Source organism: Burkholderia sp. F1, from assembly GCF_050813845.1.
In the GTDB taxonomy this organism is placed as follows: Bacteria; Pseudomonadota; Gammaproteobacteria; order Burkholderiales; family Burkholderiaceae; genus Burkholderia; species Burkholderia ubonensis.
This window is the reverse complement of sequence record NZ_CP172423.1, coordinates 172272-287614: the sequence shown is the minus strand read 5'-3', so window position 1 is coordinate 287614 and position 115343 is coordinate 172272. Positions and strand designations below refer to the sequence as shown.

Below are 115343 nucleotides of genomic sequence, written 5' to 3'. Positions count from 1 at the left end.
TCATAGGAATCCTGTTTATATCGACGAAGGCGGCGTTGCGCGCCGCCTTGCCTGCCGGATGATTACTGGACGAATGCGCCGACCGTGAAGAACGGGTCCGCCTGACTGTTGTTCATGACCATTGCGTAGACGTTGCCGATCTTCACCGCCCAGCCGGTATCGCCCTTGCTGATGATCGCGACGTTGCCGTTCGCGCTCGTCGCATTGAAGTCGCGCGTCGCCGTCACCTTGATCTTGCCGGGCGTCGCCTGGGTGTAGTCGAGCGCGAACTGGCCCGTGACCCCCGACGTCTGCGGATTGATGAACGCGGCCGTCGCGCCCTGGAACAGCGTCGACGTGTAGTTCGCCGCCATCGACGAGACGGCGCTGCCGTCCGTGCAATTGCCGGCGCCCGGTTCGAAGAAGCTGCCGCTGTAGATGCCCGGCAGGTCCGGGTGCGGCACCGCGTGGTCGAACGCGGGCCCGTCCTGCGCGGGCGCGCCCGTCACGCCGTTGTAGGTGACGACGCCGCACGCGGCGGCGCTCGTCGCGCCGATGAAGCCGCCCTGCATCGCGTTCGCCGGCATTGCGGTCGCGGGCGCCAGCACCGAGATGCCGACCTCGGGGTCCGCGACCGAGCCGAACGGATTGCCGGGCGGCGAATACGAGTAGCCGACGCGGATCACGACCGGCACGCGCGCGCCGTTCAGCTTGCCGACGATCATGATCCCCTTCGCCTGCGACGGCGTCACCAACACGATCGTCTGCGACTGGCCCGCGATCGGGTAAGACTGCCCCGTCTGCGGCAGGCTGACGAACACGTTGTCGGGCGAACCGTCCGCATTCTTGCGCAGCGTCCACGGCATGCCGGTCGTCTGGCACGAGTAGTCGCTGCCGGCCGTGATCGTGCACGAGCCGTCCGCGTTCAGCGTCTGGTTCCAGTTCACGACGTCCGGCTGCCAGCCTTGCGGCTGCGTGCTCTGGAACGAGCTGCCGGTCGGCTGCAGGTGGATGCCGAGCTCGTTGTAGTTGCCGGCGACCTTCGAGAAGTCGGTTTCGGTCTCGCTGAAGCCGATGAACGGATAGAAGTCGAACGTGCGCGACGGCACGATGCCGAGCGTCACGCCCGGAAAGAGCTCGATGCCCGAGAACGCGATCGTCGCGCCGGGAATGCCGCCGCCCAAGACGCCGTTGCCGACGAACAGCATCGGCGGATCGGCGCGGTTGATCGTCACCGCATACGCGCCGTCGCTCGTCGCGCCGCTGTCGAGCACGAACGCGCAACGGTTCTGCTCGGCCGTCGGCAGGTTGGCCGGATGGTGGAACGCGCCGCTGATCGTGAGGCCCGCGCGCGTATTGTTGATCTGCCCGGCCGACGTCGGCACCGACGATTCGATGAACTGCATCTGATAGGTCTGCTTCGTCGTGTCGAAGCGCACCTTCACGTATTCGCCGCTGCCCGCGCCGCCGGTGTAGGTCGTCGTGTAGTCGAGCGCGTCCGGACAGAGCTTCGCGACGACGGGCGGCTCCTTCACGGGTCCGCTCGGCCCGCAGGTCGTGCCGGAGCATTGCGGAACGTTGATCGGCCCCGGATCGTCGCCGCCACCGCAACCGGCGATGAACGGCGCGGCCAGCATCGCGCAGGACAACAAGGCAGACAGCCCAGGCTTGAAACGCATCAGCCCCTCCTATTGATGAACGTGTGTCTCGTCGGCGCGGGCTCGTCGGCCCGTCGCCATTGATGCCGGCCGTCGCCGGCCCGGCGACGGGCGGCGACGGGCGGCGACTGCCGGATGGCGCCCCGGCCGCCAAGGGCCGTGAGCGAGCATGCGCGGCCCTCGCGCGCCAGTCGTGCGGCGGCGCGCGAGAGCGGAAATCGTTGCGGTGGAATGCGCCGGCTAGAAACCCGTTGCGCGGGATGGCGGTGCGTTGCGTGCGTTGCCCTGTCGGGCGATCCGCGCGGAATGGTGTTGCGTCGTCTGCCCCCAGCCTCGGTGTCTCATCTCGGTCTCCGTCGGTCCGCGGTGCTCGTGACGGCGCCGCGTTGTTTGCGTGAAACTATGATCCGACGAATGCGGCATGTAAATTGATACCGAATTCCAAACATTGCATCGCGCGAGAGGCTACCGTCACAAAGGGCGTTCACGATTTTTCAAACAGCATACAGATGTGTATCGAGCCACCGGAAGATGCGCATTTCCGTGATGACGGGTGGCGCGGCACGGGAACGTACCCCATTGTTCGCCCCCGCATTACTTTGCATGCGATGGCAATTTAGAACACGATCGGCCGGACTGTGCACACGAACGGTTTTTCGGTCGAAACCGCACTGAGTCATGAAAAACCGTTCGATCGCATGGTTTTTCAGAATTCTGAAGCCACTCTCATAAAAACTTGCCGATCACACAGTTTCAGCTTGCTTTTCGCGATATGAGTGCAATACTGTGTGATCGTACAGTTTCTTCTTTTACCGCGACGAAACGCGCCGGCGCCGCGCCAGCCGCCCGGCCCGCCGTTTCCGTCGCTGGAGTCCGTCGACATGCGTTACACGATCGAGCAAGCCTCCGACCTCGGCGGCGTGATCCGCGCCGCCCGGAAGGTGCAGAACCTGCGCCAGGACGATGCCGCCGGCAGCGTCGGCGTCAGCGAGTCGTTCATGGTCAAGGCCGAGCGCGGCGCGGACACCGTCCAGTGGGGCAAGGTGTTCCAGATCCTGCAGGGGCTCGGCGTGCGGGTCGTCGTCGACATTCCCGACGCGAACGACGAACTGCTCCGTAACCAGTCGGCCAGGGCGAGCCATCGCGCGAGCGTCAGGGAACGGCGCGCCGCCGAGCGGCTGCTGCTGCGCGCCGAGGCTGCTTCACCAGCCGATTCACCGGCCGCTTCGACCGACGCGGCGCGCCTGCTGAAAGCCGCCAGACTGCTCGTCGCCGACGCTGAAACGGCGGCGGAATCCGCCGCCTCGCCCCCGCGCGCGACGCGCGCATCGCAACCGCCCGGCCCGAGCGCCGCGTCCCGCGCGCTGGACGTCGCCCGTCGCGTGCTGGCCGACGCGGACGCGCACGCGCCCCGCCCGCCGCGCGGCAGCCCTGCCGAACCAGGAGACGGGCAATGAACGGGCGCACCCTCGTCGCGTCGATCGACGGCCAGCGCATCGGCACGCTGCACGAGCACCAGAACCTGTGGGCGTTCGAATACGCGCGTTCGTGGCTCGACCATCCCGCCCGCTTCGCGCTGAGCCCGCACCTGCCGCTGCAGGCGGACGTGCTGCGCGACGGCGCGACCACGCGCCCGGTGCAGTGGTATTTCGACAACCTGCTGCCCGAGGAAACCGTGCGCGCACTGCTCGCGAGCGACGCGGGGCTGCCCGACATCGCCGACGCGTTTGCATTGCTCGCGCACTACGGCCGTGAATCGGCCGGCTCGGTGACGCTGCGCGCGCCCGACGATCGCGCGGAACCGGACACGCGCCTGCGGCCGCTCGGCGACGCGGAACTCGACGCGCGCATCCGCGCGCTGCCGGCGGTCCCGCTCACGCATGACGCACCGAAGAAAATGTCGCTCGCGGGCGCGCAGCACAAGCTCCCGGTCGTGCTGCGCGACGGGCAGCTGTTCGAGCCGAGCGGGCAGGCGGTCTCGACCCACATCCTGAAGCCGAATCACCCGCACGCGCGCGACTACCCGCATTCGGTCGTCAACGAATGGTTCGTGATGACGCTCGCGCGCCGCGTCGGCCTCGACGTGCCCGACATCGAGCGCCGCTACGTGCCGGCGCCCGTGTATGTGATCCGCCGCTTCGATCGCGACGTGACGGACGGCGCGGTCGAGCGGCGTCACGCGATCGACGGCTGCCAGGTGCTCAACCTGGCCGCGACGATGAAATACACGGGCTGGTCGCTCGACGCGCTCGCGGCGCTGGCGAACGCCTGCCGCGCGCCCGCGCCGGCGCGGCTGCGGATCTTCCGCTGGCTCGTGTTCTGCATCGTGGTCGGCAACGGCGATTCGCACCTGAAGAACCTGAGCTTCCTCGTCGCCGACAGCGGCCTGGCGCTGTCGCCGCACTACGACCTGCTGTGCGACGGCGTGTACGAAACCGCGACCTACAGCCCCAGGAGCCGCTGGCCGGATCTCGCCGAATTCACGCGGCCGGTCGCCGGCGTGCGGCGCTACGCGGACTTCACGCGCGACGTGCTCGAGCAGGCCGGGGCGGCGCTCGGGCTGACGCGCGCGACCGCGCTGCGCCATGTCGACGAGCTGCTGCAGCGCATTCCCGCCGAGGCGGATGCGCTGCTGCGCGAAGTCGGCCGGGACAACGACGCGATGATCGCGGCGCGCCCCGAACTGACGGCGACGCTCGGCGGCGAAGTCCACCTGCTGCGCGCGATCCGCCATATCGTCATCCACGAGATGGTCGCGCGGCTGCGAAGCCGCTGACGCACGTCACCGCCCGAACCGACGCGCGGACCAATCGGGGTCGTTGACGGCAACGCGACGATACAAGCGTGCCGCCGTCGCGTTCAATCGGTTCCGTACCGGGTCGATCTCGGGCCGTACGGCAGCCCGTTCGGCGGCCCCGCGGACAACAGCCGCTTGCTGGTCAGCCCGGCCACGTCATGCGCCTCGTCCGTCAGCGAATGCGCGACCTGCTTGACGGCCGCCTGCACGAGTGCCCCGACGATCCCGAGTCCGTTGACGCTCATGTTGTTGCCGACCTCCTTGCCGGTCGTCCGGCCCTCTCCCTGCCACAACACGTCGCCGGTCTTCAGGTCGACGAGCTTGGCCGACGCCGCCACGACCGTTGTGCTGTCCTCCACCTGGTACACCGAGCCGTACTTCGAGACCTTCGAATACAGCGCGGCATCCGCGCCGAAGATATCGCGCAGCTTGGCCGGCGGCGTGTCCTGGATCTCGGCGGCGTTGGTCAGGCCGTTCTGCTTGAACGTCTCGTCCATCACCGCGACCGGCACCACGTAATAGCCGGCCTCGGCGAGCGGCAGCGTCATCTGCGACAGCATCCCGTAGGTCGCGCCGACGTCGGTGGTTTCGTTGACCGGCGGCAGCACGAGGATCGAGCGCGGCTGGCTCTTCTTGAAGGCCGTGTAGTCGAGGTGTTTAGCGGGCTGCGCGCAGGCGCTCAGCAGCGCGACGATCCCCAGCACGGACAGCAGCTTGAATGAAATGGTCTTGAACATGGCGTACGCGTCACTGTTGGGTGGTTTTCTGCGAAGCGGATTTCTTTTTCGTCAGGAAATCCATGTAGGCGGACGATTCCGGAAACAGCTGCTTCTCCGCCTGCAGTTCCTGTTCGGCCTGCTGTTCGCCGCCGACGCTCGCGTACAGCATCCCGAGATGCGCATGGAAGCCCGGCGGCGGCGTGTTGCCCTTCGCCCGGATCTGCTGCAGCGCCTTTTCGAGCGCGTCGATCTGCTCCTGCGGCGACGTCTTGCCCTTGAAGTACTCGTACACCTGCGGCTGGTAGCCGTTCCATTGATAGAGCGGCGGCGTGGTCGGCGCCGCGCAGCCCGCGAGCAGCAATGCGGCGGCCGTTGCCGGCAGCCAGATACCCCGTTTCATGGTCATTTCCCTTCTGGTTGATGTGGTGAATCGGTGAAGCAGTGGCGCTTACTTCGCCGGCTTCAGCGCGCCGGCGTCGACCTGGTCGACGAGATGGTTGACGGCCTCCTGGATCGCGAGGTCGAGCACCTTGCCGTTGAGCGTCGAGTCGTAGCTCGCGGTGCCGCCGAAGCCGATGATTTCGCGGTTGGACAGGCTGAATTCGCCCGCGCCCTGGCTCGATGCGATCACTTCCGACGTCGTCGTGTCGACGATGTTCAGGTTGACCTTCGCGTACGCGACCTGCGTCTTGCCGCTGCCGAGGATGCCGAACAACTGGTGATCGCCGACTTCCTTGCGGCCGAATTCGGTCACGTCGCCCGTCACCACGTAGTTCGCGCCCTTCACCGCCTGCGCCTTCTTCATGAAGCCGGCTTCCTGCTTGATCTCCTCGAGGTTTTCGCGATCGAGCACGTTGAAGCGCCGGCTCTGCTGCAGGCGCGTGACGAGGATCGTCTTCGCCTGGCCGCCGAGGCGGTCGATGCCGTCCGAGAAGATGCCGCGCATATAGCTCGAACGGTTGTCGAACTTGCCGACCGCGATCGCGACCGGCTTGCCCGAGTACGGGCGCTGCGCGCTGCTGACGGCAGGCACGTCGAGCGTGCGCGACGATTCGGTCGCACACCCGCCCAACCCCACCACGACCGCGGCCATGACAGCCGGGAAATATCGTTTATATCTCCACACTTCAAATCCTCCCTGGCAAAAAATCCAAAAAAGCCTTTTTGGTTTCAACGTCTTCAAACCATCAGAATTGCGCCGTCAACTGAAGTCCGACCGTAACGCGCGTGGTCTCGAATTCCGACGGCTTGTAGACCGGCGTGCCGGCGAACAGGTCGTACCCGTAGGCGCCTAACCGCGTCGCCATGCTCCCCTTCACGCCGATCACCGCGCCCGCGAGCTGCGTGTGCCGGCCAGCGCGACCGGCTGCGGCCCCCACACGCGGCCGTAGTCCAGCCCCGCATAGATCGCCTGCCCCGTCCGCCCGACCGGCATCTGCAATTCATTGCGCCAGTAGAAGCCGCGCGCGGCCGCCAGCATCGTCTCGCCGTCGAAGCCGCGCACCGTGTAGCGGCTGCCGATCGTCAGGTCGTCGATGTAATACAGCGTGTTGCCCGTGTATTGGCCGTGGAAGGTCGTCACGTAGCGGAACGGTTGCCGTGCGATCGAGAACGGCATCGACAGGTTCGCGTCGAAGACCGCCATCTTGTAGCGGTACGTCGGGCCGCCGCCCTGGGCAAGGAGGTCGTCCTGCGCGCCGAACCAGTCAACGCCCTGACGATAGGCGAGCGTGCCGTCGAATTGCGCGCCGCCGAAGTAGTGGCGGTCGGTCAGGCCGATTTCGACGAACGTGTTGTTGCGGCGTTGCTGCGGGATCTCGGTGTCTTCGATGAAGCTCTGGCCGAAGCGGCGCGACAGCCGGAGCTGCATGCCGAACACGTCGTTCTGGCTGCGCGCGAGCACGCGATGCAGCTTCAGGTCGACCGTTTTCGAATTGCCGCTCGCGACGAAGGTCTGGTTCACGCCGGCGATCTGCTGGTAGTAGGTGTTCGTGTACGCGGACAGCGTGGCGGTCCAGTAGCCCCACGGGATCGAGTAGAAGCCGTTCCAGCCGTGCGAGCCCAGACGCTTGTCGCCGAACTCGAGATCCTGGCTCACGCCGACGTTAAAGACATCGTTCAGGCCGAGCGGATTGTCGATGCCGACTGACAGATTGCCTTGCAGCTTGCCGGTCGCGCGCGTGCCGGCGTTGTCGATCGACGCGACGACCGTCCACGGTTTCGCGCGCTTGACGTCGAGCACGACGTCGCTTTCGCCCGGCACGTCCGCCGGGACGATCTGCATCGACACGTCCTGGCTCGATACGCGCTTCATCTGTTCGAGACCTTGCTCAAGGGCGCGCAGGTTCAGGAGGTCGCCGTCGCGGGTCGGGAATGCGGTTTTCCAGGTGCCGCGCAGCTTTTCGTCGGCGAAATGCACGCGGCGGATCACGCCGGGGATCAGGGCGAGCGTCAGCGTGCCGGCGGACAGGTTCTGTTCGGGGAGCAACACGCGGGTCGTGACATAGCCGCGGGACAGGATCGCCCGGGACAATCCCTTGACGAGCACGTCGAAGCCTTGCTTGCCCACGCATGCCCCAGCGTAGTGTTCGAGCCATTCGCGGGCAAACGCGAAGCGGTCCTGCGGCAGTGCTGATGCGCCTTGCGCCTTTACTGCATCGGGCACCGCGTCGGGAACGTCGAGAGCGAAGCGGTCGATACGGAAGCACGACGATTCTTCGGGCAACACGGGGTACGCTTCGACGCGCGGCACCTCCGAGCGCATTGAAGGTGCGTGTACCACTGCGTCGCGCTGCTGCGCTTCGTGTTACTGCTGAACCTGTCGGTTTTGCTCCGCGTTGACGCGGGCTGCTGCGGCTTCCTCGGCTGGGGTTGGCCCTTGCTGCTGCGCATGGAGCGCGAGTGATATCACGGCGAGCGGCAAAGCCGCCAGCCTGCGTGTGGTTTTCATTGCTTGTTTTCTTCGTCGACTGTCGGCTTGTAGCTGTCGCGGGCCTGCTTGTTGCCGCTACCGATGGAGTTCAAGTGCAAGATGTTTGAACGCTCTGTGTATGTTCCCGTCGCAAGCACAATCATTCCGACAACAACCCCGAGATCTGGTCCACGATCTGCTCCGATGCGTACTTCCCGCCGATTTTTTCAGCCAGTTGCTTCGCGAGCATCCTTTCCTCTGGATGCAACTGGCGGTTGAATCGATCAGAATCGAACTTGCAGATCCCTTAATACCGTAACGCCACCCCAGGCAAACGAACACGAGCGGCCGACCTCGAAACCTACCTTCTTTCCATTTAGTTCTCGCTGTTCCGAGATAGGTACGCAACCACCAGAAATTGTTACCGTGGGAGCACCCTGCATCGAGAGTGGAAATTCAATCGCAGCGTCTTCTGGGATGCGATGCGTAAGCGTGACACTCTCGATGTAGTCGTCCGGCAAAGTAAAAATGAGATCATCATCGACCCACAGCGTGTAGTAGTCGTGCCGAAACGGCGCCTGACTCACACAGAGCTTGCTGGTATGTAATCCGATAGTTTGGGACTGACACGCCGGCTCAGCGGCATAAGCCACACCGACGCACCCATAAATCGCGACCAATATTACAAATATCAATTCCCTCATCACCCAACTCCCTAATGCGACATTTCAAATTCATCAGAAACCATCACCGATCATTTCATTAATGCACATCAATTCCACGCCCCTTCAATGTTTCAAGCCGCACCTTAAATTCATCAACTGGAGGAGCTGGATATCCGGAAGTGTCGCAACCCTTTTTCTTCGCAAGCACGACATTCTCAATCGCTTTTTTCTGATAGCGAATAAACGCCACAGCATATGGTGATGGTGCATTCTGTTCGATCAGGAAGAGTTGCGCCTCAGCACCCTTCGCGTCCCCGCTCCTTCCATAAATTTCACTGAAATTCTTTGCCGCCCATTCGTTCAACAACATCGCAGCACTTGCATGCTGGGCACATGTGAGATTTTTACCACCACCATCCGATTGAGTGGTTACGCAGCCGATTAAGGCATGCAACACGACAACACAAAGAACTTTCTTCACCTTCGACTTCACGCCTTCCCCTGCTTACTAATTACTATCATTTCGATACGATTCGCGGATTATCAGCGACGTGGTCAAACACAAACGCAAGCGCGAAGAATTATTTTTGATGAATCACCTCCTTTACTACAATTAGTTCCTTATCCCATTCGCCGCCGCACCAGCCGTTTGCAGCGATTCCAGCCTTACATATCGATCATCCACACGCCTTGATGATAGTGGCGTTGTATCTCATGGATATGAGGACGGTTGGTGCATTCCTGTAATTCCCGGCATCCTCCTTAAGCTCTGCAAACATACCTTGTTTGCAGAATGAATCAGGATTAGCCGAAACCTGTTTCCAGCCCAGATTGACCAGGATTTTGATGTCCCGCCCCTGAATCTGATGCGACCACGAATCCGTGCGAACCAGGACCGATAACAACGCTCCGCCAAACTTCGCGTTTTCATTTCGATAAACGACACTCCTTCCGTTTTCGAGTATCGCCGCCATGTCATATTTCATCATGCTTAATTTTTCACCTGCGTTATCAGTCGAAGGATTTTTCACCAATCCATAGACAAGCATGAACAGCCACACCACCACCGCCAGCGCCAGCGCCAGCGCCAGCGCCAGCGCCAGCGCCAGCGCCAGCGCCAGCGCAATTACATAATGCTTGACGGGGCGACTCGAATTTCAACTATCCGACACAATTTAATTACTGTGACTTCGGAAATTTGAATACGGGCATAGATACTCCCGTTCCGGCACTTCCGCCGGGATTTATCGATTTCGACGGCGCACCGCCCCCCAAACCAGCCTCGGCAGCCGTAGCGCCACCAATAGCATGATTCCCACCAAGGCAAACACCGTAAACACAAGCCGCGGTCGAGTAGGAGCCGCCCGCCAAGAGTTGATCAGGATTCTCCCCTTGTACTGCGCTTTGCAATCCTTATTTGACGGCACCCAACCCAACGTAACGCTCGTGCCGACCGTCACGGACAATGGGGTGCCAGCTCCGACATGGACTTCAGTTATACAGGTTCGGCGAGATTGAGCGAGCCAGACCCGTAGCGTTGTCGTTGACGGAAATGTAGTCAGGAGTACGGATACCAGGTTGCTGAAATTATCGGCCAGACTGCTTCCTCTCGTAGAGCCACATTATCAATGTGCATGACGGAATCACTAAACCCATCAGCCTCACCCATTTTGAAAGCCGCCCCCACGACGGCAGGTGGTAACCTCCTGCGCCGGCTAGCCATGCCAACCCTGGCCACACCAAAAACTCAAAGAAAGCTCCAATAGCAATCAATATTATCGAGAAGAATATAAAAAAATAGGCGATAGCCGCCAGCTCGCGTTTCAATTTCTTCATTTCGCGGAAGATCGAAGAACATCACGATTATTCAGTGTATTCACACTACCGCCGGCACCTTCCAATCCAACAGCACCCGCAATCGTCCCGCCGACTGATGGCAATACGCTTGGCGGTACATATTTCGACACCCCAAGTCCCAATTCAACCCATTCCGGCCGATACCACGGGTTGAATTTGTTATTCAATATTCCTTCAATCTTGCCACCAGCACCATAACCAAGCAGAGATCCAGCGGCTGCACCAGCCATGCCAATATTCGGATTGATTCCCTGAAGTGCCGAACCGGTCAAGGCACCGCCGGTATTCATCAGCAGACCTGGTAGGAATCCAGTGCCAAACGTCAGCGCCCCTGTAACGCCAGCCATAACCACATCATTAAAATTAATTTTTCCATCATTGAATACATACTGAGCGCCAATGTTCACAACAGCACCAATGCTACCGCCTGTTGCCATACCAGCAAGAGTCGGGATGCCACCGGCCGTCACAATCCCAAGCCCGATCATCCCCGCACCCGCCACCGTCGCTCCCACCGGGTCCTTCTTGATATTCGACGTCACAAGTTCGTTATACGTCTGTCCTTCGCCCAACTGCTGCTGCCCTCGGTCATACGCACCCTGATTAGTCCCGTGCAATGCCGCGGCCCGGCCGTCCTGACTCTTGCTCGCCGCGCGCGACTGGTCGACCGCATTCGACACCGCGTCGATCACCGGCGCCTTCAACGCCAGCGTCAGGCCGCTCTTCGAGATTTCCTGCGTCTGGCCGCGATGACTCGTGTCTTGCGCCGCATCGATCGTCACGTTCGCGCCCGTGCCGCTGATGTTCCGCGCGGCGATCAGGTCGCTGCCGGTCACGTGCAGGTCGTTACCCGCGCTGATGCTCAGGTTGCCGTTCAGCGAGCCGATCGTGCTGCCGTTGTTCGTGATCTCATGCGTCTGGCTGGTCGTCTTCAGCGAACTGCTGCCGACCGACACCGACAGCCCGCCACCCGACATCAGCCCCGATTCCCTCTTCTCGTAGTAGCTCGACGATTGCAGCGTATCCCGCGTCGTCGCGATCGTCGCGTTGCGCGCCGCGTTCAGCGTCACGTCGTTCGTCCCGACCACGGTGCTGCCCTGGATATCGAGATCCCTGCCGCTCGCGATCGTCACGCCGTCGGCTGACACCAGGCTGCCCCGGTTCAGCGTCATCGTCTGGTCGATCCCGCTTGCAACCTTCGACCCGCTCACCACACCGCTGCGACTGTGCGTCTCGTGCGCGTTCAGCTCGTGCGTCTCGGTCGCCGCGCCGATGTTCACGTCGCCGGCCGCCGCAAGCGTCGCGTTGCCCTTCTCCAGGCTGATCGCGCTGCCGATCACGTTCAGGTCCTTGCCCGCCACGATCGCGACGCTGTCACCACCGGTCAGCGTCGTGCCCGTCAGCGTCTGATCCGACGTGTGGTAGGTCTCCGCATAGCTGCGGCTTCCCTCGTTGCCGGCGCTGCTGCTGTTCACGGTCGACGTCGTGCGCGCGGCCCCGAGCGTCACGTTGCCGCCCGCCGCGATCGCGCCACCACCGCCGAGATCGATCTGCGCGCCGTGCGCCGTCAGATCACCGCCGACCGCGATCGCCGACGCGCCGCCGACCTTCACGCTGCTGCCCACCGCACGGCGAATGTCGGTATCCGACACACCGTTCGAACGCTGGGCCACTTTTTTCTCGCCGGCTTCCTGTGCGCCGAGCGTCCAATCGCCGCCGATTTGCATTCCCAGGTTGCCGCCTGCCGACAGCGCCCCCGCGTTCTGCCGGAAGTCGCCGCCTGTCCCGATTGCCGCGTCGCCCGTGACGTCGATGTGGGCTGTCGGCCCGAGCGTCGTCGTCACGCGCGTGGCGCCGTCGGCATTGACTTGTTTCTGCGTCTGCGGCGCGGTATCGAGAAGCAGATTGCCGCCCGCCTGCAATTGCAGGCTGCTCGCCTTCACGTTCGCCGACGTCAGATCGACGTCGCCCCGTGTCGCCAGCGCCATGTGGCCGCCGCTTTGCAGCGTGCCGTAGCGGTTGTCGATCTGCTTGCCGTCGATCGACACCTTGCCCGACGCCGTGATCGCGCCGCTGTTCGTGAACGACTGCACGTCCTTCAGGTCGATGTTGTCGGCCGCGATCAGCGGCCCCTTGCTCATGTCCTTCTGATCGGCCTTCGCCAGATAGACGACCGGCACGAGCACCGACTGCCCATCGACGACGCGCGTTTCCAGCAGCACCACGTTGCCCGTCAGTTGCGACACCTGTTCGGCGGACAGTCCCATCCCGAGCGGCAAGTCGAGCGATTTCGCCAGTGCCGCGCCGGCCCCGAGCAGCGACTCATACATCGCCTGCACGTTCGTGTACGGCCCGAGCACTGCCTTGCCCGTCAGCGCCGTGATCTGGTTGCGCACGAGCCACTGTTCGTGGAAGCCGTCGCCGAGCCGCCGTTCCGTCTGGTCCGGATTCAGTCCGAGCTGTTGCAGGTAGTAGTCGCTCGACATGAAACGCCGCTGGCTCGTGAATGCGGGATTCGTCTCGATCAGGTAGCGGGCGTCCGGCGCCGGGTTCGGATGGAACAACCCGCCCTGTGGAATCGTCAGGTTCTTCAGCACCGCCACGGCCGTTGCGGTCGCGATGACCTTGTCGATGCCGCCGCCCACCGCGCCAATGTCGACGCCCGGCGGCAACCCGATCGGCGGAATCGTCGCGTTCCCGGCCGGATTGTGGATGCTCACGCCCGTGCCGCTCAGCGTGCCGTTCGACACGAAGCTCGATGCATAGTCCGGCAGTCCGTGGCGCTTCAGGTCCGCCGGCCCGTTGCATCCCGCATCGTTGCAGAACGAATAGCTCCAGAACTTGCTCCCGTCGTAATTCCGGTACCAGTAGCGTCCCGTGTAGGTCACCTCGACGCGCGGGGCGTCCTGGCCCCTCCAGCTGTCGTTGTCGAGCGCGCCGGGCATCGCGATGTCGCCGGCCGCCGCCACCGCGCTCCAGTCGTTCTGCAGCGTGCCGACCGACGACGCGTCCAGCTTCCCGCCGGACACGATCCGCGCCTGCGGGCTGAACCGCGCGATCACGTTGGCCCGCGCCTTCCCCGTATAGGTCGTGTACTGGTACGTGCTGTTGTACTCGCCGCCGATGCTGCCCGGATCCTTCACCCCGACCTGACCGGTCCGGCCGCTCAGGCTGATGCCCAGGCTTTCGAGCAGCGCCGGATCGACCTGATCGGTCCACGCCGTCTTCATATCGCGCCGGGTGTTCGTCACGAGGTCCGCGTGCAGCGCCATGTCGCCGTCCGACCGGACCAGGCCCGACCGGTTGAGGATGCGCGCCGCGTTCATGTAATGACCGCTCGCGTTCTTGCCGCCCGCCAGCACCACGCGGCCGACACCGTAAATCGCGGTCAGCGCGGGCGTATCGGTCGCCGTCGTGTCGTCGCGGTTCTCGATGGCCTGCGACAGCAATTCGAGCAGGCCGCTACTGTCCGACGCGCCGATCAGCGCAGTCGGGCCGACGTTCTCCAGCTTCGAGGCGGCTGCGAGCGACACGCTGCCGCCCACCATCGTGCCGGTGTTCGTGAGCGTGTTCGAGTTCGTGCGCAGCAGGCCACCCGCCGCCATCGCGCCATGGTTGACGATCGTGCCCGCGTCGACGCCCAGATTGTTCACGCTCATCAGCCCGCCGGTGTTGCTGAACGTGCCGGGCAGCGTGAATGCGAGGTCGTGCCCCGCGTCGAACCGGTAGTCACGCGTATACGCAAAGTCGCCTTGCAGGTGCATCGTCAGGTTGTTTGCCGCGCCGTATGCGCCCCCTCCGGACAGCGTGCCGGCCGTCACCGACAGATTGCGCGTGGCGCCGATCTGACCGCCTGCATTGGCGATCACACCCGTCGTCGCGATGTCGACGTCGCCACCGGTGCCGGCGATGCTCGCGATCCGGCCGCCATCGTTGTTGACGCCACCCGCGCGAATCCGGGCGTTCGCTCCGCTCAGCTTGCCGTCTTGTGTGTTGGTCAGCGTGCCCGCGTCGAGCGTCATGTCTCCGTTGGCCGTCAACGCGCCCCGCATGTTGCTCAGCTCACCTGCGATTCGAGCCGAAACCGAGCCCAGCGCCTCGAGCACGCCGCCCGCGTTGTCGAGCGCGTCGACCGACAACGCGATCCCGCCGCGGCTCGCCATCGTCCCGCCCACGTTCGTCAGCGTGCCGGCTGCCGGCGCAAGCTTGAGCGTGCCGGTTCCGGCATGGACGATCTTGCCGCCCGCGTTGTTCAGTGTCGACGGCGCCAACGTCAGGTCCACGCCATTTGTCCGGATCGTGCCGCCGTTCGAGTTGTCCAGCGCGCCGCTCACGTCGAGCGTGGTGGCCTGATCGCCGTACTGGGTCAGCGCACCGTGCGTGTTTTGCAGATTCGCGGCCTTCACGTTCAGCCGATCGGCTGCGATCGCGCCTTCACGGTTGTCAAGCAGCGCAGTCGCGAGCTGCAACGTCTGCAACGCCGTCAGGCTGCCGCGATTGACGACCGAGCCCGCTTGCACCGATACGTCGCCGTTGCCGCCGATCACCCCGCCTCGCGCGCCCGACGCAGCCGTGCCTCCTGCGTTCGTCAGCTGGCCTGTCGTTGAAAGCGACAACCCGTCCGCGTTCAGCGACGCGATCCGGCCTGCGGTGTTGACGAGCGATGCGCCCGATATCGACAGGGCGCCGTCGCTCTGGATCGTGCCTGCGTTGTTCATGACGTCGCCCGCGGTCAATTCCAGTGCGCCGTTGGTCACGAGCGTGCCACCCTGGTTCGCGACCTGCCCCGACGTGTCGATCGTCAGCGGCCCGCCGGCGGACATCCGGCCGCGCCGATTCGACAGGCTGCCCGCGCGCATCGTCGTGCCGGCCTGACTCGACAGCGTGCCACGGTCGTTGCGCAGCGTACCGGATGCATCGGCGTGAATCTCGCGTTGCGCGCTCGTTGTCGCGTCGCCGAGATCGACGTCGCCCGCTTCGGCGCGCAGTGTCACGCTTGCCATCGCGGCCGTTTCAGCGCCGGACAGATCGATGCTGCCGCCGGTCAACGCAACGTCGCCGCCGGCGACGTTCCGGCCCGTCGCCCGCAGTCGGCCCGACGCGCTAACACGCAGGTCGCCACGACCAACGACCGTACCATCCTGATTCACGCCGGCACCGAGCGAACCGGTCGATGCAACCGTTCCGGCCGACACGCTCAGGTCTCGCTGCGCGGCCAGCGCGCCGCTGTTCGACAACGTGCCGCCGGTCTCGATCGATACGCTCTGCTGACCATATGTCTTGCCGCTGTTCTGGATGCCGTCCCGCGCGCGACAGGCTCAGATTGCCGCGCGCATTCGTCCTGCCCGTCATCACGAGCTGGCCGTTCGTGTGCAGCGTCAGCTCGCCCGCCTGCGCCGCGAGCACGCCGGCATTGCTCACGCCGACGCCGTGCTCCGTGCCGACCAAATGGATTCTGTCCGCATACATCCCGCCCAGTTGGCTGACGTCGATCGATACGCCCGGCGCGGGACCATCGCCCTGAATCGCGGTCGCGTCGAGCGTGCGATGATCGACCCGATTCGCGCCGGTCACGACGTTCAGGGTCTTGGCGTACATCGCGGCGTTCGCCTGAACGGCGCGCGAGATCAAATCGACCTGATCGAGGTTCGATGCATCGAGACCGGCACCCTGAACCGCAATCAGCCCGCGGTTGACGTGGTAGCCCGCGAGCGAACCGTCCGCGCCGTAGTACGGCAGGCCGGTCGTCAGGGTTGCGCGGCTCGTGTTGATGAAGCCCCCGCCGTCCATGACGATGCCCGCCGGATTCGCCAGCACGACTTCGGCCCGGTTGCCGGCAATCTCGACATGGCCGCGCAACCGGGATGCCGCCGTGCTGTTGACCTGGTTGACGATGATCCGTGCCGCCTGCCCTGGCCAGAAGTTAGGATTGCAATTGATTGTCCAGGCTTGCTGCGTCTGAACCATCGTCGACGAGTTGTTCAGGATCGCGCCGGGTTTCTGGACATCGAACTGGTTATACGTATTGACCGAAACGCCCGCTCCGCTCGGCGCGGCAATGTTGACTTGCGGGAGACCGTTTGGCGTCTGGATCACGTGCGTCGGCGTACCGGGCGTCGGCGCGATCTGCGCGGGCGCGATCGCCGGCACCGCGCCAGGCAGCGTCGCAGCCGCCGCCGCAATGCCGCGCAACCTGCCACGCCGACGTGCACGCGTTGCGTCGCCGGCCGACTTCCCCGCGGCGATTGCCGTCTCCGCCACCGCCACCACCATTCCCCGGAATCTGGAGTACACCAGACGGTAGGTCTCTCTGTTCATTGCTCCTGCACTGCTGCTTGATCGAGCTGTGAACCGTAACTCCGGACAACGAAAGGAATGCGTTATGAATTGAGGTGTGTTTCGTAAACTACACAGAACATGCAGAATCTAACTTGTCCGATTGACGATCCTCCGATGCCGGGCGATGCATGAAGGCGAATGTGATCCCGCGCAACCCAGCCCCCCACGCGATGAACGCCTCTCGCCGATCGTCGAACAACTCGTCGCACGGCTCGCCGGCATGCCGGACCACCCGCGCTTCGTCGGCGCGCCGCTCGATCCGTCCGTCCGGTCTTGACGCGCATGCGCTCGGCGCGGTCTGGCCCGCGCTGCGCCACGGCGAGCCCGTCGACGTGCCGTTCGAACCGCCGGCCGCGCCGCTGCGTGCGGTGCCGTGGCTGCCCTACGACGAGGTGCTGCTGCAGCGGATCGTCGATATCGTCGCGCGCCTGCTGCTGAAGTAACGCGGCGCCAGGGCCGCTTGCGTGTCAAACCTGAAACGTTTCTTACGTTTTGCGGACGCCTCGCTGACATCTCCCGGAAAGAATCCCCGGAGAATCAACGATTTGTAAGCGTTGGCACGCTAGTGGCTTACATTCGCCGTACAAGCCGTGCGTCGTGTTGTCGCAATCGCGTCGCAGCGTGCCGCTCCCCCCTTCGCGGCCTGCGTTGCGGCGCCGGCGCAGCGCGATGCACCGGCTTGTGCAGGAGACCATGCGTCATCGGCCCGGACGAAGCCGGGAATGCCGAGGTGGCGCCCCTCGGCGTCTACGCCGGCGGCAGTCCGGCCTCAAGCGCCGCATGTTGCGCGCTTCACGCCATTGAAAACAGCCCGCAGCCAAATTTACTGCCCGATATCAGATTTAAAACATCCAGGGAATTTTTACCCACCCCATAATTTACAAATTAGAAAATATCTTCACTTTTATTTCCCGCCTTCATGGATTGTATTTTAGCGCGCCGGTTGACAGCCAATTTTAATCCGGATATAAATACGCCAATCGATCGCCGGAAGCACAGATAGCCGTCATCGTAGCTTTTTCGTGAATGTCTGAAGACATCCGCGGCTCGCGATTCCGTTTAGATTCTCATTGCAAACTGATGCAGTGGGGATGCGCCTGAAATTCGAATTCGCCCTTGCAGCAGCAGTGTCGTATTTAAGCTCGACTTCCGGAATGGGTCGGCCTCACATGCAGCTCTGGAACGCATTATTCAATACGCGCTCATGCGTGCATTGATGCGCAATCTTTCGCATTGACGGCCGTCTTGCCTTCACGACGACGATGTCGCCTCCGTTCGTGCGGGTCCGGCAGCGAACCGGCCTGTTCGCCGGGGGCGAGCATGACGAGTGCGATCGATCATCCGTCGAATTTTATTTCGCAAAGCAATAACCAACAAACTCGAATAAACGAAGCAGCACGCTTTTTGCCGCCGCCAATTATCGAGGGCCTTCATTGCCATAGGCAGATCTGTCTTCTATCGATTAGTGGAGTCGACCGTTTCCACGGGAGGTTGGGTATTTCAGCACGTTTCCCGATGACGTCTGCCGTCGAAAGACGTTGGCGCGCCGGCGCTCGCGTCTCCTTCAATCCATGGCGATATAACCGATGCGCATTGATATGATCGAAGTCACAGACCATCCAGTTCGTTTTCCCGCCGCGCCGCCGCGTGATGGCAGTGCAAGTCCGACGCACTGGATGGAGCAAATCCTGTTCGACCTGGAATCGACCCATTCCGAACACGATGCGTACGAGAAAATCGCGGCTGCGGTCAGGGAAGTCGGGTTCGAATACAGTGCGTATTATCTCCACACGCCCTGGCCGCTGTCCCGGCCGAAAATCTACGTGCTGACCAATTTCCCGGAAGCATGGCAGCAACGCTATCACGAGGCGCGCTACGTCGACGTCGATCCGGTCATCCGGCACGCGCGCCAATCGTACGCGCCGATCATCTGGAGCGACGCCGTGTTCGAGGAAACCCCGCAGCTCTGGCAGGAGGCCCAGGCGCATGGTCTGCGCTACGGCTACTCGCTCGCGGCGGTGTCGAACTGCGGGGTCGCCGGAATGATGTCGATGGCGCGCTCGCACGGCCCGCTCACGCGTCGGGAACTCCAGCAGCAGGAGCTCAAGATGCGCTGGCTCGTGAACGCCGCGCATCTGGCGATCACGCGCGCGGTGCTGCCGAAGCTCTCGCCCGACAACGCCATCGGACTGACCGCTCGCGAGGTCGAGGTACTGAAGTGGGTCGCCGACGGCAAGACCGCCAGCGAGATCTCGATGATCATGCTGATCTCCGTCTACACCGTGAATTTCCACGTGAAGAACGCGGTGACCAAGCTGAAGACCTCGAACACGACCGCGGCGGTCGCCCGCGCCGCGATGCTCGGCCTGCTCGTCTAAGGCCGCGCGGCACCGGCACTCAACAGCCACTAACCCATTGAATCCGACACGAACACGATGGACCGCAAGCGAGAACTGAAACAGCAGTACAAGGAAACGCCGCGCCTGATGGGCGTCTACCGCGTCGTCAACAAGACCACCGGGCGCTCGCTCGTGGAGGCCGGCCTCGACGTCAACGCACGCCTGAACCGGCACCAGGCGCAACTGCGCTTCGGCAATCACCCGAACAAGCAGTTGCAGGGCGACTGGAACCGCCTCGGCGCCGAGGCGTTCGGCTTCGAGCTGATCGAGGCGCTCAAGCCGCTCGACAAGCCCGACTACAACCCCGACGACGATCTCGAGCTGCTGCTCGCGATGACGCTCGAACGCAGCGAGTTCGACAAGGAGCACCTCTACAACCGGTGAGGCCGCCGGCACCCGCCGCCGCTCGCCGACAGGCCCGTACCGGGCCGCCGCGCCGCTTCGCTCCATGCGAAGGCCGCGCGCCTTCGTTCGTGCCAACCCACAAGGATGCCCATGGACTTGTCCCCGCCGGTTCCCCTCGCGCTCGCGCACCTGACGGCGCTCGACGTGCCGCCCCCCGAACTCGTCACGCTGGCCTCGGCCGCCGGCTATGCGGCGGTCGGCCTGCGGCTCTTCCCGGCCTTCGCCGGCTCGCGGTTCTACTCGCTGCCGGCCGGCTCGGCCGCGATCCGCGAGATGCGCCAGCGCCTCGACGACACGGGCGTGACGGTCAACGACATCGAATTCATCGGGATCGGCGCCGAATTCGACGTCGCCGCGCTCGATCCGCTGCTCGATACGAGCGCCGAACTCGGCGCGCGATGCCTGAGCGTGTGCGGCGACGATCCCGATCGCGCGCGGCTGACCGCGAACTTCGCGCGCCTGTGCGAGCGCGCCGCCCCGCTCGGCCTGCGCGTCGAGCTCGAATTCATGGCCTGGCGCGCGGTCGCCCGCTTCGGCGACGCCTTCGAGGTCGTGTCGGCGGCGCGCCAGGCCAACGGCGGCGTGCTGATCGACGCGCTGCACGTCTGGCGCACCGGCGGCTCCGAGCGCGACATCGGCACGGCGCCGCCCTCGATGATCCGTACCGCGCAGCTCTGCGACGCGGTGGCCGAGCGGCCCGCGACGCCCGAGGCGCTGCTCGAGGAGGCGCGCGCCGGCCGCCTCGCGCCGGGCCACGGCGCGCTGCCGCTCGCCGCCCTGCTGGCCGCGCTGCCCGACGACACCGCGCTGTCGCTCGAAGTGCCCACCAGCGGCCAGGTCCCGATCGATGCCCATGTGCGCGACGTGTTCGACGCGACCCAGGCGCTGATCGCCTCGCTCGCCACGGTGCAGTCATGACGGGCGCGCCGCTCGAGGAACCCGTACGCGGCCCGGCTGCCGTCGCCGGCCCCGTCCGGCTCGGCCTGATCGGCGCCGGCATCGCCCAGTCGCGCTCCCCGGCGCTGCACGAGGGCGAGGCGGCGGCGCACGGCCTGCCCTGCCGCTACGAGCTGCTCGATCTGGACCGGCTCGGGATCGGCGTCGACGCGCTCGACGGCCTGCTGCAGCGGCTCGAACGCGAAGGCTGGGCGGGCGTGAACGTCACGGTGCCGTGCAAGCAGGCGGTGATCCCGCTGCTCGATGAAGTCGCCCCCGAGGCGGCGGCGATCGGCGCGGTCAACACGGTCCGCTTCGCGGCCGGCCGGCGCATCGGCTACAACACCGACGCCTACGGCTTCGGCGAAGGGTTGCGCACCGGCCTGCCCGACGCGCGCCGCGAGCGCGTGGTGCAGTTCGGCGCGGGCGGCGCCGGCGCGGCCACCGCGTTCGCGCTGCTCGACCTCGGCGTCTCGAACCTGACGCTCGTCGACGAAGTCGCGGCCCGCGCCGCCGCGCTCGCGGCGAACCTCGGCCGGCATTTCCCCGGCCGCACCGTCGAGGCGCTGACCGAGGCCGATCACGCGCTCGGCGCGGCCGACGGCGTGGTCAACGCGACGCCGGTCGGCACCGCGCGCCATCCCGGCTCGGCCGTGCCGCTCGCCGCGCTGCACGCGGGCCTCTGGGTTGCCGACGTGATCTACGCGCCGGCCGAAACGGCCCTGCTGCGCGCCGCGCGCGCGCTCGGCTGCGAAACGCTCGACGGCACGCGGATGCTGGTGGTGCAGGCCGCGCGCGCGTTCGAGCTGTTCACGGGGCGCCGCGCCGACGTCGCGCGGATGCTGCAGCGTTTTCGCGAGTTGCCGGCGCCCTGAATCATGGCGCCGAACGGCCGGGCCCGCGTGGCGCCCGGCCCGTCGCCGCCCGTCAGGCCAGCGCCGCCGAGCAGCGGACCACCACCTTGCCCAGCGCCCGGCGCTCGGCCAGCACGGCCAGCGCGTCGGGCGCGCGTTCGAGCGGAAAGCGCTCCGAGATGAACGGCCGGATCAGCCCGCGCTCATAGAGCCCCATCAGTTCGCCGACGTTGCGCCGGTTCGCCTGCGCGTCGCCGCTCGCGAACGAGCCCCACAGCACGCCGATCATCTGGCCGGCCTTCAGCAGCACCAGGTTCAGCGGAATCCGCGGAATCCCCGCCGTGAAGCCGATCACGAGATACCGGCCGCGAAACGCGAGCGTGCGCAGCGCGGCTTCGGCGTAGTCGCCGCCCACCGGATCGCAGACGACGTTCGCGCCCTGCGGCCCGCAGGCCGCGCGCAGCGCGTCCTTGAACGCCTTCGCGGCCGCCAGGTCGAGCGGGCCGGCCGGACAGACGACGCCGGCATCGGCGCCGCGGCTCAGCGCGAGATCCACCTTCTGCTGCGACGACGCCACCGCCACCACGCGCGCGCCCATCGCCTTGCCGAGTTCGACGCTCGCGAGGCCAATGCCGCCCGCGGCGCCGAGCACCAGCAGCGTCTCGCCGGCGGCGAGCCGCGCGGCATCCTTGAGCGCATGCATCATCGTCGCGTAGGTCAGGAGCAGCGCCGACGCGTCGTCGAACGACATCGCGGCGGGCAGCACGAAGCAGTCGCCGGCCGGCAGCGTGACCTTCTCGGCCAGCCCGCCGCGGTTGCCCGTCGCGCCGAACACGCGGTCGCCCACCCGCAAGCCGTCGACGCCGTCGCCCACCGCGTCCACCACGCCGGCCACCTCCGAGCCCGGCGCGAACGGCCGCTCGGGCCGGTCCTGGTAGCGATCGTGGATCACCAGCAGATCGGGATGGTTGAGCGCGCACGACACGATGCGCACGCGCACCTCGCCGGCTGCCGGCGTCGGCTCGGGCACCTCGTGCAGCGCGAGCGTTTCGGGGCCGCCCGGGGTGGTACTGAGGATTGCTTTCATGAAGTCTCCATCGTGAGGGGGACCGCCGCCGGCGCGGCGGGTTGCAGCAGGAAGCGCTCGAGCGCGTCGAACAGCGCGTCGATCAGCGCGGCCTGCTCGGCGGCCGGCAGCAGCGTGTCGTTCAGCTCCAGCGAGCCTTCCAGCGCGTGGCCGTAGTCGATCAGCCGCAGGTAGATGGACGGCAGCGGGATCGGCCAGGGCTCGCCCGCCGTGCGCGTGAGCGGCGGCGGCCAGGGCGGATCGGCCGTGTCGTCGGCCGGCGCGCCGGCGCCGGGAATCCGCACCGAGAACATGTTGATGGTCGCCGCGATGCCGCGCGGGTCCTCGATGCCGCTGCCGCCTGCGTGCAGCGGATGCCGCATCAGCGTCGGCACGCGCAGCATCATCGCGCTGTGCGATTCGATCTCGTTGGCCTTCAGGATCGACACGAAATCGGCGCCGGCGGGCGCGTCGATCTCGATCACGTCGCTGCAGACCAGGTAGCCGACGATGTGCGCCAGCTCCGGCGAGGTGCGCAGGTCGCCGACGCAGCGGACCGGGACGCGCTCGCTGCCGGACCAGCGCGCGAGCGCGACGCCGAACGCGGTCACCAGCGCGCTGAACAGCGAGGTCTGCAAGCGCGTGGCGGCCGCCTGGATGCTGCGCAGCTGCGCGGCCGGAATCACGAACTTGTAGTCGACCTTGGTGCCCGGCTGCCATGCGAGCGAGCGGCCCGTGACCGGCCCGGCCAGCTCGGGCAGCTCGCGAAAGCGCCGTGCCCAGTAGTCGATCAGCGGCTTGCGCGCGGCGTCGGCCATCCACTCGCGCTCCCAGGCCGCGTAGTCGATGAACTGCGCGGCGCTCGGCAGCGCGCGCGGCGGATCGGCGAGCCGCGCGTCGAGTTCGGACAGGATCAGCAGCAGCGAGGCCGCGTCGACGATGATGTGATGGAACACGCAGAGCACCAGGCTCACGTCGGGCGCGAGCGAGACGATCCGCGCGCGCAGCAGCCACTGGCCGTCGAGCGGCAGCTGGCGCGACGCGTACTCGGCCGCCTGCGCCTTCAGCTCGGCCTCGAGTTCGGCGGGCGGGCGCGAGCCGTCGGCCTCGGCGAATTCGATCGGCAATGCGTCGGCGTCGTTGAGCGTGACGATCAGCCGGCCGTCCTCCTCGTGAAACGACGAACGCAGCGTGTGATGGCGCGCGACGATGCCGCGCAGCGCGTCGGCCACGCGCGCCGCCGGCGCGCCCTGGAACAGCTTGACGAGCGGCAGCCGCTCCTGGTTCAGCTGGCGCGGCGGCAGGCCGTACCAGTGCCACCAGAGTTCCTGGAGCAGCGACGGCCGCAGCGTGGCCGACGGCGCGATCGACACCGGGTCGAGCCGGCGCGCGGCCTTCGCGGCCAGATAGGCGACGATCGCCTCGCGGCGCGCCGACAGCGCCGCGCGATCGGCGGCGGTGAGCGCGCCCTTGGGCGCGCGGAACGACAGCTCGCCGTCGACCAGCGCGAGCGCGATGCCGCGCGCCTGCAGGTCCGACAGCAACGCGGGAAGCGTGGTCATGGGCCGCTCCGCGCTCACAGGCTCGCCGCCTCGGGCACCGGCGTGCGCGCGAACAGCACGCCGTCGCGCTCCATCCGGTCGATCTCGTCCTCGTCGTAACCGAGTCCGGCGGCGATCTCGCGGTTGTGCTCGCCCAGCATCGGCGCGACGCGCATGGTCGGCGCGTCGATGCCGGAGAACCGGAACGGCACGTTCGGCAGCCGGATCGTGCCGAGCACCGGATGCGCTTGCTCGATCAGCATGCCGCGCGCGTGGACCTGCGGATCGGCGAGCACCTGGTCGATGCGCTGGACCGGCGCGGCCGGCACGCCCGCCTCCTCGAGCGCGGCCAGGCACGCTTGTGCGGTGTGCGCGCGGGTCCAGGCCTGCACCAGCTCGACGGCCTCGCGGCCGTGCGCGTTGCGGCTCGCCGCGTCGAGGAAGCGCGGGTCGTCGGCGAGCCCCGCGCCGCCGATCAGGCGCGCGAGCCGCCGCCACGCGTCGTCGACCTGCGCGGCGATCACCACGCTGCCGTCCCGGGTCGCGAACACGCCGTAGACGGTCGATTGCGGCAGGTAGTGGCCGCTGCGCGTCATGCGCTCCTCGCCGCCGCTCAGCGTGTGGCACTGCACCGCGTAGTCGTGCATCGCCACCATGCAGTCGTAGAGCGCGAGATCGATGTGCTGGCCGCGCCCCGTCGCATGCCGGCCCAGCAGCGCCGCGCAGACGGCCGCGACGCCGTGCGCGCCCGCGTACATGTCGGCCACCGGCATCCGGAACAGCGGCGGCGTCTCGTCGGGATGGCCGATCAGGTCCATCGCGCCGCTCATCGCCTCGGCGATCAGGCCGAAGCCGGCCTGCTGCGAGCGCGGCCCGGTCTGGCCGTAGGCCGACACCGAGCAGTAGACGAGCCCCGGATTCGACGCCGCGCACGCGTCGTAGCCGAGCCCGAGCTTCGCGAGCGCGCCGGGCCGGTAGTTCTCGACCAGCACGTCGGCCTCGCCGATCAGCTTCTTCATCAGCGCGAGCCCGCGCGGGTCCTTCACGTCGACGCACAGGCCCTTCTTGCCCATGTTCTGCTGCAGGAAATAGCCGCTCTCTCCGTTGATGAAGTAAGGATGCGCGCGGCCCGCGTCGCCGCCGGTCGGCCGCTCCACCTTGATCACGTCGGCGCCGAGCGCGGCGAGGCAGCGCGACACGTACGGCCCCGCCAGGAAATGCGTGTAGTCGACGACGCGGATGCCCTTCAGCGGTTGAGGTTGGGTTGACATGTGGGTCTCCATCGATATCAGGGTGCGGGTTGCGTGGAAATCATCGCGGGAATCAGCGGATGAAACCTTCTTCGTACTCCGTTGCATCGTCGTTGCCGGCCGACGGCGCGAGCGCCGCGAGCCGCACGATCGTCTCGCTCATGCGCGCGATGGTGGGCGCCTCGTACAGGTAGCGCAGCGGCAGGTCGATGCCGTGCCGCTCGCGCACCTGCGCGAGCATGCGCAGGCCCAGTTGCGAATCGCCGCCCAGCGCGAAGAAATCCTGGTGCCGGCCGACCGCCGGCAGGTCGAACAGCGCCTGCCAGATCGCCGCGAGCCCCGGCTCGATGCCGGCCGCCGACACCGCCGGCACCGCCAGTGAGTCGCCCGCGCACGGCGGCGCGCCGGATTCGGGCGGCGCCTCGTCGGGCCACGCGAGGCGGCGCGGCGGCGGCCCGTCGCGCAGCGCGTCCCAGTCGAGCCGGCCGCCGCGCACCCAGATCAGCGCGACGTTTTCGAGGTCGCGCGAGGCCCACAGCGCGCGCGCCATCGTTTCGGCGGCGGCGCCCGTCAGCAGCCGCGCGGCGCCCGCGTCGGCGGCCACGTCGCCGCGCAGGATCGTCACCAGCTCGCCGTGACGGCCCGCCGTCACGCTGCGCGGCACGACCGCGTCGGCCTCGTCGCGCGCCTGCAGGTAGTGTTCGAGGCCGGCCGCGAGATCGTCGAGGCGCCGCACCACGAACGCGGCGCGGCAGGTGGACGCGTCGCGGCGCGATTTCAGGGTGTAGGCGAGATCGGCCAGCGTGAACGGCTCGGCGCTCGCGCCGTTAGCGAACGCGCGCAGCTGGCCGAGCAGTTGCCACGCGGCGCCGCGCAGCGCGTCGACGCCCGGCGCCGACAGCACGATGATTTCCGCCGTCTCGGCGGCCTGCAGGGTATCGATGGACATGGCGTCGTCAGGTTCGGTTGGAACGATCGGGAGTTGGGGGTACGCGTCGCGGCGCGCCGGCGTCACCATGCGCGCAGGTACTGCTCGGGCACCTCGATCGGCACGCCGAGCTCGGCCGCTGCGCGGCGCGGGAAATAGGGATCGCGCATCGATTCGCGCGCGACCAGCACCAGGTCGGCGTCGCCGCGCTCGATGATGTCGGCGCCCTGCCGGCCCGACGTGATCAGCCCGACGGCGCCCGTCGCGATGCCGGCGTCGCGGCGGATCCGCGCGGCGAACGGCACCTGGTAGTCGGGGCCGACCGGAATCGTCGCGCCGGCGATATTGCCGCCCGACGACGCGTCGATCAGGTCGACGCCGTCCCCGCGCAGCCAGCCGCACAGCTCGACGCATTCGTCGATGTCCCAGCCGCCCGGCGTCCAGTCCGTCGACGACAGGCGCACCACCAGCGGCCGGGGCCGCGGCCACTGCTCGCGCACCGCAGCCACCACCAGGCGCAGCAGCCGCGCGCGATTCTCGAGCGCGCCGCCGTAGCGGTCGGTGCGCCGGTTCGACAGCGGCGACAGGAACTCGTGGAACAGGTAGCCATGCGCGGCGTGGATCTCGATCACGTCGAACCCGGCCTCGCGCGAACGGCGCGCGGCGGCCGCGTAATCGGCGACCACCTTGCGGATGCCGGCCTCGTCGATCTCGGCCGGCACGCTGTAGCCGGCGTCGAACGCCAGCGCGCTCGGCGCGAGCGGCAGCCAGCCGAGCGTGTCGGCCGGCAACGGCCTGCCGCCCAGCCAGGGCAGGTCGGTGCTGGCCTTGCGCCCCGCGTGCGCGAGCTGGACGCCGATGGCGACGCCGCGCGCGCGCACGAACGCGACGATGCGCGCCCACGCGTCGCGCTGCGCATCGTTCCACATGCCCGTGCAGCCGAACGTGATGCGGCCTTCGGGCGACACCGCGGTGGCCTCGGTGTACACGAGGCCCGCGCCGCCGACGGCGCGGCTGCCCAGATGCACCAGGTGCCAGTCGTCGGGGACGCCATCGCGCGCCGAGTACACGCAGATCGGCGAGATCGCGATGCGGTTGCGCAACGTGACGTTGCCCAGTTGGTACGGAGAGAACAGCGACATGGTCGAAGTACGGTTGGCCAGGTTGAAGGAATGGGGGGTCACGGTGCGCACCGGTCCAGGCTCAGGCGCGGCCGTCGACGACGTCCGGCTCGCGCGCCGCGTCCACGTCGCCGGTGGCGCCGGACAGCCAGTAGCGCGCGCGCTCGAACGGATAGGTCGGCAGCACGATGCGGCGCGCCGGCCGGCCGTCGCGCAACGCGAGCCACGGCACGTTGCCGCCCTGCACCCAGTGCAGCATCAGCCCCTCCAGGTTGCGTTCGGCCACGAGCGCCTGCGCCATCGCGTCACCGGCGGCGCCCGACAGCAGGTTGCGCATCTCGAGCTGGTCCTGCACGTTGCCGTGATACATCGCGAGATCCGCCGTGCCGGCCGGCATGCCGAGGAAACGTTGCAGCCCGTCGCGCAGCGCGTCGAGGCCGTCGACCAGCAGCGCGAGCCGGCAGTCCATCGCCTCGCGCCCGGTCTGCAGCGTGTGCGCGAGATTCGCGAGCGACGGCGCGCGGCCGCGATCGGCGAGCGGCGCCGCCGCGTCGCATGCGCCGGCCGGCGCGCCATCCTTCGCGTCGTCCCGCGTCGCGAGCCATGCCAGCAGGCGGCGCGCCACCTCGGCCAGTTGCGCCGGCGTGCGCGCCGACAGCACGACGATCTCGGCTTGCGGCGCCGCCGCCTCGACAGCCGGCGCCGGCTCCGCCGCGACCGGCTCGAACGCCTCGACGATCAGGTGCGCGTTCGCGCCGCTCGCGCCGAACGAGCTGACCGTCGCGCGACGCGGCCGCGCCGCGTCGGACGGCCACGCCGCCTGTCGCGCGAGCAGGCGGAACGGCGTGCGCGACAGGTCGACGTTCGGATTGAGCGGCTCGGTCTTGATCGACGGCACGAGCGTCTCGTGCTGCATCTGCAGGATCACCTTGGTGAGCTGCGCGATGCCCGACGCCGCCTCGGGGTGGCCGATGTTCGATTTCACGGTGCCGATCGGAAGCCTGCGCCCGTCGCTTGCGGCGCCGTCGAACACGCGCGCGAGCGCCTTCAGCTCGACCGCGTCGCCGAGGCTCGTGCCGTTGGCGGCCGCCTCGATGTAGTCGATCGAATCGGGCGATAGGCCGGCCTTGCGGAAGCTGGCCTCCATCAGTTCGACCTGGGCGTTCGCGTTCGGCGCGTAGTAGCCGCTCGAGCGGCCGCCATGGTTCACCGACGAGGCCTTGATCACCGCGAGGATCCGGTCGTCGTCGGCCAGCGCGCGCGCGAGCGGCTTGAGCAGCACGGCGCCCACGCCCTCGGCCGGCAGGTAGCCGTCGCCGTCGCTGAAGCTGCGGCTGTCGGCGTGGCTGCCGACGATCTGCGCCTGGCTCAGCCCGACGTACTTGCGCGGATGCAGCGAGAGGTTCACGCCGCCCGCGATCGCCAGCGCGCAGTCGCCGTCGAGCAGGCTGCGGCACGCGTAATGGACCGCCGTCAGCGACGACGAGCACATCGTGTCGAGCGCGACGCTCGGCCCGCGCAGGTTGAAGAAGTACGAGGTGCGATGCGCGATCGCGTTGTACGAGGACAGCGCGGTGGCGGTGCGCTCGCCCTCGTCGGCCGCGAACGCGCCATAGAGCTGGTACATCGCGCCGACGAACACGCCCACCTGCGCGCCGTACGCCTGCTGCATGCGCTCGCGCGTCTCGCCCGCCTCCTCGAGCAGGTTCCAGACCGTCTCGAGGAACAGCCGCTCCTTCGGATCGAGATAGGCCGCCATCCTCGGCGAGATGCTGAAGAACGCCGGATCGAACGCGTCCACGCCCTCGATGAACCCGCCCCACGCGCTGTAGCTCTTGCCGGGCACGTTGCGGCGCCGGTCGAAAAAGGCGTCGTGGTTCCAGCGATCGGGCGGGATCGCCGTGATCGCGTCGTGACCGTCGCGCAGGTTGTCCCAGAACGCGCGCAGGTCGGCGGCGCCGGGGTAGCGGCCCGCCACGCCGATGATGGCGATGTCGTCGGGGCCCGCGTCGGCGGGCAGCGCCGGGCTGGCGGCGCGGCGCGGTTCGGCCGGGGGCGCGGCGGGCGGCGCCGTGGTTGCCGTGGTTGTCGCGGCGCCAGCCGCGGCAGCCGGTGCGGAAGCCGCCCGGGGCGCCGCCGCGCCCGCCGGCAGCGCGCCCACGCGTTCGGCCAGGAAGCCCGCGAGCGCATCGATCGTCGGATAGTCGTGCAGCACCGTGGTCGACAGGCTGCAGGCGAGATCCTTTTCGAGCTGCATGCGCAGGTCGATGCTCAGCAGCGAATCGAGGCCGAGATCGAACAGGCTCGCGCGGTCGTCGAGCGTGTCGGGGTGGTTCAGCAGCTTGCGGATCACGTCGTCGAGGTGGCGCTTGAGCCGCGCCGCGCGCGCCGCGGCGTCGAGGGCCGCGAGGCCCGCCAGCAGCGCCGTGCCGCTCGCGCCGCCGGGCCGGCGCTCGGCGCGCGCGACCACCGCCTCGCGCGCGTCGGCATCGACGAGTTCCGCGAGCAGCGGGCGCAGCAACGGCATGCGGTCCTGGCCGGCCAGCGAGGCGATCCGCATCGGGACCAGCGCGAAATCGCCGTCGCGGTGCGCGAACTGGCGCGCGATCACTTCGGCGCCCTGCTCCTGCGGGATCAGGCCGATCGGCGCGTCGGCCCGCGCATCGGCATGGCCGGCGGCCATCCCGCCCCCCGCCCAGCCGGCCCAGCCGATCGCGAGGCCCGCCTGCCCGAGGCCGCGCCGGTACGCGGCAAAGCTGTCGAGGAACGCGTTCGCCGCCGCGTAGTTGGTCTGCCCCGGGTTGCCGAGCAGCGCGGCGGCCGACGAATAGAGCACGAAGAAGTCGAGCGCGTGGCCGTGCAGCGCGTGATGGAGATTGAGCGTGCCGCGCACCTTGGCGGCGAACACCGCGAGGTAGCGCTCCCAGCTCTGTTCGCTGAGCACGCCGTCGGCGAGGCCGCCCGCCGAATGGACGACGCCCTTGAGCGGCGGCAGGTCGCGCAGGCACTCGGCCAGGCGCGGCGCGAACGAGGCGCGATCGCCCACGTCGGCCGCGAGCGGATGCAGCCGCACGCCCATCTCGCGCAAGCCGGCGAGCGCGGGGTCGCCGTCGCCGCGCGCCGGATCGCGGCCCACCAGCACCAGGTGCCGCGCGCCCTGCCGCGCCAGCGCCGTGGCCGTCTCGACGCCGAGCTGGCCGAAGCCGCCCGTGATCAGGTAGCTGGCCTCGGGATCGATGACGGGCGCCGGCGACGCCGGCAGCGTCGCGCGCCGCAGCCGCGCCACCAGCAGGCGGCCGTCGCGGATCGCGTACTGCGCCTCGTCGCCGTCCGCGTGGATCGCCTGCACCAGCAGCGCGGCGTCCGCGCGGCCGTCGCGGCTGTCCGGATCGAGGTCGACGAGGCGCGCCGGGCGGCGCTGCTCGTTGACGAAGCTGCCGACCAGCCCCCAGACGAGCGCGGCCAGCGGCGCGCTCACGCGCGCCTCGCCGGCCGGCTGGCTGCCGCGCGTGACGAAATGCAGCGCGAGGTCGCGCCGGCCCGGCGCGAGCGCGGCCTGGCAGAGCCAGAGCGGAAGGCGCGCGCAATCGCCAAGCGACGCGGCAAGCGACGCATCGAGACCCTCGCCGGCCGCCTCGGGATCGAAGCCGTCGAGCGACCAGCCGTAGATCACGCCGTCGAGGCCGCCGTCGGCCGCGACGCGATCGAGCAGCGCGCCGAAGCCGTCCGCATCGGCGGGCGCCGCCTCGCGGCCGAGCACCGACACGCGATGGCCGCGCGCGGCCAGCATCGCCGCGAGCGCCGCGCAGGCCGCGCCGCCGTCGGCCAGCAGCAGCCAGTGGCGCGCGGCCGGGGTGGCCGACGCGACGGCGACGGCCGGCACCCAGTGCTTCGCATACAGCCAGTTCGCCCAGGTCTCGGCCGGGCGCGCGATGGCGCCCGTGTAGCGCGTCGTCTCGAAACGGTCGATGCGCATCACCGGCTCGCCCTGCATGTCGACGATCGTCAGCGTCGCGTGCCGGGTGGATTGCCCGGCGCCGTCGGGACGCACCTCGACGCGGCACCAGATCAGCTCCGGCAGCGGCCGGTACAGATGAATCCCGCGCATCGCGGCCGGGATCAGCAACTCGCCGTCGGCATCGGGCGGCGCCACCGCCGAAATCGCCTGCAGGCATGCGTCGAGCAGGATCGGATGCGCGCTGTAGCCGTCGAGCGACTGGTCGACGCCGGGCGGCAGCGCGATCTTTGCGAGCGCGCCGCCCGTGCCGCGAGACAACGCGAAGATGCCCTGGAAGTCGGCTTCGTACTCGAGCCCCACCTGCGCGATCTCGTGATAGTGGCGCCGCACCGGCACCGTCTCGGCGCACACGGCGCGCCAGGCGGCCGGATCGCCCGCGGGCGGCGCGGCGTCCGCATCGGGCCCGATGCGCGCCCGCGCGTAGAGCGTCCAGCCCGGCGCGCCGCGCGGCCGGCCATGCAGCTCCACGCGCCCTTCCGCGGGCCGCAGGTGGCAATAGACGTCGAGCGGCTCGTCGCCGAGCACGCAGCGGTTCGGCAACTGCAGCTCGTCGATGAGGAGCGGCCGGCCGGGCCAGCACGTGCGGCCGGCCGTCGCGATCAGGTCGAGCTGCGCGCTGGCCGGCAGCACGATCTCGCCGAGGATGCGGTGCGCGGCCAGGTACGGCAGCGCCGCGAGCGACACTTCGCCCGAGAAATTGCGCGCGCCCGACGGACACGCGAACATCGTGCGCAGCACCGGATGCGCGACCGGCTCGCCGGCCAGGCCGGTCGCGAGCGCCGGCATGCGCACGGCCGCCGCGCCGGCCGCGCGGCCGACGGTGGACGGCAGCGCCGCATCGAACGAATAGCCCCAGTCGGTCCACACGCGTTCGCGCTGGAACGGATAACCGGGCTGGCTCTGGCGGCGCGGCAGCTGCTCCTCGAACACGCGCTCCCAGCGCACCGGCAGGCCCGCCATGTACGCCTGCGCGACGAAGCTCTCGAGCGGCCGGGCCGCGTCGCGATTGGTGCGGCCGTGGATCCAGCGGAACAGGCGCGTGTCGGCCGCGTCGCCGAGCCGCAACGCGAGGCCCGCGCCCAGCTCGACGACGATGCCGTCCGCGTCGTCGGGCCATGCGTCGTCCGCGAGCGGCGGCACGCTGCCGGCCGCCAGGCCGCCGTCGCGCTGCCAGAGCGCGGGCACCTCGCCGTCGCCGAACGTGCTCGCGAACTCGCAGCGCGCGCGGCCCGCCTTCAGGCCGGCCGGCGCCGCGCCGCCGGCCGCGAGCAGCAGCGCGGCATCCCAGTCGACGAGGCCCGCGACTGCCGCCGCGAGATATTCGCCGGCGCCGTAGCCGCTCACGCGGGCCGGCTGCAGGCCGAGGTGGATCAGCAGTTGCGCGAGCGCCCAGCGATGCACCGTATGCGGCAGCGTCGCGTTCGCTGCCGTGCCGGCGTCCGTGCTGTCCGCCACGCCGTCGCACAGCCGGCGAAACGCGGCGGGCCCGTCCGGGAAGAACGCCGCGAGGCTGGCCCACGCGTGCTCGACGCGCTCGCGGTAAAAACCGCGCTGCGCGTGGAGCGCCCGGGCGACGCCCCAGTCGACGTCGGCCGCGCCGCCGATCACCCACTCGGCCGCGCACGACTTCGGCACCGGCGCGCTCGGATCGCCGCCGGCAACGTCCAGGTACTCGCGCAGGCAGGCGCGCAGGTCGTCGGGCGTCTCGAAGGTCAGCGCGATCCGGCAGGCGCCCTCGCCGCGGCCCACCGCGGCGGTATAGCAGAGCGCCGCCGGATCGGGCGCGGCGTGTCGCGCGAGCGCGTCGTCGAGCCAGCCGAGGTAGCGGCCCGCGTAGTCGACGAGCGCGGCGCCCGATTGCGCGGCGAGCCGGAACAGCTGGAGCGGCGCCGAATTGGGCACTCCCGCGGACACCCCGGCGGACACCTCCGCAGGCGCCGCGCCGGATGCGCCCGCGTCGACGGCCGGCGCATAGGCCTCGACGATCAGGTGCGCGTTGGTGCCGCTGAAGCCGAACGAACTGACGCCGGCCAGCGCGCGCCCGTCGGCCGGCATCGCGACGGCGTCGGCCGCGATGCGCAGCCGCTCGAGGTCGACGCGGATCTGCGGGTTGATCGTCTCGAAGTGCAGGTTCTTCGGCACCACGCGATGGCGCACCACCTGGATCGCCTTGTGCAGGCCGCCGATGCCGGCCGCCGATTCCATGTGACCGAGATTCGATTTCAGCGCGCCGACCACCAGCGGCGAGCGCTCGCCGGCTTCGTGCACGTAGCTGGCCTCGAGCGCGCGCAGTTCGATCGGATCGCCGAGCGAGGTGCCGGTGCCGTGGCATTCGACAAAGCCCACCTCGGCCGCCGCCACGCCTGCGTCGGCCAGCGCCGCCGCGATCACGCGCCGCTGCGCCTGGCCGCTCGGCGCGGTGAGGCCCTGCGTGCGGCCGTCGTGATTGACCGCCGAGCCGCGGATCAGCGCAAGGATCCGGTCGCCGTCGCGCTCGGCGTCGGCGAGGCGCTTGAGCAGCACCAGGCCGCAACCCTCCGAGCGCACGTAGCCGTCCGCGCCCGCGTCGAACGTGCGGCAGCGCCCGCTCGGCGACAGCATCTGCGAACGGCACGCCACCACCGTGCCTTGCGGCGACAGGATCAGGTTCACGCCGCCCGCGAGCGCCGCGTCGCATTCGCCGCGCCGCAGCGCCTGCACGGCCAGGTGCACGCCGACCAGCGACGACGAACAGGCCGTGTCGAGCGCGAGCGCCGGCCCTTCCAGCCCGAACGTGTAGGCCAGGCGCCCCGCCGCGCAGCTCTTGGCGATGCCCGAGCCGATGTAGAGGCTGGCGGCCTCGAGCGGCCCCTGCAACTGGCCGTAGTCGTCGTTCATGATCCCGACGTAGACGCCGGTGCGGCTGCCGGAGAACGTCTCCACCGCGTAGCCGGCGTCCTCGAACGCCTCCCACGCCACTTCCATCAGCAGCCGGTGCTGCGGATCGATGTGGATCGCCTCGTCGCGCTTGAGCCCGAAATGCGCGGGATCGAACCGGTCGATCGCGCCGAGCAGCCCCATCGCGTCGCTGTAGATGCCGCCGGGCCGATGCGGATCGTCGCTGAGGAAGCGCTGCATCGGCCAGCGCTCGGTGCTCATCGCGCCGATGCCGTCGCGGCCCGTCTCGAGCGCGGTCCAAAGCTGGTCGAGCGAGTCGATCCCGCCCGGGTAGCGGCAGGCCGCGCCGACGATCGCGACCGGCTCGCGGCGCGCCTGCTCGAGCGCCTGGTTCGCCGCCTTCAGGCGCTTGATTTCGTTGAGGCTCTTCGCAAGGAGCTGCTGGATGTCTTGCATGTTCCGGGTTTCCTGGGAATTGCGGTTAGTCGTCGCCCATCTCTTGCCTGAGCAGCGCGGACAGCTCGTCGATCGGCAACGCGGCATCCACCTGCGCGGCCGTGCCCGCCGGCTCGTGCGGCGCGCGCGCCGCCGCGAGCCGTTCGAGCAGGTAGCCGGTCAGGCTCGCCACGCTCGGGTAGTCGAAGATCGTGTCGACGTGCAGGTCGAGCGCGAAGCACGCGTCGAGCTGGTCGCTGAATTCGACGGCCGACACCGAGTCCATGCCGAGATCGAAGAACGGACGTTCGTCGGAGACCGCGCCCGCGTCGATCTTCAGGAACCGCACGAGCAGGTCGCGCACGAGCGTCGCGACCACCTGCTCCTGCGCGTCGGGATCCAGTTGCGCGAAATCGTCGGGCAGCGCGGCGGGGGCGTCGTCGGGGGCGGTCTGCGCGGCGGCCGTTTCATGCACTTCGTGCGCTTCGGTCGCGGCGTCGTCATCGGCCGCCGGCAGCGCGGCGCGGCGGAACCGCGCCTGCTCGATCACCGCGAACACGCGCTCGTGCTCGTCGACGAGCGCGAGGTCGTAGACGAGCTCGCCTGCCGCGCCCGCGTCGGGCAGATGGCGCACGACGCAGCTGAAGCGCTCGCCCGCGGGCCAGCCGGCGATCGACACGCGCCGCAGCGCGAACGGCAGGTAGCTCGCGCCCGCTGCGCCGTCCGACGCGTGGTCGATCGCATTGACGGCCTGCAGGCAGGCGTCCAGCACGCGCGGATCGACGGCGAAGGCCGAGTCGATCGCGCGGATCTCCGCCAGCGCGCGGCCGGCGTCGCAGGCGAGCCGTTCGATGCGCCGGTAGCTCGGGCCGAGCCGCAGTTGCGGCGGCAGGCGGTCGCGATAGAACGCGTCGCCGTCGTGGCGCTCGGCCGCCTGCTCGCGCAACGCGCGCAGGCTCGCGAGCCAGGTTTCGGCCTGCGCCGGCGTCGGGCCGCCCTCCGCCGCAAGCTTCGCGACCGTCGCGAACGGCTGCGCGGCGCCCTCGGCAGCGGACCGGTCGTGCAGCGACGCGCGGCCGTCGGCCCCGATCTCGAGTTGCGCGTCGAGCCGCGCGCCGAACCGCAACGGCCTCAGGAAGCGCGCGTCCTCGAGCGTGACGCCGTGCGCCAGCGCGTCGCGGCCGAGCGCATGCAGCACCAGCGCGAGCGTGCCGGCCGCGGGCAGGACGTTGTCGCGGCCGAGCCGATGCTCGTCAAGGAACGGCTGACGCTCGCGATCGAGCGCGAATTCGACGTAGCGGCTGCCGTCGCGCGCGGAGACGAGATCCGCGGCGACGATGCCGGCCGCGGCCGGCGCCGTTGCCGATGCCGGCGCGGCCGGCGTCTGCGGCACCCAGTAGCGGCGCGCCGGGAACCGGCTGGCCGGCAGCTCGATGCGGCGCGCGCGCGACGGCTCGAAATACGCGTGCCAGTCGATGCGCTGGCCATGCGCCGGCAGCGCGGCCACCAGCCCGGCCAGCCCGCCGAGCGGGCGGCCGTCCAGCGCGCAGGACGGCAGGACGACGACGGCCGGCACGCGCCGCGTCCCGCGCGCCGGCGCGTGGGCCCGGCAGGCCCGCGCGGCCGCCTCGTTCAGCTCGGCCGGCCATGACGGCACCGGCTCGAACGCGAGCGCGACCTCGCTCTCGCGTTCGCCCAGTTGCGCCAGCGCATCGCGCACGGCCCGCGCGTCGTCGGCCACGAGGCCGTCGAGCATCGCGTCGGGGTCGAGCGCGCCGCCGAGCGCGGCGGCCACGAAGCAGAGCGGGCCGCGCGCATGAATGCGCTCGGGCTGCACGCCGAGGCGCTGCAGCAGCCGCCCGAACGCGTAGACGAGGATGGCCGCTTCGAACGCGGCGGCGTCGCCGAGGCACAGCGCGCGGCCCGTGGTCGGCGCCCGGCCGCGCGCGCGCAGCCCGTCGACGCACGCATCCACCGCGTCGCGGAACGCCGGATAGAGGTCATAGAAATGCACGGCGCGAGCCGCCCAGTCGGGCCGCCCGCCGTCGCCGAGCCGCCATTCGAGCGGCGCCGGCGCGGCCGGCCGATCGAACGTCGGCGCGGTGCCGGCCGCCAGCGCCAGCAGCCCGTCGCGCAGTTGCGCGGCCGAACCGGCCGGCAGCACCGCCTGCACCGCATGGCCCGCGCGCGAGACGCTGAGCGTGTAGGCGACGTCGGCCACCTCGGCGCCGTTCGCGAGCGCCTCCGCGTAACGCGCGGCGTCGGCCGCCAGCTGCGCGCGATCGACCTGCGAGAGCATCGCGAGCGGCACGAAGCCGGCCGGCGTATCGGGCAGCGTCACCGGCGCGACGTACTGCTCGACCAGCAGATGCGCGTTGGTGCCGCTCAGGCCGAACGAACTGACGCCCGCCACCAGCGGCGCCGCCGCGTGCCAGCCGCGGCGCTGGCCGACCACTTCGAGCGCGCCGCGCGCCCAGTCGAAATTGGGATTCGCGCGCCGGTAATGCAGATGCGGCGGCAAGGTCTCGTGCCGCATCGACAGCAGCACCTTGATCAGCCCGGCGATGCCGGCCGCCGCCTCGGCATGGCCGATGTTGGTCTTGACCGAGCCGAGCAGCAGCGGCGTCTCGCGCGGCGTCCTGCCGTACACGGCCTGCAGCGCGTTCAGCTCGATCGGGTCGCCGAGATGGGTGCCGGTGCCGTGCGCCTCGACGTAGGACACGCGCTCGCGCCCGATGCCGGCGTCGGCCAGCGCCTTCTCGAGCACGCGCTGCTGCGCCAGCCCGTTCGGCACCGTCAGGCCGCCGGCGCGCCCGTCGTGCGCGACCGCGCCGCCGCGGATCACGCCGACCACCGGGTCGCCGGCCGCGATCGCGTCGGCCAGGCGCTTGAGCATCACCACGCCGCAGCCCTCGCCGCGCACGAAGCCGTCGGCATCCGCGTCGAACGTGCGGCAGCGCCCGCTCGGCGACAGCATCCCGCCCGCGCATTCGAGCACCAGCGGCTCGGGCGTCAGCTGCAGGCTCACGCCGCCGGCCACCGCCATGTCGCAGGCGCCCGAGCGCAGCTGCTCGCACGCGAGCTGCACGGTGACGAGCGACGACGAGCAGGCCGTGTCGATCGTCATCGCCGGCCCCATCAGGCCGAACGCGTGCGCGATGCGGCCCGAGACGATGCTGTTCGCGGTGCCGGTGCCGACGTAGAACGCGTGCTCGCGCACGTGCTGCGTCAGTTGCAGGTAGTCCTGCGTCATCACGCCCATGAACACGCCCGTCTCGGAACCGCCGAGCGAGCCCGGATCGATGCCCGCGCGCTCGAACGCCTCGTAGCAGACGTCGAGCAGCATGCGCTGCTGCGGGTCCATCAGCTCCGCCTCGATGCCGGCAATGCCGAAACGCTCGGGATAGAACCGGTCGACCGTGTCGACGAAACAGCCTGCGTCGACGTAGGCCTTGCCCGGCTTGCCCTTCTCGCTGTCGTAGTAGCGCGAATGATCCCAGCGCTCGGGCGGGATCGGGCCGGCCGTGTCGACGCCGTTGGCGAGCAGCTCCCAGAACGCTTCCGGCGAGTTCGCGCCGCCCGGGAAGCGGCAGGCCATCGAGACCACCGCGATCGCGCCGCCGGCGGCGTCGCCGACGTCGCGACCTGCATCGAGCGGCCTGGCAGCGGCCGCGCTTGCCGGCGCGGACACCGCCGCTTCGGCCGGGGGCGCGTCGGCGGGCGGCGCGTGCTCGGCCAGCGCGCCGAGCAGGAATTCCGTCAGCGCCGCGACGCTCGGCTGGTCGAACAGCAGCGTCGATTCGAAGTTCAGCCCGAAGCGCCGTTCGAGCGTGCCGCGCAGGTCGATCGCGAGCAGCGAGTCGAGCCCCTGGTCGAACAGGCTGGCCTGCGCGTCGATCGCGCCGGGACGCTTGAGCAACGCGCCCGCCGTTTGCTCGAGATAGTCGCCGAGATGACGGCGACGCTCGCGCACGCTCATCCGCAGCAGGCGCGCCAGCCACGCGTCGCCCGCTTCGGCGGCCTCGCCTTCGCTGTCGCGCGCCGCATCGGCCGCGCGCGTGCCGGCGTCGGCCAGCAGTTCGGCGAGCAGGCGCCGCACGTGCGGCTGGCGGCTCGCGTCGACCGGCTGGCGCAGGTCCAGCGGCAGCACCGCGAGCTGCGTATTGGCGCAGCCGAACTGGCGCGCGATCACGGCCGCGCCCTGCTCCGGCGCGATCACGCCCGCGATCGAGCCCTCGGCGCCAAGCCGCGCGCCGACGTCGCGCGCCGCCGCCGCGCCGATCTCCGACCACGCGCCCCAGTCGAGCGCGACGGCCGGCGCGCCCTGGCCGCGCAGATACCAGGCGAACGCGTCGAGGAACGCGCTCGCGGCGGCATGGTTGGCCTGGCCCGGATTGCCCATCAGCCCCGCCGCCGACGAATACAGCACGAAGAAGTCGAGCGCGCGCGCATCGAGCAGCCGGTGCAGCAGCAGCGCGCCGGCCATCTTCGGCCGCAGCACGCGCAGGTAGCGCTCCCAGCTCTGCTGGCCGACCACGCCGTCGTCGAGCACGCCGACCGAATGCACCACGCCGCGCAGCGGCGGCACCTCGGCCGGCACGCTCGCGAGCGCATCGCGCAGCGCCGTTTCGTCGCCGACGTCGGCCACCAGCGCATGCACGGCGACGCCCTGTTCGCGCAACCCGGCGAGCGCGGCCTCGGCCGACGCGGGCACGCGACGGCCGAGCAGCAGCAGGTGCCGGGCGCCCTGCGCGGCGAGCGCGCGGGCGGTCTCGATGCCGAGCGCGCCGAAGCCGCCCGTGATCAGGTAGCTCGCGTCGCCCGACACCACCGGAGCGCCGGCCTCGACCAGCGTCGCCGCGCGCAGCCGCGGCACGAACCACGCGTCGCGGCGCACCGCGATCTGGCATTCGTCGCGCTGCGCGAGCGCGCCGAGCAGCGCGGGTCCCACCGGCTCGTCGCGATCGACGTCGACGATCCGCGCGAACCGCGCGTTCTCGTTCACGAAGGCCGGCAGATGGCCCCACAGCAGCGCCTGCAGCGGTTCGGTCACGCCGCCCGCGACCGGTTGCGCGCCGGCCGTCACGAAGCTTGCCTGCAGCTGGCGCCAGCGCGGCAGCAGCAGCGCCTGGCACAGCGCGAGCGGCTCGCGCAGGTACGGTTCGGCCGCGACTGCCGGATCGGCCGCGTCGAGCGTCGCGGCGCGCGCCGACCATGCATAGACGATCTCGGTCACGGCGCCGTGCGCCGTTTCGAGCGCGTCGAGCCGGCCGGCGAAATCATCGCGTTCGAGCGGTGCGGGCCGCGCTTCGTCGCCGGCGCCCACGACCGACACGATGCGCCCGCTGCCGCGCAGCGCCGCCACCAGCTGCGCGGACCAGTCGTCGGGATCGGCGAACACGACGCAGTGCCCGCCCGAGCGCCCGGCCGCCTTGCGCGCGACGATCACGCTCTCGGTGCGGCCGGCCTCGGGCGTCGCGAGCGCCGGCTCGAAACCCTGTTCGCGCAGCACGCGGTCCCATTGCGCCGCGTCGAGCAGCGGGCCGTCCTCGCGCAGCCCGGCATCGGTGAAGCTCCACCAGCCCGGCGTGAGCCCGAAGGTCACGTCGAGCCACGCCTGCGGCTCGGTCACTTCGCGCAGGATCAGCATCCCGCCCTCGGCCAGGCACTCGGACAGATGCGCGAGCGAGGTCGCGATGCCGGCCGTCGCGTGCACCACGTTGACGGCGATCACCACGTCGAACTCGCCGGCGTCGAAGCCCTGCTCGCCCGGTGGCGCCTCGAGGTCGAGGCTGCGGTAGGTGACGAACGCGTCGCCGGCGAACTTGTCCTCGGCGCGGTGCAGGAAATGCGCGGACACGTCGGTGAACACGTATTCGACGGCGCGCCCGCGCAGCACCGGCAGCACGCGGCTGGTGGTGGCCCCGGTGCCGGCGCCGACTTCCAGCACGCGCAGCGGCCGGCCTTCGGGCAGCGTGTCCGCGAGCCGCGCGACCAGCGCCGCGATGCGATCGTTGAGCGCGAGGCTGCCCGCGCTGTCCTGGTAGACCGCTTCGACGTCGGCCGCCTGCGCCGGCTCGAACAGCAGCGTCAGCGCGCCGACCCGGCCGCGCAGCACGTCGGCGAGCACCTCGCCGCAGCGCACCAGCAGGTCGAGCTCGCGCGTTTCGCCACCGAGCTCGCGGCGCAGTTCGGCCTCGAGCTCGGGCGTGCTGCGCGTGGACACGGGCAGCGTGTCGCGCAGCGCCAGCAGCCGGCGTACCAGCCGGTGATGGGCGGGCGCGATGAGGTACTGCGACGCCAGCGCCTGCGGCGACGGCAGGCCCGCGCGCAGCCGGGCCGGCGTCAGGTCGAGCGCGTCGAGCGCGCGCCGGACATAGCCGGCCGTGATCTCGTCGAAGCCGCGGCGCACGGTGGCGGAGACCACGCGCGACGCGGCGCCCTCATCGGGCCCGAGCTGCGCGACGAGCGCCGCCGCCGCGAGCGGGAAGCCGGCCGCGCGGCGCGCGCGCGACGGCATCCATTGGCGCTCCAGCAGCCAGTCGCGCCACGCCTCGGCCGCCGGGCGCGGCCGGTAGCGCGCCGCCTCGAAGCGTTCGATCGACACCACTTCCCGGCCGTCGTCGTCATGGACGCGCAACTGCACCGAGAACGTGTCGCGCTCGCGCAGGTAGTCGTGCAGCTGCGCGTCGTCGGCCCAGGCCGGCGCCGGCCCGACGATGCGGGCCACGCACCAGAGCGCGGCCGCCCGGTGCCCGGCGTCCTCGACGCCGTGCAGCGCGGCCGGCACGAACAGGCCCCGCGCGCCGCCCGGGTCGCCTTCGCCGGCGGCCGCGGCGCCGATCACCTGGAAACAGGCGTCGAGCATCACCGGGTGCAGGCCCGGGCCGCTCCAGCCGCCCGTCAGCGCGGCCGGCCGCACGATGCGGCCGAGCGCGACGCCGGGGCCGCGCCAGAGGCCGTCGATCGCGCGAAACGCCGGGCCGTAGGCGACGCCGGCCTCGCGCGCCGCGCGCCGCAGCGCCTCGGGCGACACCGGCGCGGGGCAGGCGGCGCGATCGGCCGCCAGGTCATGGCGCCGCGCGTTCGGCGCGCGCGCGGCACGCACGCTCGCGCGCACATGGTGCTGCCAGTCGTCGCGGCCCGCGCGGCGCGTCAGGATGTCGACGGCCACCGTGTCGCCGCTGCGCGCGCCGACGCGGCAATAGAGGCCAAGCGGCGCCTCGTCGAGCACGCAGGGCTGCAGCAGGCTCATCTGCTCGATGCGCGCGGCCGCGCCGAGCGCCGTCGCGCACGCGTGCGCGACCATGTCGACGAAGCAGCTGGCCGGCAGCACGACGTCGCCGGCCACCACGTGATCGCGCAGGAACGGCTGGCGCGCGAGCGACAGTTCGCCCGCCAGCAGGCAGCCGCCGTCGGGCTCGTTCATGCTGGTCGCGAAGAACGGATGGCGGACCGGATCGAACAGCGCCGGCAGCGCGCCGGCGCGCGCCGTCATGTAGTCGGGCAGCCAGTAGCGGCGGCGCTCGAAACGGTGCGCGAGCCGCGCGGGCGCGCCGTCCGCGCCTTCGTCGCCGCGCGCGAGCAGCAGGTGCGCGTTGGTGCCGGTATAGCCGAACGAACTCAGCGCGACCAGCGCGGGGCGCCCTTGCGGCCACGCGGCGGCGGCGCCCTTCGGAAACAGCAGCTGGTCGCTCAGGCCGTCGAAATGCGGGTTCAGCGCATCGAGATGCGCGACGGGCGGCAGGCGATCGTGCCGCAGCAGCTGCACGAGCTTGATCAGCCCGGCGATGCCCGCGGCCGATTCGCCGTGGCCCATGTTGGCCTTCACGGCGCCGAGCGCGAGCGGCGCGCGGCGGCCCTCGGCGCGGCCATAGACGGCGTCGATCGCCTGCACCTCGACCGGATCGCCGAGCGGCGTGCCGGTGCCGTGCGTCTCCAGGTAGCCGACCTCGGCCGGGTCGACGTGCGCGCGCGCGAGCGCGTCGCGCATCACCTGCACCTGCGCCGGGCCGTTCGGCGCGCTGAGGCCGTGGCTGCGGCCGTCCTGGTTCACCGCCGAGCCGCGGATCACCGCCAGCACGGTGTCGCCGTCGGCGCGCGCGCGCGACAGGGTCTTGAGCAGCACCAGCCCGCAGCCTTCGGCCCGCACGTAGCCGTCGGCCTCGTTGCCGAAGGTGTTGCAGCGCCCGCGCGCGGACAGCATCCGCGCGACGCAGGCGCCCACTGCCGTCTCGGGGCTCAGCAGCAGGTTCACGCCGCCCGCGAGCGCCATCGAGCATTCGCCGAGGCGCAGGCTCTGGCTGGCCAGGTGCACGGCGACCAGCGACGACGAGCAGGCCGTGTCGATCGTGATGCTCGGCCCCGTCAGGCCGAACACGTAGGACAGGCGGCCGGCCGCCGCGCTCGGCGCGCTGCCGGCGCCGACGTACGGGTTCAGGTCCTCCGCGCGGCGGATCAGCCGCGCGTAGTCGTTGTTCATCTGGCCGACGAACACGCCGATGTCGGCGCCCTTCACCGACTTCACGTCCAGCCCCGCGCGCTCGAGGCAGAACCAGGCCTCCTCGAGCAGCAGCCGGTGCTGCGGATCGATGTAGGGCGCCTCGTCCTCGGAGATGCCGAACGCGGCCGGCTCGAAGCCGTCGATGCCGTCGAGCAGCCCGAAGCGGCGCGTGTAGATCCGCCCCGCCTCGCGCGCGTCGTCCGCATGCCAGGCGTCCATGTCCCAGCGCTGGCCGGTCATCGTCGCGACCGTATCCGCGCCGTCCTCGATCGCGCGCCAGAACGCGTCCGGGTCCGCCGCGCCGGGAAACCGGCACGACATGCCGATGATCGCCACCGGCTCGTCGACGCCGGACTCGAGCTCGCGGATGCGCCGATCCTGTTCCTGGATCTTGCGGATCGAGCTTTTGAGCAATGTCTTGTAGTCGTTCAACTCGGACTCCTCACAGCAATTTGTCGAGAACGTCGGCCAGCTCGCCTTCGTCCAGTTGATCGAGCGCGTCGGCGCCGGCGGCCGCGGCGCCCGTCGCGGGCGATGCGGCCGGCGCCGATGCCGCCGCCTGCGCAGGGCCCGCCAGCCAGTGCGCGAGGCCGTCGATGTCGGGGTAGTCGAACATCACCGTCGCCGGCACGCGGGTGCGAAAGTCTTCCTGCAGCGCGCGCTTGAGCTCGATCGCCATCAGCGAATCGAAGCCAAGCTCGTGGAACGACTTGTCGTGGGCCAGCGGCCGCGCCGCATCGAGCGCCATGATCCGGCGCACGATCCGCACCAGATGGCGCCGCGCGACGTCGAGCCGCTCGCCGCCGGCCGCCGCGTCGAGTTCGCGGGCCGCGTCGCCGGCAGGCGCGGCGGCGGGCACGGACGCCGGTTGCATCGCGGCTTGCGGATGGACGGCCAGCCAGTCCTCCACCAGCGCCGGCGCGGCGGCCGTCGCGCGCCAGTCGCGGCCGAACGCCGACCAGTCGACATCGGCGATCCCCACCTGCGCGCGGCCGCTCGCGAGCGCCTGCCCGAGTTCGCCGAGCGCCTGCGCCGGCGGCAGCCGCCGCAAGCCGCTCCCTTCGCCGGCATGGCGCCGGCCGTCCCGCGCGGCCATCCCCACGCCGTCCCAGCCCGGCCAGTTCACCGACAGCGCCGGCAGGCCGAGCGCGTGCCGCGCATGCGCGAGCTGGTCCATGAAGCCGTTCGCGGCCGCGTAGTTGCCCTGGCCCGCCGAGCCGAGCAGCGACGCGAGCGACGAATACAGCACGAAGGCGTCGAGATCGAGCCCGCGCGAGAGCTGGTGCAGGTTCCAGCCGCCGAGCACCTTGGCACGCGCGACGCGCTCGAACGCGGCGTCGTCGAGCGTCGCGAACGCGCCGTCGGCGAGCACGCCCGCGCAGTGGAAAACGCCGCGCAGCGGGCCGTCCTGCGCCGCCTGCGCGAAGACCGCCGCGAGCGCGTCACGATCGGCGACGTCGCACGCGCGGTAATCGACGCGCAGGCCGGTCGCGTCGCGCAGCGCGTCGAGCTGGCGCGCGAGCGCCGCGTCGGGTTCGCGGCGGCCCGTCAGCCACACGTGACGCACGCCCTGCGCGGCGAGCCAGCGGCAAGTCTCGGCCGCCAGGTCGCCAAGGCCGCCCGTCAGCAGGCAGGGGCCGTCGGCGCGCGGTTGCCATGGCAGGGCGGCCGGTTGCGCGGCGAGTTCGGCAATGCGCCGCACGTAACGGCGCCCGTCGCGCCAGGCGATGCAGTCGCCGCGCGGCGACTGCCATTCGGCCGCGAGCGCGGCGGCGTGCTCGCGCGAGGACGGCGCGTCCGCGTCGAGCAGCGTGACGGCGCGCCCCGGCCATTCGAGGCTCAGCGACTTGCAGAGGCCGAGCGCGTAACCGTAGAGCGGCGCGCCGCCGCCATCGAGATCGGCCTGCCGCACGGACAGCACGCCGAAGCGCACCGTGCCGCCCGTCGCTTCGAGCGCGTCGCCGAGCCGGGATGCGCGGCGCGCGGCGGCGACGAACCGCAGCAGCGGCGCACGCCAGGCATCGGCCGCGGCATCGTCGGCGGGCGCGGCCGGCAGCCCCGCCAGCAGCACGGCCGGGCGGCCGTCCAGCGCGTCGAGCACGGCGGCATCGTCGAGCGCGCTCGCATCGAGCGCGTCGGCCGATGCGGCAAGCCACGACTGCGCGGCCGTGCGCGCCGCGTCGTCGAGCAGCACGAGGCGCGGCGCGGCGGATGGCGCAGCTTCGGCCGGCGCGCGCTCGACCCAGCGCTCGACGAGTGGCGGCAGGGGCTCGGCCGCGCGCCGCAATTGCGTCGCGGCGGCGCGCTTGGTGAGCAGGCCGTCGACGCGCACGAACGGCGGCTGGCCCGCATCGGCCACGCTGAGGTCGTGCACGAAGGTCGCGCCGTCGGCGCTCTCGCTGACGAGCCGCGCGCTGGCGATCGCCGGCGCCGCCGCGCTGCCCGCGCGCGGATGCACGACGAGCCGGTCGAGCGCGAACGGAATCGTCGCGCCGTGCATGTGGCTGCGGCCCGGCTCGTCGGCGAGCGTCGCGAGCGCGATGGTCTGGAACAGGGAGTCGAGCACGCCCGGCGCGAGCGGCTGCCCCGCCGCGCACGGCCAGGCGATCTCGGCCCGCGCATGACCGACGTGCTGCTCGATCGACGCCACGCTGCGGAACGCGTTGGCGAGGCGGATCTCGGTGCCGTACAGGCGGTCGTAGAACGTCGCGCCGTCGAAACGCGCGAGCGCGGCGGCGGACGGCGGCAGCGACTCATCTGCCCGCTCCGCCGCCTGCGCGCCGGCCGGCAGCGCGCGGGCGTCGGCGCGCAAGTGGCGACGCGTGCGGCCGTCGCCGTCCGACAGCACCTCGACGCGATACGCCGCACCGCCGCCGTCGGCATCGGGCAACGCATCGAACACGTAGCGCACGGCCTCGCTGTCGGCGCCGACGATCAGCGCCGCCTCGCACACGACGTCGGCAAGCACCCATCCCTGCTCGCCGCGCAGCTCGGTCAGCATCCCGACGATCAGCGCCAGGTGCGCGGCGGCCGGCACCACGCGCTCGCCGTGGACGAGGTGGTCGTCAAGCCGGAACGGCGGCTGGCGCACGTAGTCGACCGCGTAGATCACCTGGCGCGCGTCCTTCGCCGTCACGCGCAGGCCGAACGGCGCCGCCGGCACGGACGCGTCCGCCACGCGCGGCGCGAGCCAGAAGCGCTGCCGGTCGAACGGGTAAACGGGCGCGTCGGGCGCGTCGCCACGCGGCAGGTCGCGGCCGATCCCCGCGCCGGCTTCCGCGTCCCCGCCGGTTTCGGCCAGCGCGGCGTCGAGCGCGGCCAGCGCCTCGGCGGCGTTCGCGGCGGCGAAGCTGCGCGTGCAGGCGAGCCGCGCGCGACGCGCGGCCTGCGCGACCAGCGCGCCGTAGCGTTGCGGCGGCAGCGTGGCCAACCGGTTCCGGTACGCGGCCAGATACGCGCGCAAGGCGGCGGGGCTCGCCGCCGAGATCCGCAGCGCGGCCGGGGGGCCGTCCGCGGCGCGTGGGGCGGTGACCGGCGCGGCAGCCGGCGCGGCTTCGAGCACGACGTGCACGTTGGTGCCGCTGAAGCCGAACGAGCTGACCGCCGCGCAGCGCCCGGCGCCGCGCCATTCGGCCGGCTCGGTCGGAATCCGGATCGGTGCGTCGCTGATCTCGATCTCGGGGTTCGGCCGCGTGAAATGCAGGTGCGGCACGATCGTTTCGTGGCGCAGGCACAGCACGGCCTTGATGAATCCCGCGATGCCCGCCGCCGCCTCGGCGTGGCCGAGATTGGTCTTGACCGAGCCGATCCAGAGCGGCGCGTCGCGGCCGGCGGCATCGCCATACACGGCGCGCGCCGCCGCGAACTCGATCGGATCGCCGAGCGGCGTGCCGGTGCCGTGCGCCTCGAGCAGCCCGACGCGCGCGGGATCGAGCGCCGCGTCGGCCAGCGCGTCGCGCAGCACGCGCTGCTGCGCCTGCCCGTTCGGCGCGGTCAGCCCCTGGCTATGGCCGTCCTGGTTGGCCGCCGAGCCGCGCACCACCGCCAGCACGTCGTCGCCCGCGGCCAGCGCGTCGTCGAGGCGCTTGAGCACCACCATCGCGCAGCCCTCGCTGCGCACATAGCCGTCGGCGGCGGCGTCGAAGGTCTTGCAGTGGCCGTCGGGCGCGAGCATCGCGCCCTTCGAGAGCAGCACCGAGGTCTCAGCGGACAGCAGCAGGTTCACGCCGCCCGCCAGCGCGATCCCGCATTCGCCGCGCCGCAGCGCCTGCACCGCCAGGTGCACCGCCATCAGCGACGACGAGCACGCGGTGTCGACCGCCAGCGCCGGCCCCTGCCAGTCGAGCACGAAGGCGAGCCGGCCGGCCGTCACGCTGAGCGCGTTGCCGGTGCTGTGATGGTGCGACAGCGCGTCGGCGCCGGTCGCGAAGCGGCGCGCATAGTCGTTCGGGCCGGGGCCGACGAAGACGCCGCCCGCGATCCCGCCCGACGCGAAATCGTAGCCGGCGCGCTCCAGCGCCTCCCAGCCGGTTTCGAGCAGCAAGCGCTGCTGCGGGTCCATGCACTGGGCCTCGCGCGGCGTGATGCCGAACAGGTCGCAATCGAACTGGTCCACGCCGTCGAGCACGCCGGCGCGCGTGGTGGTCAGCGCGCCGGCGCGCAGCAGCGCGGGCGCGTCCCAGCGCAGCGCGTCGATCTCGCCGATCAGGTCGCGGCCCTCGCCGAGCGCGGCCCAGAACGCGTCCGGGGAATCGATGCCGCCGGGGAAGCGGCAGCCGATGCCGATCACCGCGATGTCCTCGCGCCCGGCCGCCGCGCGCGGCGGCGTTGTTGCCGTGGCCGTGGCCGTAACCGTGGCGGCCGGCGTGCGCGGCGCGTCGGCCTGGCCCTGCGCCAGCCGCCGGGCGAGCTGGCCGACCTGCGGAAAATCGAACAGCAGCCGCGACGGCAGCTCGCGGCCGAGCCGCCGCGCCAGCAGGTCGCGCAGCTCGACGAGCGTGATCGAGTCCATGCCGAGCGCATGCAGCGTTTCGTGCGCGCCGATCGCGCCCGGATCGGGCAAGTCAAGCACCGACGCGATCGATTCACGCAGCAACGCGTCGACCTCGCCCGGCGTGTGCGTGGCCGGCGCGGCCGCTGCGAACGACGGCCCCGCCGCCTCGCGCGGCGCCGCCACGAACGCCCGCAGCAGCGGCCGCGCGGCGGCCCGCGGCGTCGCGCCGATCCGCGCCCAGTCGAACGCGCCGACGATCGCCTGTGGCCCGGGATGCGCGAACCACTGCGCGCCGCGCGCCAGCAGCCAAGCCGGATCGATCGCGCGCACCCCCGCGCGCTGCAACTGGCGCGCCACCCGCGGGTCGGCCGCCATGCCCTCGCCGGCCACCGCGCCCAGGCACAGGCTCAGGGCCGGCAGCCCCTCGGCCCGGCGCCGCCGCGCGAGCGCGTCGAGCGCGGCGTTGGCGGCCGCGTAGTTGGCCTGCCCCGGGGCGCCGAGCACGCCCGCGATCGAGGACAGCATCACGAAGCAATCCAGTTCGGCGCCGCGGCTCGCGCGGTCCAGCAGCCACGCGCCGGTGACCTTCGCGTCGAACACGCGGCCGAACGCGTCGGCGTCGAGCCGCGCGTAAGCCGCGTCAGCCAGCTGGCCCGCCGCGTGGACGATGCCCGCAAGCGGCGCGTGCCCGCGCGCGAGTTGCGCGAACAGGCGCTCGACCGACGCGGCGTCGGCCACGTCGGCGGCGATCACGGCAAGGCGCGCGCCGCGCGCGTCGGCCAGCGCGCGCAGGGCCGGCGGCTCCGCCGCCGGGCCGCGCCGCGAGGTCAGCACCACGTCGCGTGCGCCCGCCTCGATCAGCGCGCGCGCGAACAGCGCGCCGAGCGCGCCGGTGCCGCCCGTGACCAGATAGCAGCGATCGGCGCGCAGGCTCGCGCCCATGGCCGGCACGGCGGCGGCTTCGACGAGCCGCGGCACGCGGGCGCCCTCGGCCGTGATCCACCGCTCGTGCTCGGCGCCGCGCTCGAGGCCCAGCTCGCCGGCCAGCGCGTCGGCGCGCGCGGCGGCATCGAGCGCGGCATCGACGCCGGTCATGGTCACGCGCAGCTCGGGCACTTCCTCGTGCAGCGAGCGGCACAGCGCCGCCAGCGCCGACGCGAGCGGCCGATAACCGGACGCGTGCGCGTCGCCGATGCAGTGGACCGCCGGACGGCACGCGGCCGGCATCGCGTCGATCGCCGCGACCAGCGACAGCAGGCCGACCAGCGGCGCGGGCCCGGGCGCCTGCGCCGGCGCCGGTTCGCCCGGCCACACCAGCACCGCGTCGAAGTCGGACAGGTCGCCGGCCAGCGCCGCGATGCCGACCGGCGTCAGCGCGCAGCCGACCGTCACGAGCGCGCCGCCCTGCGTGAGGCGCGCATCGAGCGCGGCGGCCAGTGCGGCGTCGCCGACGAACAGCAGCCAGCGGCCGACCGGCGGCTCGGCCGCCGCCGGCGCGGCCACCCAGTCGATCGCGTAGTCGGTCACGCCGTCGGCTGCATCATCGGCCGAATAGCCGATCCCCGTGCCGGCTGGTTCGCGCACCGTGGCGCGCGCCGCGTGCGGCACGCCGTCAGGCAGCCAGTAGCGCTGGCGCTGGAACGGGTAGCCGGGCAAGGCCGGCCGCGCCGCATCGGGCGCCGAACCGCGCGGCCAGCGCAGCGGCAGGCCCGCCAGGTAGACGGCGCGCATCGTCTGCGCGAACGACGTCAGGTCGTCGCGCGGGCGCAGCAAGCCGTACCACTGCGCGCCGTCGGCGCCGGCCATCTGCCGCGCCATGCCGATCAGCTGCTCGTTCGGCCCGATCTCGATCGCAAGCCGTGCCGGCGCCGCGCGCCAGCCCTCGTCGGCCCACAACGCGGCCACCGCCGCGTCGAAGCGCACGGCGTCGCGCACGTGCGCGACCCAGTAGCCCGGGTCGGTCACCTCGCCGGCGGCGAGCCGGCCCAGCGCCGTCGAGACGAACGCGATGCGCGGCGGCGAGAAGCGCGTCTGCCGGACGACTTCGGCGAACTCGGCGAGCATCGGCTCCATCATCGGCGAATGGAACGCATGCGAGACCGTGAGCGGCACGCAGCGCACCTCGGCCGCGCGCGCGGCGTTCGCGAGGCGTTCGATCGCATCGGCCGGGCCGGCGTAGACGCGGCTCGCCGGGCCGTTCGCCACCGCCAGCGTGGCGCCGCCCGCCGTGCGCGCGAGCGCCGCCGCGCGGGCCGCGTCGGTCAGCAGCACGAGCATGCCGCCCGGCGCGCAGCGCGCCTCCATCAGCCGGCCGCGCTGGACGATCATGCGCGCGGCGTCGTCGAGGCCGAACACGCCGGCCAGCACCGCCGCCGCGTACTCGCCGATGCTGTGGCCGAGCACGTAGCGCGGCGCGAGCCCAAGCCCCGCGAGATAGTGCGAGAGCGCGTACTGCAGCGCGAAAATCGCCGGCTGGGTGTAGCGCGTGCTGTCGAGCGCGCCGGCCTCGCCCCAGATCACCGGCAGCACCGATTCGCCGAGATGCGGCGCGAGCGCGCGATCGGCGGCTTCGAGGCAGGCGCGAAACGCCGGCTGCGTGTCGTACAGCGCGCGGCCCATCTTCGCGTACTGGGAGCCCTGCCCCGTGAACAGCCAGGCCAGCGCGGGCTCTGCGGGCGCCGCATCGGGGCCGGCGTCGGCCGGCGCGTCCATCGCCTGCGCGAGTTGCGCGAGCAGCGCGTCGCGATCCTTCGCGACGAACGCGGCGCGGTGCGCGTAGTGCGCGCGGCCGGCGTTGAGCGCGTCGCAGGCGGCGGCCCAGTCGGGCGCGTCGCGGAAATACGCGTGGCAGCGCGCGACCAGCTCCCGCAGCGCGACCGGATCCTTCGCGGACACGCCGACGAAACGCGCCGCCTCGGGCGGCGGCGGCGCGCCGGCATCGGCCCCCGCACCCGCGCGCGCCGGCGCCGCGCTGACCGGGTCCTGCAGGATCAGGTGCGCGTTGGTGCCGCTGAAGCCGAAGCTGCTGACGCCGGCGTAGTACGGCGCGTCGGGGCCGAACGCGATCGGCGTGGGCTCGCGCACTACCGCGACGCCGCCCGACGACCAGTCGACGTGCGGCGTCGGCGCGCCCAGGTTGATCTGCGCGGGCAGCAGCCGGTGGCGGAACGCGAGCACGGTCTTGATCACGCCGGCCACGCCGCTCGCCGCCTCGAGGTGGCCGATGTGCGCCTTCAGCGCGCCGATCAGCACCGGCGCGTCGGCGCCGCGGCCGGCGCCCAGCGCCTGTTGCAGCGCCTTGATCTCGATCGGATCGCCGAGCGCGGTGCCGGTGCCGTGCGCCTCGACGTAGCCAATCGCGCCGGGCGCGAGCTTCGCGCGCTTGAGCGCGGCGGCGATCAGCGCCTGCTGCGCATAGCCGTTCGGCACGGTCAGGCCGCTGCTCGCGCCGTCCTGGTTCACGTGGCTGCCGCGAATCACCGCGAGGATCCGGCAACCCTCCCGGAGCGCGTCGTCGAGGCGCTTGAGCACCAGCATCCCGCAGCCCTCGCCGCGCACCAGCCCGTCGGCCTCGGCGCTGAACGGGCTGCAGCGCCCGCTCGCGCTCAGCACCTTGTTCTGCGCGAGCGCGATCGACGGCTCGGGCGTCAGCAGGCAGTTCACGCCGCCCGCGAGCGCGGTATGGCATTCGTCGTTGACGAGGCTGCGGCACGCCTGGTGGATCGCGACCAGCGACGACGAGCACGCCGTGTCGATCGCCAGCGCCGGGCCGTTGAACCCGTAGTGATAGGCGAGCCGGCCCGCGGCCGAGTTCATCGACGTGCCGGTGATCGAATAGGCATCCTGACTGTCGGCGCGGTCCTTGCCGAACGTCATCACCGCGTATTCGCCCGAACTGATGCCGACGAACACGCCCACCGGCTGGTCGCGCAGCGCCGTGACCGGCAGCTCGGCGTCCTCGAGTGCCTGGTGGCTGACCTCGAGCAGCAGCCGCTGCTGCGGGTCCATGCGTTGCGCCTCGCGCGGCGAGATGCCGAAGAAGCGCGCGTCGAAGCGGTCGACCCCGGTGAGATAGCCGGCGCGGCGCGCGTAGGTCTTGTAGGGCGTGCCCGGCGTCGCGTCGTAATGGGCGTCCAGGTCCCAGCGCTCGGCCGGCACCTCGGAGAGCGCCTCGCGCCCGTCGCGCAGCAGCGCCCAGAGCGCCTCGGGGGAATCGGCGCCGGGCATCCGGCAGCCGATGCCGACGATCGCGACCGGCTGGTCGAGACGCGCCGACAGCGCCTGGATCTTCTGCATGCCCTGCCGGATGGCGTCGCGTTGCCTCGCGAGCAGGTCGTGGTCTTTCGGTTCCATCAGCGATCCTCCAGCAGCGCCTGCATCATCTGCAGCTCGCGTTCGATTTCATCGGTCGTGGCGTCGCGCGCGGCATCGCTCGCGGCGGGGGAAACGGGCGCGGGGGCCGGGGTTGCAGCCGAACTCGCAGCCGCTGAATCGAGCGGCCGCACGGCGGCGGCCGGCGCGTCGGCGCTCGCCGTGGCGGCCGCGTCGAGCGCCTTCAGCCGCGCCGCGAGCCAGCCGCGCAGGCGCGCCGGATTCGCGTTGTCGAACACGTCGACCGACGACACCGGCACGCCGGCGCGCGCGCCGAGCTTCTCGGCGAACGACAGCGTGAGCAGCGAATCCATGCCGAGATCGTGGAAGCCGGTGCCGGCATACGCGGCGAAGCTGCCCGACAGGCCCAGCACCTCGCGCAGCAGCGCATGCAGCAAGTCGTCGAGCATCGACTCGCGGTAACCGGCCGCCGCGTACGCGCGCCGGAACGCGGCGGCGCCGTCGGCCGCGGCTGCCGTGTCAGCGCCGGCGTCGGCGGTCGCGCCCACCCCGGCGAACAGCGCGTCGAGCCAGCCGTGGCGGTAGATCGGCTTGAAGCGCGCCCAATCGATGTCGAGCAGCGCGGCGCCGGCGTGCGGCACCGGCGCGGCGAGCCACCGGCCACCTCGCGCAGCGTGAAGCTGCGCACGCCGACGCGCGCCGCGGCGGCCTTGCCGGCCGCATCGAGCATGCCGCCGTCGACGGGGCCCAGATGCACGACCGAGGCGGCCAGGCCGCGCGCGCGGCGCCACGCCACGACGCGTTCCGCGAAGTGATTGGCGAGCGTGTAGTGCGCCTTCTCGCGCGCGCCCCACAGCGCGAGCATGGTCGAGAGGACGGTGAACGATTTCAGGGCCGGGCCGGCATGCGCGTGCAGGTGCCAGGTGCCGGCCAGCTTCGCGTCGACCACCTCGCGCAAGTCGCCGCGCGCGCTCTCGCCAAGCGGCCGGCTGCCGCCGACGCCGGCCGCGTGGATCACGTGCGCGACCGATACGCCGTCGGCGGCGAGCCGCGCGAACAGCGCCGCGACCTGCCCCGCATCGGCGAGATCGGCGGCCAGCGCGATCACGCGCGCGCCGCGCGCGCGCAACGCCGCGACGCGCGCGTCGCGGTCGGGCCCGTCGCCGCGGCGCCCGACCAGCACCAGCGTCTCGACGCGCGCGGCCAGCGCCTCGGCGAGCGCATGACCGATCCCGCCGAACCCGCCGGTGATCAGCACCGCGCCGTCGAACGGCACGGCCGCGCGCTCCACGCCGGCATCGGCCGGCCGCAGACGCGGCACATGGGGCCGCCCGCCGCGCACCGCGACGTAGCGCAGCGCGCCCGGATCACGGAAATGCGCAAGCAGCGGCGCGAAATCGGCCGGCTCGGCCGCCAGGTCGACCACGCCCGCGATGCGGCCGGGGAATTCGAGCGACGCGCACTTGAGCACGCCGGCCGCCACCGACTGCGCGAGCCCGTCCACGCGGTCGGCATCGACGGCGCGCTCCGCCTGGCGCGTCACGCACCACAGCCGCGCGCCGGGCGCGGCGTCGGCGCCGAGCCAGCGCCGGCACAGCGCGATGCTCGCCTCGTACTGCGCGGTGGCCGCCGCGACGGGATCGGCATTCTCGCGCTCGCCGGCATCGGCGAAGCAGACGATCCGGTCGAACGCGTCGCGCGCCGGATCGGCCGCGAGCGCGTCGGCCCACGACAGTTCGCGGTACGACGCCTGCTCGCGCGCGAGCTGCGCGACGCAGCCGGCGCCCTGCCCGTCGTGGACCACCAGCCAGCGTTCGGCGCGACCGGCGGCCGGGGCTTGCGCGACGATCAGCGCTTCCGCGCTCGCGTCGCTCGGCGGCAGGCCGCGCGTGAGGTCGAAGCCGGCCTCGGCCAGCTGCCGCCGCCATTGCTCGACGGACAGCACCGCGTAGTCGGCGCGCAGCGCGTGATCCTCGAAGCGCCACCAGCCCTCGGTCATGCCGAAGCTCAGGTCGGCGCTGAGCCGCGGCGCCGTGCATTCTCGCAGCAGAAGGTAGCCGCCCGGCGCGAGCAGGTCGCGCACGTGGCGCAGCGTGTCGGCGATCGAGCGCGTCGCATGCAGCACGTTGGCGGCGATCACGAGGTCGAACGAGCCGGCCGCGAACCCCTGGTCCGCGATCGGCCGCTCGATGTCGAGCAGGCGGTAGTCGATGTAGCCCGCCTCGCCGAACCGCGGCCGCGCGCGTTCGAGGAACAGCGGCGAGACGTCCGTGTAGCAGTAGGTCTCCACCGGCATCTCGCGCAACGCGTCGAGCACGGTGCGCGAGGTGCCGCCCGTGCCGGCGCCGATCTCGACGATCCGCAGCGGCCGGTGCGCGGCGAGGCGCGCGGCCCACTGCGCGAGCTGGCCGTTCAGCACGCGCGCGATCGGCGACTCGACGTACACCGCCTCGCTGCCGTCGAACGCGGACCCGCCGAACAGCACCTCGAGCGGATTGCGCCGGCCGCGCAGCACGTCGGGCAACGCGTCGGCGCAGCGGCGCAGGAAATCGGTCTCGCCGCGAAACTGCGGGAACGCGGCGTCCACCGCATCGAGCCGCGCGGCGGCCGCATCCGCCGGCGCGGGCTGCGCGCCGGCGCCGCGCGAACACACCGCGAGCAGATGCGCGAACAGCCGTTGCTGGGCCGGTGCGATCGCATCGGCGGCATCGGCGGCATCGGCGGCATCGGTGGCATCGGTGGCATCGGTGGCATCGGTGGCATCGGTGGCATCGGGGCCATCGGGGCCATCGGGTCCATCGTGCCCGAGCGCGGCCAGCGTATCGGCGACGATGCCGGCGCAGGCCTGTTCGATCTGCTGGCGATAGGCATCGTACGCGTCGAGCCCGAAGCGCGCGGCCCAGGTGGCGGACGGCTCGAGGCCGTCCAGCGCGTCGGGCGCCGGCAGCGCCTCGCGCACGCTCGCGGCGGCGCGCGGCGGCCAGTCGACGGCTTCCCAGCCGGTCTCGTAGACCGGCGCGACACGCGACGGCGCCGCCTGCACGCGCCGGAACAGCACGTCGCGGAGCCGGCCGACGGGCCGGCCGTCGGCATCGGCCAACGTGATCGTGAAGCGGTAACCGTCGTCGCAAGCCTCGCGCACGAGCCGCGCCCGCAAGCTGTCGGGCAGCGCCGCGGCGGGCGGCAACGCGACCTCGCCGACGCCGGCGAGCAGGAACAGGCCGTCGTCCGCGTCGCGCGCGGCCGCGCTGGCCTGCAGGCAGGCGTCGATCAGCAGCGCGGCGCGCTGCGGCGCGTCGTAGCCGGCGGCGCGCACCGGGCCGACCTCGGCCTCGCAGCGCGCGCCCTGCACGCGCAACGCGCCGAGGCAGCGGAAATCCTCGCCGAGCGACACGTCGCCGGCCTCGTGATGCGCGTAAAGCGCGGCGACGTCGAGCGCGCGCCAGCCGGCGGCGGGCCAGTCGCGATCGTCCGCCTCGTCCGCCCCGTCCGCTTCATCGGCGAGCCCGCATGCGGCGCTTGCGTGCCGGACCCACGGCGCCGCCGCGTCGTCGGCCGCCCGGCTCCACAACGACACGCGCGCGCCCTCGGCCGGCGCGTCGACCTGAACCAGATAGTCGGCGGGCGCGGCATCGAGATCGACGGGCCGCTGGAACTGCGCATCCGCAAGCGTGACGGCCGCGCCGCGCGCATCGGCCGCGACCGCGCGCATCAGTTCGAGCAGCAGCGACGCGGGCAGCAGGCGCCGGCCCTGCACGCGGTGCCCGTCGATGAAATCGAGCCACGCCGTCGCGGTGCGCAGGCGGCAGCTCACGCGGCCGTCGGGATGCGCGAGCCGGTCGCGCACGAGCGGATGGAGCGCGGCCTCGCGCGGCGCGTCGCCCGCGGCCAGCGCCGCGTCGATGCGCGGCGAGCGGAACGTGCGGCGCGCGAACGGCCGGCGCGGGAAATCGGCGACGACGGGATGGCGCCGCGCATCGAGCGGCGTCCAGTCGACCTCGACACCCGCCGTGAACAGCGCGGCCAGCGTCGCGCGCAGCGCCGCGTCGTCGTCGATGCGGTGCCAGCGCGCCGAGGCCGGCAACGGGCACGGCGGCGCGCCGAGCGCGAGCACCTGCGCGCCGTCGAACGCGTCGGCCGGGCTGCCGGCGCGCGGTTCACCGGCGACGGCCTCGTTCGCGGCGATCACATGCAGATCGTGGCCCGCCGCGCCGGTCCGGTACGGCAAGCCGGCCGGCTCGTCGCGATGCCAGAGCCACGCGCGCACGAACGCGGGCTCGATGCCGCGCACCGCCACCGCTTCCGGGAACAGGCCGAACGACGCGCAGCGCGCGAGCCAGGCGCGATGCGTGGCGGCCAGCGACGCGTCGTCCGCCGCGCCGTCGTCCGACAGGAACAGCACGACGCGGCCCGGCGCGCGGCGCGGTTCGCGTTCGGCCAGCGCGCGTTCCAGCCGCGCGGCGAGTTCGACGCCGTCGCGCCCCGTCACGGCGATCCGCTCGCCGAGCGCGACACGGCGGCGCGTCGACGTATGCGCGATCGCGGCCAGTTCGGCGGCGGGTTTCGCGCGCAGGTAGGCGGCCGTCTCGTCGACGTGCCGGCGCAGCGCATCGGGCGTCTTCGCGCTGAGCGCGAGCACGTGAGCGCCGGCCGTCGCGGCGCCGGCGGCCGCATGCGCATCGTCCGGCGCCTGCAGTGCCGACGGCGGCGCCGCGACGATCGCATGCGCATTGGTGCCGCTGAAGCCGAAGCTGCTGACGCCGGCCTGCCAGGGCCGCCCGTCGGTGGGCGGCAGCGGCGTCGGCCGCCGCGCGACCTCGAATTTCGCCGCGTCCCAGCTGATCGCGGGATTGAGCGTGTCGAAACCGGGCTGCGGCGGCGCCTCGCCGTGACGCACCACCAGCATCGCCTTGATCAGCCCGGCCAGGCCCGCGGCGGCCTCGAGATGGCCGAGGTTCGCCTTCACCGCGCCGATCGCGAGCGGCCGGCCGGCCTCGCGCGCGTCGCCGTACACGTCGGCGATCGCATGCGCCTCGATGGGGTCGCCGAGCCGCGTGCCGGTGCCGTGCGCCTCGACGTAGTCGACCTCGCCGGGCGCCACGCCCGCGCGTTGCAGCGCCGCGCGGATCACCGCGCGCTGCGCCGAGCCGTTCGGCACGGTCAGGCCGCTGCTGTGGCCGTCGTGATTGATCGCCACGCCCTTGATCACGGCGTGGATGCGATCGCCGTCGGCCTGCGCGTCGGCGAGCCGCTTGAGCACCAGCACCGCGCAGCCCTCGCCGCGCACGTAGCCTTTCGCGCGCGCATCGAACGTGTGGCAGTCGCGCTCGGGGGTCAGCATCCGCGCGCGCGAGAAATTGATGCCCGCGTGCGGCGTCAGCATCGCGTTGACGCCGGCCGCCAGCGCGAGGCCGCACTCGCCCTGCTGCAGCCGCCGGCAGGCCTCGTACACCGCGACCAGCGACGACGAGCAGGCCGTGTCGATCGACAGCGACGGGCCGCTGAAATCATAGAAGTACGACAGGCGCCCGGCCGCCATGCTGAACGAATTGCCGGAGGCCACGTAGGGGTTGGCGTGCGCGGGATCGGCGAGCAGCGCCATCCCGTAGTCCTGGCTGCCGATCCCGACCACCACGCCGGTATCGCTGCCGCGCAGCCGGCCGATGTCGAAGCCGGCGTCCTCGAGCGCGAGCCAGCTCTGTTCGAGCAGCAGCCGCTGCTGCGGATCGAGGTTCTCGGCCTCGAGCGCGGACAGGCCGAAGAACTCGGCGTCGAAGTCGTAGATGCGCTCCAGCAGGCCCGCGTAGGGCGTCACCAGCTTGCCGGCGGCCGCGTAGTCGGGATCGACGAACTGCCGGTTGCTCCAGCGGTCCGGATCGACCTCGATCACGCCGCTGCGGCCCTCGCGCAGCAGCGCCCAGTACGCGTCGAGATCCGTCACCCCGCCCGGAAAGCGCAGCGACACGCCGACGATCGCCACCTCGTCGCGATGGCCGCGCTCGGCCTGCGCGAGCCGCGTCTTCAGTTCGCGGATCGTCCGGATCGATTGCAGCAGCAGGTCCTTGTCCATGTCCGTCATCAAAGTGCTCCGCGTGATTCGAGGCCGTCGAGCTCGCGTTCGAGGATGCGGGCGAGTTCGGCGGCGCTGTGGTCCGTCAGGGGCGCGTCGGCCGAAGCCGGCGCCGCGACGATGGCCGGCGCGATTGCGTGCGCCCCCGCCGGCGCGAACAGCGCACCGAGCGCGCCGCGCGCGAGGCAGTCGGCGACGGCGGCCACCGTCGGGTGATCGAACGCGATGGTGGCGGGCAGCGATGCGCCGAACTCGCGTTCGAGCTGCCGGTGCAGCACCGTCGCGTGCAGCGAATCGACGCCGATCTCGGCAAACCCGTCGGTGTCGGCGATCGAGGCGGCGTCGCGGCCGAGGCAGGCCGCGACGAGTTCGCGCAAGCGCGCGCGCAACGCGTGCCGGCGCCGGTCGGGCGGCACCTCGGCAAGGCGCTCGGCGAACGAGGGCGGCTCGGCCGCCGTGGTCCCCGCACCGGCGCCGGCGTCGGCGGCGCCGTCCGCGATCAGCCCGGCCCAGAGCGGCGCCGGCGCGTACGTGGCCGCATGGCGCCGCCAGTCGAGATCGAACACGCCGACGCAAGCCGCGGGCGCGGCGCTCGCGGACGGCGCGAGCCAGTCCGCCAGCACGCGCAGGTAGTCGTCGGCGCCGCGCGCGGCCAGGCCGATCGCGCGGTGCTGCGCCGCGAGCGCATCGCCGCCGCGCGCCGCCATCCCGACGCCGGCCCACGGCCCCCACTGGATCGCGAGCGCCGGCAGGCCCAGCGCGCGGCGGCGAACGACCACGGCCTCGGCCAGCGCGTTGGCGAGCGCATAGGCGGCCTGCCCGGGCTGGCCGAGCAGCGCCGACAGCGACGAGAACACCACGAAGTGGTCGAGCGGCTGGCCGAGCGTCGCGCGATGCAAATGCCAGGCGCCGGCGCCCTTGGGCAGCAGCACGTCGCGCGCGGGGCCCCACGCCTCGCGCGAGAACGGCCGGTCGTCGAGCACGGCGGCGCAGTGGAACACGCCGGCCAGCGGCGTCGCGCCGAGCGTGCGTTGCAGCACGTCGCTCAGCGCGGCGGGATCGGCGACGCCGATCGCCAGCGTATCGATGCGCGCGCCGTGGCGGCGGCCGAGCCGGTCGAGCGACGCGGCCTCGGCGGCGTCGGGCGCGCGGCGGTTCAGGCTGACGACGTGGCGCGCGCCCTGTTCGAGCAGCCACGCGAGCACGCGCGCGCCGACCCCGCCCAGGCCGCCGCTGACGAGATAGGCGTGACCGTCGCGCGCGCGGAACGCGGCCGACGGCACGGGCGTGGCGCGCGCGAGGCGCGGCACCATGAGGCCGTCGCGCGTGAGCCGGCAAGCCGGCTCGCGGATCGCGAGCAGCGCGTCGAGGTGCGCGGCGAGCGTTGCATCGTCGGCTTCGGGCGAGCGTTCGAGCCAGGTGGTCGACGCTCCCGCGCGCTCCTTGTCCGCGCAGGCCAGCACGGCCGGCCAGCGCGGCTGCGCACCCGGCTCGCCCGGCGCCGGCGCGGCGCCGATTACCAGCACGTGGGGCGCGCCGGCCGGCAGGCGCGCGAGCGCCGACCAGCAGCCGCCGAGCCGTTCGAGCCAGCCCGCGTCGAGCGCCTCGTCGGGCCACGCGGCGCCGTCGTCGACGCGCAGCACGACCCGGTCGAAGGCGCCGTGCGCGGCGGCCTGCGCGGCGAACACCGCGTCGACGCCCGCGCCCGACGCGGGCTCGCAGGCGGCCTCGACCACGCGGATGCCGCGCGCGGTCAATGCCGAGGTCAATGCGTCATGCAGGGCGTCGCCGGCCGGCGCGCCGTGTCCATCGTCACGGCCCCGGCCGGCCGCCGCCGTCGCGCGCAGCAGCAGCACCTGCCGCACCGGCGCGGGCGCGGCGGCGTCGGCCGCGAACGGTGTCCAGCGCGTCACGTAGCTCGCGGGCGCGGCGCTCGCCGGCTCGGCGCCGAACGCCTGCGCGAGCCCGCTGCTCGCCGCGAGCGGGCGCGCGGTGTACCAGCAGCGCACGCGCGCGAACGGCTCGCCGGCGAGCCGTCGCGACGGCCGATCGTCGCCGCGCTCGACGATCACGTGCGCATTGGTGCCGTTGAAGCCGAACGCGCTGACGGCGCCCAGCAACCGGCCCGCATCCGCGCCGGCAAGCGCGCGCGCGGCGCGCGGGATCTCGATCCGCTCGCTCGCGTCGATGAACGGGTTCGGCGTCGCGTAGTGCAACTGGGCGGGCGCGGTGCGCGCCCGCAGGCTCAGCACCAGCTTCAGCAGCCCCGCGAGCCCCGACGCGGCCTCGGTGTGGCCGACGAACGACTTCAGCGTGCCGAGCACCAGCGGCGTCGCGCGCGGCGTCTCGTCGGCGTATACGGCGCGCAGCGCGTGGTATTCGATCGGGTCGCCGAGCGAGGTGCCGGTGCCGTGCGCCTCGACCAGCGCGACCTCGCGCGCGTCGACGCCGGCGTCGCGCAGCGCGGCGCGCATCACGCGCTCCTGGGCGCGGCCGTTCGGCGCGGTCAGGCCGCTGCTGCGGCCATCGTGGTTGATCGCGCTGCCGCGGATCACGGCGTGGATCGCGTCGCCGTCGGCGCGCGCGTCGGCGAGCCGCTTGAGCACCATCACGACGCAGCCCTCGGCGCGCACGTAGCCGTCCGCGCGCGCATCGAACGCGGCGCAACGCCCCTGCCGCGACAGCGCGCGCGCCTTGCCGAGCAGCACGAAGGTGTCGGGCGAGACCAGCGCGTTGACGCCGCCGACCACGGCGAGCCGGTTCCGGCCGCCGCGCAGGTGCCGCACCGCCGCGTCCAGCGCGACCAGCGACGACGAGCACGCGGTGTCGTGGCAGATCGCCGGGCCGTCGAGGCCGAACAGGTGCGCGATGCGCCCGGCGATGATGTTCATCGACTGGCCGGTCGACATCAGCCCGGCGTCCTCGCCGTCGGCCACCGAGCGGCAAAGCGGGCCGTACTCGTTCTGGCCGATGCCGAAGAACACGGCCGCGTCCATCGATCCCGCCGCGCCGCCGTCGAGCCGCGCGGCGGGATCGATGCCCGCGTCCTCGAACGCGCGCCAGGTGGTCTCCAGCGCGAGCCGCTGCTGCGGGTCCATGAAGCAGGCCTCGCGATGCGAGAGGCGAAAACGCGCGTGATCGAACTGCTCCAGGTCGTCGAGAAAGCCGCCCGCGAGGCTGTACGCCTTGCCGGGCGCGTCGTCGTCGGACAGGTAGCGCGCCAGGTCGAAACGCGCGGCGGGCCGCGTGTCGATGACGTCGAGCGCGTCGCCGCCGGCCGGCGCCGCGTGCGTCAGTTGCGCCCAAAGCGCGTCGGGCGAATCGGCGCCCGGCAGCCGGCACGCCATGCCGACGATCGCGATCGCGCCGTCGTCGGCGTCGGCCCGCGCCGCATCGACGCCGACGCCGGCCTGCGCGGCGCCGCCGGGCGCCGGGCGCGGATTCGCGCGCGCCCAGGCCTGCGCCAGCGCCTCGGCCAGCGCGTGCAGCGTCGGATGATCGAACACCACGGTCGGGCGGCACGGCACGCCGAGCCGCTGACGCAGCTTCTGGCTCAGCTCGATGCTCAGCAGCGAGGTCAGCCCGAGTTCCTGCATCGGCCGCGTCTCGCCGCGCTCGGGCAGCGCCGCGCCGGTCAGCTCCGCCACCAGCTCGCGCAGCAACGCGAGCGTCGCGTCGGGCGTGCCGAAATCGTCGGCCGCGGTGGCGTTGTCGGTGGCGGCGGCGCCCGCGTCGACCGGCGCGTCGGCCGAGGCCGCCGGCGCGATGGCGCTCAGCGCCGCGAACGGGCGCAGGTGCTTCGCTGCCGCGACCTGCTCCGCATAGCGATGCCAGTCGACGTCGACGAGCTGCCGCGTCGCGCCCGTCTCGCCGAGCGCGCGCGCCAGCGCGGCCAGCGCGGCCTCGGGCGCGAGCCCGCGCAGCCCGAGCGCGCCGAAGCCCTGCTGCCGCTGCCTGACCATCATGCCGACCTCGGCCCACGGCCCCCACGCGAGGCTGCGCGTGACGCGGCCCTCGGCGTCGCGGCGCTCGGCCAGCGCGTCGAGGAAGCGGTTCGCCATCGCGTACGGCGCCATCTGCGCGGTGCCCCAGCGGCCGGCGATCGACGAGAAATAGACCTGGAAATCGAGCGCGTCGGCGCGCGTCAGCCGGTCGAGATGCAGCGCGCCGAACGCCTTGGCGCCGACGATGCGCGCGATGTCCTCGCGCGAGAGGCGCGCGAGCGGAATCCGTTCGTTGCTGCCGGCCGCATGGAAGATGCCGCGCAGCGGCGGGCCGTCGCGACGGATGCCGTCGAGGGCCGCGCCGAGCGCCGCCGGATCGCAGGGATCGGCCGCGACCAGCGCGACGCGCGCCGCGTCGCCGGCCACGCGGCGGCGCTCGGCGAGCCACGCGGCCGCCTCGGGCGCGGCGGGGTCGCGCCGCCCGAACACCACCACGCGCCCGGCGCCGCGCGCGAGCAGGTCGTCGACCAGCACGGTGCCGATGCCGCCGGTGCCGCCCGTCACGAGATAGGTCGCGTCGGCCGCCGGCACGAACGCGGCGTGCGGCGGCGCCGCGTCGGCCACGCGTTCGAGCACCGGCAGGTAGCGCTGGCCGGCGCGGTAGGCGATCTCGTCGTCGCTGCCGGCCGCGTCGCGCGCGATCTCGTCGAACGCGCGCTCGAGCGAGGCCGGCGCATCGTCGAGATCGATGCAGCCGCCCCAGGCGGCCGGTTGTTCGAGCGACAGCGTGCGGCCGAGCGCCGCGAGCGGCGCCAGCGCGACGTCGGCCGGCGCGGTGTCGCCGGGCAGGCGCTGGGCGCCGCGCGTGACCAGCCATAGCCGCGCCGGCGCCGCGTGTTCGCCCCCCGCGGCGGCCACCGCGGCGGCCAGCGCCAGCGCGGTGCCCCAGCGCGCGGCGAGCGCGGCGGCGGCAGGCTCGGCGGCCGAGTCGGCGTGGGCGGCGTGGGCGGCGTGGGCGGCGTGGGCGGCGTGGGTGGCGTGGGTGGCGTGGGCGGCGGGGCGGCGTGGGCGGCGTGGGTGGCGTGGGTGGCGTGGGTGGCGTGGTGGCGTGGGTGGCGTGGGTGGCGGCGGCATAGACGATCGCGTCGAACGGCCCGGACAGTTGCGACAGCCTCGACAGTTGCGCGGCCAGCGCCTCGGGCGCCCAGCCGGTGCCGGGATCGAGTTCCGACGCCACGCACGACGCGAACCCGGCGGCCCCGGCCGGCGGCCAGGCGGCGCCGCGCTCGGTCAGCAGCAGCACGCGCGGGGTGCCGGCAGGCGCCGTGGCCGAGCCGGCGGCGGCGAGCGGCGCGGCCTGCCAGCGCGTCTCGTAGGCGAGCCCTGAAGCCGGCGCGGCGTCCGCCGGCTCGTCCGGCCGCAGGTGCAGAATCTCGTCGCGCAGTGCGCGCGCGAGCGCCTGCAGCTGCGGCTTCGACAGTTGTTCGATCCGATCGAGAAAATGTGCCACGGTCCTCCCCATGCCGGCGGCAAAAGTCAGTTGCCGGGCGCACCGCGCCCGGATGCCCGGTTATTCGGCTTGCAGATCCTCCAGCAGCTGCTCGAGCGAGCGCTCGCCGGCCGCGAGCCGCGCGGGCCGCGAACAGTCGCGGTGCTCGAACGGATAGGCCGGCAGCACGACGCGCCGGTATCCGGCGCCGGCGAAACCGGCCCGCCAGTCCACCGGGCGCGCACCGGCCCAGAGCGCGCCGAACGCGCGCCGCCACGCGTCGTCGTCGAGGCCGGCGGCGGCATCGAGATGGCGCGTGGCGCGGCCGTTCGCATCGCGCAGCGCGAGGAAACCGCCCGCGCCTTCGCCGCCTTCGCCACCATCGGCCGCCCGCAGCGCGATCCGCCCGAGCCGCTCGGGCGCCGGCGCGGGATCGGCGGCCACGAAGCGGCGCGCGGCCTCGTCGAGCGAACACTCGCGATAGACGGCCGCCGCCGCGAGCCACATCCGGCCGCGATAGACGAGCTGGTCCGGCTCGACGCCGAACGCGGCCAGGCAGGTGGCGATCGCATGCAGCACGCAGAACCAGGCCGCCTCGGGCAGCGCGTCGATCCAGCCGGCCGCGTGCCCGCCCGGCTGCGCGGCGAGTGCCGCGCGCGCCGCCGCGAGCGCGGCCGCGAAACGGGGCTCGCCGTGCCAGCCGGCCGGCGCGGCGGCGGGCAGCGCGGCGCCGGCGACGAAGCGGAACGCGAGCGTGTCGATCGCGGCGGGCGCGTCGGCCTGCCCGTGCCGCAGCCGCGCCGCCGTCGCGCGCAGTTGCGCGATCAGGTCGTCGTGGCTGTCCGGATAGAGGCAGACGGCGTGCTCGAAGCGGCGCCGGCCGGCCAGCGTCGTCGCGCAGAGATCGGCGAGCGCGTCGGACGCGCCAACGCGTTCGAGATGGCGCGCATGGCGCTCGCAAAGGCGCGCGAGCGCGGGCAGCGTGCGCGCCGATACCGCGAACGCGCCGCGGCCCTCGTGCGCGGCCGGCCGCGCCGGCGGCGCGGCGACGATCAGGTGCGCGTTGGTGCCGCTGAACCCGAACGAGCTGACCGCGCAGGTCAGCGCGCCGTCCTCGCGCGCGATCAGCGGCTGCGGCGCGGTCGGGATGCGGATCGCGCGCGGGTCGATCTCGAGGTGGGGATTGAGCGTCTTCAGGTGCAGCGTGGGCGGGATCGTCCGGTGCCGCATCATCAGCAGCACCTTGATCAGCCCGGCCACGCCGGCCGCGCTTTCGGTGTGCCCGATCGCCGACTTCACGGCGCCCACGTAGAGCGGATCGGCCGCGTCGCGCTGCGCGCCGTAGGTGGCCTTCAGCGCGGCCATCTCGATCGGGTCGCCGAGCGGCGTGCCGGTGCCGTGCGCCTCGACGTAGCGGACCTCGGACGGCGGCGTGCCGGCCCGCGCGAGCGCGGCCTCGATCAGGCGCGCCTGCTGGCGGCTGCTCGGCGCGGTCAGCCCCTGGCCCTGGCCGTTGTGATTGACGGCGCTGCCGCGGATCACGCCGTGGATCGTGTCGCCGTCGGCGAGCGCGTCGTCGAGGCGCTTGAGCAGCACCATCCCGCAGCCGTCGGAGCGCACGTAGCCGTCGGCGCCGGCATCGAAGGTGCGGCAGCGGCCGGCCGGCGACAGCATGCCGGCCTTCGACAGCACGATGTTGTTGGCCGGCGAGAGGATCACGTTGACGCCGCCCGCGAGCGCGACGCGGCACTCGCGCTCGCGCAGGTGCTGCGCGGCCACGTGCACCGCGACGAGCGACGACGAACAGGCGGTGTCGATCGCCATGCACGGCCCCTGCCAGTCGAACAGGTGCGCGATGCGCCCCGGGATCGCACTGACGTGATGGCCGGGCCCCATCAGCCCGACCAGCGCCTTCGCGTGACGCTGCGACAGGTCGGCGAAATCGGACGGGCCGGGGCCGATGAACACGCCGGCGCCCTCGGCAAGCTGCTCGGGCGTGTAGGCGGCCGATTCGAGCGTCTCCCAGGCCACTTCCAGCGCGATGCGCTGCTGCGGGTCCATGTACTCGGCCTCGCGATCCCCGATGCCGAAGAAGCGGTTGTCGAAGCCGTGCACGTCGGCGATCTGGCCGCCGTCGTTGGCGACCATCTTGCCGTCGTCGGCCGAGCCCGGCGCGTAAAAGCGCGGCACGTCCCAGCGCGTGCCGTCGAACGGCCGGACCATGTCGGCGCCCGCCAGCAGCTGGTCCCAGAACGTGTCGACGTCGTTCGCGCCGGCCGGCATCCGGCAGGCCATGCCGATCACGGCGATGTCGCCGCGCGCGGCATCGGCGCGCGGCGCGGCGGGCAGCGCAGCGGCCGGGCCCGTCGCGGCATGGGCCGGGGCCGCCGCGTCGTCCGATCGTGCCTGCGATGCCTGCGCGGCCTCGCGCGCGTGCAGGTCGTCGAGCAGCCGCCGCGACACGGCGGCCACGCTCGGGCAGTCGAACATCAGCGAGACCGGCAAAGACAGCTGCAGTTGCGCGGCGAAGCGGTTGCGCAGCTCGACCGACAGCAGCGAATCCATGCCGAGCTCCAGCAGCGAGCGCGCCGGGTCGATCGCGTCGCCGGCGTCGATCGCCAGCACGTCGCGAACGGTGGCCTCGACGTGCGCCTCCATCTGCTTGCGCGCGGCCGCGCCGGTCTGTTGCAGCAGCGCGCGCACGAAACCGGCGAGCCGGTCGCCGGCCGGGCCGGCGGGTTTCGCGGCGGGCCGGGCCGCCGCCCCCGAGACGAGCTCGAACAGCGGCTGCGCGGTGCGCTCGGCCAGGTACTCGGCGATGCGGGCCCAGTCGAAGCGCGCGATCACGGCCTCGGCGTCGGGGCGCGCGAGCGCGGCCTCCAGCACGTCGAGCGCGGCGTCCGGCTCGAGCAGCACGAAGCCGGCCCGCTCGATCTTCTGCCGGACCCGCCCGGCCGTCGCCATCCCGGCTTCGGCCCACGGGCCCCAATGGATCACCGTCGCCGGCAAGCCGCCGGCGCGGCGCGCGCGGCCGAGCGCGGCGAGGAAACCGTTCGCGCCCGCATAGTTCGCCTGCCCCGCCGAGCCGACGATCGCGGCCACCGACGAGAACAGCACGAAGCGCGCGACGCCGGCCTCGCGCGCGATCCGGTCGAGGTTCAGCGCGCCGGCCACCTTCGCGCGCATCACGCGTTCGAAATGCGCGTCGGTGAGGTTCTGCAAGGGCGCGTCGTCGAGCACGCCCGCCGCGTGGTAGATGCCGCCGAGCGGCAGGCGCACGGCGGCGAGGCCGGCGCGCAGCGCGTCGTGGTCGGCGACGTCGGCGCGCACCCAGGTGAGCGGTACGCCGGCGGCGGCCAGCGCATCGCGCGCGGCGCACGCATCGGCATCGTCGGGGCCGCGACGCGAGACCAGCACCAGTTCGCCGGCGCCGGCGCGGGCCAGCCGGCGCGCGAGCGCGAGCCCGATGCCGCCGAGGCCGCCCGTGATCAGGTACGCGCGGTCGCCGCGCACGGGCGCCTCGCGAACCGCATCCGCCGCGTTTGCCGCATCCGGCGCATCCGCTGCATCCGGCATGACGGCGGCCAGCCGCCGGACGTGGCGGCGCCCGTCGCGGATCGCGACGTCGTTCTCGCCGTCGCCGGCGTCGAGCGCGAGCACGATCTGCGCGGCCCGGGCGGCGCCGTCGGCGCGCGCGTCGAGATCGACCACCCACGGGCGCCAGTGCGGCTGCTCGAACCCGAGCGTCTTCGCGAAGCCGGCGACGACGCCATCGCCGACGTTCGGCGCGGCGCCTTCGTCACCGTCGCCGACGCGCTCGACGCCCTCGGTCACGAAACCGAGCCGCAGGCCGGCCGTATCGCCGAGGCCGAGCAGCGTCTGGCCTATCACGCGCAAGCCGCGCGCCGTTTCAGCCGCATGGCGCGCCAGCCCGGCCTGCCGGGCGGTGCCGTCGAGCCCGGCGCGTGACGGCGCGAGCCAGAACAGCAGGTCGACGGGGCCGCCCGCCGCATCGGGTGCGAGCGCGGCGAGCACGCCGGCCAGCACGCCCGCGTCGCGCCAGCCGTCGGGCAGCGCCCGCCATTGCACGCCGGGCGGCAAGGCGGCCGCGTGCTGCCAGTCGCCGGGCTCGGCCAGCACGATGCGGCGCCGCGCGGGCGCCGTCTCATGCGCGGTATCGGACGTCGGTGCGGCGGCTTGCCAGACCAGCCGGAAATCGGCCCCGCCCTGAAGCGGCGACGCCTGCAGCTGCGCGACCTTCGCATTGCGCGGCCAGTAGCGCCGGCGCTGGAACGCATAGGTCGGCAGCACCAGCCGGCGCGGGCGCGTCGCGCCGTACAGCGCGGACCAGTCGGGCGACAGGCCCGACGCGTAGAGCGCGGCCCACGCGCGATCCCACGAGCGCGATGCGGACTCGCGCGAGAACAGCGCTTGCGGCGCGAGGCCGGCGGCAAGCGCGGCGTCGCCGATCGCCAGCCAGCGGCCGGCGCCCTGGGCGCCGTCACCGTCCCGCGCGGCCGGCTCGTCGGCCGGCATCGCCAGCCAGTCCCGGCGGCGCGTTGCATCGCGCCAGGTCTCGACGCGGCTCGCGCCGTCGCCGGCGTCGACCAGCGCGACGTCCGGCCCCACGAGCGGCCAGCCGGCCAGCGCGAGATCGCGCGCGGCGGCATCGAGCGGCAGCCACGCGAGCACCGTCTCGACGCTCACCAGGCCCGCGGCGGTCGCCGCGACGAGGCGGCCGCCCCGGTCACCTCCCGCCACCGCGTCGGGGCGCAGCCCCGCCGCCATGAGCGTCTGGAAGATCGCGCAGCCCGTCAGGTAGGCCAGCGCGTCGTCGCGTGCGGCCACGCCGTCCGGGGCAAGCGCGACGAGCGCGTCGAAGCGTTCCGAGAATGCGCCGCTGGTCTGCTTCAGTTGCTCGACGACCACCGCCGGCGCGGCGTCGAACGCGCTGAACACCCAGCGCATCCCGTCGACCGGCGCCGCCTTCGCGCGTTGCGCCGATGCATCGGCGCGGGCGGCGGCCCGCTCGTCGATCGTCGCAGCGAGCGCCGCGCGCAGCCCGGCGATGCCGTCGGCCGTCAGCGCGACGCGTTCGCGGAAATGATTGCGGCCCACCTGGCTCGTGTAGGCGAGCGCGTCCCAGTCGGGCTCGGACCCGGGCTCGAACCCGGGCCCGGACTCGCCTTCGGCCAGGTAGTCGCGATAGCGCAGCAGCAGCGCGTCGAGCGCGGCGGCGCTGGCGGCCGACACGGCGAGCACGCGCGGGCCGCGCGCCGGCGGCGCGGCGGCCGCGGCCGGCGGCACGTCGCGCACGATCAGGTGCGCGTTGGTGCCGCTGAAGCCGAACGAATTGACGGCGCCGTGGCGCGCGCCGGCCGCGCCGCCGAACGGGGCCTCGCCCAGCGCGAGCCGCACGCCGTCGCGCAGCGTGATGTGCGGATTGAGCCGCTCGAAGTTGCGCTGCGGCACCACGCGGTCATGCGCGACGCAGAGCGCGAGCTTGATCAGGCCGGCCACGCCCGCGCAGGCCTCGGTGTGGCCGATCTGGGTCTTGACCGAGCCGATCACGAGCGGCGCGTCGTCGCGGCGCCCGTCGCCGTAGACGGTCTGGATCGAGTTCATCTCGATCGGGTCGCCGAGCGGCGTGCCGGTGCCGTGCGCCTCCACGTAGCTGACGCGCGCGGCGTCGAGCTTCGCGGCGCGCAGCGCGTCGCGCATCAGCGCGATCTGCGCGGCCGTGTTCGGCGCGGTCAGCCCCTGGCTGCGGCCGTCGTGATTGACGGCCGAGCCGACGATCGCGGCCAGGATCGGATCGCCGTCGGCCAGCGCGCGCGACAGCCGCTTGAGCACCACCACCGCGCAGCCCTCGCCGCGCACGTAGCCGTCGGCGCGGTGATCGAAGGTCCAGCATTGCCCGGTGGGCGACAGCATGCGCGCGTTCGAACTGACGATCGACGCTTCCGGCGACAGGATCAGCGAGGTGCCGCCCGCGAGCGCCAGCTCGCATTCGTCGTCGAGCAGGCTGCGGCAGGCGAGATGCACGGCGACCAGCGACGACGAGCAGGCCGTGTCGATCGTCATGCAGGGCCCGTGCACGCCAAGGATGTAGGCGAGCCGCCCCGCCGCGATGCTGAACGCCTCGCCGGACGCGTAGTACGGCGAATGCCGCGCGTCGGCGCCGGTGATGTCGGGCGCGTTCAGGTGCAGGTAGTCCTTGTTCATCATGCCGACGAACACGCCCACCTGGCGCCCGTCGAGCGACGCGCACGCGTGGCCGCTGCGTTCGATCGCCTCCCACGCGACCTCCAGCAGCAGCCGCTGCTGCGGGTCCATCGACTCGGCCTCGCGCGGCGAGATCGAGAAAAAATCGGCGTCGAAGCGGTCGACCTCGTCGACCAGGCCGAGCGAGCGCGTATGGATGCGGCCGCCCGCCTCCGGGTCCGGGTCGTAGTACGCGCCCATGTTCCAGCGCTCGGACGTCATCTCGCCGATGCCGCAGCCCGCCGAGCGCAGCAGCGCCCAGTAGTCGTCGGGGCTGGCGACGCCGCCCGGCAGCCGGCAGCCGACGCCGACGATCGCGATCGGTTCGGCGGCGGGGCCGTCCTCGACCTGCTGCTGCTTGAGCTTGAGCGCGAGCGCCATCAGCTGGTTCTTCGACAGCCGGGACAGCCGGCTCAGGTATTCGTCCTTCCAGCCGGCGGACGACGCGGACTTATTCACGGATGAACTCCTTGCCGAGCAACGCGACCAGATCGTCGTCCTGCAATCCCTCGATTTCAGCCAGCTCGGCATCGACGGGCGCCACGGCGGGCTCCGGCTCGGCGGGCGCCGCGAGCGGCGGCAAGGCCAGGCCGTTGCCGGCCAGCACGTGCGCGGCCAGCGCGTCGAGCGTCGGGTGATCGAACACCAGCGTCGCCGAGTACGCGATGCCGAGGCAGTCGGCCAGCGCCAGGCTCAGCGCGACGCTCATCAGCGAATCCATGCCGAGCCCGCTCAGCGGCGCGGCCGGCGCGATCGCGTCGGCCGCGATGCCGGTGACCGCGGCGATCTGCTCGGCGACGAAGCGCCGCGCGAGCGCCGCACGCTCGGCGGGCAGCGCGCCGGCGAGCCGCTGCAGGTAGGAATCGGGTTCGGCCGATGCCGTCGCGGCGGCACCGCCCGCCGCCTCCGCCGCCACCGCCACGAGCGGACGCAGCAGCGCGGGCAGGCGCCGCGCCTGCGCCAGCGCGTCGAGCCGCCAGTGCACGACGCTGCACTGCGCGTCGCCGATCGCCAGCAGCGCGTCGAACCAGCGCGCCGCATCGGCCGGGTCGAGCGGGTTCGCATGCAGCCGCGCGTAGGTCGCGTCGGGCTGAGCCACGCGCGCCAGCATCCCGGTATCGCGCCACGGCCCCCAGTTGATCGCGGTGGCCGGCACGCCGCGCGCGCGCAGCGCATGCGCGAAGCTGTCGAGCGCGGCGTTGGCGGCCGCGTAGTTGGCCTGGCCCGCGCCGCCGAACAGCGCGGTGATCGACGAGAACAGCCAGACGAAATCGAGCGACGCGGCCGGCAGCGCATCGAGCAGGTGACGCGCGCCGTCGAGCTTCGGCGCCGCCGCGCGCTGCAGCCGCGCGGCGTCCTGCTCGACGAGGCGCGCATCGTCGAGCACGCCGGCCGCATGCACGACGCCGCGTACGCGGGCGTCGCGCGCCAGCGCGCCGACCACGGCCGCGACCCGCGCGGCATCGGTCACGTCGCAGGCCACCCACTCGATGGCGGCGCGGCGCGCCTCGAGCGCCGCGAGCCACGCCGGCGGCTCGGCCGGCACGCCGCGCCCGAGCACGACGATGCGGCCGGCGCCGCGCGCATGCAGGAATTCGACGACGCGCCGGCCAACGCCGCCCAGGCCGCCCGTCACGAGATAAGCGCCGTCGCCGGCGATCGCCACCGGGTCGCGCGCGAGCGCCGGCCCGAGCCCGCGTTGATGGCATCGGCCGTCGCGCAGCGCGAGATGGTCGGGCCAGCGCGCGGCGTCGCGCGACGCCGCGTGGTCGGCCGCGCGCAGCACGGCATCGGCATCGGCCGCGTCGCACCGGCCGGCGTCGAGATCGACGAGCGTGACCGCCTGCTGCGGCGCCTCGGCCTGCAGCGTGGCGCCGAGTCCCCAGAGCGCCGCGGCCGATGCGTCGGGCGCCTCGCCCGCCACCGGTTGCGCGCCGCGCGTGACCAGCAGCGCGCGATGCAGGCGGCCGGCGGTCAGGCCGGCGAGGAAACGGACCACGGCCAGATCGGCGGCCGCCGCGCCCGGCGAACCGGCCGCGTGCGCATGGACCAGGCCGAACGGTTCGGCATGGGCGGCCGCGTAATCGACCAGGCGCCGCTCCAGCGCGGCGATGCCGGCCGCGTCATCGCCGGCGCGGTCGAGCCGCTCGACGCGCGCGCCGCGCGCCGCGAGCGCGGCGGCGAAGGCGTCGCCGGCCGACGCCGCGTCGCCGACGATCAGCCACGGCCGGCCGGCTTCGTCGGCCGACGCGTCGGACGGCAGGTCGACCGGCTGCCAGCGCGGCGCATGCAGCGCGCCGCGGCGGGTCCGGCGGACCGGGCGGTTGCAGCAGTTGCGGCGATCGCGGCCGCACCGCCGAGCCCGCGACGATCGACGCGCGCGAACCGCACGCCGTCCATCTCGCAGCACGGCGTGCCGCGCGCATCGGTGATGCGCAGGTCGGCCTCGATGCCCTCGTCATGCGCGCGCACGCGGCAGACCACGCGCGGCTGCGCCGGCAGCGGGCCGTGCCAGGCCAGCCGCTCGACACCGGTCGGCAGCAGCAGATGCGCGCCGTCCGCTTCGAGCGATTCGAGCGTGGCGGCCAGCACGGTCTGCAGGCAGTGATCGAGACGCCACGGCGCGGCCGCGTAGCCGGCCGGCTCGGGCGTGCCGGCGACCGCGAGGTCCGCGCCGATCGTGTCGCCGGCGCGCCGCAGCCAGGTGATGCCGCGGAACGGCGGCGCATAGTCGTAGCCGAGCGCGGCAACGCGCCCGTAGAACAACGCGCCGTCCATCGCGACCGCTTGCGCATCGGCCGGCGCCGCGATCGCGGGCGCGGCCGTGCCGGCGGCGAGCGGTTCGGCGATGCCGAGCGCATGCGAGGTCCACGCGCCGTCGGCGCCGCTCGCGCTGCGCACGCGGATCGCCGCGTGGCCGCCCTCGGACGGCTCGGCCGTCGCTTCGAGCCGGTAGGCCGTGTCGTGGGCCAGGCGCAGCATCTGCTCGAAGCGCAGCCCGCGCAGCACGACGCCGGCCGGCCGGCCGAGCCAGCGCAGGCCGGCCTCGATCGCCAGCCCGAGATAACCGCCCGCCGGGAACACGCTGTGGCTGCCGATCACGTGCGCCCACGGCGCACGGTCGAGGTCCGGATCGATGCGCACCTCGGTGCGCGCGCCCGGCGCGGTGCGGGTGGCCGTCGTCACGGCCGCGCCTGTCGCCGCGTCGGCCACGTCGGCCACGTCGGCCGCCACCGCCCCGCTCGCCCCTCGCGGCCGTGCGCCGCTCGCCGGCAGCCAGTACGACTCGCGCTGGAAGCGGTAATGCGGCAGGTCGTCGAGCGTCGCGGTGCGCTCATGCGGGTAGACGCGCCAGTCGACGGCAAGCCCGGCCTCGCTCGCCTTCGCGAAGATCGCGGCAAGGCCGTGATGGTCGGCATCGACGAGCGCCGGCAGCCACTGCACCGTGCGCGACGGCGCGGCGGCTTGCGCCATGCGCGTGAGGATCGGCTTGGGACCGATCTCGATCACCAGATCGACGTCCTGCGCGAGCAGGCTGCGCACCGACTGCTCGAAACGCACGGGCTGCCGGATGTGATCGGTCCAGTAGCCGGCGCCGAGCGGCCCGGCGCACACCTCCCCGGTCAGGTTCGAGATCAGCGTCGCGCGCGGCGCGGCGTACTCGATGCCTTCGGCGACCTCGCGGAAGGCGGACAGGATCGGCTCCATCAGCGGCGAGTGGAACGCGCGCTCCACCGGCAGCGGGAACGCCGCGATCTGCCGCTCGCCGGCCAGCTTCACGAGGGCTTCGAGCTGTTGCGGATCGCCCGCCACCACCTGGTTGCGCGGCCCGTTGAGCGCGGCCACGGCCAGCCGGTCGAAGCCGCGCAGCAGCGGCTCGATCTCGGCGAGCGGCGCGAGCAGCGCGACCATCGCGCCGCGCGCGGTGCCCTCGTGCATCAGCTCGCCACGCCGGCTCAGCAGGCGGATCGTGGCGGCCTCGCTCATCACGCCGGCATGGCAGGCCGCGCCGAATTCGCCGACGCTGTGGCCGAGCACCACGCTCGCCTCGATGCCGGCCTCGCGCAAGAGCAGCGCGAGGCTGTGCTCGACGCAGAACAGCGCCACTTGCGTGTAGCGCGTCTCGTCGATGCGCGCGCGCGGCTCGCCCCACATCACGTCGAACAGGTCGAACCCGGCCTGCTCGCGCACCAGCGCCGCGCAGCGTTCGAGATGCGCGCGGAACACCGGGCTCGCCTGCGCGAGCCGGCGCGCCATGCCGTGATACTGCGCGCCTTGGCCCGTGTACATGAACGCGATCCGCAGGCCCGCGCCGGAAGCGCTGCTGTCTGCCGATGCCGCCGCGAGGCGTTCGCGCAGCGCGTCGTGCGAATCGAACGCGAACGCGACGCGCCGCGCATGCTGCGCGCGGCCGGCCGTCAGCGTGCGCGACAGCGCGGCGAGATCGATCCGCTCCCGGCGCGCGTCGACGTACTCGGCGAGCGCCGCGAGGTTCGCGCGCAGCGCGGCAGGCGTGGCGGCCGAGACGACGGCGGGCAGCGGCGACGCCGGCGCCTGCACCGCGGCGCCGGCCTCGGGCGGGACGAATTCCTCGACGATCAGGTGCGTGTTGCTGCCGCTGAAGCCGAACGAGCTGACGCCGGCGCGGCGCGGCCGACCCGGCTCGGCGCGCCACTCGCGGGCCTGCCGCGCGATCTCGATGCGCCGTTCGTCGAGCTTGAGCAGCGGGCTCACCGCGTCGACGTGCAGGTGCGCGGGCACCACGCGATGCTGCATCGCGAGCACCACCTTGACGAGGCCCGCCATGCCCGACACGGCCTCGGTATGCCCGAGGTTGGTCTTGACCGAGCCGACCGACAGCGGCGCGGCGCGCTCGATTCCGGCGCAGTACGCGTCGTGCAGCGCCTGGATCTCGACCGGATCGCCGAGCCGCGTGCCGGTGCCGTGCGCCTCCACGTAGTCGATGTCGGCGCTCGCGCAGCCGGCCAGCGCGAGCGCGCGGCGGATCACGTCCACCTGCGCCTGCCCGTTCGGCGCGGTCAGGCCGTTGGTGCGCCCGTCCTGCATCAGCGCGGCGGACTTGATCACGGCGTGGACGCGGTCGCCGTCGGCGAGCGCGTCGGACAGCCGCTTGAGCAGCAGCACGACGCCGCCCTCGCCGCGCACGTAGCCGTCGGCGCTCGCATCGAAGGTCTTGCAGAGCCCGTCGGGCGACAGCATGCCGGCGCGGCCGTAGGCGACGCTCAGCGACGGCCCGACCATCATGTTGACCGACGCGGCCACCGCCATCGCGGCGCCGCCGTCGAGCAGGCTGCGGCAGGCCGAGAAGATCGCGCTGCTCGACGACGAGCAGGCCGTGTCGATCGTCATCGTCGGCCCGCGGAAGTCGAAGCAGTAGGCGAGCCGCCCGGCCGCCGTCGACAGCGCGGTGCCCGAGCCGAACCAGGCGTCGATCTCGCCGAGCGCGCGTTCGCGCAGCGTCAGCGCCTCGTAGTCGTGCGTATAGGCGCCGAGGAACACGCCGACGTCGCGCCCGGCCTGCGTGTCCGGATCGATGCCGGCCTGCTCGAACGCCTCGTGCACGAGCTCGAGCAGCAGCCGCTGCTGCGGATCGAGCGCCTGCGCCTCGCGCGGCGTGATGCGGAAGAACGCGGCGTCGAAGCGGTCGATGTCGGACAGGAAGCCGCCCCGGTGGATCTGCGGCAGCGCCGGCGCCAGCGCGTCCAGCTCGTCGCGGTATTCGCGCCAGCGCGCGTCGGGGCGCGGGCCGATCACGCAGCGGCCCTCCTCGAGCATGCGCCAGTAAGCCTGCGGCGTATCGATGCCGCCCGGGAAGCGCAGCGCGATGCCGACGATCGCGACGTCGGTGTCGCGCGTGCCGCCCGGCGCGGCCGAGGCGCCCGCCGCGGCTGCGCGGCGCGGCTCGCGCGGCGCAGCCGCGGGCCCCGCGCCGGCTTGCGCCGGCCGCAGCCGCGCGTCGATATGGCCGGCGATCGCGCGCGCGGTCGGATAGGTGAAGAACGATGCCGGATCGAATTCGATCGAGAACGCGGCGCCGAGCAGCAGGCGCAGCTCCATCAGCCCCATCGAATCGAGGCCCAGCTCGCGCAGCGGCCGATCGGCCGCGAAGGTGTCGGGCGCGCGCATGATGCGCTGGATCGATTCGGCCACCACGTCGAGCGTGCCGCGCGCGCGGCCACGCTCGCCGGCAGCGGGCGCCGCCTGCGCACGCCCCGCGCGGAACCGCGACGACAGGTCGTAGCGGATCAGCACGCCGTCGCCGCCGTTGTCGACGTCCTCGGGGCGCGCGCCCGGCACCACGCGTTCGATCGTCGCGCCATGCAGATGGTGAAACCGCAGCAGCGGATCGACCGGCTGGCCGTGCGCGTCGCGCAGGCCGATATAGCGCGCCATCGTTTCAGACTGCGAAACGAACGAGAGGCAGCGCGTGATGCCGTAGACGGCTTCGACGCCGGCCGTCAGCGCGGCCAGGTCGAGCGCGTGCTCGAGCAGCTGATCGCCGAGCGCGAGCGACTGGAAATCGGGATGCACGCTGATCGCGAGCAGTTGCCAGTAGCGGCCGTTGGCGACGTGCGCGTCGGCATAGTCGGCGTGCCGGCGGTGCAGCACCGAATCGAGATCGTCGATGCGCTGTGTATAAAGCACCCCGGCCGCCTGCCCGCGGTATTCGACCACGAACTGCCCCTCGGCGAACGTGCGATGACGCCGCTCGAGCGCGGCGCGCGACAGCCGCAGCGGCTCGGGCCAGCAGCGCGCGTCGATCTCCAGCAGGGCCGGGATGTCGTCCGGCGTCATGGTGCGGATCGCGAACGGTTTCGGGTGGACGCGCTGCAGGACGATCCGCGAGAACGGCGTGACGCTCGGGTAGCGGCGCAGCGAATCGCGATCCGGATAGAGCCCCGCGCTCGCGAGCGCCTGGTGGAACGTGCCCGCATCGACGAGCGCCTGGCGCGACAGCGCGTGATAGAAGTCGAAGCTGAAGCTCTCGGTCTGGCTGAAATACGCGCGCGTGAGCCGCACCGGCAACGCGAACACCTCGAGCACGATCAGCCCGTGGCGGCCCATGATGCCGGCCCAGCGCGCGAGGTGCTCGCGCAGGTCGCGCGCGACGCGCGCCGAAGGCAGCCAGTTGCCGCGCGCGTCGACGTACACGTGATCGTCGCCGGGCGGCTGCGCCGCGTCGGCGGCCCCGGCCGTCAGGTCGAGCGGGCGGTCGTGATCGAGGAACGAGCGCACGTGCAGGATCGCGTCGGGATCGTCGACGCCGTGCTCGCGCAGCACGTCGAGCAGCGCCCGCGGCTGGCCGATGTCGGCGTGCACCAGCAGGTGCGGCAGCCCGTCGAGCGTGCGGCCCGCGGCGTCGAGCGAGCGCTGGTTGTAGTCGGCACCGATCAGCAGCAGCGGATGCCGGTCGAGACAACGGCCGCGCGCCGAGCGCGTCGCGATCGCCGTGTAGAGATGCCGCAGCAGCGCGCCGTCGCCGCAACCCATGTCGACGATATGGCGCGGCTGCGCGTCGATCGGCTCGCGGTCGAACAGCTCGACCACGAGATCGGCGAGATCGCTGAAATACTTGCCGTGCTGGAAACCGCTGCCGATCACGTTGAGGGTGCGGTCGACGTAGGTCTCGTGCCCGTCGGCGTCGCGCGTCAGCACGCGGCGCGGGTCGCCGCAAATCAGTTCGGGCAGCGCCATCAGCAGCGGCCGGTACGAAGCGGTCACGCCCATCGTCAGCGCGCGCTCGCACAGATGCCGCCCGCGTTCGTTCAGCGCGAGCGGCCGCGCCGGTGCAAGCAGCCGCTGCGCGTCGAGCCAGTCGCGCAGCATCGCGTGCAGCGCCGGATGCACGCGTGTCGCGAGATTCGCGTCGTCATCGCCGTCGCCACCGTCGCGCCCGACGCCGCATTTGGCCAGCGCGAGCAGCAGCGGCACCGTCAGCGCGCCGTCGAGCACGCGCGCCCAGTCGGCGTCGCGGGTGTCCCAGCCGCGCGCCGAGCGCGCCAGCCACGGCGCGAGCTGCGCCGCCTGCGCGCCGTCGCGCAGGCAGGCGTCGAAGTCGATCCGGTAAAGGGTATCGATGCCGTCGGGCAGCGCCGGCAACGAACGAAACCGATCTGTCAGCGCATAGGTTTCGTGATCGTCCGACGCGACGCAGTCGAGCGCGTGCAGCGCGCGAAACGCGAGGCGCAGGTAGCCGGGGTTCGCGCGCAGCTCGCCGCCGAGCCGCGTCACGCCGACGGGGCCCGCTTCGAGCGCGGCGAGGATGCCGAGCTCGCGGCAGGCCGACAGCAGCGGGACGGCGGCAAAGCCGTGCAGGTAGGTGTTGACGAGTTCCAGCATGTCATGCGCCCCGGGTCAGCGCCGCATCGGACGGCACGACGCCATCCTCGACCGCATCGACGATCAGCCGCACCAGCGCGGCGCGGCTTTCGTTGATGAAGAAATGCCCGCCCGGCAGCCATTCGCAGGTGGCGTGCCGCGACGTCTGCGTGGCCCACGCACGCGCGGCATCGCGGCCGACCAGATGGTCCGACGCGCCGTTCACGCAGAGCAGGTCGCATTCGAGCGGCGCGCCGGCCCGGTAGCGATAGCCGTCCATCGCGACGAAATCGGCGCGGATCTGCGGCAGCAGCAGCGCGAGCAGGTCCGGATTGTCGAGAATCGCGGACGGCATGCCGCCATAGCCCTGCAGCAACTGCACGAAACGCGCGTCGTCGAGGGCCTCCACCGGCACCGGGCGCGGCACGCGCGGCAACTGCGGGGCCTTGCAGCCCGACACGATCAGGCAGCGCGGGCCGGCCTCGCCGCCAAGCCGGCGCGCCACCTCGAACGCGACCAGCGCGCCCATGCTGTGCCCCCAGAACACCATCGGCAGGTCGCCCACGGCGGGGCGCAGCGCATCGGCCAGGTGCGCGACGATGTCGTCGAGATCGGTCAGCGGCGGCATCTGCCGGCTCGCCTCGCGGCCCGGCAGCCGCGCCACCAGCGGCCGCAGTTGCGGCGGCAGCGCGCGGCAGAACGCGTGATAGGCAGACGGCCCGCCGCCCGCATACGGGAAGCAGACCAGCGCGGCCCGCGGCGTGGGGCCCGGCGCCGGATCGATCGGCGCATGAAACCAAGCATGGAAATCCTGACCAGCCATCAGACGCTCCCCACTCCGGGCCGCCGCCAGGCCGCGGCGGCGGGCACATCGAACCGTTCCGCGGCAGCGCTAGCGGGCGCCGCGCGCGGGCCGCGCGTCACGAGAACACCGGCACCGTGTCCCAGGTGCCCCAGTCCTCGATCCTCGGCGCCGTGATCGACGCGTCGGCATCCCAATAGCGCCGCAGCGCCGGATCGCGATCCTCCTCGGCGAAGCGCTGCGCGAGGAACGGCCGCATCGGCTCGGACATGCGGAACTCGCACAGGATGTCGCGCACCTCGCGCTTGCGGAACATGGCCTGCAGCGCGTCGCGCTCGATCTCGCTGAGGTCCGGATGCCACGTGTCGATGATGAACACGAGGCGGCTCTTCGGGCCGTTCCAGGCCTCGTGCTCGAAGCAGTCCTCGAACACGATCGATTCGCCGACCTGCCATTGCTTGCGGATCTCGCCGACGCGCAGCGTGCAGTCGGCGTCGACGATGATCCCGACGCTGTAGCGCAGGCGCAGCGAATCGACGCTGCAGTGCGCGCCGAGATGCGTGTTCGGCTCCTGCCACGACAGCAGCGCCTCCGAGAACGGATGCGCGATGCCGCAGCGCGGCAGCCCGGCCGCGATGCGCTTCAGCTCGGGGCAGTGCATGGTCATGAACGGCAGCTGCGTGCCCATGTACCAGAGCGGATAGATGAGCCACGCGCCGTCGGTCACGACGCCGCCCGTAAACGACAGCACGCGGCTGCGCAGCCGCAGCGCCTCGTCGCGGATCGCGGGCGTCGCCGCGCGCAGGTAGTCGGCGACGGGGTCGCCCTCGGGGCTGCGCATCGGCCGGTTGTCGAGGCCGGGGAAGATCGGCAGGAACGTCGGATGCTGCTTCGGCAGGCGCTCGCCGTGCTCGGGTCGCGCCATGCGCAGCAGGAACGCCTTCACGCGATCCAGCTCGGGGCCGCCGTCCATGATCCGGCGGTAGCATCCCCCCTGCTCCATCACGTCCAGTACGGCCCTGCGCAGGGTCAGGTTTTTCTCGAACGGCGACATATCCCCTCCTTTCAGGCAGGTTCCGCCGCCTGCAGCGGCTGGAGGTTGCGCGAGATGTCGACGTTGTTGTGGATGCTGACGGCCAGCTCCTCGAGCAGCCCGATGTTCTCGCGCAGCTTCGCGATCAGCGCATCGTCGTCGGTGTACTCGATCAGCAGCTCCCGGTTCAGGTTGCGGCCGAACAGGTAGGTCTTGGTCAGGTCGACGTATTCGCCGGCCAGCGACGCGTCGTGCAGGATCGGCTGGCGCTTGAAGTGATCGGCCACCGAGCGCAGCAGGTCGTTGTAGCGCGCGAGCTCGGTATCGATGCGGCCGAGGAACGCGAGGTCGTGCCACTTGCGGTTGAAGTACAGCAGGCACGTCACGCCGAGATAGATCACGCTGTCCCAGAGGATCTTCTGCGTCATCACGAAGCCGTTGCCGAACTTCGGGTAGAGCCCTTCGTAGAGCATGAACACGATCTCGGCGAGCTGCAGGAACACGCGGTCGTAGGCGCGCGCCAGCGGTGCGATGTCCTCGCCGCGCAGGTCGCGCAGGATCAGGTCGCCGACGAACTCGTTGCTGTACGCGATGAAGTCGCTGCCCGGCGAATAGAACGGATCGATGAACACGCCCGCCTCGCCCGTGATGCACCAGCGATCGGCCGAGTACACCTGCGTGCAGCTGTACGAGTAATCCTGGTAGCAGAGGAAATCCTGCAGCGTGTCGCGATAGCGCTCGACGAGCGCCGCGCACTGCGGCTCGTTCTCGCGCAGCCAGTTCATCGATTTCTCGAACGAGTTCATTTCCTTCACGTTGTGCATCGTGTTGTCGAACACGATGCCCACGCTGGTCGAGCCCGAGCCGAGCGGAATGAACCAGACCCAGTAGCCCGGCCCCATGAAGTGATTGGTGCTGAAGCGTCGCGACGGGCCGGTGCGCGCGCGCCATTCGGGATCGTCGCTCATGTCGGAGATGTCGACTTCGGCGCCGAGCCGGAACCACACCGCGCCGTTGCGCAGGTTGCCGTCCTTCTCGAGCCCGAGCTTGCGCTTGAGGATCTTGCTGCGGCCGGCCGCGTCGACCACCCAGCGACAGGTGACGGTCCTGACCTCGTCGCCGTGCACGAAGCCGATCTCGTGGCGATCGTCGGGGCGCAGCTCGACGCGCTGCACGCGGGCGCGGTCGAACACGGTCACGCCGTCGGCCACCACCTGGTCGTGAAGGAAGTTCTCGAAGCGGCCGCGGTCGAGCTGGTAGCTCGGCACCGTCGGATAGTCGCTCGGCCCGATCTCGAGCCGTTGCGTGACGTCGCCGTTGTCGCCGTGCGGGAAGAAGAAGCGCAGGCCGAGCTTGGGCAGTTGCGCCGCGTCGATGTGATCCTTCAGTTTCAGGCGCTCGCCATAGTAGTGCGCGGCCACCTCCACGCTCGACTCGCCGACCTTGTAGCTCGCCTCCTGCGCGGGGCGCTTGCCGCGCTCGAGCACGACGATGCGGATGTCCGGCTTCTCGAGCCGCAGTTGACGCGCGAGCGACAAGCCCGCCAACCCACCCCCCATGATTGCGACATCAGCTTCCATCCACGCCTCCATCCTTGAATGATCGAAATCGATGACGAAACGGGCCCATGACGTCCGGCCGCTCGTGCGACCCGATCCGCATTTGATCCGGGGAGCGCGACCCAGGCGCGACATGGTTGATTCACACGAGTCCGGCACACTGGATTGCCTGCCGGGAGAGGCGCGTTCGCAACGGGACGCGCGGTGGCAATGACGAACCCTGCTTCGCCATCAGCGCTGCTTGATTGATTCGCCTCGCAAATCATCTTAACCATCGAAACACCAATCGGAATACCTACTAAATTTCCGAGTAGCAGCCGGCACGCGCAGATGGTTCCATTCCGAATCGACTCGATTGGCCGAGCGCGACACGCGCGCGCGATGCGTGGACGATGCGTGACTATCTATATCGGTGCCGCACTTGCCGCCGTCCGCCGTTGCCGTCGTTGCGTTCTCGCGGAGCCGGCCGAACGTTTTGCGCGGCCGCCACGTCCAATCGCCCGTGGCTGCCACGCGCAGCATCGTCGATGCAACCCGTCATTTCGGAATACAGACCATGAAGACCATCAGTCCCATCGACAAATACCGGCTGCAGGCCGCGCGCCTGCAAAAGACGGTCAAGCAGGCACTCGAAGACGATTCCGGCGGGATCGCGCGGCATCCCGTCGTGCAGCGACTGCGCGAGCATGTCGGACTGAGCGCCGCCGACGACGCGGTGCTGCGCAAGCGGCTGCACGCGCTGCCGGTCGGCAAGTATCTCGACCTGCTGGCGCGCGAGGCGGGGCACGACGACTGGACCGCATTGAACCGGCAGCTGCGCGCGCAGCAGGAAAGCGCCGACGACTTCGCCGACACCGAGCTCTACAAGTTCAATGCGAGCGAATTCAACCTGAACGTCTGGTTTCCGAGCTACGAGGAGGCGCGCGAGTATCTCGACGCGCATCGCGGCTTCTACCTGCTGCAGTTCAAGGGCCACTGCTTCCTTGCGCAGGCGCCGCACATCATCGATATCGGCCTGGATCCGAAGGACCCGGACTGGGAGCGGATCGGCCGGGACTGGGTCAAGCCGAAGGACCCGGAAGCCAAGCAGCGCCTGCGCGACAAGCTGCGGCTCGCGCGCGAGCAGGCCGACAAGCCGGCCGGCAACTAGCGGCCGCCGGCGGCGAGCGCGGCGCGGCCGCGACGCGGCCGGCGAACATCACGCGGCAGGCCTCGCCGGGCCGGCCTGGTCGCCGGCCCAGGCCCAGCAGGCTGTTGAAAAACTGTTTTGAGGCGTGTCTGCGACCCACATTTTGGGGTGCTCCACCCATTACCCGGGTTACGCGAGCGGCGTGTTGTGCGTTTTGAGAGGTCGATAATTTTCGGCGCGATCCTCCCGGAACGTTTTTCAACAGCCTGCCAGGGCCGCCGACTCACGCATCGCCGCTCACTCGCGGCGGCGCGGTCGAGCGGTCGACTCGGCGACGCGGTCGACCCAGCCCCGGTAGAACGCGCGGTACTTGAGCACGAGCTTGTCGTACTTGCTGTACGCGCCGCCGCCGTCCGGCTTCATCCCGTTCCAGATTTTGACGTCGTACCCCGCAGCCTGTCTGGTCTGCAACCCGAACAGCACGTAGTCGGTCGCGCGGCGCAGGGCACCGCCCACCTTCTTGATCGAGATGAGCATGTGCATGACGTTTTTGCCGTCGCTCACCGGCGTCACGCACTGGAGCAACTTGTATTTGACGTCTCCGTCCAGGGCGACGGTCATGACGCACCCGCCGGGGTAGCCGTCGAAGTGCAGGTTCATCTGCGACATGTTCAGGCCGAGCGCGCGCGACAGCATGCCGAGGGGCCCGAAGTACCGGTTCACGGTGAAGTCGATCCCGGCACCGAACCACGCGCCCGCCCGGGCCAGCGACTCGACCTCCGGCCACCGGCGCCAATCGTCGAAGAGCTTGAGCTCGAAGGCCGAGATCGGGAGCGCGTGCACGGGGTTCGCATGCTGCGCGTCGTAGAAGTTCTCGACGATCCGCAAGACCGCCGTCGTCGTCTCGAACGCGAAGTGCAGGTGCATGAAGTCGCCGTTGTCGACGTCGGCCGCGGCGATTTCGGGCAGCGGGTGCAGCGGCTGCGGGGAGCCGTACCAGACCCACACGTAGCCGTATCGCTCGGCGGTGACCAGCGTCGGCTGGCGCGCCCCGCGCGGGACGGGCTCCAGCCGGCACACCGCCGGGCTGTGGCCGGGGATGTGAACGCACTGGCCCTGCTCGTCGTAGCGCCAGTGGTGAAACGGGCACTGGATGCACCCGTCCTTGACCCGCCCGTCGGCCAGGTTCGCGCCGAGGTGCGAGCAGTGGCGGTCCATCACCACGGCCCGCCCCGTCGCGCCGCGCCACGCCACGCACGGACGGTCGAAGAGCGTCAACGCCGTCGGCTTGTCCTTGAGGTCGTCCGAGCGCATCGCGACGTACCAGCTCGCGGCCAGGCGCGTGGTCGCGTCGTACGCCCCCGGGGGATGCTCCTGGGTGCCCGCTTGATCCAATAGAACGTCGTTCATCGTTTTCGTGTCGGTGTCGGTGTCGGCCGACTACTTCAGCGCCAGGCCGATGCGGGTCGTGATGTACGCTTTGAGCAGCGCGAACATCGGGTTGTAGTCGAAGTACTTTTTCACCTCTGCCGGCGCGCTGGTTTGCGTCCAGTGCATCAGCTTCATCGCCGGCAGCAGGCTGTACTTCGAGTTGTTGAGATGCGGCTTGTCCCCGGTGATGCAGTACCCGAAGCCGAACATCGGCCTGGCGAAGTCTCGTTCGTCGATGAGGGCGTGAATCCGCGCCGCGGCCTCCTCGGCCGGCTTGCGCCCGGCGCTCACGGCCTCGACCTCGGCTTTGGCGTCGTTGAACAACTGGTAGTACCCCTCCATGTCCGCGCACAGGTACCCGAGGTACGGGGGGTTGTCGTCGAGGTGATCGAGGTCGCCCTCGTCACGCGACGCGCGGAACCTCGCGTGGGCTTGCACGAGCCGGAACTGCCCGAGGATCGTGCCGACCGCCCACAGCCTGTGGAACGCGTCCCACAGGCGGAAGTCCGAGAACGCCGTGTAGCAGCAGCTGACGAAGTCGTCGTTGTGGTCCAGGAGCTTCTGCTGCAGGCGCTCGATGTACTCGAAGCGCTCGGGGGAGAAGTCGTCGTCGCGCAGCGCCTTGATGAGCCGCGCCGCGAGCGCATGGATGGTCACCGCGGTGTTCTCGAGCCCCCGGGAGAAGAGCGGGTCGATGAACCCGTTCGCGTGCAGCATCAGGCAGTAGCGGTCGCCGACGCAGGCGTTCGACGAGAATTGCAGGCGGTCGGTCTTGACCCAGTCGCGCACCGGCACGGCGTCCCGGAACTGCGCCCCGATGCTCGGGAACCGCGCGAGGAACTCGTCGAATTCCTGCTGCGCGGAGATGTCCGTTTTCGGGTAGACACGCGGGTCGAGCTGCAGGCCGACGCTCACCAGGTTGTTGGTCGACCGCGGGTGGTTGTTGAACGGAATCACCCAGAGCCAGCCGCCCTCGAACATGTGGTGCAAGGTCCCCTCGTGCCAGCGCCAGCGCTGCCCCTTGACCTTGAAGATGTCGTCGAACGGCTTGACCCCGAGCATGTGCGTGTAGAGGCTGCGCGAGTGCGTCTTGAAGCGGCACGGCTCTTCGCGGAGCTTGAACTTGGTCGCGAGCGGCGCGCGGGGTCCTCCGCAGTCGATCATGTACCGGCCGGTGAACCGTTCGCCCTGGGCGGTGGTCACCGCGACGCCGTCCTTGTCGGCGTGGTATTCGGTCACGTTCGTCTTCTGGCGGACCGTGCAGCCGTATTTAATGGCGGCTTGCAACAGGTAGGCGTCGACGTCTTGCCGGTAATAATGGCTCTCCGGCCCCCACGGCAGCTCGGGAATGACGCACTGCGTGAATTCCTTCGGGTCGTGCTCCTGGCCGGGCTTGTGGAACACGAAGCCGAAGTTGCGCTTGATGCCCGTGCTCGACGCGACGTAACGCTGCGTCGAGTAGAACGACGTGATGCGGTCGAGCTCCGGAATGCCGTAGCGATCGGCGATGATGCGATTCATGAGAGACGTCTCGGGGATCGACGATTCGCCGATCGTGAACCGCGGGTGCGACGACTCCTCGATGATCAGCACGCGAAACTGTTGTTTGGCCAGGATGGCCCCCATCTGGGTGCCGGACATGCCCGAGCCGAGGATGATCACGTCGAAGTGGTTGCTGTCGCGCCCGTTCGCGGGGCTCTTCTGAGTCATGGGGCAAACTCTCCTTGTGAGATGGAACACATGGCCGCACGCGTCAGGCGTCAGGGCGCGTCGAGCGCGGCGCGCAGGCGGGACCGCGCGGCACGCGTGAGCGTGAGTAGATCGCCGAGCATGCTGGGCGCGTACCCCCCGCTGCCGATTGTGGGGCCGCTTCGCCCGACTTCGTACGCCCGCTCCGCCAATTTGAGGTGAGGCGCCCGGAAGCGCAGCAGGACCTCGAAGACCCGGTCGAGGGCCGCCAGCCCGGCCCCGACGGGCTCGCCCCGCGCGCCGACCGCTTGCGCCTCGCCGAGCGCGCGGTCGACGAGCGCCGGCCCCCCGGCGAACCGGGCGTAGACCGCCCTGAACGCGGGAAGCACGTAGGGCAGGTACGTCTCCTTGAATTCCCGATAAGCCTGGTGGTCCGATTGCGAGCCCCACAGGACGTGCTCCAGCACGAAGAGGGGCATTTCCACGGCACCGGGGCCGAGGTAGCTCTGGCCCCCGACTCGAATCGGTTCGTAGAAGGGGCGGAGCTCGTCGTAGAAGACCTGCAGCGAGATGAAGCGGTAAGCGTAAACGATCGATTCGACCATTTTCTGAAGATAGGCCGCCAGCTCGTCGCACCCTTGCGCGAACGCGGGCGACCGCAGGGGCACGTCGGACAGCTCGACGGTCACCGCGATGGCCGCCTCGAGGGCCGCCATCGAGATGCGCACGCTCTCGAGCAGGTGCGCTTCGTCGCGGAGCCCGGTGTAGCTGCGCTGCGCGTCGGCCGCCGCGGGGTTCCAGACCGTCACGTGCAGGAGCGTCTCGCGCGGCGGCAGGTCGGTCGCGCGCGCCAGGTCGAGCAGCACCGGCTCGAGCCCGGGCACCGCGTCCACGGGCTCGTGTCCGTGCCGCTTGAGCGACCCCAGGAAGAACCCGATGTCCCGCATCGCGGCGGCGGCTTCGACGAAGCCCCAGCCGGAGGGCACGCCGCGCGCCGGGAGGAACTCGCGCAACAGGCCAATGATGCCGGGCACGTCCTTTTTACGGTTCAGGCCCGGCAGCTGCAGAACGAGCGCGCGCGCCTGCAGCGGATCGCAGGCCGCCACCGCGGCATGCGTGGCCGCGAATGCGCCTACCCGGCCCATGGTGCGCTCCACTACAGGATTTCCCGCGCCGCGAGCGTCGGCCCGGGCTGGCTGCGAGACAGCCCCGCGTCGCCCTCACGCAGCGACCGCAGGTAGTCGTAGTTCGTCGGCAGGCTCGTCCGCAGACGCTCGGCCTCGCGCCGGATGCGGGCGAACATCGCCTCGGCCTTGTCGATCGACTCCGGTCGGTGCCGCAAGAGCGGCAGCGACCGGTCGGGCAGCATGCCCAGGCCGGCAAAGATGCAGTAGTAGTTTCCGTTCAACCAGAAGTTCTTGAATTCGTAGTCGAACGTTTCGTAGTACGTGGAATCGTCGAACGACGTGGTGGTCAGCGGCAGCCCCGCCTTGTAGCGCTGAACCTTCTCCTTGATGGCGTCCGAGAGCCGCAGGTCGTGCCGGTTCGCGAGCCAGAACGGCGTGTCTTCGCGCGACGTGGCGAAATAGTGCGCCTGGACGAAATCCCGGCAGTCGTCGAACATGTGGACGATCTCGGCGTTGAATGCGTCGGTCAACCGCGGGTCGAACGAGGTATCGGGGAAGTGCTTCACGAGCTGGTAGAGCGCCGCGTAGATGAAGTAGATTCCCGTCGATTCCAGGGGCTCCAAAAAGCACGACGACAGCCCGATAGCGACGCAGTTGTTGACCCACGCCCGCCCGTTGCGCCCGACCCGGAACTTGATCTGGTTGAGCGGCTGATTGTCCGAGAGGCCCCAGAGGTCGAGGAAGTCGGCGGTGGCCTGGTCGCGCGAGGTGAACTTGCTCGAGAAGACGTAGCCGCTGCCGAACCGGCCCAGCATCGGAATCTTCCAGGTCCACCCCGAGTTCATGGCGATCGCGGAGGTGTACGGCTCGATCCCCACGCGCTCGTCGGCGTTGGGCACGGCGCTGGCGACCGCGCTGTCGCACAGCAGGTAGTCGGACATGTCAATGAACGGCTCCTTCAGGGCCTGGTTGATCAAGAGCCCCCGCATGCCGGAGCAGTCGATGAACAGGTCCGCCTCCAGCGTCCGCCCCTCCTTGGTGGACAGGCTGGAGATGTAGCCGCGGTCGTTCAGGTGAACCTGCACGACCTCGTCGACCACGCGGCTCACCCCGCGTTCGACGGCCCAACGCTTCAGGAAGTCGGCCACCAGATGCGCGTCGAAGTGCCACGCGTGGGACATCTGGCGGGTGCCGTCGGGCAGGCACGGTGCCAGCTTGCCGTCGAGCGCCTCGGGCTGCGGGTAGCAGGCGTACTCCATCGGCTGCTGGAAGCCCTGTTCGCGCTTGCGCAGCCAGTAGTGGGTAAGCGGCACGCCGTCGCAGTTCGGCACGCTGCCGAACAAATGGTAGAAGTAATCGTCGCGCGAGCGGTCGGGAGACTTCCTCCAGTTCACGAACTTGATGGCGGCCTTGAACGCGCCGTTCACCTGGGGCATCCACTCCCGCTCCGGTATCCCGAGGAAGTCGAAGAACACCTTCTGCAAACTCGGGATGGTCGCCTCGCCCACGCCGATCCGGGGGATCGCCGCAGACTCGATGAGCGTAATGTTCGCCTGCTGCTGGAGCGCCCGGACGAGGTACGAGGCGGCCATCCAGCCCGCGGTGCCGCCGCCCACGATGACGATATTCTTGATCGGCTTGCTCATGACACTCTTCTCATAGGATTTAAAACCTGAATGGATAGTGCCGCCTTATCGAGCTGAACTCGCAACTCGTCCGAAAACGCGTCATAACGTGTCTGGCTCATCACGACACATGACACCGGGAAGGCATAGTGAATCGCGGCGAAGTTCGGCAACTCTCCGTGAAAATACCTTCCAACCGCCTCATCGCATCGGCGGCACACCGCGCAAGGGATGCCGCATCAACAGATTGACTTGCCGATGCGGCAATCGCCATTAGCGCATCGAGATGCTCGGACAACGTCGGCTTCCCGAGGCTTGCCATGCCATGCACGTAAACTCTCCGATACACCATAGCAGTGTTCACGATGGCACACCTCGCAAAATTTCATATCAACCTCAATTGATCCAGAGAAATACTCAATCCAGGAAAATATCGGCGAAATATTTACTTTTTTAAAAAAGATAAATTAACTTTTTCATTTAGATCGCGCGCGTCGACGAATTTATTGTATAAAAATGCGAAATGAACGACTGAATTCACGGGAAAGAAATAAAGCCGTCACCATTTCCTCGCCTTCGCCTGTCCAATGCTGCCCAAAATCATCGACTTCATTCATATAGGTTCATAACCGGCTCTAGTCGCCGACCGCCAGCGGCGAGTGCGCCTCGCGCGCCTCGTCGCGATGCGCCGGCGCCGCCTCGCGCCGCGCAGGCCCCTTGCGCACGATCACGTCGTCGAGCACGAGCACGTCGATGCCGCTCGTCGCGAAGATCGCGATCGCATCCTCGACCGAATGCGCGATCGGCTTGCCCATCACGTTGAAACTCGTATTGAGCAGGATCGGCACGCCGGTGATCGCGTGGAACGCCTCGATCAGCGCGTGGTAGCGCGGGTTCAGCTCGCGCTTGACGGTCTGCAGGCGGCCGGTGCCGTCGACGTGCACGACGCCCGGCACGCGCGACGCCATCTCCGGACGGAAGCGCAGCGCGCGCTCCATGTACGGCGTATCGCACGCGTGCTCGAAATAGGCGTTCGCGTGCTCGGCGAGGATCGACGGCGCGAACGGCCGGAACTCCTCGCGGAACTTCACCTTCGCGTTGATCCGCTCCTTCACGTCCGGATCGCGCGGGTCGGCGAGGATCGAGCGGTTGCCGAGCGCGCGCGGGCCGAATTCCGCGCGGCCCTGCACCCACGCGACGATCTTCCCTTCGCTCAGCTCGGTCGCGACGCGCCGGCACAGCTCGGCCGTATCCGGCGTGCGCTGCGCGTCGAAGCCGCCGTATTCGAGCAGCTTGTCGAGCGCGTCCGCCGACAGGCGGCTGCCGACGTACGGCGACTGCACCTCGGCGCGCGGCTGCCAGGCGCCCGGATGATCCGCGTGATACGCGAGCCACGCCGCACCGACCGAATTGCCGTTGTCGGCCGGCGCGCAGAACACGTGGCTGCGGCGGAACGGCCCGCGGCCCGCGAGGCTGCCGACATAGGCCGAGTTGAGCGCGCAGCCGCCCGACAGCACGAGGTTGTCGGACAGGCCGCGCCGATGCGCGTTGGCCAGCAGTTCGTCGACGAATTCGCCGAACACGAGCTGCCCGGTGTAGGCGAGATCGGCGAAATCGAGCGCCGGCTGGCCGCGCGTGCGGCGCAGCTTCACGAGCTCGCCGATCGCGGCCGCGGCGTGGCGCCCTTCGCGGATGCGCAGGTCGTCCACGTCGAGCAGGCTGCGCAGCAGGCCATAGTAGCGGTCGCTTTTCCCGCCATAAGGCGCGAGCCCCATCACCTTCCACTCCTCGCCGCCGATCGGGTCGAACCCGCACAGCTCGCAGAGCAGGCTGTAGTACTGGCCGAAGCTGCCTTGCGACGGCTTGGTCGAGATCTCGCGATGCACGCCGCGATCGAAATGGAACACCTTGCACGAGGTCGATTCGCCGAGCCCGTCGATCACGACGCTGACCGCGTCGGAGAACGTGCTGCCGAAACAGGCCGCCGCCGAGTGGGTCAGGTGGTGCTCGTATTCGCGATGGATCACGGGCCGGCGGCCGAACACGCGCTGCAGGTGCGCCTCGGTATTGATGCCGTGGCGCGGGTTCGCATAGCTCGCGATGCAGCGCAGCATGTCGAAATTGTCCGCGCCGATCTTGCGCCGGATCAGCCCCTTGAGCGGGCCGAACGAGAAGAAGTGCAGGCGCTTGAAGAACTTCGCGCGCCAGCTGCCGACGATCACGAATTCCGCGTCGCGCTCGCAGTATTCGCCGAGCAGCTTGCCGATGCGGATGAAATCGTCGGGCGGGCTGCACCAGGCGCGCTTGTTCTGCAGATAGCGCTCCGAATCCTCGGCGAACACCAGCTGGCCGCGCGAATCGACGATCGCGAGCGACGGATCGTGCGGACTCGTGCCGAGCCCGATGTAGTTGCGCTTCATCGTGAAGACCTCGTGAAGGTTCGATGGCCGGCGTCCGCGCTCGCGGCCGCCGCCGGGAATCGGGTCAGAATCGGATCAGTCGTGGTTGAACACGCCGCGGCTCAGGTCCGGCGGCTGCAGCCCGAAGGCGGCGGCGTTGTACGCGGAATCGAACGCCCGGTAGCGGCGGCCGTGCGACACGCGCTCGTACCACGGAATCTTGCGTTTCGTGACGCTTTGCTGGATCTGCATCCACTGCACGTAGGTATCGACGTCCACGCTTTGCGGGCACAGCGTGGACGCGAAGTCGTAGAGCGGCGCCGGGCTCAGGAAATCCTTGCCCGGCACGCCGAACCAGCGGTCCGCCACGGCCACGGTGCGCTTGGTGCGGTTCTTGACGGAATGGAACCAGTAGTACGGGTTCCACAGCACGTCGCCGGGCTGCAGCACGGCTTCGTAGCGCGGGCAGAAGCGGAACAGCGGGCAGCGCGCGTGATCCGATTCGTCCTGCCAGTGCAGCGCGGTGACGGCATCCCCCGGCAGCAGCAGCGGATAGACGAGATAGAGGAAGGCCGGATCGACGAGGCTCCAGACCTTCACGCCCTCGAGCTGGTAGAACGTGTTCGCGATCTTGCCGAAGTGCGACGGGCTGCCCGCGCCGCCGTTCGAGATGAACAACTGCGACGAGATGCGCGTCATCTTCGTGTACGGCGCGAACGACGACGAGTACAGGTTCTGCTCGAGCTCGGGATGATCGACGAACAGCCGGTCGCTGTTGGCCAGATACGACTTGCCCTCGAGCAGTTCCGCGAGCGGGCCCTCGTAGTTCTCGCCGGTGTCGATGCGCATCATCGGCACGATGTCGCCGCCGTAGCGCTCGACGAGCGCGTCGAGATGGTAGGACGACGCGTCGTGGCCGACGTTCTCGATCACGACCGGATGCGGGCGGCGCACGTAGTTCTCGTGGAACGCCTCGGGCGAGATCGTGCGGAAATCGACGCGCGGCAGCGGCACGGCCGACGCGACGGGATTCTCGCCGGCGATCGCCGAGAAGATCTCCTCGCAATCGGCGGCCATCGCCTCGCGTTCGTAGTGGTGGTCCTGCAGGATCGTCCGCGCGAGCAGGCGCTGCTGGTAGCGATGCCGCGCCGCCTCGCACTGGTCGAGGCCGTGCACGACCTGGCGCGGCTCGTATTCGGACAGGTGCGGCTGGGCGAGGATCTGCTCCAGCCGCGCGGGATCGATCGCCTGGCGCGCCTGCGCGAGGCGCGATCCGAGCGAACGCAGCAGCAGCGACAATTCGGGTCGAACGTGAGTACGTGACTTGGTGGTCAGCACGATGTCCTCCTTCGTGACGGGCTTCAGGGCAAGGGCTTCAGGGCAAACCGTATGCAACCAGCCGCGCGGGATTCCCGCCGCCGCCGACGGGCACCACGATGTATTGCCGGTTGTTGGTGACGTAAGTCATCGGCGAGCCCGACGCGTTGCCGTGCCGCATCGGCAATTCGAGCAGCGTCTGGCCGGTGCGCGGGTCGAGCGCCCACAGGTACGCGTCGTCGTTCCTGATCAGGTTCAGCGTGGTGGTCCGGCTCAGCTGCGTCGGGTTCGCGGTCACGATCCCTTCCTGCGTGCCGAACAGCAGGCCGCTGGTCGCGATGAAGAAGCTGCGGCGATCCCACCCCAGCGGTCCGAGCCTGAGCCCCGCGAGCGCGGGATGGTCGACCGGGCCGCGGCCGACCGGGCGCATCCAGACATGGTCGCCGGTGCGCATGTCGATGGCCGTCAGCCGGCCGTACGGCGGCTTCGAGATCGGCAGGCCGTCGGGCATCGTCAGCATCTTCGGCACGCCGGCGTAGGTCTCCGTCGAGAACGGGAACAGCCCGATCACGGACGGCTTGGTCACCGACGGCACGTACAGGTAGCCCGTCTCGGGGCTGTACGCGGCGCCCGCCCAGCTGCTGCCGCCGACGTTGCCCGGCATCATCAGCGTGCCCTGCGTGCCGCCCGTGGCCGTCTGGTCGACCGACGGCGGCGTGTAGAGCGGCCCGTGCACGTATTTCGCGACGGTGGCGCGCGCCTCGGCGCGCAGCGCCGGCGTGAAGTCGATCAGGTCGTCGTCGGTGACGCCCTGCCGGTCGAACGGCAACGGCCGGGTGGGCGTCGGCTGGGTGGGCGACACCACCTCGGTGGGCAACGTCGAGGGCGGCGCCGGCCGCTCGACGATCGGCCAGATCGGCTTGCCGTTGGTGCGGTCGAACACGTAGACGAAACCCTGCTTCGAGACCTGCGCGACCGCCTTCACGAGCCGGCCGTCGCGCCGCACGTCGAACAGCGTCGGCGCCGCGGGCGGATCGTAGTCCCACAGGCCGTGGTGGATCAGCTGGTAGTTCCAGACCAGCTTGCCGGTGCGCCCGCGCAGCGCGACCAGGTTGTCGCCGAACCAGCCGTCACCGGCCCGCTTGCCGCCGTAGTAGTCGTTCGACGGCGTGCTGACCGGCAGGTAGGCGATGCCCGACTCGCTGTCGCAGCTCATCGGCGCCCAGACGTTCGCGCCGCCGGTGTTCACGTTGTCGTTCGCGACCCAGGTGGAGGCGCCCGTTTCGCCGTTCTCCGGCACCGTGTGGAAGGTCCACAGCAACTGGCCGGTGCGCGGGTCGAAGCCGCGCACGTCGCCCGGCGCCATCGGCTGTGCGAGCGGGAAATCGAGGATGTTCGAGCCGACGATCACGGCGCCGCCGCAGACGATCGGCGGCGAGCTCATGCCGTACAGCGCCTGCGATACGCTGCGGCGCAGGTCCTGCTTCAGGTCGATCACGCCGCCGCTGCCGAACGTGCTGTCGGGCTTGCCGGTGCGCGCGTCGAGCGAGATCAGCAGCGCGCTGCCGGTCGCGAAGAAGATCCGTTCGGCGTCGCCGTGCTTCCAGTACGACACGCCGCGCTGGACGAAGCCGATATTCGGGGGATAGGCGAAGGTGGTGCCGTCGGCGGCCAGGTAGCTCTTCGGATTGAAGACCCAGAGCGTCTTGCCGGTGGCCGCGTCGATCGCGGCGATCTCGCTGAGCGAGGTGATCACGTAGAGCCGGCCGCCCGCCATCAGCGGCGTCGCCTCGTTCGCGTTCGGCCACAGTTTCATGCCGCCCGCGTTCGCCTGCGCGACGATCGCGTTGTCGGGCGACTCCCACACCCACTTCTGGACCAGGCGATGGACGTTGCCCGGGTTGATCCGGTCGACCGGCAGGTATTTCGACGCGCCCTGATCGGCCGCGTAGTGCGGCCATTCGACATCGCCTCCATAGCCGGGCGCCGCCTGCAACGCGCCGCTCATGAAGGCGCCGCCGAGCAGGGCGAGCCGTATCGCGACGCCCGCGAGCGTCGATTTCGTTGCCATAGATGCCTCCTGTGAGCCTCCACGGCCGGACGACCCACCGGCGCCCGGCGACGATCCGCGCGGTGCGCGGCGACGGCGATCAGCCGTGTCGCGGGAAGCGGTTTCTCCAGCGCTGCCAGAGGATCGCCGCGCCGATCACCATGACGATGTCGTGTGCGACGGTGATGCCGACGAGGCCCCAATCGAGCGTGAATCCCATCACGTAGGCGAGCGGCACGCCCACCGGCCAGATCAGGATCATGCTGACCTTCATCGGAAATTTGGTGTCCTGCAGGCCGCGCAGCGCGCCCGTCAGCGTGTTGCGCACGGCGTCGAAGATCTGCCCGATCGCGATCAGCACGAGGATGATGGACAGCGTGTGATAGATGCCCGCGTTCTCCGGCGTGTTGGCGACGAACACGCGCACGAACAGGCTCGGCACCAGCGCGAACGCGGCGAGCACGATCAGCGAATAGACCACGCCCATGCGCGTGTAGGCATCGCCCACCTGCTTCACGGCGCCGAGCCGCCCGCCGCCGAAGTGCCGGCTCGCGACGACGGTGGCCGCCTGCGACAGGCCGACGATCGGGATCACGAGCAGCAGCAGGTAGCGCGTCGCGACCTGCTGCACGTTCAGCGCGGCGATGCCGAGCCAGCCGACCATGACCGTCGTCACGAAGAACGACAGGATCTCGTTGCCCATCTGCACCGAGATCGGAAACCCGACCTTGACGATGCGCGTCACCCCCTGCCTGACCGGCTCGCCGCGCATCGCAAGCAGTCCGTACGGACGATGGCTGCCGTGGCTCATCACGAAGCCGCCGAGCACCAGCGCCGCGACCCAGGCCGTGATCGACTGCGCCCAGGCAAGACCATCGAGGCCGAATGCCGGCAAGCCGAGCTTGCCGAAGATCAGCAGGTAGCCGAGCAGCGTCGTCAGCAGCAGGCTGCACAGGCTGTAGAGCAGCACGAGCGCCTGCTTCAGGATGCCGAGCAGCAGTTGCACGCACACCGAGATGATGCCGACCGCCGGCAGCGAATAGACGTAGATGCGGAAGAAGCCGATGCAGGCGCTGACGAGCTCGGGCGGCTGGTGCAGGGCCGTGAGGATCGGGCCCATGAACAGCAGCCCGATGATGGTCGGGACGCAGAGCAGCATCGCGACCACGAGCGCCGCCGAGAACAGGTGGCCGATCCGCTCCGGCTCGCGCCCTTCTCCCTTCACGTGGCCGATCAGCGGGCTCAGCGCGAACAGCATGCCGAACACCACCGTCATCAGCAGCATCTGCACCGAGTTGATGAGCAGGCCGGCCGCGAACGTCGTGGCGTCGACGCGCGACAGCAGCAGGTTGCTGACGAAGCCGCCGATCATCACGACGAACTGCGAGATCATGATCGGCAGCGAGATCTTCAACGCCTCGCGCATCGTCGATTGCGGCAATGCGGCGGTATTTTCGACTAAGCCTTCCATTATTTCGTTACCCTATCGAATCTATCTATAAGCGTCTCGTCTTGGGACTCGACGTAATGGCGCGTCACATTGGCGCGGACGTCCGTCGGGAGCCCGCCGACACATGCGGGTCGTCCCCGGAGAGCACGATGGGGCGCGCGGCACGGGCGTCGACTGGTCCATACGGTACGTGACGTGACGGGCGACGTCTGGCTGAGCGATCCTAACTGAATCGTCCTGGGTTGTGTCGGTCTGCCGACCTACTAAATTTAGCAGTTTGATGGCGCTTCGCCTTCCAACGACAATGGGCCGTCTTTCGCTCCGCCCGCCCGTTCCCATCGGGCAACTTGCGGCAGCACCAGCGCACATCAGCATGCGGCGTCGCCGTTCACTCCTGCTGGATCCGCGAATCCGGATGTCCGCGCGGCCGCCACTGCGCGTGTGCTACCGTTCGTCCGCGTCGGCCGGGCACGGTGCACGGCCGCAAGGGTTCCGACATGCCAAGGAGGTATCGTGCCCACCCTGGATGCAATGCTGAAGATGTCGTTTTATGTATTGCTCGTGCTGATCGTGCCGGGACCCACGAATACGCTGCTGCTCTCGGCGGGCCTCAAGGCCGGCATTCGCGATACGTGGCCGCTCGTTGTCGCGGAGGCGGCGGGTTACGTCGTCGCGATCTCGATTTGGGGCTTCTTCCTGCACGCGCTCGCCGCCGGCAACAACTGGATGTTCATCGGCATCAAGCTGCTCAGCTCCGGATTCATCTTCTACCTTGCCGTGAAGATGTGGACCAAGGGCCCGAAGCTGGATGATCTGGCGCGCGGGCCGGTCAGCAGGCGCGACCTGTTCTTTGCCACGCTGATGAATCCGAAGGCGCTGCTGTTCGCCAGCACGCTGTTCCCGCTCGCCGCGTTCCGCTCGATTAGCCAATTCGCCTGCGCGATTGCCGTGTTCCTCGTGGTCCTGGTGCCGATCGGCATCGGCTGGTCCAGCCTCGGCGGCCTGCTGACCTCGAATCGCAACTGGGCCGACCGCGCGTCGACGTTGCTGCGCTGCGCGTCGATCGTGCTGCTGATGTTCTCCGGCACGCTCGTGTATTCGGCATTCAATCGATGAGGCCGCACCCAACGCGGCAGACGGCCGCTGCGCCGGCGGCCTGAGATCCATTCCAACGGGATGAAAAATCCGTGCTGCTACGAGTACACCACCTTCCATGGCTTTCGACGGATCGCCTCCGGACCGCTCACGGTCGTCGCGCATGCCGCACGGCGCGTTATCGATAGCGGAGCGACCGGCGCGATCCTGATCATCGACAACACGACCGGCTGTCCCGTCGACATCGATATCGGCAGTTCCGGCCATCACGTTCGCGGTCACTTCGGCGCGACAGCTTCGATAGGGCGGGCCCGCGAGCAATCCGGCGAGATGCCCGGCGACGCGACCGACGCCGAGTTGCCGGCGGCGCCAGCCGACGCGCTACTCGGTGCGCGGCGCGGCCGCGGCCGCCCGAAGCTCGGCGTGGTGTCACGCGAGGTCACGCTGCTGCCGCGTCAATGGGAGTGGCTGGCCTCGCAATCGGGCGGCGCGTCGGTCGCGCTGCGCAAGCTCGTCGAGGCGCGCATTCAGGCGCCCGCCGCCATCGGCCTCACTCACGAAGCAAAGGCGCGCGCCTATTACTTCATGTCCGCGATCGCGGGCGACCTGGCCGGATTCGAGGAGGCCGTCCGCGCGCTGTTCGCGGACGACCGGCCGCGCCTGTCGAGGCTCATCGTAAATTGGCCGGCCGACGTGCGCGATCACGCCGCGTTGCTGGCGTTCGGCGGAGCGGAACAGCCGATGCAAGGAGAGTCTTGAGTCGTTGCACGCCGGATGTGCGCCAGGGCCGCTTGCCGTATCCAACCCGAAACGTCTCCTGCGTTTTGCAGACGCCTCGCTGAAATCTCCCGGGGCATTCCCGGCGCATCGACGATCTGAAAGAACCGGCACCCCAATAGCCGAAAATCATTTCGTTGTTCGAATCGGTTGGCGCGCGGCATCGTTGCCGCGCGGCCCGGCGCGGCGACCGGAATCGGCCACGCGGTGCCGGCCGATGCGCCGGACGGACCCGCCGGCCTGAACCGCGTCCCCTTTTTCTACGACATACATCCGCGCGGCCTCATGTTTAACTCATGCCGAACCGGATCGGGCGCATTCCGGATCCGAGCGGCCGACACCATGATCGTCGAGGTGGAGCACCCCGCGCGCCATCTCGGCTTTCAAGCCGGAACCGCGGGCCGATTGAACATGCCTGGAGGCCGCGCGTCGCTTGCCTCCGTGCGATACCTGGAGTGCAATAGTGCAACTTGATCGAAAGCGGATCCTCGTGACAGGTGGAGCGGGTTTCCTCGGTTCACATCTTTGCGAGCGCCTTGTCGAACTCGGTCATGACGTCTTGTGCGTCGACAACTATTTCACCGGCACCAAGCAGAATGTGGCCGCGCTGCTCGGCAATCCGCGCTTCGAGGCGCTCCGCCACGACGTGACCTTTCCGTTGTACGTGGAGGTGGACGAGATTTACAACCTCGCCTGTCCGGCTTCGCCCATCCACTATCAGTTCGATCCCGTGCAGACCACCAAGACCAGCGTGATGGGCGCGATCAACATGCTGGGGCTCGCCAAGCGCACGCACGCACGCGTGCTGCAGACCTCCACGAGCGAAGTGTACGGCGACCCCGATGTGCATCCCCAGCCGGAGAGTTACCGGGGCAACGTCAACCCGCTCGGGCCGCGCGCCTGCTACGACGAAGGAAAGCGTTGCGCGGAGACCCTGTTCTTCGACTATCACCGCCAGCAAAACGTGCGAATCAAGGTGGTGCGCATCTTCAACACGTACGGGCCGCGCATGCATCCCAACGACGGCCGCGTGGTGTCCAACTTCATCGTGCAGGCGCTGCGCGGCCAGGACATCACGCTGTACGGCGACGGCAGCCAGACCCGCGCGTTCTGCTATGTCGACGACATGGTCGAAGGTCTGATCCTGATGATGGCCACGCCCGCGGACGTCACCGGCCCGATCAATCTCGGCAATCCGCATGAGATCGCGGTCAGCGAGCTGGCGCAGATCATTTTGCGCCTGACCGGCTCGAAGTCGCGGATCGTATTCCGCCCGCTGCCGAAGGATGATCCGACACAACGTTGCCCCGACATCAGCCTCGCGCGCGCCCAACTCGACTGGAAGCCGACGGTCGGGCTCGAAGCGGGACTCCGGCGGACCATCGACTATTTCCGCTCGACCATGGCGAAGTGACTTTGCATCGCCTTTGTCCCAATTTCCCGTGACAGACGCGACACGGCGTACATGCTTCAATCAGGCCATACCGGTACACCATTGGCCGACATGAAGCTGCTCTCGTGCGCCGGTGTCCATCAATCCGCCTTGCAAGCCGGATCACTGCGTATGGAACAACTTGAGTATCTGAAGCGTGTCGAATCGAAGGCCCGAACCTACGCGACATCCTTCCCCCGGCTGTTTACCCATGCCAAGGGCGTACGCGTACGCGACGCCGAGGGTCGGGAATACATCGACTGTCTGTCCAATGCAGGGACGCTCGCGCTCGGGCATAACCACCCGGAAGTCAATGAAGCCGTCATGCGGTTTCTGTCCTCCGATCAAATGCAGCAGGCACTCGACCTGGCGACGCCGGCAAAGTACGCGTTCGTCGAACAGCTTTTCTCGCTCCTGCCCAGGAAGATCGCCGAAACCGGCAAGATCCAGTTTTGCAGTCCGAGCGGATCCGATGGCATCGAAGCGGCTGTCAAGCTTGCGAAGCACTATACGGGCCGCTCGACGATCATGGCGTTCCACGGCGCCTACCATGGCATGACGGCCGGCGCGCTCGCCGCATCGGGAAATCTCGCGCCCAAATCGGCCGGCGGCAGCGGGCACGGCGTTCATTTCCTGCCCTACCCCTATGCTTTTCGCTGCCCGTTCGGCACCGACGGCTCGGCGACCGATCAACTCAGCATCAACTATATTCGGACCGTCCTGTCCGATCCCGAGAGCGGGATCACGAAACCGGCGGCGATCATCGTCGAAGTCGTGCAAGGCGAAGGCGGCTGCATCCCCGCTTCCAACGCCTGGCTGATCGAGTTGCGCGAACTGACGCTGCGGCACGAAATCCCGCTGATCGTCGATGAAGTGCAGACCGGCCTCGGCCGAACCGGCGCGCTGTTCGCCGTCGAACATTCCGGCATCCGGCCGGACGTGCTGGTGTTGTCAAAGGCGATCGGCGGCGGCTACCCGATCTCGGTGGTGGTCTATGACGAGCGCCTGGACACCTGGCCGCCCGGCTCGCACGCCGGCACCTTTCGAGGCAACCAGATCGCGATGGTGGCGGGCTTGTCGACCATGCGCATCATCGATCGAGAAGGTCTTTCGGCGCACGCGGACCGGGTCGGCAAACTGCTGGTTGCCGGCCTCGAACGCATTGCCGAACGTTTCCCCTGCCTGGGCCAGATACGCGGCAGCGGCCTGATGATCGGCGCTGAAGTCGTCAAGCCAGGCCCTCATGGCCAAACCGGCCCGACCGATGCGGCACTGGCAAAAGCCATCAAGCTGAATTGCCTGCACAACGGACTCGTCATCGAAACCGGCGGCCGCAACGGCGCGGTGCTCAGGTTCCTTCCGCCGTTGATCGTCTCGGAAGCCGATATCCACGAGATTCTCAACCGCTTCGAGCAAGCCGTGGAAACGGCCTGCCGCGCATAGGCGCACTGCGGCGCGACCGTGAAGACCGACCGGATCGGGTGTCGCCGCGATCCACGTTCAGAAAAGGAAGATCGACCATGCTGGGCATGACGGAACGCAAGCTGCTTGCCGAGGGCGCCTCGCCGTGGCTGCTGGAGCCGGCATCGAACGAGCGCGATATCGTGCTGGCGGTGAACGACAATCGAGCGGAGCTGGAGTCCCGGCTTCTGGAACATGGGGCGCTGCTGTTTCGTGGCTTCGACGTTTCATCCGTGGATGGATTCGAAGCGGTTGCGAACGCGATTTCGGCCCGTAAGTCCGACTACGTCTATCGTTCCACGCCGCGCAGCGCGATCGGCAACGGCGTATTCACCGCAACCGAGTATCCGCCGAGCGAGACGATATCGCTTCATTGCGAAAACGCATATCAGCGAAGCTGGCCGCTGAGAGTCGCATTTTGTTGCCTGACCGCGGCCACGGCCGGAGGCGAAACGCCGATCGCCGACATGCGGGAGGTGAGCCGCAGGATCGGACCGCGCATCCTGGAGAACTTCGAGTCGAAGCAGGTCCGCTATGTCAGGCACTACCGGCGGCACGTCGACATTCCGTGGGAAACGGTCTTCCAGACCAGCGACCGCGGCCAGCTCGCGGCCTTCTGCGCGGACAACGGCATCGAGCACGAATGGCTCGACGACGACACGTTGCGTACCGCACAGATCAACCAGGGCGTGGCTTACCATCCGGTAACCGGCGACCGGGTTTTCTTCAATCAGGCGCATCTATTCCACATCTCGAACCTGGAAGCATCGCTCGCCAGTTCGATCGTCAGCCTGTTCGGCAATGATCGCCTGCCGCGAAACGCGTTCTATGGCGACGGGAGTCCATTCGATCTCGCCGACCTCGAGCAGATTCGCAATGCCTACCGCGAATGCGCGATCGCCTTTCCCTGGCAACGGGGCGACGTGCTGCTGGTCGACAACATGCGATTCGCGCATGGCCGCAATCCCTTCGAAGGCGAGCGCAAGGTCGTCGTGTCGCTTCTGGATCCATACTCCCCTGCATAGAACACGTACGCGAAACGTCTTGTCCGGAATTTACGGGGCAGACATCGGGATGTTGCGGTGCTCTAATTTCCACACCGCAGGCGATGTGAAGTGACGATGTGAACTGAGACAAACAGGCGAGACACACTGACATTCAATCGACACGGCGGCGATGCCTTATCCCATTCGCCATGCCGGATCGCAATCTGCTTCGCGCAGGACAGCCTGCCGTTGCCCATCGGAATGAACGCGCACGGATCCAAAGGTGGCGTGCATCCAAATCAACGCTCAGTAGACGACGAAGGTTTCGTATGCTTCCCGATATGAAATTCAGGACTGTTACGGAATTATTGCAGTTTCGCGGTAATGACACGCCGAAGAAAACGGCATTCATTTTTCTCGAGAACGGCGAATCGGAGCTGACCCGGCTAACGTTCGGCGACCTGGACAAGCGGGCCCGCGGCATCGCCGCCAGACTGCAGGGCATGGCGCAACCGGGCGATCGCGTCCTTCTGGTCTATCCGCCCGGGCTGGAATTCATCAGCGCATGGGCGGGATGCCTGTACGCCGGCCTGGTCGGCGTGCCGGCTTATCCTCCGCGCAGGAATCGTCCCGCAGATCGCCTCAAGGCCATCGTCGCCGACGCCGGGCCGGTCGTCGCGCTGACCGACGCAGCCACGCTCGACGGCATCGCGCATCGTGCGGACGGCTATTCCGAGACGCTCGAGCTGAAGATCCTTGCGACGGATCACGGGTTCGACGCACCGGCCGAACAATGGCGCGCGCCGGACATCACGCCGCGGACGCTGGCGCTGCTGCAATACACGTCGGGCTCCACCGGCACGCCCAAAGGCGTGATGATCAGCCACGCGAACATCCTGAGCAACATGGAGGTCATCGCCGAGGCCAGCGATGCCGACGCGTCGACCGTGTTCGTGAGCTGGCTCCCCGTGTTTCACGACATGGGTTTCTTCGGAAAAGTGCTGCTGCCGATCCATCTCGGTGTGCTGTCGGTGCTGATGGCGCCCGCGGCGTTCGTGCAGAAACCCGTCCGTTGGCTGCAGGCGATCACGAAGTATCGCGGCACGCATTGCGCCGCGCCGGACTTTGCCTATGACCTGTGCGCGCGCAAGATTTCCGACGAAGCCAAGGCGCGGCTGGATCTGAGCAGCTGGCGGGTTGCATTCAACGGCGCGGAGCCGGTGCGCGCCGACACGGTGGCGCGCTTTTCGCGCGCATTCGCGTCGTGCGGCTTCCACGCGCAAACCATGCGCCCGGTCTACGGCATGGCCGAGGCGACGTTATTCATCTCCGGTCAGCCGGCACGCTCGCTGCCTCTCGTGGCGGACTTCGACGCCGACGACCTGGCGCAAGGCGTGGCGACGAAGAGCGCGCGCGGCAAGCCCCATGCGCTGGTCTCATGCGGCCGGACCTGGGCGGAGCACCGCTTGCGGATCGTGAACGCGGATACCGGCCAGCCCTGCCCGCCCGGCCGGATCGGCGAAATCTGGGTGACCGGCCCGAGCGTCGGCGTCGGCTACTGGAACCGCCTCGAGGAAACGGAGCACACCTTTCGCGCCAGGCTGGACGGCGATGACTCGCGTTACCTGCGCACGGGCGATCTCGGCTTCGTCGATGGCGAGGACCTCTTTGTCACCGGCCGTTTGAAAGACCTCGTCATCATTGCCGGCCGCAATCACTACCCTCAGGATCTCGAACAATCCGCCGAGGGAAGCCACCCCGCGCTGGCGCCCAACGCGTCGGCGGCCTTCTCGATCAACGTCGACAATGTGGAGCGGGTCGTCATCGCATGTGAAGTGCGCCGGGAAGCGCTCAACACGCTGAACGCCGAAGCCGTCGCCGCGGAGATCCGGCGCAAGCTCGCCGAGGAGCACGACGTCGACCTGTATGCGGCGATCCTGTTGAAGCCCGCCACGATCCCGCGCACGTCCAGCGGAAAAATCCAGCGGAGCCGAACCCGGCAGGCATTCCTGAGCGGACAGGGGCTCGCGATCGCGGGCGAGTGGCGGCGTTCGTTCTCCCCGGCGTACGAGCCCCCCGCGACCGCTGCACGCGGCACGCAAGAGCTGGTGCAATGGTTCGTCGAGCATGTCGCGCGCCTGTCGGGAACCGCTGCCGGCAATCTCGACCCCGATGCGCCGTTCAGCGCCTACGGGCTCGACTCGAGAGACGCCATCATGCTCTCGGGCGAGTTGCAGGACTGGCTTGGGCAGCCGGTTTCCCCTACCGTCGTCTACGATTTTCCGAGCATTTCCCTGCTGGCGCGGCATTTGAGCGGCGCCGGGAATGCTTCTTCGGACAAGGCGCCCGTTTCCGCCGAAGCACGCGCGGACATCGCCATCGTCGGCATGGGATGCCGCTTCCCCGGCGCCAGTCATCCCGACGCATTCTGGCAGCTTCTGCTGGAAGGCCGCGACGCGGTCGGCGCGTCGAACCAGCGCGCCGGCGACCTTCCGGCCACCGGACTGCTGGACCAGGTCGACCTGTTCGACGCGGATTTCTTCGGCATCAGCGCCCGCGAAGCCGAGACGATGGATCCGCAGCAGCGCCTGCTTCTCGAGGTCGCCTGGGAGACGCTCGAGCACGCGGGGATCGCGCCCCGGCGTCTCGCCGGCGGACGCACCGCGGTCATCGTGGGCATCAGCAATGCGGACTACGTCCGTCTGGCGCAGGAAGAAGCCGCGGATGTCGGCCCCTATGTCGCGACCGGCAATGCGCTCAGCGTCGCCGCCAACCGCATTTCCTACGCGCTCGATCTGCGCGGCCCGAGCTGGGCGGTCGACACCGCGTGTTCGTCGTCGCTCGTCGCGGCTCATCAGGCGTGCCGCGCGCTGCAGCGCGGCGAGTGCGATGCGGCGCTTGCCGGTGGCGTCAACCTGATTCTGGCGCCGCAATTGAGCGCCTCCTTCACGCAATCGGGCATGCTTTCGCCGGATGGCCGGTGCAAGGCGTTCGACGCGGCAGCCAACGGCTATGTGCGCGGCGAAGGCGTGGGCATGGTGTTGCTCAAGCGTCTCGACGACGCCCTCGAGAACGGCGACACCGTGTTCGCCGTGATCCGCGGCTCGGCGGTGAACCAGGATGGACGCAGCAACGGCCTGACCGCGCCCAATGGTCCGGCCCAGCAGGCCGTGATACACGGCGCGCTGCGCGATGCCGGCGTACGGGCGCAGGACATCGGCTTCGTCGAAGCGCACGGGACAGGAACGCCGCTGGGAGACCCCATCGAGCTGAACTCGCTGACGGCGGTCCTGAGCGAATCCCGTCGCCCGGACGAGCTCTGCTGGATCGGTTCGGTCAAGACCAACATCGGCCATCTGGAGTCGGCGGCGGGCATCGCCAGCCTGATCAAGACCGCCCTGGCGCTGCACCATCGCGCCATTCCGCCGAACCTCCATTTCCGGTCGCTCAATCCTCATATCGCGCTCGACGACACGCCCTTCCGCATTCCGCAGCAGGTCACGCCGTGGCATTCGGAACGCGGGCCGCGCATTGCCGGCGTGAGTTCGTTCGGCTTCGGCGGCACCAACGCGCACATGATCCTGTCCGAAGCGCCGCGGCCCGGGGAGATCGAGGCCGATCCGGCATCGCCCGCGGCGCGCGTCGTGACGCTCTCCGCGCGCACGCCCGAAGCGTTGCAAGCGCTGGCGGCGTCCTATGCGGCGTATCTCGACGCCCATCCCGAGGTCGGGTTGCGGGATGTCGCGTTCACGGCGAACGCCGGGCGCGCCCACTTCTCGCGGCGAGCCGCCATCGTCGCATCGAGTCTCGATGCGCTGCGTTCACGGCTGCATGCCGTTTCGGCAAGCGCGAGCGCCGAAACACCGCCCGCGGTGACTTTCCACTTTTCCGCCGACGATGGCGACAGCGCCGAGGCGGTTCGGCAATTGCGTTCGGCCAGCCCCGCTTTCCGCGCGCTGATGGACCGGCAAGGCGAAGCGCACGGGCTCGCGTCGCCCGAAGCACGGTTCACGGCATTCCAGTGCGCGCTCGCGCAACTGTGGATGTCCTTCGGCATCGCACCGGGCGCCGTTGGCGGCACCGGCGACGGGCATCGCGCCGCGGCCTCGTTCGCGGGCGTGCCGCAGGCTCCGGACGGCGGCGCGGCGGGAAGCCACGGCATCGTGATCGAGATCGGCGCGCGCACGGCCGCGTGGGACACGATCCTGCACACGCTCGCCGAGCTCTACGTACGCGGCGCATCCGTCGACTGGCATGCGTTCGAGCGCGACGACCCGCACCGGCGGCTCACGCTGCCGACTTACCCGTTCGAGCGGCGCGGCTTCTGGATACCCCCGCGCGCGCCTCGGCATCCGTTGCTCGGGCGCCTCATGGAGCAGCACGCGCATCTGCCCGCCACGTGGATCTGGGAGTCGCGTCTCGACGCGCCGGCCACCACCTTTCTCGACGGTCATCGAGTCAAGGGCGCTCCCGTCCTGCCCTATTCCGCCTATGTGGAAATGGCGCTGGCGGCCACCTCGCAGATTGGTTCCGCCGGCCATACCACGTTGAAGGACCTCGCGCTGCATGCGCCCTTGCCGCTGCATCCGCATGAATCGCGCACCGTGCAGACCGTGCTGAGCCGTCAGTCCGGGGGGCCGTTTTCGTTTGCCGTCTATCACCGGATCGAGGACACCCGCGCCGCCGCGACATGGCAGATGTGCGCCAGTGCCGAAATTCACGAATCGGATCGGAGCCACGCATGAAATTCGGCCTGATGTTCTTCGCCAGCAGTGAAGAGGCGTTGTCCGGCAACAAGTACCAGCTGGTGATGGAAAGCGCCCGTTTCGCCGATGCGAACGGGTTTTCCAGCGTCTGGGTGCCGGAGCGCCATTTCACCGAATTCGGCTCGCTGTACCCCAATCCCGCCGTACTGCACGCCGCGCTCGCCGCCTCCACCCAACGCGTGAAGCTGGTCGCGGGCAGCGTGGTCGGCGCGCTGCACAACCCGATCCGTATCGCGGAAGAGTGGTCCATGGTGGACAACCTCTCGAACGGTCGCGCGGGCGTTTCGTTCGCGTCCGGATGGAATCCGGACGACTTCGTGTTTTGCCCGGAAAAATACGCGACCCGGCAGGACGAGATGCTGACCACGATGCGCGCCGTTCAGCATCTGTGGCGCGGCGGTACGCTGGACGCGCGCAACGGCGTCGGCAAGCCGGTGCAGTTGCGCATCTATCCCACGCCGGTGCAGCCGGAACTGCCCGTCTGGGTGACCGCCGCCAGCAATCCGCAGACCTTCGTCCTCGCCGGCGAAGTCGGCGCCAACCTGCTGACCCACGTGCTCGACCAGGATCGGGATCAGCTCGCCCACAAGATCGCGCTCTACCGCGACGCGCGCGCGAAGCATGGCTTCGATCCGGCGGCCGGCATCGTCTCCGTGATGCTGCACACGTTCGTCGGCGCAGATCCGGCGCAAGTGCGCGAGCAGGCGCGCGCGCCGTTCTGCAACTACATCCGCAGCAATATCGGCCTGTTGAACGGGCTGGCGCAAAGCCGTGGCCAGTCGGTGGACGTGCGCGCGATGGGCGCGCGCGAACTGGACGAGTTCGTCGAGTTTCTCTATGAACGCTTCGCGCAATCGCGCGGCCTCATCGGCACCCCGGAAACCTGCGTCGAACTGGTGCGGGATCTCGAATCGATCGGCGTGGATGAAGTGGCCTGCCTGCTCGATTTCGGTCCGCCGGTCGAGCTGATCCTCGGCAATCTTCCGCAGTTGCGCAGGCTGCGCGAGATGTGCGCCCCCAGGCCGTCCGCCGCGCCGGCACGATTCGATGCCGTTTCGGTGCAGGCCCGCTGCACCGAAACGGCATCGGGCGCGGACTTCAATGGCGAAATCCGGCAGCACGGCGTTCAGATCGACGGCGTGTTCAATGCGATCCAGCAGATCTGGCGCACCGCCGGCGAGGCGCTGGGGAAGATCAGCCTGCCTGCCGATGCGCCGGCGTCGTCGCAATACCACGTGCATCCCGCTTTTCTCGACGCGTGCAGCCGCGTGCTCGCCGCCGCCATCGACGCGCACGCGCTGGATGAGGGTGGCATGTACCTGCCCAGTTCGATCGGTGCGGTGCGTGTGCATCAGCCGCCGTCGTCAGCGGATGCATGGAGCCACGCCACGCTGCGACAGCCGGTCGGGCAAGGCGCGCTGGAGGGCGATATCCGCGTCTATGACCTCGCCGGACGGCTGCTGATCGAGATCGACGCGCTGCGGCTGCAGCATGTGCATTCCGCGCAAACCGTCGGGCGGCACGAGGTCGCCGAGCTGCTGTATCAGCGCGTCTGGAGACCGTCGAGCGGCGACGCGGCAACCGGCGGTTCGGCGCAGGGCGAGTGGCTGATCTTCGCCGACCGCGGCGGCGTCGGCGCGCAAGTGGCGGCGCTGCTGGAAAGCGCGGGCGATACGTGCTCGCTGCGCTTCGCCGACGCGACGCCGGAACTGCCCGCGCTCGACCGGCCGCTGAAGGGCGTCATCCACCTGTGGAGTCTCGATCTCGCGCCGTCCGACATCGCGGCGAGACGACATGCCAGCACGAGCGTGCTGCAACTGGTCAGGGCGCTTGCGTCACGCGCCCCGTCAGCCCGGCAGGCGCGTCTGTGGCTCGCGACGTCGGGCGCGATGAACGTGCTTGACGGCGAATCGACGGCCGTGGCGCAGGCCCCCCTGTGGGGATTGGGCCGGGCGATCGCCGTGGAGCAGGCCGCGATGTGGGGCGGGCTCATCGACCTCGATCCCGCGCAGCCGTCCGCGGCGCACATCGTACAGGCGGTTCGGGCCGGCGGCCGCGAAGACATGATCGCGTTTCGCGGCGGACAGCGTTACGTCGCGCGCATCGCCCGCGACAATCGCGAATTCGTCAGTCACCGCCCGATCAGGTTCCACGCCGATGCGACCTATCTGGTGACCGGCGGGCTCGGCGGGCTCGGCCTGCGGCTCGCGTCCTGGCTCGCCGCCAACGGCGCCGGCAAGGTCGTGCTGCTCGGGCGCGGCGAGCCCTCCCCCGCGGCCGAAAAAATCCTGCGCACGCTCGACGCCCGGGTCATTCGCGCCGATCTGTCGCGTCGCGAGGACGTCGCCGGAGCGATCGGCGAAATCACGCGCTCGATGCCGCCGCTCAAGGGGGTCTTTCACCTCGCCGGCGCGCTCGACGATGCGCTGCTGACGCGCCAGGACGACGATTTCTTCCATCGCGCCGGAAGCGGCAAGGCCGATGGGGCCTGGTATCTGCACGAGCTGACGGCCGACCTGCCGCTCGACCATTTCGTGCTGTTCTCGTCGATGGCCGCGCTGATCACCATGCCGGGCCAGGGCAACTACGCCGCGGCGAACAGTTTCCTCGACGCGCTCGCGCATCATCGGCGCGCGCAGGGAAAACCGGGCCTCAGCGTCAATTGGGGGCCGTGGGCGGAGATCGGCCACGCCGCCACCGACTATGGGCGGCGCGCGCACGAGCAGCTGGCCGGATTCGGCGTCGGCACGCTGTCGCCGGAACTGGCCATCTCGGCGCTGGAACGACTGATGGCGTCCGGCGTCGCCCAGTCCGGGGTTGCCCGGATCGACTGGCCGACCTTGTTCCGGGTCGATGCGCCGGCCGCCGAGTCGGCGCTGTTTGCCGAACTGGCGCAACCGGCCGCGCAGCCGGCGCAGCAAGAGACGGAATTGCTGCGCCAGCTCCGTTCGTGCGCGCCGCGCGAGCGGGTCGAGCTGATCACCGGCACGCTCGCGCAGATGCTGGCCACGACCCTTCGCCTCCCCAGCCCCGACGCCATCGCGCCCGGGCAATCGCTGTTCGATCTCGGCCTGAATTCCCTGATCGCGCTCGAACTGACCGACGGCATCACCCGGGTTTTCGGCAAGCCGTTTCGCGCCACGCTGCTCTTTTCCTATCCGAACCTGCAAACGCTCGCCCAATACATTCTCAACGAACTGTCGCCGTCGCTCCCTGCTCCCGTCGTCGACGAAGCATCCGAAGACCTCGATGAGGACGACCTTTCCGAACTGATCGCCCAGGAGATCGGCGCCCAATGAACGCCAAGGCCACTCATGCACTGAAAGCCGCGCTCGACGAACTGCGCCTGCGGCGCGCGGAAATCGCGGCACTGCGTTCGGACCGCAACGAGCCGATCGCCGTCATCGGCATGGCTTGCCGCTTTCCCGGCAGCAGCGATACGCCGGCCGCGTTCTGGCAACTGCTCGACAACGCACGCGATGCCGTCACCGAAGTGCCGCGCGAACGCTGGGACATCGATCGCTATTACGACCCGGATCCGGCGGCGCCCGGCAAGATGGCGACCCGCCACGGCGCTTTTGTCGAACGCGTGGATCAATTCGACGCGGCGTTCTTCGGGATCGCGCCGCGCGAGGCCACCTACCTCGATCCGCAGCAGAGGCTCCTGCTCGAAGTGGCCTGGGAGGCGCTCGAAAACGCCCATCTCGCGCCCGAGCGCTTCAGGCAGTCCGCCACGGGCGTGTATGTCGGCATCACTTGCTTCGACCACGCCATCCAGGTATCCAGCGCGTCGACGCCGTCGAGCAGCTACGCCGGCACGGGCAGCGCGCTGAACATGGCCGCGGGCCGGCTGTCGTTCGTGCTGGGCCTCACCGGCCCGAGCATGGCGATCGATACCGCGTGCTCTTCGTCGCTGGTCTGCCTGCACTTGGCCTGCGAAAGCCTGCGCTCGCGCGAAACCGGCATGGCGCTCGCGGGCGGCGTCAATCTCATGCTCTCGCCCGAGGTCATGGTCAGTTTCTCGCAGGCGCGCATGCTGTCGCCGGACGGACGCTGCAAGACCTTCGACGCGGCGGCGGACGGCTATGTGCGCGGCGAGGGCTGCGGCATGGTGGTGCTCAAGCGCCTCGCCGACGCGCTCGCCGACGGCGACCGGGTGCTCGGCATCGTGCGCGGCACGGCGGTCGACCAGGGCGGTGCGGGCGGCGGGCTGACCGTGCCGAGCCGCGATTCGCAGGAACGCGTGATCCGTCGCGCACTGAACCAGGCCGGCCTCGCGCCCGGCGACATCTCCTATGTCGAGGCCCACGGCACGGGGACGTCCCTCGGCGACCCGATCGAGGTCGAAGCGCTGGCCGGCGTCTATGGCCCCGGGCGCGCGGCATCCGAGCCGCTCGTGATCGGTTCGGTCAAGACCAATATCGGGCATCTGGAGTCGGCCTCCGGCATCGCCGGGCTGATCAAGGTCCTGCTGTCGTTCGAGCACGACAGGATCCCGGCGCATCTGCATTTCACGCAACCCAATCCGCATACGCCGTGGCAGGACATCCCCATCCGCGTCGCGGCCGATCCGGTCGCGTGGCCGCGCGGGGAACGCCGGCGAGTCGCCGGGCTGAGCGCGTTCGGATTCAGCGGCACCAATGCGCACGCCATCGTCGAGGAGCCGCCCGTCGCGCCGGAGCACGACGCGCGGCGCTCGCTGCTGCTGCTTTCGGCCAGATCCGAAGCGGCGCTGGCGGCGCTCGCGCAACGCTACGAGCGCGCGATCGCCGGCGCGACGCCGCAAGAGTTGGCCGCCATCTGCCGCGCCGCCGCCACGGGACGGAGTCACTATCCGTTTCGCGCGGCCTATGTGTCGGGCGTGAGGGAGCCGTCGACGGCCTCGGCGCGCACGGGCAAAGCCTCGCGCATGGGCTTCATGTTCGCGTCGCCGGACACCGGCGTCGCGCGCGAGCTCCACGCGTCGGAACCGCATTTCCGCGCAGCCTTCGAGCGTTGCTCGGTGCCGCTGTCGGCGCTCGATACCGACGCGGGCCGCTTCGCGATCCACTTTGCGTGGGCGGAACTGTGGAAGGCATGGGGCATCCGTCCAGCCGTCGTGTCGGGCCATGGCGTCGGAGAATATGTCGCGGCCTGCGTGGCAGGTGTCGTGAGCCTGGCCGACGCGCTGCGCCTCGCGGCCGCCCGGTCCGATGCCGACGCCCTGCGCGCCGCGCTTCAGGACATGCCGCTCGCACGGCCGTCGATCCGCCTGATTTCCGGCTGCCTCGGCACCGAGGTGACCGACGAGGTGACGCATCCGCAGTACTGGCTGCAGCAGGCCGGGCTGTCGGATCAGGCCGAAGCGCCGCGCATGCCGGAGGGGCTCGCCGACGGCTGGCTGCCGCCGCCATGCGCCGGCCACGCACTGGAACGCGCGCTCGCGGCCCTGTATGTGCAGGGCTGGCAGTTCGACTGGAACGCGTTGTTCCCGGCGCCCGCCCAGCCCGCCACGACCTTGCCGAACTACCCGTTCGAGCGGCAGCGCTTCAGTCTGGGGGAAATCCGCTCGCCCATCGTCGGCATGGATGCCGGCAGCATCGAGGCAGCGTCGCGGCGACTCAAGACGTCCGGCAAGTATTCGGAGGAGGTGCTGAACGCATTTCCGGAACTGCTTCAGACCGCCTTCGCCCCCGCTGAAACCGCCGCGCCGAACGCACACCCGCTCTATCACGTGGTGTGGGAGCGGCAAGCCGCGTTGCCGGCGGCCCGGTTCGCCGCCGACGCGTCCCCGTGGCTGATCTTCGCGGACGAGAGCGGTGCCGGCGAGCGGTTCGCGGCCCTGCTGCGCGCGCGCGGCGCGTCCTGCTCGCTGGTCCGCGCCGGCCGCGACTATCGCGCCCCCGCGGAAGCGGAAGCGGAAGCGGAAGCGGAAGCGGAAGCGGAAGCGGAAGCGGCCTGGCAAATCGCGCCTGAGCAGCCGGACCATTTCGTCCGCTTGCTGACGGAGGCCGCCGTCCCCGGGCAGCGCATCGTCTTTTTATGGGCGCTGGACGAAGCCGTCGGCGCGTCGCGCATGTCCACGGCGCTGCTGCATCTCGTGCGCGCGCTGGGCAGCGGCGAGCGCGAGTGGGCGCCGTCGACCCGGCCCAGGATCTGGGTGGTCACGCGCGACGCGGTGGAAGCCGGCGCATCGCCCCGTGTATCGGGACTCGCGCAGGCTGCGCTGTCGGGCCTGGCGCGGGGTGCGATGATCGAGCATCCGGAATGGTTCGGCACCGCGATCGATCTCGATCCGGCCGCGCCGGAGGACGAGACGCAGGCCCTGCTTGAGGAGCTGCTCGCCGAGAGCCGCGAAGAACAGGTGGCCTTGCGGCACGACGCGCGCTATGTCGCGCGCCTGAGCCCGCTCGAGCAAGCCGAAACGACCGCGCTCCGGGTCGACCCGGAAGCGGCCTACCTGATCACCGGCGGGTTCGGCGCGCTCGGGCTGCACACCGCCAGATGGCTGGCGGCGCACGGCGCAGGCACGCTGATCCTGGTCGGCCGACAAGGGGCCGCGAGCGAGGAGAGCCAGCGGGCGATCGCCGAACTGCGTGACCGGAACGTGACCGTCCGTTGCGAGCGCCTCGACATCACCGACCCGGCGGCCGTCGCGGATTTGTTCGCCGCGCTCCGGCGCGAAGGCGTGCCGCTGCGGGGCATCGTGCATGCGGCCGGCATCGTCGGCTACAAGCCGATCATGCAGGTCGAGCGCGATGAGCTGGAAGCCGTCCTGCACCCCAAGGTCGCCGGCGCATGGCTGCTCCATCAGCATAGCGAGCCGTTCCCGCTCGATTTCTTCATCCTGTTTTCGTCGATCGCGTCCGCGTGGGGCTCGCGCGACCAGGCGCACTACAGTGCCGCGAACCGGTTCCTCGACGCGCTCGCGCATCATCGCCGCAACCTGGGCTTGCCGGCCTTGAGCCTGAACTGGGGGCCGTGGGCGCAAGGCGGCATGACGTTCCCCGAGGCCGAAGCGCTGCTGCGGCGCGTCGGCATCCGGTCGCTGGCGGCGGACCGCGCGCTCGACGTGCTGGATCATCTCCCCGCCGTGCCCCAGGTGGCGGTCGTCGACATCGACCTGGCGCTGTTCCAGGGCTCCTACGAGGCGCGCGGACCCAAGCCCTTCCTCGACCGCGTGCGGGTCGACGCAACCCCGCCAGGCGCGCCGGCAATGCCCGCGTTGAGCGACAAATCGCCCCGCGAGCGCAAGCGTCTGCTGGCGGACACCATCGATCGCGCGGTGGCCCAGGTGCTCGGCTTCGGATCGGCGACGCCGGACCGCGATCGCGGGTTCTTCGAGATGGGCATGGATTCGCTGATGGCGATGGACTTGCGCGCGCACCTCGAAAAAGTGCTTGGCGCCCCGTTGCCGGTCGCGCTGCTGTTCGATCATCCGACGGTCAACGCCCTCGCGGATTTCCTGGTGGAGCAGTCGTCCGCCGCGGCGCCTGACGCGCCCGCCGCGCCCGCTGCGTCGACGGAAGCCGTGTCGCCGCGGCCGGTCGCGCCGGCCCTCGCGGCACGCGAGGCCGGCTCGCCGGAGCCGATCGCGATCGTCGGCATGAGTTGCCGCTTTCCGGGCGCCGCGCACGATCTCGACGCCTATTGGCGGCTGCTGAACGACGGGGTCGATGCGATTTCCGAAGTGCCGCGCGAGCGCTGGGACATCGACGCGTACTACGATCCCGATCCCGAAGCGCCGGGCCGCATGTATTGCCGCTTCGGCGGCTTTCTCGACGACGTCGATCAGTTCGATCCGGCCTTTTTCCGTATCACGCCGCGCGAAGCGGCCGCGATGGACCCGCAGCAGCGCCTGCTGCTCGAAGTCAGTCACGAAGCGCTGGAGCATGCCGGCATTCCCGTCGACAGTCTCAAGGGCAGCCGGACGGGCGTCTTCGTCGGCATCACCACCAACGATTACGCGAATCTGCAGCTTCGCAACGGCGGCGGCAGCGGCATCGACGGCTATTTCTTCACCGGCAATCCGCTCAACACGGCGGCGGGCCGCATCTCCTATGGACTGGGTCTGCAGGGCCCGAGCATGGCGATCGACACCGCCTGCTCGTCGTCGCTCACCGCGATCCATACCGCCAGCCAGAATCTGCGCACCGGCGAGTGCGATCTCGCCATCGCGGGCGGCGTCAATCTGATTCTTTCGCCGGACAACTCCATCGCCGTGTCGCGCACGCGGGCGCTGGCCCCGGACGGCCGCTGCAAGACCTTCGACGCGGCGGCGGACGGCTTCGTGCGCAGCGAAGGCTGCGGCGCGCTCGTGCTCAAGCGCCTGTCCGATGCGCTCGCCGCGGGCGATCGCGTGCTGGCCGTGCTGCGCGGTTCGGCCGTCAACCACGACGGCGCGTCGAGCGGCTTTACCGCGCCGAACGGACGCGCCCAGGAAGAAGTCATCCGCAACGCATTGGGCGGGATTCCCGCCGCGTCGATCGATTACGTGGAAGCGCACGGCACCGGCACCGCGCTGGGCGATCCGGTCGAGGTGCAGG

Annotated in this window: 51 protein-coding genes and 3 pseudogenes (2 of these 54 cut by a window edge); 18 read left to right on the top strand and 36 right to left on the bottom strand. The window is 70.5% G+C overall.

Translation table 11 applies throughout. From position 1 onward, the window contains the following. Together ACFIMZ_RS35550 and ACFIMZ_RS35545 are read right to left on the bottom strand one after the other, a co-directional pair. Positions 1-4 carry the 5' end (the start) of a DUF2957 domain-containing protein gene (locus tag ACFIMZ_RS35550; protein ID WP_431825937.1) on the bottom strand. It extends 1250 nt beyond the left edge of the window, so 4 of the gene's 1254 nt are visible here — the first part of the coding sequence; the start codon lies at positions 2-4; its stop codon lies beyond the left edge, outside the window. Positions 5-62: 58 nt separating this feature from the next. Then, on the bottom strand, positions 63-1658 hold the full coding sequence (locus ACFIMZ_RS35545; RefSeq protein ID WP_431825936.1) for a DUF2957 domain-containing protein: 1596 nt from the start codon (positions 1656-1658) through the stop codon (positions 63-65). Between the two features lie 860 nt (positions 1659-2518). On the opposite strand from ACFIMZ_RS35545, the gene ACFIMZ_RS35540 reads away from it, so the two are divergent. Further along, a complete protein-coding gene (locus ACFIMZ_RS35540; protein ID WP_431825935.1) occupies positions 2519-3094 on the top strand; it encodes a helix-turn-helix domain-containing protein in 576 nt (191 codons plus the stop codon). Next, positions 3091-4413: a HipA domain-containing protein gene (locus tag ACFIMZ_RS35535; protein ID WP_431825934.1), complete on the top strand. Its 1323-nt coding sequence runs from the start codon at positions 3091-3093 to the stop codon at positions 4411-4413. Before ACFIMZ_RS35540 ends, ACFIMZ_RS35535 begins: the two co-directional genes overlap by 4 nt. Before the next feature lie 83 nt (positions 4414-4496). Here ACFIMZ_RS35535 and ACFIMZ_RS35530 read toward each other — a convergent pair whose 3' ends face one another. The 8 genes and pseudogenes from ACFIMZ_RS35530 to ACFIMZ_RS35495 all read right to left on the bottom strand — a co-directional run. Next, entirely contained in the window at positions 4497-5171 is a 675-nt protein-coding gene (locus ACFIMZ_RS35530) for a DUF799 domain-containing protein (RefSeq protein ID WP_431825933.1), read from the bottom strand. Between the two features lie 10 nt (positions 5172-5181). Beyond that, entirely contained in the window at positions 5182-5553 is a 372-nt protein-coding gene (locus ACFIMZ_RS35525) for a DUF4810 domain-containing protein (protein ID WP_431825932.1), read from the bottom strand. A gap of 48 nt (positions 5554-5601) precedes the next feature. After that, entirely contained in the window at positions 5602-6246 is a 645-nt protein-coding gene (locus ACFIMZ_RS35520; RefSeq protein ID WP_431825931.1) for a CsgG/HfaB family protein, read from the bottom strand. A 94-nt stretch (positions 6247-6340) separates the two neighbouring features. Continuing rightward, a pseudogene (locus ACFIMZ_RS35515) lies at positions 6341-8103 on the bottom strand (ShlB/FhaC/HecB family hemolysin secretion/activation protein). A gap of 245 nt (positions 8104-8348) precedes the next feature. Further along, entirely contained in the window at positions 8349-8768 is a 420-nt protein-coding gene (locus tag ACFIMZ_RS35510; protein WP_431825930.1) for a hypothetical protein, read from the bottom strand. 58 nt (positions 8769-8826) lie between these two features. Further along, positions 8827-9210, bottom strand: coding sequence for a hypothetical protein (locus ACFIMZ_RS35505; RefSeq protein WP_431825929.1), 384 nt, complete (start codon positions 9208-9210; stop codon positions 8827-8829). Positions 9211-9406: 196 nt separating this feature from the next. Then, positions 9407-9796: a hypothetical protein gene (locus tag ACFIMZ_RS35500; RefSeq protein ID WP_431825928.1), complete on the bottom strand. Its 390-nt coding sequence runs from the start codon at positions 9794-9796 to the stop codon at positions 9407-9409. A 1545-nt stretch (positions 9797-11341) separates the two neighbouring features. After that, positions 11342-16904 (bottom strand): annotated as a pseudogene (locus tag ACFIMZ_RS35495) (hemagglutinin repeat-containing protein); the annotation flags it as partial. 191 nt (positions 16905-17095) lie between these two features. On the opposite strand from ACFIMZ_RS35495, the gene ACFIMZ_RS35490 reads away from it, so the two are divergent. The 5 genes from ACFIMZ_RS35490 (at position 17096) to ACFIMZ_RS35470 (ending at position 21540) form a co-directional block, all read left to right on the top strand. After that, positions 17096-17368 (top strand): hypothetical protein, encoded by a 273-nt coding sequence (locus tag ACFIMZ_RS35490; RefSeq protein WP_431825927.1) that lies wholly within the window; start codon positions 17096-17098, stop codon positions 17366-17368. A gap of 1233 nt (positions 17369-18601) precedes the next feature. Beyond that, entirely contained in the window at positions 18602-19303 is a 702-nt protein-coding gene (locus ACFIMZ_RS35485; RefSeq protein ID WP_431825926.1) for an autoinducer binding domain-containing protein, read from the top strand. Positions 19304-19360: 57 nt separating this feature from the next. Further along, entirely contained in the window at positions 19361-19708 is a 348-nt protein-coding gene (locus ACFIMZ_RS35480; protein ID WP_431825925.1) for a GIY-YIG nuclease family protein, read from the top strand. A gap of 111 nt (positions 19709-19819) precedes the next feature. After that, positions 19820-20647, top strand: a complete 828-nt coding sequence (locus tag ACFIMZ_RS35475; RefSeq protein WP_431825924.1) for a sugar phosphate isomerase/epimerase family protein — start codon at positions 19820-19822, stop codon at positions 20645-20647. Next, a complete protein-coding gene (locus ACFIMZ_RS35470) occupies positions 20644-21540 on the top strand; it encodes a shikimate dehydrogenase (protein WP_431825923.1) in 897 nt (298 codons plus the stop codon). Before ACFIMZ_RS35475 ends, ACFIMZ_RS35470 begins: the two co-directional genes overlap by 4 nt. Before the next feature lie 52 nt (positions 21541-21592). Here ACFIMZ_RS35470 and ACFIMZ_RS35465 read toward each other — a convergent pair whose 3' ends face one another. The 11 genes and pseudogenes from ACFIMZ_RS35465 to ACFIMZ_RS35415 form a co-directional block, all read right to left on the bottom strand. After that, positions 21593-22606, bottom strand: coding sequence for an NADPH:quinone oxidoreductase family protein (locus ACFIMZ_RS35465; RefSeq protein WP_431825922.1), 1014 nt, complete (start codon positions 22604-22606; stop codon positions 21593-21595). Continuing rightward, complete coding sequence (locus ACFIMZ_RS35460) at positions 22603-24147, bottom strand: condensation domain-containing protein (protein WP_431825921.1); 1545 nt, start codon at positions 24145-24147, stop codon at positions 22603-22605. The genes ACFIMZ_RS35465 and ACFIMZ_RS35460 overlap by 4 nt, the downstream gene beginning before the upstream one ends. A 14-nt stretch (positions 24148-24161) precedes the next feature. Further along, entirely contained in the window at positions 24162-25397 is a 1236-nt protein-coding gene (locus tag ACFIMZ_RS35455; RefSeq protein WP_431825920.1) for a CaiB/BaiF CoA transferase family protein, read from the bottom strand. Between the two features lie 52 nt (positions 25398-25449). Then, a complete protein-coding gene (locus ACFIMZ_RS35450; protein WP_431825919.1) occupies positions 25450-26325 on the bottom strand; it encodes a phosphopantetheine-binding protein in 876 nt (291 codons plus the stop codon). 62 nt (positions 26326-26387) lie between these two features. Then, entirely contained in the window at positions 26388-27446 is a 1059-nt protein-coding gene (locus tag ACFIMZ_RS35445; protein WP_431826036.1) for an NADH:flavin oxidoreductase/NADH oxidase, read from the bottom strand. Between the two features lie 61 nt (positions 27447-27507). Then, positions 27508-34776 (bottom strand): SDR family NAD(P)-dependent oxidoreductase, encoded by a 7269-nt coding sequence (locus ACFIMZ_RS35440; RefSeq protein WP_431825918.1) that lies wholly within the window; start codon positions 34774-34776, stop codon positions 27508-27510. A gap of 25 nt (positions 34777-34801) precedes the next feature. After that, the gene (locus ACFIMZ_RS35435) at positions 34802-43690 is read right to left on the bottom strand and encodes an SDR family NAD(P)-dependent oxidoreductase (RefSeq protein WP_431825917.1); all 8889 of its coding nucleotides are present in this window, start codon (positions 43688-43690) and stop codon (positions 34802-34804) included. Positions 43691-43700: 10 nt separating this feature from the next. Then, positions 43701-52604 carry an SDR family NAD(P)-dependent oxidoreductase gene (locus ACFIMZ_RS35430; protein WP_431825916.1) on the bottom strand — a complete coding sequence of 2968 codons (8904 nt, stop codon included), beginning with the start codon at positions 52602-52604 and terminating at the stop codon, positions 43701-43703. Continuing rightward, positions 52604-53032, bottom strand: a complete 429-nt coding sequence (locus tag ACFIMZ_RS35425) for an acyl carrier protein (RefSeq protein WP_431825915.1) — start codon at positions 53030-53032, stop codon at positions 52604-52606. Before ACFIMZ_RS35425 ends, ACFIMZ_RS35430 begins: the two co-directional genes overlap by 1 nt. Before the next feature lie 299 nt (positions 53033-53331). After that, positions 53332-58653, bottom strand: a pseudogene (locus ACFIMZ_RS35420) (type I polyketide synthase); the annotation flags it as partial. A gap of 8 nt (positions 58654-58661) precedes the next feature. Continuing rightward, positions 58662-63731, bottom strand: a complete 5070-nt coding sequence (locus ACFIMZ_RS35415; protein ID WP_431825914.1) for an SDR family NAD(P)-dependent oxidoreductase — start codon at positions 63729-63731, stop codon at positions 58662-58664. 77 nt (positions 63732-63808) lie between these two features. Between ACFIMZ_RS35415 and ACFIMZ_RS35410 the strand changes: the two genes are divergently transcribed. Next, the gene (locus ACFIMZ_RS35410) at positions 63809-63973 is read left to right on the top strand and encodes a hypothetical protein (protein ID WP_431825913.1); all 165 of its coding nucleotides are present in this window, start codon (positions 63809-63811) and stop codon (positions 63971-63973) included. Positions 63974-64167: 194 nt separating this feature from the next. Here ACFIMZ_RS35410 and ACFIMZ_RS35405 read toward each other — a convergent pair whose 3' ends face one another. The 6 genes from ACFIMZ_RS35405 to ACFIMZ_RS35380 form a co-directional block, all read right to left on the bottom strand. Continuing rightward, complete coding sequence (locus tag ACFIMZ_RS35405) at positions 64168-70809, bottom strand: SDR family NAD(P)-dependent oxidoreductase (protein ID WP_431825912.1); 6642 nt, start codon at positions 70807-70809, stop codon at positions 64168-64170. Further along, positions 70802-71986: a beta-ketoacyl reductase gene (locus tag ACFIMZ_RS35400; RefSeq protein ID WP_431826035.1), complete on the bottom strand. Its 1185-nt coding sequence runs from the start codon at positions 71984-71986 to the stop codon at positions 70802-70804. Before ACFIMZ_RS35400 ends, ACFIMZ_RS35405 begins: the two co-directional genes overlap by 8 nt. A gap of 581 nt (positions 71987-72567) precedes the next feature. Then, positions 72568-78711: a GNAT family N-acetyltransferase gene (locus ACFIMZ_RS35395; protein WP_431825911.1), complete on the bottom strand. Its 6144-nt coding sequence runs from the start codon at positions 78709-78711 to the stop codon at positions 72568-72570. Position 78712: 1 nt separating this feature from the next. After that, positions 78713-79513 carry a thioesterase II family protein gene (locus ACFIMZ_RS35390; RefSeq protein ID WP_431825910.1) on the bottom strand — a complete coding sequence of 267 codons (801 nt, stop codon included), beginning with the start codon at positions 79511-79513 and terminating at the stop codon, positions 78713-78715. Positions 79514-79610: 97 nt separating this feature from the next. After that, positions 79611-80546 (bottom strand): aspartyl/asparaginyl beta-hydroxylase domain-containing protein, encoded by a 936-nt coding sequence (locus ACFIMZ_RS35385; RefSeq protein ID WP_431825909.1) that lies wholly within the window; start codon positions 80544-80546, stop codon positions 79611-79613. Positions 80547-80557: 11 nt separating this feature from the next. Further along, the gene (locus tag ACFIMZ_RS35380; protein WP_431825908.1) at positions 80558-82105 is read right to left on the bottom strand and encodes an NAD(P)/FAD-dependent oxidoreductase; all 1548 of its coding nucleotides are present in this window, start codon (positions 82103-82105) and stop codon (positions 80558-80560) included. Between the two features lie 535 nt (positions 82106-82640). On the opposite strand from ACFIMZ_RS35380, the gene ACFIMZ_RS35375 reads away from it, so the two are divergent. Next, positions 82641-83234 (top strand): hypothetical protein, encoded by a 594-nt coding sequence (locus ACFIMZ_RS35375; protein ID WP_431825907.1) that lies wholly within the window; start codon positions 82641-82643, stop codon positions 83232-83234. A 276-nt stretch (positions 83235-83510) separates the two neighbouring features. Here ACFIMZ_RS35375 and ACFIMZ_RS35370 read toward each other — a convergent pair whose 3' ends face one another. The 9 genes from ACFIMZ_RS35370 to ACFIMZ_RS35330 form a co-directional block, all read right to left on the bottom strand. Continuing rightward, positions 83511-84623: a Rieske 2Fe-2S domain-containing protein gene (locus ACFIMZ_RS35370; RefSeq protein WP_431825906.1), complete on the bottom strand. Its 1113-nt coding sequence runs from the start codon at positions 84621-84623 to the stop codon at positions 83511-83513. A 30-nt stretch (positions 84624-84653) separates the two neighbouring features. Continuing rightward, the gene (locus tag ACFIMZ_RS35365; protein WP_431825905.1) at positions 84654-86354 is read right to left on the bottom strand and encodes an NAD(P)/FAD-dependent oxidoreductase; all 1701 of its coding nucleotides are present in this window, start codon (positions 86352-86354) and stop codon (positions 84654-84656) included. Between the two features lie 50 nt (positions 86355-86404). Continuing rightward, positions 86405-87478 (bottom strand): monodechloroaminopyrrolnitrin synthase PrnB family protein, encoded by a 1074-nt coding sequence (locus ACFIMZ_RS35360; protein WP_431825904.1) that lies wholly within the window; start codon positions 87476-87478, stop codon positions 86405-86407. Positions 87479-87489: 11 nt separating this feature from the next. Next, complete coding sequence (locus ACFIMZ_RS35355) at positions 87490-89106, bottom strand: tryptophan halogenase family protein (RefSeq protein WP_431825903.1); 1617 nt, start codon at positions 89104-89106, stop codon at positions 87490-87492. After that, on the bottom strand, positions 89103-89306 hold the full coding sequence (locus ACFIMZ_RS35350) for a hypothetical protein (protein WP_431825902.1): 204 nt from the start codon (positions 89304-89306) through the stop codon (positions 89103-89105). Before ACFIMZ_RS35350 ends, ACFIMZ_RS35355 begins: the two co-directional genes overlap by 4 nt. A 414-nt stretch (positions 89307-89720) precedes the next feature. Next, positions 89721-91505: a carbamoyltransferase family protein gene (locus ACFIMZ_RS35345; RefSeq protein ID WP_431825901.1), complete on the bottom strand. Its 1785-nt coding sequence runs from the start codon at positions 91503-91505 to the stop codon at positions 89721-89723. A gap of 75 nt (positions 91506-91580) precedes the next feature. Beyond that, positions 91581-92822, bottom strand: a complete 1242-nt coding sequence (locus ACFIMZ_RS35340; RefSeq protein ID WP_431825900.1) for a cupin-like domain-containing protein — start codon at positions 92820-92822, stop codon at positions 91581-91583. A 37-nt stretch (positions 92823-92859) separates the two neighbouring features. Next, positions 92860-94872 (bottom strand): pyrroloquinoline quinone-dependent dehydrogenase, encoded by a 2013-nt coding sequence (locus tag ACFIMZ_RS35335; RefSeq protein WP_431825899.1) that lies wholly within the window; start codon positions 94870-94872, stop codon positions 92860-92862. Positions 94873-94951: 79 nt separating this feature from the next. After that, a complete protein-coding gene (locus ACFIMZ_RS35330) occupies positions 94952-96322 on the bottom strand; it encodes an MATE family efflux transporter (RefSeq protein WP_431825898.1) in 1371 nt (456 codons plus the stop codon). 510 nt (positions 96323-96832) lie between these two features. Between ACFIMZ_RS35330 and ACFIMZ_RS35325 the strand changes: the two genes are divergently transcribed. From ACFIMZ_RS35325 to ACFIMZ_RS35285, 9 genes are all read left to right on the top strand, one after another. Further along, positions 96833-97417 (top strand): LysE family translocator, encoded by a 585-nt coding sequence (locus ACFIMZ_RS35325; RefSeq protein WP_431826034.1) that lies wholly within the window; start codon positions 96833-96835, stop codon positions 97415-97417. Positions 97418-97477: 60 nt separating this feature from the next. Beyond that, positions 97478-98155, top strand: a complete 678-nt coding sequence (locus ACFIMZ_RS35320; protein WP_431825897.1) for a DUF2239 family protein — start codon at positions 97478-97480, stop codon at positions 98153-98155. Positions 98156-98323: 168 nt separating this feature from the next. Continuing rightward, the gene (locus ACFIMZ_RS35315) at positions 98324-98647 is read left to right on the top strand and encodes a hypothetical protein (RefSeq protein WP_431825896.1); all 324 of its coding nucleotides are present in this window, start codon (positions 98324-98326) and stop codon (positions 98645-98647) included. Continuing rightward, on the top strand, positions 98637-99587 hold the full coding sequence (locus ACFIMZ_RS35310; RefSeq protein ID WP_431825895.1) for a UDP-glucuronic acid decarboxylase family protein: 951 nt from the start codon (positions 98637-98639) through the stop codon (positions 99585-99587). Before ACFIMZ_RS35315 ends, ACFIMZ_RS35310 begins: the two co-directional genes overlap by 11 nt. A 150-nt stretch (positions 99588-99737) precedes the next feature. After that, positions 99738-101048: a diaminobutyrate--2-oxoglutarate transaminase family protein gene (locus ACFIMZ_RS35305; RefSeq protein WP_431826033.1), complete on the top strand. Its 1311-nt coding sequence runs from the start codon at positions 99738-99740 to the stop codon at positions 101046-101048. A 77-nt stretch (positions 101049-101125) separates the two neighbouring features. Beyond that, the gene (locus ACFIMZ_RS35300; protein ID WP_431825894.1) at positions 101126-102091 is read left to right on the top strand and encodes a TauD/TfdA family dioxygenase; all 966 of its coding nucleotides are present in this window, start codon (positions 101126-101128) and stop codon (positions 102089-102091) included. Between the two features lie 290 nt (positions 102092-102381). Then, entirely contained in the window at positions 102382-106797 is a 4416-nt protein-coding gene (locus ACFIMZ_RS35295; protein WP_431825893.1) for a beta-ketoacyl synthase N-terminal-like domain-containing protein, read from the top strand. After that, a complete protein-coding gene (locus tag ACFIMZ_RS35290) occupies positions 106794-110117 on the top strand; it encodes a type I polyketide synthase (RefSeq protein WP_431825892.1) in 3324 nt (1107 codons plus the stop codon). The genes ACFIMZ_RS35295 and ACFIMZ_RS35290 overlap by 4 nt, the downstream gene beginning before the upstream one ends. Continuing rightward, on the top strand, positions 110114-115343 hold the 5' end (the start) of the coding sequence (locus tag ACFIMZ_RS35285; RefSeq protein WP_431825891.1) for an amino acid adenylation domain-containing protein. It continues 8189 nt past the right edge of the window; only the first 5230 of its 13419 coding nucleotides appear in the window; the start codon lies at positions 110114-110116; its stop codon lies off the right edge, out of view. The genes ACFIMZ_RS35290 and ACFIMZ_RS35285 overlap by 4 nt, the downstream gene beginning before the upstream one ends.

Bases quoted from the DNA above. Each gene is read 5' to 3' on its own strand.
- ACFIMZ_RS35545 (WP_431825936.1), bottom strand. From the start codon at position 1,658: ATGCGTTTCAAGCCTGGGCTGTCTGCCTTGTTGTCCTGCGCGATGCTG.
- ACFIMZ_RS35540 (WP_431825935.1), top strand. From the start codon at position 2,519: ATGCGTTACACGATCGAGCAAGCCTCCGACCTCGGCGGCGTGATCCGC.
- ACFIMZ_RS35535 (WP_431825934.1), top strand. From the start codon at position 3,091: ATGAACGGGCGCACCCTCGTCGCGTCGATCGACGGCCAGCGCATCGGC.
- ACFIMZ_RS35530 (WP_431825933.1), bottom strand. From the start codon at position 5,171: ATGTTCAAGACCATTTCATTCAAGCTGCTGTCCGTGCTGGGGATCGTC.
- ACFIMZ_RS35525 (WP_431825932.1), bottom strand. From the start codon at position 5,553: ATGAAACGGGGTATCTGGCTGCCGGCAACGGCCGCCGCATTGCTGCTC.
- ACFIMZ_RS35520 (WP_431825931.1), bottom strand. From the start codon at position 6,246: ATGGCCGCGGTCGTGGTGGGGTTGGGCGGGTGTGCGACCGAATCGTCG.
- ACFIMZ_RS35510 (WP_431825930.1), bottom strand. From the start codon at position 8,768: ATGAGGGAATTGATATTTGTAATATTGGTCGCGATTTATGGGTGCGTC.
- ACFIMZ_RS35490 (WP_431825927.1), top strand. From the start codon at position 17,096: ATGAACGCCTCTCGCCGATCGTCGAACAACTCGTCGCACGGCTCGCCG.
- ACFIMZ_RS35485 (WP_431825926.1), top strand. From the start codon at position 18,602: ATGGAGCAAATCCTGTTCGACCTGGAATCGACCCATTCCGAACACGAT.
- ACFIMZ_RS35480 (WP_431825925.1), top strand. From the start codon at position 19,361: ATGGACCGCAAGCGAGAACTGAAACAGCAGTACAAGGAAACGCCGCGC.
- ACFIMZ_RS35475 (WP_431825924.1), top strand. From the start codon at position 19,820: ATGGACTTGTCCCCGCCGGTTCCCCTCGCGCTCGCGCACCTGACGGCG.
- ACFIMZ_RS35470 (WP_431825923.1), top strand. From the start codon at position 20,644: ATGACGGGCGCGCCGCTCGAGGAACCCGTACGCGGCCCGGCTGCCGTC.
- ACFIMZ_RS35465 (WP_431825922.1), bottom strand. From the start codon at position 22,606: ATGAAAGCAATCCTCAGTACCACCCCGGGCGGCCCCGAAACGCTCGCG.
- ACFIMZ_RS35460 (WP_431825921.1), bottom strand. From the start codon at position 24,147: ATGACCACGCTTCCCGCGTTGCTGTCGGACCTGCAGGCGCGCGGCATC.
- ACFIMZ_RS35455 (WP_431825920.1), bottom strand. From the start codon at position 25,397: ATGTCAACCCAACCTCAACCGCTGAAGGGCATCCGCGTCGTCGACTAC.
- ACFIMZ_RS35450 (WP_431825919.1), bottom strand. From the start codon at position 26,325: ATGTCCATCGATACCCTGCAGGCCGCCGAGACGGCGGAAATCATCGTG.
- ACFIMZ_RS35445 (WP_431826036.1), bottom strand. From the start codon at position 27,446: ATGTCGCTGTTCTCTCCGTACCAACTGGGCAACGTCACGTTGCGCAAC.
- ACFIMZ_RS35440 (WP_431825918.1), bottom strand. From the start codon at position 34,776: ATGCAAGACATCCAGCAGCTCCTTGCGAAGAGCCTCAACGAAATCAAG.
- ACFIMZ_RS35430 (WP_431825916.1), bottom strand. From the start codon at position 52,604: ATGGAACCGAAAGACCACGACCTGCTCGCGAGGCAACGCGACGCCATC.
- ACFIMZ_RS35425 (WP_431825915.1), bottom strand. From the start codon at position 53,032: ATGCTCGACGACTTGCTGCATGCGCTGCTGCGCGAGGTGCTGGGCCTG.
- ACFIMZ_RS35415 (WP_431825914.1), bottom strand. From the start codon at position 63,731: ATGCCGCCGCCACCCACGCCACCCACGCCACCACGCCACCCACGCCAC.
- ACFIMZ_RS35395 (WP_431825911.1), bottom strand. From the start codon at position 78,711: ATGCTGGAACTCGTCAACACCTACCTGCACGGCTTTGCCGCCGTCCCG.
- ACFIMZ_RS35390 (WP_431825910.1), bottom strand. From the start codon at position 79,513: ATGGCTGGTCAGGATTTCCATGCTTGGTTTCATGCGCCGATCGATCCG.
- ACFIMZ_RS35385 (WP_431825909.1), bottom strand. From the start codon at position 80,546: ATGTCGCCGTTCGAGAAAAACCTGACCCTGCGCAGGGCCGTACTGGAC.
- ACFIMZ_RS35380 (WP_431825908.1), bottom strand. From the start codon at position 82,105: ATGGAAGCTGATGTCGCAATCATGGGGGGTGGGTTGGCGGGCTTGTCG.
- ACFIMZ_RS35375 (WP_431825907.1), top strand. From the start codon at position 82,641: ATGAAGACCATCAGTCCCATCGACAAATACCGGCTGCAGGCCGCGCGC.
- ACFIMZ_RS35370 (WP_431825906.1), bottom strand. From the start codon at position 84,623: ATGAACGACGTTCTATTGGATCAAGCGGGCACCCAGGAGCATCCCCCG.
- ACFIMZ_RS35365 (WP_431825905.1), bottom strand. From the start codon at position 86,354: ATGACTCAGAAGAGCCCCGCGAACGGGCGCGACAGCAACCACTTCGAC.
- ACFIMZ_RS35360 (WP_431825904.1), bottom strand. From the start codon at position 87,478: ATGGGCCGGGTAGGCGCATTCGCGGCCACGCATGCCGCGGTGGCGGCC.
- ACFIMZ_RS35355 (WP_431825903.1), bottom strand. From the start codon at position 89,106: ATGAGCAAGCCGATCAAGAATATCGTCATCGTGGGCGGCGGCACCGCG.
- ACFIMZ_RS35345 (WP_431825901.1), bottom strand. From the start codon at position 91,505: ATGAAGCGCAACTACATCGGGCTCGGCACGAGTCCGCACGATCCGTCG.
- ACFIMZ_RS35335 (WP_431825899.1), bottom strand. From the start codon at position 94,872: ATGGCAACGAAATCGACGCTCGCGGGCGTCGCGATACGGCTCGCCCTG.
- ACFIMZ_RS35330 (WP_431825898.1), bottom strand. From the start codon at position 96,322: ATGGAAGGCTTAGTCGAAAATACCGCCGCATTGCCGCAATCGACGATG.
- ACFIMZ_RS35325 (WP_431826034.1), top strand. From the start codon at position 96,833: ATGCTGAAGATGTCGTTTTATGTATTGCTCGTGCTGATCGTGCCGGGA.
- ACFIMZ_RS35320 (WP_431825897.1), top strand. From the start codon at position 97,478: ATGAAAAATCCGTGCTGCTACGAGTACACCACCTTCCATGGCTTTCGA.
- ACFIMZ_RS35305 (WP_431826033.1), top strand. From the start codon at position 99,738: ATGGAACAACTTGAGTATCTGAAGCGTGTCGAATCGAAGGCCCGAACC.
- ACFIMZ_RS35300 (WP_431825894.1), top strand. From the start codon at position 101,126: ATGCTGGGCATGACGGAACGCAAGCTGCTTGCCGAGGGCGCCTCGCCG.
- ACFIMZ_RS35295 (WP_431825893.1), top strand. From the start codon at position 102,382: ATGCTTCCCGATATGAAATTCAGGACTGTTACGGAATTATTGCAGTTT.
- ACFIMZ_RS35290 (WP_431825892.1), top strand. From the start codon at position 106,794: ATGAAATTCGGCCTGATGTTCTTCGCCAGCAGTGAAGAGGCGTTGTCC.